Here is a 115,343-nt window from a genome sequence, read left to right as displayed (position 1 = left end):
CTTTATTGGCCATGGTGTTTGTTTCATAAATGACCTTTTTAGTAAAGGAAGGCCAGCTGGTGGTGATCAATCTCTTTGGAAAGAAACTATGGTAGGCAACAGAGTTTCTATAGGCTCGAACGCAACTATCTTGCCAGTGAACATTTGTGATGATGTAGTTATAGGAGCAGGAGCTGTAGTGACTAAAAATATTATCGTCCCTGGCATATATGTGGGGAATCCTGCACGCTTACTCAAAAAATGATATTGTATGAAAATTCCCTTTGTTGATCTGCAGCGTCAATACCAGCAGTATAAAACCGAAATCGATCAAGCCATACATGAGGTATTAGATCAATCCAATTATATAGGCGGAGCAAAAATAAAATCGTTTGAAGAGCAGTTTGCCAGGCAATGTGGGACTAAGCATTGTATTGGTGTGGCTAATGGAACAGATGCGATTTATATCACCCTAAAAATGCTGGGCATAGGAGAAGGAGATGAGGTGATTACCTCAGCTTGCTCATGGATAGCGACCTCAGAAACCATATCGCAGACCGGAGCCAAACCCATTTTTGTGGACATAGGTCAAGACTATTTAATCGATGTAGAACAAATTGAGTCTAAAATAAATTCAAATACCAAAGCCATTGTTCCGGTGCACCTATATGGACAAATGGCTGATATGGATGCGATAAAAAAAATAGCGGATAAGCATGACTTAATTGTTGTAGAGGATTCGGCACAGGCTCATCTGGCTGACCGAGGTGGGTGGTCTGTAGGGGCCTCGAGCCATGCGGCAACATTTAGTTTCTACCCAGGAAAGAACTTGGGAGCATATGGTGATGCAGGTGGTATTGTTACCAATGATGATCAATTGGCTGAAAAATGCAGACAATTTGCGAATCATGGTCAATTGGTAAAGCACCAGCACAAAATAGAAGGAATCAACAGTCGGTTGGATACTATTCAAGCAGCAGTATTGTCGGTAAAACTGCAATATCTGTCTGATTGGACTTCTCGAAGAATAAACATTGCCAAGCAATATAATGAAGCGCTAAAAGGTGTTTCAGGTTTGCGGTTGCCAATTGTTAACTCCAATTCCAATCCTGTGTACCACTTGTATGTGGTTTCTGCTGAAAACAGAGAAGGTCTACAGAATTATTTAAAGAGCAACGAGATTTCTACTGCGATTCATTACCCAACGCCTCTCCCGTTTTTGGATTGTTATCAAGACTTGAATCACAAAGTAGAAGACTTTCCTGTAGCTCATGCTGAAAGCAGTAAAATTCTATCCTTACCTATTTTTCCTGAAATGACCACTAAGGAAGTCGATTACGTTTGTGAGCATATTAGACATTTTTACGATTCACATTAAATTAGCAGATGCCTATTTCATTAGTTACTGGCGGTGCCGGATTTATTGGGTCTCATTTAGCAGATGAGTTGATTGCCAGAGGAGATGAAGTCATCGTTCTGGATGATTTAAGCGGTGGTCTGCAGGAGAATGTTCCTCTGGAGGCACTGTTTATCCATGGAAGTGTCACTGATCAAGTTTTAATAGAGCAATTATTTGAGTCAAACAAAATTGACTATGTCTATCATTTGGCTGCATATGCGGCAGAGGGGTTGAGTCATTTTATCAAAAGATATAACTACCGAAACAATTTGATTGGAAGTGTAAATCTGATCAACGAGTCAGTGAAACATAATATTAAATGTTTTGTATTTACTTCATCTATTGCGGTTTATGGCAATCAGAAATCTCCGATGATAGAGGGAATGATTCCTCAGCCCGAAGATCCTTATGGTATTGCCAAGTACGCTGTGGAGCAGGAGTTGAAAGTAAGTAAGAAAATGTTTGGGCTCGATTATGTGATATTTAGGCCACATAATGTTTATGGAGAGAGGCAAAATATTACGGATCCATATAGAAATGTGATTGGTATTTTTATGAATCAACTAATGTTCGGGAAACCGCTTTCTATTTTTGGAGATGGAAGTCAAACCAGAGCTTTTAGTTATATAGATGATATTGTACCATTGATTGCGGAGAGCGTAACGAAAAAGGAGTCGTATGGGGAGGTATTTAATGTTGGTGCTGATGACGCTATTGCAGTCAAAGATCTGGCTGAGCAAGTGATGAAAGCCATGAAAATGTCATGTCCTATCCAGTTTCATGAGAGTAGAAATGAAGTACAACATGCTTTTGCTTCACATGCAAAAATTAAAAAACATTTTGGTGAGATAGAAAATACTTCTTTGGAAGTGGGGTTAGAAAAAATGTCTCGCTGGGCTAAATTGGTTAGTCATCAGCCCACTCGGAAATTTGAATCACTGGAACTAACTAAAAACTTACCTCCTTTTTGGAAATAGCATAAATTGCTGATCGAATATGAACAGGCCCAATAGCATACTATTTCTCACACCTTATCCTCAAGATACTGCCGGCTCGCAGCGCTTCCGGTTTGAGCAATATCTCACGTGTTTGACAGAGGAAGGTTATGCGTATGACAGCCAGTCTTTCATAGATGAAACTACTTGGGAGATTCTTTATGCCAAGGGGCATTTTTTTAGAAAAATATCAGGAATATTTCGGGGATTCCTCAGAAGGATCTGGGTTTTGTTCAATATGAGGAAGTATGATTTTGTTTTTGTACATCGTGAGGTTACACCATTAGGATATCCCATCATAGAATGGTTTATTGCTAAAGTTTGTAGGAAAAAAATCATTTACGATTTTGATGATGCGATTTGGATGCCAAATACCAGTGCAGAAAATCGTTTGGTTTCCTGGCTCAAGTTTCCAAACAAAGTAAAATGGATCATAAAATGGAGCTACAAGATCAGTGCAGGAAATCTATTTTTAGTAGACTATGCCAAACAATATAATCCCGCAGTTTGTTTAAATCCTACTACTATCGATACGGTGGGTAGACACCTTCCTGAATCCAAACCTAAAAAAATGCCGGCCATTGGCTGGACGGGGACACATTCCACATTGAAATATCTAGAACTTTTGAGGAGTGTATTGGAAGATTTGTCGCAGGTTCGTGATTTTGAGTTTATTGTCATTGCTGACAAAGCCCCGGAAGTTGCTTTTCCCAATCAAAAGTTTGTCCTTTGGAATAGAGAAACAGAGATTCGGGATTTAAATCAGATTGACATTGGCGTAATGCCACTTGAAGAGGATAAGTGGGCGGAGGGCAAGTGTGGCTTTAAGGCACTGCAATTTATGGCCTTGGAAAAACCTGTACTCGTCTCACCGGTAGGGGTGAACAAAGAAATTGTTGAGCCAGAAGTGAGTGGGTTTCACTGCAGTAAATCAGAAGATTGGTTTAATAATTTAAAACTAATGATTGAGAATAAGGACTTAGGTTCAGAAATGGGTAAGAAAGGAAGGGATAAAGTCAAACAACAATATTCGGTAGAGTCTAATAAACAGAATTTCCTTAGTTTGTTCGAGTAGCTATAGACTTTTTAAATAGTCTTTCGCCAGATCATAGGTTCGATCTTTCTTGTCAGATAGTTTTTTTACTTTTTTGAATTGCTCTTTGGCATATTCTGTTTCCCCACGGCCTGCGGCATATCTGCCCAAATTAAGAACAGAGTATAAATAATATCCTTTTTCTTGAGCGCCAATCTCATCGCCGTACTTCACGCACAGCTTATAGTATTTTTCAGCTTCTTCTACGTCGTCTCTATGCGCATTGATTTCTCCTAAGAAAAAGGCAGCGTATCGCCCACTGTTTTGTTCATAGCCTAAGTAACTGCTGTCGATCTTGGCGATTATAGAAAGAGATACTTCTTCCGCTTTGGCATGTTGCCCGGTAGAATATAGCAGCCGAGCGTAAAACCGATGAAAGTAGGCGTTGTTTGGGAAAGTCTGATAGAGGTACTCCGAAGTGAATAAAGCAGCTCGACGATTATTTTCTTCGTTGGCCATTATTCTCATCAGAAAGTATTGAGCTTCCGTTCTTGTGAAGAAGGCATTATTGGCCACTTCTTTCAGCTGTTTAAGTCCTAATTCTTTATCACCATCTCTAAAGAAGACCATGATTGGTTTGAGAATGGGATAGTTCTCAGGGATCCAAACGGAATAGTAGTTGTACAGTGCATCTCCGAAAAGGATTTCAGGGCCAAACTCCTCGTGATTTCGGCAGTAGTCCAAATACTTCATAGCATTTTTTCCGGCTGTTGCCGCTTTTCTCCAAGAATGTCTTTCAGCATAAAGGCGACCCTTGAAGGCATAGGCTGCCGAAAGAAAAAAACCACCTTCCACTTCGCTACCATGCTCCAGAATATTCTCTGCCACCATGATGGTACTATCCATATAGGCGATCATGGCTGAGTCATATTGTTCGTCTTGAATGTTTGGCACGATTCGCCACCATTGGCTGAGCCCCAACAAAAAATAGGGAAGAGGATGCCATCCATATTTGCCTTTGAGCCAGCGAAATTGAGAGTCCGCTCTTTTGAAGTCGAAGTTGTACATACTATTGATACCTTCCGTACACTCAATCTGAATTTCGGTATCGGTAAGTAACACAGGTATACTATCATTTGGGGCTGCCTTAGCTTTGTATGCCAAGACGAGTATGACAGCAGAAAATAAGAGTGTTCGCATCAAATTCTTGAATGAAAATTTTCTTTCAGCATAAAGCTAATACATGCTGAACAAATACCTAGAAGACTTTGGAAACGGATTTAAATTTCTTCTGTTTTCCCCACCAACCTCCGAATTTCGCAATCAATCTTTTGCGAGAGTTCTTGAATCTTCTGAATGTAAAGCTGAGTGTTTGCCCAGTCATTTGGTTTTTCTGAAAGGAGGTTAGTTAAACCTAAAAGAGAGGTGATGGGTCCTCTGAGCTGATGAGCAGACACGAAGGCCACTTCCTTTAGTTTTTTATTTTGTTGAGTGATTTTTTGCTCGTATAGCTTCTCTCTAGTAACATTCCTAAACGACAAAGCTACTTTGCTTCCGCAGTTGGGAAGCTCTTTTACCGGGTGGTACTCTACTGCAATCCACATGCTCCTGCCGCTTCTCGTGGTGAAATGATGCTCTCCATTGATCACCTTTCCGTTTAGCGCTTGGTCAAATTCACGCTTGAAATCTTTCATGTTGTCAGGATGGACGAAGTTGGTGCTGATTTCACCTACCGATACTTCATGAGACCAATACTTGAGTAAAAATTCCCTGAAACGACGGTTGAAAGAGACGATACTAAAATCAGATGCCACCACCAAGTTGGCCACTGTTGTGCTGTCTTGAATAGCTTCTAGTAGCTGAAGGGTTTCCTGCAGTTGTTCTGTTTTCTCTCTCATTGCTGATGGTTAGGTTTGAAAATTTATAAATACGAGATGAGAAAAGTAGCTAGAGCGGAGATTTTTTTTAGTGAATATTGTTTTAAAAAGGAGAACCCTACTAGCCGACTGCCAATAGGGTTCAGGTTCTCAATTATGAAATCTTTGGGTATTGTTAGTTCAATACGATCGTGTTGATACTGGACTCTTTGAGCCAACTTGAGTTTTTTAAGTTCTTTAATTTGATTTTGCCTACAAGGAAATTCCCTTGCTCACTATAATATTTTTCTTCTATGGAGTCGAAGTCCTTAAAGTCAGGGGAGGTGCCATTATATCTGACATAAAGCCTTAAATCAAAATCTTCGCACAGCTCGAACTTGTTTTTATTTTTAGTTCTCTTCTTGTACTCGTACTTATAATTATGGTTTAGGGCTGAAATATCAGACAACACAGCCGAACCTGTGGGCTTATCGCCGGCTCCTTTTCCATATAGGAGCTGACTTTCTGAAAATGCACTTTCCAATACTACCGCATTATATTCGTTGTTGGTCTGAGACAATACAGCTCCGTTTGGAATAAATGTGGGTAGGCAGTAAGCTTCAATTTTGTCTCCCTCTCTTCTGCATTTAGAAATCAACTTGATAGAGTAGCCGTGCTTGTGGGCATAGTCAATATCAAAATCATTGATTTTGGAAATGCCGTAGTTGAATACATCCTCGGGTTTGGCAACCAGTCCAAAGGCATGAAACAACAAGATGCATAGCTTGTATTTTGGATCGATACCTTCTACGTCCAAAGTGGGGTCGCTTTCCGCAAACCCTAAATCTTGGGCTTCTTTCAATACCTCATCGTACGTCTGGCCACCTGCTAACAATTTCGAAAGAATGAAGTTGGTGGACCCATTGAATATGCCTTCCAAGGAAGAAAGCAAATCGTTGTCATAATATTCTTCCAAGTTTCGGATGATTGGAATACTAGCACAACAAGAGGCTTCATACAAAAAAGAAACTTTGTTCTTTTCTTGGAGCTCTAATAGTTCTTCCAGATGTTCAGCTATCATTTTCTTGTTGGCAGATACCACCGATTTGCCACTATTCATAGCAGTGGTTACGATTTCCAATGCCGCATCTGCGTCATCAATCAATTCAACGATAACATCGATTTCTTCATTTTGAAGTAATTCATCTTTATTGTCTGTGAAATAGGAAGCATCCAAGGACCTGGGTTTGTTCAGATCCTTGATGCAGATTTTCACTATTTCCGAATTAATGGAGTTGGATTGTTGGAGGACATGGTACAAGCCTTGTCCTACACAGCCGAAGCCGAAAATGCCTAGTTTGAGGTTTTTCATTCTTATGCTATTACAGCGGTTTTTTCTTTTGATTTAATCTTTTCAAATGCCTCTTCTAAGTCCTGAATCAAATCAGAAGGGTCTTCTGTACCAACCGATAATCTTACCAGCGAATCATTGATTCCAGCAGTTCTACGAATATCATCAGGCGTACCCTTGTGTGTCATGGTGGCCGGGTGACAGCAAAGGCTTTTTACGCCACCAAGGCTTTCTGCCAGCTTGAAAAGTTTGGTGTTAGTGACGAAGTCGGTCGCTTTTTCTTTCGAATCTTCTTTGAAAGCGAAGGATACTACGGCTCCGTAATATTTTTGCTGCTTAGTGGCCAAAGCGTGATTGGGATGCTGTTTCAAGCCCGGGTAATTCACAATTTGCAATTCATGCTTATTGAGTAAGTATTCGGCAATGATTTCTGCGTTTCTACATTGCTTCTCTACTCTTAGTCCGAGGGTTTGGATGCCACGAATAGTTAGCCAACTGTCCCACGGTCCGAGTATACTGCCAGTAGCATTTTGAATGAATTTAATCTCATCAGCCAACTCGTTGGTTTTTACAGCAATCAAACCGGCAATCACGTCAGAATGCCCAGCGATGTATTTTGTCGCACTGTGAAGTACTATGTCCGCTCCTAAATCAAGTGGCTTTTGCAATACGGGACTAGCGAAGGTATTATCAACCACCACAAGGCAACCATTCGAATGTGCGATTTTCGAGATGGTTGCAATGTCGGTGATTTTTAGGGTAGGGTTGGTTGGAGTTTCCAACCAGATCAGTTTGGTATTAGGGGTAATGTTGTCGATGATATTTTCTGGATCCGTAGTATCCGTGTAATGCACTGTGATGCCAAATTTCTTGTACAGTTTTTCGAAGGAACGGAATGTTCCGCCATAGATGTCGTCTACAGCCACTATTTCATCGCCCGATTGGCAAAGTTTAATTACTGCATCTACAGCTGCTAGTCCACTAGCAAAAGCAAATCCTCCAGCACCATTTTCGAGTTTGGCGATGGTTTCCTCTAGTACTTGTCTAGTTGGATTGTTTGACCGACTGTAGTCGAAACCTTTGTTTACCCCCGGTGCATCTTGCACAAACGTGGAAGTTTGATAAATCGGAGTTGAGAGTGCGCCTGTCAAAGGATCTGACAGGATGCTGTGTAAAATTTCTGTTGTCTCTTGCATGTCTTTATTTTTAAAGTTTACAAGGAGACTTTTCAAGGATCCATTGTCTGGATTGGACAAAAAAAATGTCCTTTCCAGACAAGCTAGAAAGGACATCGTATATTTTTTCGATATTGAGTCTATCCATTCCGCTTATCTGTCCCGATTTTCATCAGGATTGGAGTTAGCACCTTCTGTTGTTTCCAACAAGGGTTGCTAAGGTTTCACAGGGCCAAATCCCTCCACCTTTCTTGATAAGTCATCCAATAAATTATTTAGAACGAGCCACAAAGATATGCGCTAGTTTTTTTCTTGTGCAAGAAAAATCATGAATTATTTTTTCATTCACTATCGCATCCACATCACTTTGTTGGCATTATTATCCATCTCAAAAGTGCTTGATTTCCCTTGCCCACTTTTGAATTTTATTTCAGCAAAACCGGCTAATTCTCGGCCGATAGGCATAAATTCAGTGGTTTCTAAAGACTCGTAGGGCAGGTGAATAATTTCGAAAATTACGTCTCCTTTGTGGAGTAAATTTTGATAATGAATTTTGGATTCATCTACCGTTTTTATTTCGGTAAAGTCTATGTTTTCTTCATACCATTTCATGGTATTGATGTAGTCTGAAGAGGTGATGGAGAAAAACATTGCTTGAGTAACTACACTATCAATGGGATTAGGCTCATCAAAAATTTGCACTTGATTACCATCCGGGTCGGCAGTCAATAAATATCGCATCTCGAGGTTTTTGTCTTCGGTAATATCTTCCAATATTTTCTGATTAGAGGCTATCAAATTAGCTTTTACTTCTTCGAATTTATTCGTTGAGAATCCAATTTTGGTGATGCCATTGATATACTTCTTGCCTTTTGGAAATTGAATCTGACTTTTGACCATGACGCTTTTCCCTTGTTTGATAAACAGGTGGAAATCGCCTGTTTTCATCTTTACATATTGTTGAGGTTTGTATTCTTTGATAGCTATATCCAAATATTTCCGGTACCAAGTGGCGGATAGTTTCACATCCCGCGCTATAATCGTTGCTCCACTTAGTTTGAAATCATCGGCATTTGATTGTGCACAGAGTTCTGACGTACTAAGGAATAGAAAAAGTAGGAGAAGTTTTCTTTGAAATGGGATCATAGCTATTTGATACATCTGACTAAAGTAAAATAATTCTGTCGATATAGGCTCAGTCTATCTTGGTTTCAAAAAAAATTATAGACATGAATCGACATCCTCGATTAATCGTAGTAATTTTGAGCCTATTTAAAATGAATCTAAATTATTCTATTCTCGAATGAGTAAAGATGATCAAATATTAGAGGAATTTACCTCAAAAGAATATGAACATGGTTGGTCGGTCGACTTTGAAGCTGATGAAGCACCCAAAGGACTAAACGAAGACACTGTTCGGTTTATATCAAAAAAGAAAAACGAACCTGAGTGGTTGCTCGAGTGGAGACTCGATGCGTTTGCCAAATGGTTGGCGATGAAAGAACCCAACTGGGCAAATGTGAAGTATCCAAAGATCGACTATCAGGATATTAAATATTATTCTGCGCCTAAGCAGAAAAAGACGCCTGAGAGCTTGGATGACGTAGATCCAGAGTTGTTGGAGACCTTCGAAAAGCTGGGTATTTCTTTGACTGAGCAGAAAAGATTAACAGGAGTAGCTGTTGATGCGGTAATAGATTCCGTGTCTGTGGCCACTACCTTCAAGGATACTTTAGGTAAACTAGGGATTATCTTCTGCTCGTTCAGCGAAGCCGTAAAAGAGCATCCGGAGTTAATCAAAAAATACATTGGATCCGTAGTGCCAAAGTCTGATAATTACTATTCGGCTTTGAACTCGGCCGTGTTTTCAGACGGGTCATTCTGCTATATCCCAAAAGGCGTAAGATGCCCAATGGAGCTATCGACTTACTTCCGAATCAACGCAGCCAATACTGGTCAGTTTGAAAGAACGTTGATCGTTGCTGACGAAGGTTCTTATGTGAGTTATCTCGAAGGATGTACGGCTCCGATGCGTGATGAAAATCAATTACATGCAGCAGTCGTAGAAATTGTAGCGCACAAAGATGCTGAAGTGAAATACTCTACTGTTCAAAACTGGTATCCAGGTGATAAGAACGGCAAAGGTGGTATTTACAACTTCGTAACGAAACGTGGTATATGTGCCGGCGATCACTCGAAAATCTCGTGGACTCAGGTAGAAACCGGTTCTGCAGTCACTTGGAAGTATCCATCATGTATTTTGAAAGGAGACTATTCTGTAGGTGAGTTTTACTCGGTGGCAGTAACCAATAACTATCAGCAAGCGGATACAGGTACCAAGATGATTCACTTGGGTAAAAACACTAAGTCTAGAATTGTATCTAAAGGTATCTCAGCAGGACATTCACAAAACAGCTATAGAGGACAAGTACAAGTTTCTAAACGAGCGACCAATGCCAGAAATCACTCACAATGTGATTCTCTTTTGGTGGGCGATCTTTGTGGAGCGCATACTTTCCCATACATCGATATTGAAAATTCTTCAGCTCACGTGGAGCACGAAGCAACAACCTCGAAGATCGGTGAAGATCAAATCTTCTACTGTACGCAGCGAGGAATAGATGAGGAAAATGCAGTGGCTTTGATCGTAAACGGATATGCCAAAGAAGTACTCAATCAATTACCGATGGAATTTGCAGTAGAAGCGCAAAAACTTCTCGCTTTGACGCTAGAGGGATCTGTCGGATAATCTCCAATTACTAATACAATCAAAAGGAATTAAAATTTGCAGCAATGCTTAAGATAAAAAATTTACAGGCACGAGTAGAAGAGAAAGAAATTCTCAAAGGGATCAACTTAGAAGTAAAACCAGGAGAAGTACATGCCATTATGGGGCCAAATGGTTCTGGTAAAAGTACATTGGCTTCTGTGTTAGCGGGACGTGAAGATTACGAAGTGACTGGCGGCGAGGTAGAGTACATGGGTCAGGATTTGTTGGATTTGGCCGCGGAAGAAAGAGCAAGAGAAGGTATCTTCTTGGCATTTCAGTATCCAGTAGAAATCCCAGGTGTGACGACCACCAACTTCATGAAAACTGCCTTGAACCAAATCAGAGAGCATAAAGGGCTTGAGCCTTTGGACGCCGTAGCTTTCTTGAAGAGAATGAAAGAAAAAATGGCCTTGGTTGAGATCGATCAGTCTTTGTTGAGTCGTTCGTTGAACGAAGGTTTCTCTGGTGGAGAAAAGAAAAGAAACGAGATCTTCCAGATGGCGATGCTTGAGCCAAAGTTGGCTTTGTTGGATGAAACGGATTCTGGATTGGATATCGATGCGCTTAGAATCGTTGCCAATGGTGTGAATGCCTTGAAATCTGCTGACAACGCGACTATCGTAGTAACTCACTACCAAAGATTGTTGGATTACATCGTGCCGGATTATGTACACGTATTGTACCAAGGTAGAATCGTAAAATCTGGTACTAAAGATTTAGCACTTGAGCTAGAAGAAAGAGGGTACGACTGGATCATCAAAGAATTAGAAGAAGCTTAAGCATGAGCGATTTGGATAAAAATATTTTTGGACAGGAGCTAGTAGACCAGGCGGCGCAATTCGTAGCTAATATGAACGGCAGCGCGATTCCTCAACTAGGAGAGAATCGTAAAAAGGCGCTTAATTTCCTGAAAGACAACGGCTTTCCCGGACCACGTGCAGAAGAATATAAGTTCACGAAACTGACCAAGGCGATCAGCAAAAAATTCGACCTGTCGAAATACGCTGACGTAAACGAATTGCCACAAGAATTGATCAACGACATCAAGGCAAAGCATGCAGGTGCTAACGTATTGTTTTTTGTGAATGGAAAATACGACACGGACAATTCTGAAATTGTGTCTCCAGTAGAGCAATTGAAAATTGAATCTTTGAAGGATTATGCTGCTGCCAATGATATCAACGAATTGTTTAAAGACGATTCCGATCCATTCGCCGCTCAAAACAACGTCTATGCCAACGATGGTGTGGTAGCTCAAATTGCCAAAGGCAAAGTGGTAGCTGCTCCTGTGATTTGTTATTACATTTCGGTAAACGATGGCAATGCCAATCACGGATTCATTAAAAACATTTATCTGGCTAATGAAAATAGCCAGGCTGATTTTGTGCACTTTCATTTGTCATTCGGCAACGAAAGCACATTCATCAATGAGTCTAAAAACTACATTGTAAAGCAAAATGCTAATGTAAGTCTGTACAAGATTCAGGAAGAATCACCAAAGGCAGTATACATCGGCAACACCAGAGTGTATCAAGAAAGAGATAGTGTATTCTCATCTTATGTTTTCACACTCGACGGTGAAGTGGTCAGAAACAACCTGCACATCGAAGTAGATGGCGAAGGATGCGAAAGCAACATGTATGGCTTGTACTTGACTAAAGGCAAGACGCACGTAGACAACCACACAACGGTGGATCACAGAAAACCAAATTGTAATAGCAATGAGCTATACAAAGGCGTGATGGATGATCAGTCGCGTGGCGTTTTCAATGGAAAAATATTTGTTCAGCAAGCGGCGCAAAAAACAAATGCATTTCAGTCGAATGGCAATATCCTTTTGTCCGACGATGCCGTAGTAAATACCAAACCACAATTGGAGATTTGGGCAGACGATGTGAAGTGTTCGCACGGATGTACCACAGGCCAATTGGACGAGGAGGCGATTTTCTATTTGAGAGCTCGCGGAATCAACAAAGAAAAGGCACGATCAATGATCCTTTTAGCCAACGTGGCTGAGGTGGTTGAGAAGGTGAATCTGGGATGGTTGAAAATGGAAATTACTGACAAAGTAATCGAAAGACTGAACGTATAAGTGACATGGTAGACGCAGCGATAGATATTGAAGCAATAAGAAAACAATTTCCCATTCTTCATCAGGAAGTCAATGGAAAGCCTTTGGTTTATTTTGACAATGCTGCAACGTCGCAAAAGCCACAGTGTGTCATCGATGCACTGACACACTATTACAATACAGACAATTCCAATATTCATAGAGGTATTCACACCTTGGCGGAAAGAGCCACTACTGCTTTCGAAGACACGCGTAAAGCGGTCGCCAAATTTTTGAATACCAACGAAGTGGAGGAAGTGATTTTCACCAAAGGCACCACTGAAGGTATCAACTTAGTGGCTGCTACTTATGGTAGAAAATTTATAGGTGCCGGCGATGAAATCATCGTTTCTGCTCTGGAACACCATTCCAATATTGTGCCTTGGCAAATTCTGTGTGAAGAAAAAGGAGCGATTTTAAAAGTCATTCCAGTCAATGAAAAGGGAGAGTTGATATTTGATGAGTACGTCAAATTGTTGTCTGACAAAACCAAACTGGTTTCTGTCAACTATATCTCCAATGCCTTAGGAACAATCAATCCTGTAAAGGAAATTATAGCTGAAGCGCACAAAGTAGGCGCAAAGGTTTTGATAGACGCAGCGCAGGCGGCTCCACATGTGAAGCTAGACGTGAAGGCGTTGGATTGTGATTTCCTGGCTTTCTCGGCACACAAAGTTTACGGCCCTACTGGGGTTGGTGCTTTGTATGGTAAAAGAGATTTGCTGGAAGCCATGCCGCCTTATCAAGGAGGAGGAGAGATGATCAAAGATGTAAGTTTTTCTGGCACTACTTTCAACGACATCCCATACAAGTTTGAGGCGGGTACGCCAAATATCGGAGAGGTGATTGCCTTCAAAGCTGCTATTGATTTTGTAGAGGAGCTCGGTCAAGAAAATATTGCGCAATACGAAGATGAGCTGATGGCTTACGCCAACGACTTGTTGAAAGACGTGGAAGGTTTTACACCAGTTGGCACAGCAGATAAAAAAGCCAGTGTGATCTCGTTTTTGATTGATGGTGTACATCCATTCGACTTAGGTCAATTGTTAGACGCAAGAGGCATTGCAGTTAGGACTGGCCACCATTGCGCACAGCCTTTGATGGAGTTTTTCAATATCGAGGGAACGGTAAGAGCCTCTTTCTCTGTTTATAATACCAAAGAAGAAATCAAATGTTTTGTGGACTCGCTCAAGGCGGTCATCAAGATGTTCAAATAATATTAAAACCTCGTAGGTACCAGGCAATGGCTACAATCAATTCTGTACAAGAAGAAATAATTGAAGATTTTGGTATGCTTGATGGTGACATGGAAATGACCATTGGGTATGTGATGGAATTAGGAACTAAACTCCCTGAGCTACCAGCAGAATACCAAACTGACCAAAATATTGTGAAAGGCTGCCAGTCAAAAGTTTGGCTTCACGCCAAAATGGTTGACGATAAGGTAGTCTTCGAAGCAGATAGCAACACAGCAATCACCAAAGGATTAGTGAGTTTGCTGGTAAGAATTTTGTCCAACCAAACGCCGGATGATATTCTAAATGCGGATTTGTATTTCCATGAAAAGATTGGCATGAATCGTTTTATCGGTACACAACGTTCTAATGGATTCGCAGCGATGATCAAGCAAATGCAGATTTATGCGCTGGCGATGAAAGCTAAAATTAATTAAGATGGCAGAAGAGAAAGACTTAAAAGAAAAAGTACTCGCAGCAATCAAAATGGTCTATGACCCAGAGATTCCTGTAGATGTGTATGAATTGGGTTTGATCTATGAGATCAACATTTTCCCGGTAAACAACGTCTATGTCTTGATGACATTGACTTCGCCAGCGTGCCCATCGGCAGAGGCGCTGCCAGAAGAAATCAAGCAGAAGATTGAAGAGATCGAAGGCATTGGTAAAGTGGATGTAGAAGTGACCTTCGATCCTCCATACGAAACAGATATGATGTCCGAAGCCGCCAAGCTTGAGCTTGGGTTTATGTGATTTTAGTCGACAGTTAATGGTCCATGGACTGAAGACTATGGACAGTTAAATACTAAGTAACAATCACGACTTCTATTAGAATAAAGAAAAGAAATTAGAATATTTAATACCAATAATATGTATCCAGAAGAACTAGTAGCCCCAATGCGAGCAGATTTGACCTCTGTGGGCTTTCAAGAATTTAAAACAGCAGACGCAGTTGAGCAGCATTTGACTGATCACAAAGGCACTACACTTTTAGTGGTAAACTCTGTATGTGGATGCGCCGCTGGTGCAGCTCGTCCAGGCGTGAAAATGGCTGTTGAAAACAGCGCAAAGAAGCCAACGAATCTGGCAACTGTATTTGCTGGTGTAGATGCAGAAGCTGTTCAAAAGGCTAGAGAGTTTACTTTGCCTTACCCTCCATCGTCTCCGTCTATTGCTTTGTTCAAAGATGGTGAGTTGGCTCACTTTGTAGAAAGACACCACATCGAAGGCCGTAGCGCAGAGATGATCGCTGATCATTTGGTGCAGGTGTTCGACGAATTTTGTTAAAATCAGAATCAAGAGATTAGAGTCAAGAACCAAGATGTAAATCGTCTTGATTCTTGACTCTTGACTCTTTTGTCTAATAATCTTACTTACCATGGCCAAAACCGAATCTACCATGATGCCGCTAGGTACTTCAGCCCCGGCATTTAATCTCCCTGATACCATTTCTGGAAATACCATAGACTATAAAGATGTCAAAGCCGACAAAGGCACGGTGGTGATGTTCATTTGCAATCATTGTCCTTATGTGATTCACGTACAGGAGAAGATCGTGGCACTGGCCAAAGAATACCAGAGTCAGGGTGTAGGTTTTGTAGCTATTAGTTCCAATGATGTAGAAAACTACCCAGACGATTCTCCAGAGCTAATGAAGAAGCATGCCGAAAAGTATGATTTTTCCTTCCCCTATCTCTACGACGAATCTCAAGAAATTGCCAAGTCATACCAAGCCGCCTGTACACCTGACTTCTTTGTGTTTAATGACAAGGATGAATGCGTATACAGAGGCCGATTGGATGGCGCTACGCCAGGAAATAATGTGCCCGTTACCGGCGATGATTTGAGTTTGGCTTTGCGCAATCTGACCGCTGGACTGCCAGTAGATACTGAGCAGCACCCAAGCCTGGGCTGCAACATCAAATGGAAGAATAATTAGTTAAAAGTTGAAAGTAAAAAGTAACTAGTTTTGTGACAATCTATAAATTGACAAAACTTTTAACTTTCTACTTTATAACTACCCACTAATGAGCGTTCATCAATCCAACATCAAGCGAGTAACCACTCACCAACTCCAGGAAATGAAAAACCGTGGAGAGAAAATCTCCATGCTCACGGCCTATGATTATTCTATGGCCAGAATTCTGGATCAGGCAGGAATTGATGTGCTACTCGTAGGCGACTCAGCCTCCAATGTGATGGCCGGTAACGAAACTACTTTGCCGATTACGTTAGACCAAATGATCTATCATGCTCAGGGAGTAGTAAGAGCGATAAGCAGAGCGTTTGTGGTGGTGGATCTGCCTTTTGGTAGTTATCAAGGCAATTCATCTGAAGCCTTACGATCCGCCATCAAAATCATGAAAGAATCAGGTGCACACTCGGTAAAACTCGAAGGCGGTTCTGAGATTCAGGAAAGTATCACGAGAATTTTAAGTGCAGGTGTACCAGTCATGGGTCATTTGGGATTGACGCCACAGTCTATTTATAAATTTGGTACCTACACGGTAAGAGCCAAAGAAGAAGCTGAAGCTGAGAAGCTGATCTCCGACGCCAAGCTGCTAGAAGAGACCGGATGCTATGCCATCGTGCTCGAAAAAATTCCAAGTAAACTCGCCAAACGAGTAGCCGAAACCATCAACATTCCAGTCATAGGCATCGGTGCCGGACCGCATGTAGATGGCCAGGTATTAGTCACACACGACATGTTGGGCATCACACAAGAGTTTCAGCCCAGATTCCTTCGTCAATATACAGACATGAGCCAAATCATGTCCGAAGCCGTACAAGGCTACATCAAAGACGTGAAAGCCAAAGACTTCCCAAGCGATAAGGAGAGTTATTGAATGAAAAAACTAATCAGTTAGAATGACAGATTTCTCAAATAACTGGCTTCTTAAAAATATTAATTCAGTTGGGATCATACTATTGTTGTTTTTTGTTATCGCGTACGGGATTCATGCAGTTTATAGAGAAAATCAATTGCAGAAATATGGTGTATATACAATTGGAAAATTACTAAAAATAAGTCCTCAGGTCAATTCCGTCAATTCTGTGCTTTATGAATGTTATCTTGGAAGAGATACTTTATTTAATGAAGATGGTAATGATTACGCCTATGAGAGCATGATAGATGATTATTATCTTGTGAAATTTCTTGGTACTGATTTGTCTAATAGTGAAATGCTTTTTGAATACCCTATAAAGAATCTACCAGACTCTCTACCTGACAATGGTTGGGATAAGCCTCCCATGTCGCTATTTAGATGAATATTCGCCCTTATTGGTCTTATGACCAACAAGCCTCTGCGTATCCCTCCTGTCATTTCGTAAGAAATGAGACGATAGTCGAATGACTGGAGAAATCTCGTCAGCTAGAAGCAGTCTGTCAGACAATAAGAAGATTCCTCCGCAGAGCTACGGAATGACTTGATCGTCTACTACTCTCAGCCACAACTGTTGCAGTTGACATAAAAAAACACCCGCTACAGCTATTAACCAACCAATCCATACCCCTTTCTGCAAAGATTTATTAAATTCGCCTCCTTGAAGCAACAGAGTCGCCGATCCGGGCAATCTACGACTCCTGACCCTGCCAGTCTTCGGACTGATTTTTAAAACAAATTTGTTGGGTATTTATTAATTGAAGGAAAAGAAAAATGGCACAAACAGCTAAAATTATTTACACGAAGACGGACGAAGCGCCGGCACTCGCCACCTATTCATTTTTGCCTATCGTACAGGCATTCACCAAAGCAGCAGGAGTAGAAGTAGAAACCAGAGATATCTCTTTGGCAGGAAGGATTATCGCGAATCTTTCTGAGTATTTGACTGACGATCAAAAGATCGGTGATGCGCTAGCTGAGCTTGGAGAATTGGCGAAAACGCCTGAAGCCAACATCATCAAATTACCTAACATCAGTGCTTCGATCCCGCAGTTGCAAGCGGCCATCAAAGAATTACAAGCGCAGGGATACAAATTGCCTGATTATCCTGCCAATCCGTCGAACGACGAAGAAAAGAAAATCAAAGCGGCTTATGCCAAAGTATTGGGTAGTGCAGTAAACCCAGTCTTGAGAGAAGGAAACTCTGACAGAAGAGCGCCTAAGGCAGTGAAAAATTTCGCTAAGAAAAACCCACATTCGATGGGCGCTTGGTCTGCTGACTCAAAGTCACACGTAGCTAGCATGGAAGCGGGTGATTTTTACGGAAGTGAAAAATCTGTAACCGTAGCTGACGCCACTGACGTGAAAATCGAATTCTTAGGAGCTGACGGTTCTACGAAAGTATTGAAAGAAAAAACGTCATTACTAGCCGGTGAAATCATCGATGCATCAGTAATGAACATGACGGCATTGAAAGCATTCATTGCCAAAGAAATAGAAGATGCAAAAGCCAACGGCGTATTGTTTTCTCTACACATGAAAGCAACGATGATGAAGGTATCAGATCCGATCATCTTCGGTGCGGCAGTAGAGGTATTCTATGCTGATGTTTTCGAAAAATATGCAGACCTATTCGCAGAGTTGGGCGTTACGGCTACCAACGGTATCGGCGATGTGTATGCGAAGATCGCTGGACATGCTAAAGAAGCTGAAGTAAAGGCTGCGATCGAGGCAGTGTACAAGAGCCGACCAGATTTGGCCATGGTGAATTCTGACAAAGGAATCACTAACCTGCACGTACCAAGTGACGTGATCATCGATGCGTCTATGCCGGCGATGATTCGTACTTCAGGTCAGATGTGGAATGCCGAAGGCAACCAACAAGATACTAAAGCGGTGATTCCAGATAGAAGTTATGCTGGCGTTTACCAAGAGACCATCGACTTCTGTAAAAAGCATGGGGCATTTGATCCTACCACTATGGGCAGCGTGCCAAACGTAGGTTTGATGGCTCAGAAAGCAGAAGAGTACGGTTCGCACGACAAGACTTTCCAAATGTCTGCTGCTGGAACGGTAAAGGTTATTGACGCAGCGGGTAAGGTGTTGATTGAGCAACCAGTAGGTGAAGGCGATTTATTCAGAATGTGTCAGGTGAAAGATGCACCGATCCAGGATTGGGTGAAATTGGCCGTATCAAGAGCGAAAGCAACTGGAAGCCCTGCCGTTTTCTGGTTGGACGAAAACAGAGCACACGATGCGCAGTTGATCGCTAAAGTGAATACTTACTTGAAAGATCATGATACTACTGGATTGGAATTGTTGATCAAATCTCCAGTGGAAGCCACTAAATATTCATTGGAAAGAATCAAAGAAGGAAAAGATACCATCTCGGTTACAGGTAATGTGTTGAGAGATTATTTGACTGACTTGTTCCCGATTTTGGAATTGGGTACTAGTGCAAAAATGCTTTCTATCGTGCCTTTGATGAATGGTGGAGGATTGTTCGAAACTGGTGCTGGTGGATCAGCGCCTAAGCACGTGCAGCAGTTCAACGAAGAAGGTCACTTGAGATGGGATTCTTTAGGAGAGTTCTTGGCATTGGCAGTTTCATTGGAGCATTTGAGCCAATCGACTGATAACGCTAAAGCACAAGTATTGGCGGATGCCTTGGATGAGGCTACTGGCAAATTCTTGGACTTGGGTAAATCACCTTCAAGAAAAGTGAATGAGATCGACAATAGAGGTTCACACTTCTATTTGATGACTTACTGGGCTGAGGCATTGGCAGCACAAGACAAAGACGCTGATCTGAAGGCCAAATTCACGGAAGTGTCTAAAGCATTGGCAGACAATGAAGCTAAGATCAACGAAGAATTGATCGCGGCTCAGGGTGCTGAAGTTAACATTGGTGGATACTATCAGCCAAATGAAAAACTAGCTTCTGAAGCCATGCGACCAAGCGCAACATTGAACGGTCTTTTGGCGTCTATTGCGTAACTAGAATGAACAGAACTTACAACATCCCAACCCTTGATATGAATGCAGCAAATTCTTTTTGTTGTTGGATTGGGCATAGGTGATATTGTAAGACGCTAGATATAGAAATTATAAACCTCGTCTTATGGCGAGGTTTTTTTGTTTGTGGTAACTTAGTATTTAGATAAACCGTGTCAAAAGGCCCAAAGTAAGTGTCAGGCTGAGGTACTCGAAGCCTTGCTGCTAGTAGCAGACGAACATTTCGACGTAGCTCAATGTGACAATTTTGGGAACAGGCCTTTTGAATTGGATATTTATTTGAAATAGAAACATGGAACTCACCAATTATCAAATCTTATTGCTCTTCGCCATCGGCGGCCTAGTCGCCATTATTGGCCCTTTGGTAATCAGTAGATTACTACGACCGAATCGCCCGAACGAAGAGAAATTGACCACCTACGAATGTGGCGAAGACCCTACCGGTACGGCCTGGGGCAAGTTCAATATACGGTTTTATGTGGTGGCCTTGGTGTTCGTGCTATTCGAAACGGAATTGCTGTTTCTATTCCCATGGGCGATCGTGTTTGGCAACGAACAACTAAATGCAGAGACTGCGGGCAACTGGGGTATGTTGGCCATGGTAGAAATGGGACTATTTATTTTGATTCTTGCTTTAGGGCTAGTTTACATCTGGGGCAAAGGCTATCTGGAATGGGAAAAACCGGATGTCACCATTTTGGATACAGAAAGTAAAGTGCCCGATTCACTTTACGAATCATTAAATACCAAGTACAAATAATCTTGACTCTTAAGTCTAAAATCTTGATTCTAACGAAATGAAAGGCCTACTCGATCAACAATTCAACAATGGCGGCGTTGTCCTCAGCAATCTGGAGGATCTCACCAATTGGGCTCGCATGTCCAGTATCTGGCCTATGGGCTTTGGTTTGGCTTGCTGTGCGATTGAGATGATGGGATCCATGGCCTCAGGCTATGATTTAGATCGATTTGGTGTAGTGCCAAGAGCCAGCCCTAGAATGTCCGACGTGATGATTGTAGCCGGTACGGTAACTTACAAAATGGCTGATCGGGTTCGTCGACTCTATGAGCAAATGGCGGAACCGCGATATGTTATTTCTATGGGCAGTTGTGCCAACTGCGGAGGCCCATACTGGGAGCATGGTTATCATGTAGTGAAAGGGGTAGATAAAATCATTCCTGTAGATGTGTACGTGCCGGGCTGTCCGCCAAGGCCAGAGGCGCTGATCGGTGGTATTATTAAACTCAGAGAAAAAATCGAAAACGAAACTTTGGTAGCACCCGAAGGTTTCAAAGAAATTTTGGACAAACAAACCTAAGCATGACAACGGAAGAATTTAAAAATCTGATAGATTCAAAACTTGGAGAAGGGGTGGTTTTGTCCATCGATGAAAATGCTACGCCTAAGGCATTGGTCATAGATTCCACGAATATGGAGGCTGTGATGGCCCTACTGAAAGATGACTCGTCCTCATTTTGCGATCTACTGTCATGCCTGACGGCCATAGACAATGGCCAAGAGGCGAATACCATGGAGGTGATTTACAACTTGTATTCCATTCCTTTGGAACACTCGATCATGATCAAAACGGTGATTTCGAGAGAAAATCCAGAGATAGAAACAGTCACTCATTTGTGGAAAACAGCCGATTGGCACGAACGTGAGGCGTATGACCTATTTGGAATCACTTTCAACAACCATCCAGATTTGAGAAGAATATTAATGCCGGCCGATTGGGAAGGATATCCCATGCGAAAAGATTATGAAGAACCAGCCACTTATCGTGGAATGAAAACCATCAGAGAGGAGGGAGATCCAGCATGAGCCAAGCTATAGAATACAAATACCGTCCAGAAAATCTCAATGAGTCCGCACCCAATGTGTATGATGAGTCCAAACTCACACGTGAGGAAATGGTCATCAATATCGGACCACAACACCCGTCTACGCATGGCGTACTTCGCTTAGAAGTAGTTACAGACGGCGAGATCGTAGTGGATGTAGTGCCTCATTTGGGTTATTTGCATCGCTGCTTCGAGAAGCATGCCGAGCAAGTCGCCATGAATGGTGTGATTCCTTTCGTAGATCGCATGGACTATGTCGGCGCTATGAACTCCGAACATGCCTATGCGATGGGCGTAGAACGGATGTTAGGCATCGAAGATAAAATTCCGAAGCGTGTAGAATACATCCGTGTGCTTGTGGCTGAGTTGAATCGAATAGCCTCGCATTTCGTGGCGATTGGTACTTATGGATTGGATATTGGCGCATTTACTCCCTTCCTTTGGGTGATGCGTGATCGTGAGCACATCCTTCGATTACTCGAATGGGTAAGTGGTGCCCGCATGCTTTACAACTACATCTGGATTGGCGGACTGTTTTACGATTTGCCAGTAGGCTTCGAAGAGAAATGTCTAGAGTTTATCAATTACCTCAAACCAAAATTGGTTGAACTGGACGAAGTGTTGATGAACAACAAAATATTCATTGAGCGTACGGCCAACATCGGAGTGATCCCAAGGAATCTGGCCATCGACTACGGTGTGACCGGTCCAATCCTTAGAGGGTCTGGCTTGAGGCTAGATTACCGAAAGGTAGATGGTTATTCCGTGTATCCAGAGTTGGATTTTGATGTTCCCATTGGCGCAGGCCAAATGGGCCAAACAGGAGACTGCTGGGATCGCACTTGGGTGCGAGTGGAAGAAGTGAAACAGTCTGTAAAAATCATTGAGCAGTGCTTAACGCAACTTACTGGAGATCTTAAGCGAACCAGAGATTTTGACCCTAGAGAAGTGGTACCTAAGAAGATCAGACCGAAAGCGCAGGACTTGTATGTGCGTGCTGAAAACCCAAAAGGGGAGTTAGGTTTCTTTTTCAGAACTGATGGGAGGTCTGATGTTGCCGTCAGGTGCAAGGCTCGGGGATGTAGTTTTTCTAATCTATCTATTCTTCCAGCCATATCTAAAGGCTACATGGTGGGTGATTTGATAGCAATTGTAGGATCGTTAGACTTCGTGATGGGAGAAGTGGATAGATAATCTCAAATCCTATTTAAAAATCATTAAATTTAATCACTAATGATTTTTGGATATGGATCTCAATTTATGCCTCAAAGTGCTCGACGCGGAGCAAATCCGCCAAGCTGATCAATTTACGATCAAGAATGAACCTATTCATTCGATAGACTTAATGGAGCGAGCTTCAGAGGAGTTTGTAAAATGGTTTACCGCTCAGTTTAGTGCCGATTCTCCAGTTGTGATATTTTGTGGAACAGGCAATAACGGTGGAGATGGCCTAGTAATTTGCAGACTGCTCAATGAAGCAGGGTATATGGTGTCTCTTTTTTGCGTGGGTGATCCGGATTCTGGCTCAAGGGATTTTAAAATCAACTATGATTACATTCAAAACTATGATATCCCACAAACAGTCATAGAAGAAGGTAATTTTCCCGAGTTAACTACTGGAACTATAATCATAGATGCCATATTTGGTTCAGGTTTGAGTCGTCCAGTTGTAGGATTAATTGCAGATCTTATTAACCACCTCAATGAACAACCCTGTGCCTTTCGTGTGGCAGTAGATATAGCTTCAGGTTTGGGTTGTAATGAAAGGTTTGAAGAAGGAGCAATTATGTTAGCTACACATACGGTCAGCTTTCAAGTTCCCAAACTATCCCTATTGCTTCCAGATAATGAGAAGCAAAGTGGGCAACTCGTGATTAAAAGTATTGGACTAGTAGAGGAATATATACAGTCACTTTCTTCAAGTTTTTATTATTCTACAGAAGATTTTATCAAATCATTTATTCGATCCAGAGGTAAGTTTTCACATAAAGGAACCGCCGGAAAAAACTTATTAGTAGCTGGTGGATTAGGAAAAATGGGTGCGGCCGTTTTGGCCAGTAAGGCATGTCTTCGATCGGGAGCAGGTTTGCTTACCGTTCATGTGCCAGGTTGTGGCATAAATGTATTACAAAATAGCGTGCCTGAAGCTATGGTCATAGTGGATGAGCAGGATCATTTGATTTCCAAAATGAATTCCATTTCAGAATTCGATGTTATAGGTGTGGGGCCGGGCATCGGTATTGATAGAATGACTGCTTTGGCCATAAACCAAATCCTTGATCAGTTTGATCGGCCGATGGTGATTGATGCTGATGCTTTGAATATTCTTTCGGAGAACAAAGAATGGATAGAGAAAATTCCAAAAGGATCAGTTCTTACGCCACACCCAGGAGAATTTAGAAGGTTGGTAGGAGATTGGAATGATGATTATGAACGACTCGATAAGCAAATTAGGTTCTGTGCTGAACATGATTTGATTGTTTTACTCAAAGGTGCCAATTCAAGTATTTGCAATTCAGATGGGACGGTGATTTTCAATTCTACCGGAAATCCAGGCATGGCTACTGGTGGAAGCGGAGACGTATTAACAGGAATTATTACTGCATTGTTAGGTCAGGGGTATTCAGGATACGAGAGTGCAGTACTTGGTGCTCATTTGCATGGGTTGTCAGGTGATTTGTATGTCAGGAAATATACGGAGGAGACATTAATAGCCTCAGACTTAATAGACTTCCTACCCGAAGCATTCCGAAAAGTTAGTGGAAGGTAGTTATGGAAATAAATAAGGACGTCGTATTTTGACAAATTCGTCGAGAATTTGCTAGCCGCTTATCGAAAAGTCTCATTCTTCTGTAAGACTTAACAAAAAAATAATTATATTCATAGAAACTATAAATCCGCAATCCGCGTATTTTGTAGAGCAGTGAAATTGGGAGTAGAACTATATGCAATTATTAAAAGTTATCGGATCAGTGGTCTTGTTGCTAGCAGCGACCACAGCATGGGCTCAAGATAGTACCAGCACGACGACTTATACTGCAGAGTCAATCATATTCGATAATGAATCGCTAGACTTTTCCAATCAAATCGAAGTTTACCCAAATCCTTCTATTGATTACATTGTTGTTAATATTAGAAATTCAACTTTGAGGGAAACCTCTTTTGAATTGCATAGCATCATTGGAAATACAGTGAAGGTGGATGCGGAAAATGTTGGTAGTGATAAATATCGCATCAATATCAAAAACTTTAATCCCGGTTATTATTTTGTGGTGGTTAAAGATGATTTCTCTCAATTTAAAGAAGCCTATAAATTTTTAAAGAAGTAATAAAAGAAGCAAGGAGCGAAAAAAAGAAAGGCCTCGAATTTTCGAGGCCTTTCTTTTTTTGTTGTCTCGTCCTGAAATAAGTTGACACAAAAACGACTTATTTATGAAAGACGAGAAGCGCAGTTCTTTAGGAGGGAAAAAGCGCACCCAGCGCGACTACAACATGGGCTTTAAACTGGCGGTTGTATCTGAAGTGGAAAAAGGCGAAATGACCTACAAGCAAGCCCAAAAAACTTATGGTATACAAGGAAGGAGTACAGTTTTGGTTTGGTTACGCAGATATGGTAAATTAGACTGGAGTCACCCGAAGCAACACTTTATGGCCTCACCTAAATCAAAAGAGACACCAGCACAGAAGATCAAGCGATTAGAACGTGAATTATCTGATGAGCGATTGAAGAATGAGATTCTTAATATGATGATTGACATCTCAGACAAAGAACACGGAACTTCAATCAGAAAAAAGGGATTACCCAAACAATCTGGCGCATCCGAGAAGAAAAGCACGTGAGTCTCTCACGTAGCTGTCGACTGTTTGGGATTAGTAGACAGGCGGTTTATCAATCAATACAGAGATCTAAGCAAAGAGCAGAAGAACTCTCCAGGATCAAACCCCTTGTCCAAAAGGTAAGGATGCAAATGCCCCGACTGGGCACGCGGAAGCTGTACCATTCATTGAAAGGTGAATTTGACCGGCAAAACATAAAAGTGGGTAGAGATGCTTTGTTCAACTATTTAAGAGCCGAACACCTGCTCATCAAGCCAAAGAAGAATTATACAAAAACTACCAACAGTAAGCATTGGTTGAGAAAATACCCCAACCTATTGAAGGATCGGAAAGCTATTCGCCCTGAAGAAGTTTTTGTCAGTGATATTACTTACATCAAAAGTAGGGAGCGAACCCATTACCTCTCTTTGGTCACAGATGCATATAGTAGAAAGATTATGGGCTATCACCTCAGTGATGACATGAGTGCTGAACACGTGGTCAAAGCACTGAAAGTTGCTGTCAAAAACAGAAAAACAACCCAAACGCTTATTCATCATTCCGATAGAGGATTACAATATTGCTCCACTCTTTATCAGTCTGAGCTTAGTAATCATCAAATCACCCCATCTATGACCGATGGGTATGACTGCTATCAAAATGCACTAGCAGAAAGAGTTAATGGTATCCTAAAGGGGGAGTTCCTCATTCATAAATGCAATACTGGCCAAGAATTGAAAATACTGATCAAAGAGTCAATAGATACCTACAACAATCAAAGACCTCATCTAAGTCTCAACTATAAAACACCTAACTTTATACATGAAAAAACCTGTGAATATCAATCCACAGGTTTTACTTAAATCTTTTTAAAAACCGTCAACCTATTTTAGGACGGGTCATGTTTTATGGGTATCAATTCTATTGAACCAGTTCGTAGTGTTTTCTGAATAGTTCCTCATACTTACTAGCAAGCTCGAGGTTTTCAGTCCCTCTGAATGTTCTAGCCAATTCGCTGAGTGAGATCAGATTCTTTTGTAATTCAAATCTGTCCAGATTGCCTGTAGTATATAAGTAGGTCAGCATCTCATCAGATCTTTGTGAAATCAATTCAGCCATTTCTATCGCTTTTTCTTCTTCACCAACAAGAATCAAGTAACCTACTTGTTGCACGCTAAAGTGGTCATATCTGATTACATCATCTGGCATGAACTCCAGGCATTTCATTAGAGCCTCTCGTGCTTTTTCAGTTTTTCCTTCAGCTAGTAAATTTTCAATTAAGGTATTGAAACTAGCTCTGTGATTCAAAACGAAATTTCTGTAGTCTTCGGAATAATAAACTGTAGGGTTGTCCAACTCTCTCCAATGAAAGTTGTTGATCATATTGTCAAACATGATATCCGTATTCACAAACATTTCACCAGAGGTTTGACTTTTTATTGGCAATAACCTGAAGGCATTCCCTTCCTGAACCATGTAGTCCTTCAAATTGAAGTTTACACTTGAGGCGGATGTATTGTTGAAATAAATTGGCCTTTCCCAATTGTTGTTCACAATCAAATCCAAAATCGCCAAATCCTTCTTCTCTAACCCTCTGCCTTTCATGCTCCAGGTCATGCGATCAGAAAGTCTTGAAGCAAATTGTTCTGGGATAATTCCCATTTCCATCACTTTAGCCGAATCTATCGGTAAGTAGAAGTTTTTGGCAGGCACGGAGTTATAGCTGCTGATAGAAGTCGGTACTGCCAACGCTGGGTGTTCTTCTTTGATCAACTTGATAAACTGAGCTGCGTTCATCGTACCACCTTTTATGTTTTGCCTTTCGACTAATGGCAAGTAGTCATTCAAACCACCTTGTTTATAATTGTCAAGTGTCAATCCAAACGGAAGTGGTTTTGATTCATAAGCATCGCGCATCATTTGAGCGATGTACCAATCCGTGTTGAAGTAGCTCAATACAATTACTCTTACGTCAGTTCTGAATCCTTCTACTTCCTGCACATACCATAATGGGAAAGTATCATTGTCTCCTCCTGTGAAAATGATGGCATTTGGCTCACAAGAAGCCAGGAAGTTTTTCGCTGAATCTACGGAGAAGTATCTGTTTGATCGATCATGATCATCCCAGCCTTCAGAAGCCATAATGATTGGAGCTGATAAACAAATGACAAGTGCAATAGCTGCAGCTGGTATTCCTTTTTTGATCACTGCCATTAGGCCATTAAATATGGCGATAAACCCTATGCCAATCCAAAAAGCATAGGCATAATAACTGCCCGCATAGATGTAATCTCTTTCTCTCGGCTCTGTAGGAGGGGAGTTCAAATACAATACAATCGCTGCTCCAGTTAAGAAGAACAACAGACCAACAAAGGCAAAGTTTCTCGGGTCTTTATAATATTGGAATGTCAAGCCGATGATACCTAGGATCAAAGGAATCATGAAGAAGATGTTTCTTCCTTTATTTTCTTCGAGCATTGGAGGTACTTTTTCAAATGCATCATTGAGGCCTACCCAGTCCGCTCCCTGAATGTCGGAAGCTCTTCCGGCAAAATTCCACATGAAGTAACGGAAGTACATCGTGCCCAACTGGTGTTTGAACATGTAAGCCAGGTTATCTCCGAAACTTGGCTTCTCACCATTTTTCAACCCTAAGATTTCACGATAACGTTGAACGTGCCCAGGTTGATTGCTGTACGCTCTAGGTAAGATGGTCGTATGCTCTGGGTCATAGATGTATTCTAATTTGTGATCAGTGATTTCGTATTTGTCCTCTCCTTTAGTGTAAACTGCAGCGCCTTTTTTCTGATCTACAATATCTGCAGTAAATACCTGACCGTGAAGCAATGGTCTACTACCATATTGCTCTCTTTTCAGATAAGAAACATAACTCAATACATCTTCCGGATTGTTTTCATCGATCGGAGGATTATAATTAGATCTAATCAACACTATGGAATAAGAAGAGTATCCGATTATGATAAAGGCAAAACTTACAAGGATCGTATTCAAAGTAGCATTGCTGGATTTTATGGAATAATAGATTCCATACACCAAACCACCTAAAAATAAGGCTATGAAGAAAATTATTCCTGAGTTGAAAGGTAGGCCTAAGTTGTTGACAAAGAAGATTTCCATCTTGCCTGCAAAGCTTGGTAGTCCTGGTATGACACCTTCCATAATTATTAGAACAATTGCACCACTGGCCAAAAGCGTAGTGATAATACCTTTCGTGCTTAATTTTTCTCTTTTCTTGAAATAATAAATTAAACCTAATGCTGGTACAGTCACCAAGTTCAACAAGTGAACCCCAATAGAAAGCCCTACCATGTAGGCAATTAGAATCATCCATCTGTTTTCATCTGATGGGTCTTTGATGTTTTCCCATTTGAGCATTGCCCAAACAACAAAAGCAGTGAAAAATGAAGACATGCCATAAACCTCAGCTTCTACTGCGGAAAACCAAAACGAATCAGAGAAGGTATAAGACAAAGCGCCTATTAATCCGCTGCCTATGATGACAAAGTTGGTATAACTGGTGTCTGGAGTGACTAGTTTTTTTGCTAAATGAGTGATTGACCAAAACAGGAACAGTACTGTAAATCCACTACTCAATACACTCAACATATTGATCCAATAAGCCACTTGGGTTACGTCACCCATGGCAAGGAAAGAGAACAATCTCCCTAGTAATAAAAAGAATGGTGCGCCTGGTGGGTGAGGAACTTCAAGCTTGTATGATACAGCTATAAATTCACCACAATCCCAAAAACTAGCAGTGGGCTCTACAGTAAGGGCATATACTGTAGTGGCTAGAATGAAAATAATCCAACCGGTTATATTGTTTAACTTATTGTAATCGCTCATAAAAAATGGAAATTTAACTGGCGAAAATAGTCATATTTGGTCAAACCAAAAGGTTAATAAAGGTTAACTTGGGGCGCTGAAAACAGAACACTTAATTCACGTAGTATGAAGTATACAAAATGTCTTTCATTGATTTTTGGAATTTTATTTTTTGTCCAGAATAAAGGAGTTACGCAATCGAATAGTGAAGGAGAAACGATTTCCGGAGATTTGATGGAGTCAGAACTCTTAACATACAAAGGCTCTGCTTCCAGAATATGGGATTTGCTTCATACGGATTTGGCAGTATCCTTCGACTGGGAAAAGCGATATCTTAATGGAACAGCTACTTTGGATTTATCCCCATTATTTTATGAGCAAGAGTCATTGGTATTGGATGCCAAAGGAATGGATATCCATTCGGTGTCTGTGAATGGTAAGGCCAATGAATTTGAATATGATGGCTGGGAAATGTTGATTCCTTTGAGTAAGACGCATACTCGTAAAGACACAATTCAAGTGATCATTGATTACACAGCAAAACCTTACGAGCGAGAAGCGGGTGGAAGTGAAGCCATTGAAGAAAATCGAGGTTTATATTTTATCAATGCAGATGGATCTGATCCTGACAAACCTCAACAAATCTGGACCCAGGGAGAAACTGAAGCTAGTTCTGGATGGTTTCCTACCATAGATATTCCTAATGAGCGTTGTACGCAGAAAATGAGAATTACCGTGCAGGACAAGTTCAAGACCTTGTCTAATGGCTTGCTGACAGAGCAAATTAAAGAGCCCAACGGGAAAAGAACAGATGTTTGGGAGATGGACCAACCACATCCTCCTTATTTATTTATGATGACCATTGGTGAGTTCAGTGTTACTAGAGACGAATGGAATGATGTACCATTGGCTTATTGGCTGGAAGAAGATTATGGTCAGTATGCCAAGGATATATTTGGCCATACGCCTGAAATGATGACCTTCTTTTCTGATATATTGGGTTATCCATATCCATGGAAAAAGTACGATCAGATTGTAGTTCGTGATTATGTGTCAGGCGCTATGGAAAATACTACCGCTTCTTTATTTTATGAAGACCTAAATGTAGATCGTCGATATTTAGTTGACGACAATTGGGATGGCATCATTGCTCATGAGCTGATGCACCAGTGGTTTGGAGACCTAGTGACCTGCGAATCTTGGTCGAATCTAACCTTGAATGAAGGGTTTGCGAGTTATTCTGAATACTTGTGGAATCAATACAAATATGGTCAGGATGAAGCGGACTATACTTTTTTAGTAGAACAAGAGGCCTATTTGATAGAAGCGGCAGAAGAACCTAAAAATTTGATTCGCTACTATTATGAAGATCAGGAAGATTTGTTTGATGCTCATACTTACAATAAGGGAGCAGCTGTCTTGCATATGTTGAGGAGTTATATAGGAGATGACGCTTTTTTTCTAGGTTTGAAAAATTATTTGCATGCCAATGCCTTCAATTCCGTGGAAGCAGCACAGTTGAGAATGGCTTTCGAAGAAGTTACAGGAGAGGATTTGAATTGGTTTTTTGACCAATGGTTTTTCTTTGCCGGGCATCCTGAACTTGAGGTTAGACATGCATATGAAAATGATACTTTGACTCTGACTGTGGAACAAACCCAAAATCAGGACGAAATGCCCATATTCCAATTGCCAGTATTCGTGGACATATGGAAAGGAGACGAATTGGCTAGCTTCCCGATAGTGATCAATGAAGCCTTTGAGACCTATCAGTTTCCGATGGAAGAAAAGCCGGATGTTGTCATTTTCGATAGCGAGCGTCAACTTCTCGGTGTTATCAACCACCCTAAAACCGAAGAGGAATATTTTACACAGTTTGTGAAGGACGGTAGTTTATATAGTAGAATCGAAACACTGGATAGTTTATATTCCTTCGAAGATAAAAAACTCGTTGACCAAATTTTGAGAAAGGCTTTTGAAGATCCTTATTATATGGTTAGACAGTATGCTTTGGAATATTTGATGGACGAAGAAGTGAAATTGAAAAAATATGAAAACGATGTTGTGAAAATGTTAAACGATCCCAGTTCACAGGTTAGAGCGTATGCACTCGCTTATATCGGAGAAAGCGGATTTGAAAAATACAGAGCAGAATTCAATAAAGCCTTAAATGACTCCTCATATCTGGTGGCAGCATCCACTATTGCCCAATTCACCAAAAATGAAGAAAAGTTACCCGCTGAATTTTTAGTTAGCCAACAAGAGGTAACTAACCTGAATATCGTGATCATGCTTGCTGAATATTATCTCTTTCAAGAGCACAAAGATTCCTTCGACTGGTTTCAGAACCGAATGAATGGATTGGACGGAAATACACTATTCTTCTTTATTCAGGCTTACGCGGAAAAACTCTTAGAGGCTCCGGACCAATATAGGAAAGCCGCCATCCCTCAATTCGAAGACGTGGCCAGAAACAACTCCAATTATATGGCTAGGTTTTCAGCCTTTCAGGCTTTGGTGTTGATGTCGGACATAGAAGGCGTTGATGCTATTATCAAAGATGTTCGTGCCAATGAAAAAGATGAAAGGTTGTTGGAATTGTATAAGGGGATATGAGGTTAAAATCGATGTTGCTATACCTATTGACTTGTTGTGTTTCTATTATTAACAAAAAGGCTGATAGACGATTAGAACGAGCTGTGTGGGTTTTATCTATATTCCTAACTTTTATTTTATCTGCTGTTTTTTACGGTTCAATATATTTCTTTGGGAAGGTGGGTAATTCTGGGATTGCTCTATTGTCTCTGTTTCCTTTATATTTTTTAATTAAAAGCTCATTATATCACAAATACATTGTTGGAGAGTATGAAAATCCAATAGTTCAAATGGGAGATGGGGTCAATACAAAAAAGAAGGTAATAGCCTACATTGTGATAATTTCTTTAGGTTTGATTTCAGTATTTGCTTTCATAGCGATTTTGGCCGTGCAGGGTTCACGTAATTTGCAATTTCTCACCCAACAAACCCTAGTTTTTTTAATCACCTGCCAGTCCACTTCTCAGGATCGTCTTTAGTATGAAAGATAGCCTCTACAGAAACAGTATTATTTTCTTCATCTACACGATAGTGCACCATGACAGAGAAAACAGGGATGGGTAGAAACCGAATATCATCGTATCTGACCTGATAGTGTAAAGCAGATTTGTTGAGTTTTTTGAGGGTGGTTTTTACCGTCTTTATGAAGCGAGTGCCCAACTGATTGTTGCCAGTCTCTTTGCGGTAGTGATCTACGAATTTTTGGATGTCCAGATAAATCTGAGGGTTGTACTGGACTTTGAAATTGCGAGCCATTAATCGAGCTTGAGTTGTTTTTCGACATCTTCCCAGGAAAGATACTCTTCGGGCTTGGTATTTTTGATGCGTTCACGAACGATCTCCTTCTGCCACTCAGGCACGATATAGGCATCTTCCTCAATGCCTTCGTATTTAGCCTTTAAGTTGTCCCACTCCTGAATCGGAATATAAACCCCTGTAGTCTGCCCTTTATCGTCTGTGATGTATTGTAAGCTCATATCAATAGCCATTTAGCGGTAGTCAATTATTAACGAAGCTATGTAAAAATAGATATAATTATAACGATATAAAATGGAAAGAAGCCTTGTTGAAAGAATCCCCTGGTATGTAAAATCTGACTTTTTTTGTGAGATACATCACCCTTCCAGACTTCCTCAATCTGGAAGGGTGGTCCAATCTTACATCCCAAGCAAGGCATCAATCGAGCTACTTGCCACAAAATGATAGTTTGGTCTTGCTTTGGCGTAAATAGCTTTTGCCATTTCAGTGCCTTCTGGCGTTTTCACAAACTCTTTATACAACGGCATTAAGAATTTTCTCCTACCTGTGTTTACAAGAAATGATTCAAGTTGCGGATAAGCTGGTTCGTATTTGTTTGCAATTACAAGAATACCCCATACATCAAAAATCTCGCTGTTGCCAGTATTAGTAAATCCAAAGGCTTCATCAAGTTTGGCCATTTGCTCTGTAGACAATGATTCTGGTAAGCCCCTCACAAATCTTAACCATTCGTGTGTGGTCCAGTTATCGCTATTAAAAGATGTTTGTAATTCTTCTTTGCTTTGATTGGCTGCCCAAGTGGCTAGTGCCTTGTCCACATTTTCAAATTTATCTGAAACGGGCACAGGACAATTGTCAGGTAATCCTGGCGTATAAATCCATGCTTCATAAAAAACTGGTTCGATGTCCATTTGATAGGCATCAAACAATTGCGTTTGAAGAATATCAATGAACTCTCTAGTGGTCATGGTTTTGAAAGAGTTGTTGGTGAAGTAATCTTTTAGGAAAGCATCCCATTTTTCTCTACCCACAGTTTCTTCCATGAGCCTCAGGAAGAAATAACCTTTATCGTAGGCAATAGCTGTTAGTCCATCGTCAGGGTTTCTTCCAGTTAAATCTAGTTTAAGACTGGTATCCTTGAAATTGCCATCCGCTTTCATTTCTTCTATCTCAGCTTTCAGGTCTTGAAGAGAAAGTAGCGCTAGCATTTCAGAATAATCTCTTCCATAAACAGCTTCCATAATTCTGTATTCGAAGTATACCGTAAATCCTTCATTCAACCAGAAGTCATTCCAGTTGGCATTGGTCACCAAGTTGCCAGACCAGGAGTGAGCCAATTCATGAGCAACCAAAGAAGTTAAAGACTTGTCACCAGCTAATATAGTTGGTGTTGCGAATGTCAATCTCGGATTTTCCATTCCTCCGAAAGGAAAACTAGAAGGTAATACAATGATATCATATCGATCCCATCGGTAAGGACCGTACAAGTCTTCAGCTGCGCTGATCATTTTTTCCAGATCTTCGAATTCAGCTGCTGATTTTTCCAATACTGAAGGTTCCGCATACACACCACTTCTTGCGCCAAGCGAACTGAATTCAATGTCACCAACTGAAAGTGCCATGAGATAAGCAGGAATCGCTTGCTTCATTTCAAAGTTGTATACTCCGCTTTCATTTTTCTCTGTAGGATTAGAAGCACTCATTAATGCCATCAATTCTGAAGGAACTTTTACCTGCGCATTATAAGTAAAACGAATGCCTGGAGAATCCTGAATTGGAATCCACGATCGAGCCAAAATGGCTTGAGATTGTGTAAACAAGAAAGGGTAGGCCTTGTCTGTAGTTTGACTGGGCTCTAGCCATTGAAGGGCCTCTGCTTTTTCAGAAGTCTCGTAGGTGATTACTACATTTTTGGTCTTAGACGTAATATCAATAGATAGTGGAGCTCCTAAATGAGGTTGATTTTCACCTAGTACAAAATTGAGAGATTCATTATTGCCATTCATTACGGAATTAATGGTCAAGTCTTTCGTATCCAATATCAAATGGGTGGCTTCCTGCGAAGTCTTGATGGTTAGCGTAGCCGTCGCCTGAATTTTTTTCAGCTCAAAATTGACTTGGGCGTCCCAGTTTAAATGAGTAACAACCGCTTCTTGAGGCTTAGCAAATGTATGTGTGTCTGAGACATTCATTTCATCGTTAGTTTCATTTAAGGATTCCTGATTGCTTTCACAGCTGAATAAAATTAGACAGCAGCTCAATAGGAGTAAGAGTGGATTCATTATCTTTTTCTTCATAGGTATCTATTGTTTATAATATTCACAAATCTAATGATCTCGTGAAGTAATAAAATTAAAGTTTGATTTTTGACTGAAAATGGGGTTTAAACGGCCTTAAAAGGGTGCGGATCAAAAAAAGTAAATATTGCTGAAAATAAGTTTGCAAAAATTTGAATAAGAATCAAAAGCATATAATTTTGCACTTCCTTAAGAAAAACGGGAGAGAAATACTCTCCAATTTTGATAGGGATTGTTCTCAATTTTATTGAACACGGGGGGATACCAAAGCGGCCAACTGGGACGGACTGTAACTCCGTTGACTTATGTCTTCGCAGGTTCGAATCCTGCTCCCCCCACATTGGCCTGATTTAGTTACCAGCTAAATCAGTGAAATAATTAAGCGGGAGTAGCTCAGTTGGTAGAGCGACAGCCTTCCAAGCTGTAGGTCGCGGGTTCGAGCCTCGTCTCCCGCTCTTAATTTTTCAAGCCGATGTAGCTCAGGGGTAGAGTGCTTCCTTGGTAAGGAAGAGGTCACGGGTTCAAATCCCGTCATTGGCTCATAGCTCTGAAAGTCTTTTTTGTTCAAAAAAGGCGAATATTGGTTTGAGTGATTGTGCTATATATTTATGTGTAGCCTTTTTTTATATTTAATTTAATATTTAACTAAAATAGGAATTTTCAGACATGGCTAAAGAAACCTTTGACCGTTCGAAACCTCACGTGAATATTGGTACAATTGGTCACGTGGATCACGGAAAGACAACTTTGACTGCTGCGATCTCTTCAGTTCTTGCGAACAAGGGTCTGGCAGAGCAAAAAGACTTCTCTTCTATCGACAACGCTCCAGAAGAAAAGGAAAGAGGTATTACTATTAATACTTCTCACATCGAATACCAAACAGAAAACAGACACTACGCTCACGTGGATTGTCCTGGTCACGCCGATTATGTGAAAAACATGATTACTGGTGCTGCTCAAATGGACGGTGCTATCATCGTGGTTGCTGCTACTGATGGACCGATGCCGCAAACTAGAGAGCACATCTTGCTTTCTCGTCAGGTAGGTGTTCCTGCTTTGGTTGTATTTATGAACAAAGTAGATTTGGTGGATGATGCTGAGCTACTTGAGCTAGTTGAAATGGAAGTAAGAGAATTGCTTTCTGAGTACGACTTCCCAGGAGACGATATTCCAGTAATCGCTGGTTCTGCACTTGGTGGATTGAACGGTGAGCCTGAGTGGGTTGCTAAGATCGAAGAGTTGATGGATGCTGTAGATAACTACATTCCACTTCCAGAAAGAGCTGTAGATAAAGATTTCTTGATGCCTGTAGAGGATGTATTCTCTATTACTGGTAGAGGTACTGTTGCTACTGGTAGAATCGAGAGAGGTGTTACTAACACAGGTGACGCTGTTGACATTATTGGTATGGGTGCTGAAGACATGAAGTCTACAATCACTGGTGTTGAGATGTTTAGAAAAATATTGGATAGAGGTGAAGCTGGTGACAACGTTGGTCTATTGCTTAGAGGTATCGAGAAATCTGATATCAAAAGAGGTATGATCATTTGTAAGCCTGGTTCGGTTAATCCTCACCAGCACTTCAAAGCTGAAGTTTATGTATTGTCTAAAGAGGAAGGTGGACGTCACACTCCATTCTTTAACAAGTACAGACCTCAGTTCTACCTAAGAACAACTGACGTTACTGGCGAAATCATGCTTCCTGAAGGAGTAGAGATGGTAATGCCTGGTGATAACGTAACTATCGAAGTAACTTTGATCAACAAAGTAGCTCTTGAAAAAGGACTAAGATTTGCGATCAGAGAAGGTGGTAGAACAGTTGGATCTGGTCAGGTAACTGAAATCTTAGACTAAGGTCTAATACAGATATAACAAGATTATCAAATGCGTTTCATTTTTTAATGAAGCGCATTTGTTTATAATCAAAAATAATTCTAATTTTGCAGTCCTTTTGGGCTGAAGGTTTTACGGGTGTAGCTCAATTGGTAGAGCACTGGTCTCCAAAACCAGCGGCTGGGAGTTCGAGTCTCTCCACCCGTGCAAAATGTTTAAAGCTAAGATTTGAGTAATGGCAAATTTGATCAACTTTTTTAAAGAGTCTTATGACGAAATGGTCCATAAAGTTACATGGTCTAAATACAGTGAGCTTCAGAGTAGTTCAATTTTGGTATTGGTCGCTTCCCTGATCTTCGCGATTTTCATTGGAATAATAGATTTCGGTTTCGATAATCTATTAAAGTGGTTTTATAATCTATAAATAGTCAAATAGTCCCGCTATTATGAGTGAATTTAAGTGGTACGTAGTACGTGCGGTTAGTGGACAAGAGAAAAAGGTGAAAACCTACTTGGAAACTGAAATCACAAGAATGGGTCTTGAAGAATACATTCCTCAAGTCATGATACCTGCTGAAAAGGTATATGAAATGAGAAATGGGAAAAAGCGTGTAAGAGAAAGAAATTTCTTCCCAGGCTATATCCTTATTTCTGCAGACCTCAACTACGGCGAAGTACAACATACAATCACTAAGATACCGGGTGTAATTGGCTTTTTAGGTGCCGACGATGGCGGTCCTGCCAAGACTCCAGTTCCTTTGAGACAAAATGAGGTTAACCGAATTTTGGGTAAAGTAGAAGAAGTAGACGAATTCGAAGAGAAATTGGATACTCCTTTTATAGTAGGAGAAACTGTGAAGGTAATGGATGGTCCGTTCAGTGGATTTACAGGTAATGTAGAAGAGGTATTCGAAGAAAGGAAGAAGCTGAATGTAATGGTGAAAATCTTTGGACGAAACACACCTGTAGAACTTAATTATATACAAGTAGAAAAAACAGAGTAAAAATGGCTAAGGAAATTAGTGGTTACTTAAAATTACAGATAAAGGGTGGCGCAGCCAATCCTTCTCCTCCTGTAGGACCTGCACTAGGTAGTAAAGGTCTTAACATTATGGACTTCTGTAAGCAATTTAATGCCAGAACCCAGGAAAAAGCGGGACAGGTATTACCTGTGCTTGTTACAATATATACCGATAAGTCGTTTGATTTTGTTATTAAAACTCCTCCTGCGCCAGTGTTGTTGCTCAATGCAGCAAAACTGAAAAAGGCTTCTTCGGAGCCTAATCGCGACAAGGTGGGTAGCGTAACTTGGGATCAAGTGAAAGAAATTGCTGAAACTAAAATGCCTGATTTGAATGCATTTACGATAGAGTCAGCAATGAAGCAGGTAGCTGGTACAGCTCGAAGCATGGGTATTAGAGTAAGTGGTAAAGCCCCTTGGGCCTAATTAATTAAAAAATTAACATGGCGAAATTAACGAAAAGTCAAAAACTAGCTGCTGAGAGGTATGACAAGACGAAAGCTTATAGCATCGACGAAGCATCGCAGATAGTAAAGGACATCACTACAACTAAATTCGACGCCTCAGTAGACGTTGATATTAGGCTAGGAGTTGATCCAAGAAAGGCAGACCAGATGGTAAGAGGAGTGGCGACACTTCCACATGGAACTGGTAAAGAAGTAAGAGTTCTTGTACTATGTACTCCAGATAAAGAGCAAGAAGCTAAAGATGCTGGAGCTGATCACGTAGGATTGGACGACTATATCGCGAAAATCGAGAAAGGTTGGACTGATATCGACGTAATCGTAACAATGCCAACAGTAATGGCTAAAGTAGGTAGAATAGGTAGAGTATTAGGTCCAAGAGGATTGATGCCAAACCCTAAGTCTGGTACGGTGACATTAGATGTAGCAAAAGCGGTACAAGAAGTGAAATCTGGTAAGATTGATTTTAAAGTTGACAAATTTGGTATTATTCACGCAAGCGTAGGAAAAGCTTCTTTCACTGCTGAGCAAATCAAAGACAACGCAATGGAGTTGATCAATGTAGTAAACAAATTGAAACCTGCTAGTGCAAAAGGTACTTACATGAAAAACATTAGTCTTTCAAGTACAATGAGCTCAGGTGTTACAATTGATAAAGCTACAGCTGGAATTTAAAAGCTTTTATAATCAATGTCGCTTGCGGCAGGATTCTAAATAAAGAACAAAATGACTAAAGCAGAAAAAGCAGTCGTTATTAAAGAACTTTCTGAGAAATTCAAGGAAACTAGTAATTTCTATTTTACTGACGCTTCAGGTTTAACTGTAGCAGAAGTAAATGATTTCAGACAGAAATGTTTTGATAACGGTGTAGAGTACAAAGTGGTGAAAAATACACTTATCAGAAAAGCTTTGGAAACTGTTGATGCGGACTTTTCTTCATTGAATGATGAAGTATTAACAGGATTTTCAGGGGTAATGTTTACAGGAGCAGAAAATGCGAATGTCCCTGCTAAGATCATCAAAGAATTTAAAAAAGCTGACAGTGCAGATAGACCAAAATTAAAGGGAGCTTCCATCGATTACGATCTCTTTATTGGTGAGGAACATTTGAATACGCTTGCTACACTTAAGTCGAAAAGCGAACTTATTGGCGAGATTATTGGATTGTTGCAATCTCCTGCGAAGAACGTTGTATCTGCTCTACAGAGTGGAGGACAAACTCTTTCAGGATTGGTCAAAACGTTGTCAGAACGTTAAAATTGGTTTCAAATTATTAAAATTAAATATTAAAATACAATGGCAGATTTAAAAGCATTCGCTGATCAGTTGGTAGGACTAACTGTAAAGGAAGTAAATGAATTAGCTGAAATTTTGAAAGAAGAGCATGGCATCGAGCCTGCTGCTGCTGCTGCTCCAGTAATGGTTGCTGGTGCTGCTGGTGGTGGAGAAGAAGCTGCTGAAAAAGATTCTTTCGACGTTATCTTGAAATCTCCAGGAGGAGCTAAATTGGCTATCGTGAAGTTGGTTAAGGAATTGACTGGACTAGGATTGAAAGAAGCTAAAGAACTAGTTGATGGTGCACCTAAAGCATTAAAAGAAGGTGTTGCTAAGGACGAAGCTGAAGGACTTAAGAAGCAGCTTGAAGAAGCTGGAGCTGAAGTAGAGCTTAAGTAAAAATTTGACTGTTTTTAGTTTTAAAAACGTCTAAAAAATTAGGCCCCGATATCTATCGGGGTCTTTTCCTGTTTCTGCAAGTTGTGTTTTTGTAGAGACAATTACTTACATTATTATCACATAAAATTGTACGGCCTTGGCTAGTAAAAATAAATCCGAAAGAATTAATTTTTCTTCGATAAAATCAGTGATTGATTATCCTGATTTCTTGAAGGTTCAATTACAATCTTTTGAAGATTTTTTTCAGTTGGAAACGCCCGCTGAAAAAAGAATTCAGGAAGGACTTTTTAAAGTTTTCTCAGAAAACTTCCCTATTTCTGACTCAAGAGAGAATTTTGTACTTGAATTTATCGATTACTTGGTAGATCCACCAAAATACAACGTGGATGAGTGTATCGATAGAGGGTTAACATATTCAGTTCCTCTAAAGGCAAAATTGAAATTGTCTTGTAACGATGAGGACAATGATGATTTTGAAACCATCGAGCAGGAAGTGTTCTTGGGAAATATCCCATACATGACTGCCAAAGGGTCGTTCGTAATCAATGGAGCAGAGAGAGTAATTGTTTCTCAGCTGCACAGATCACCAGGTGTATTCTTTGCCCAAAGTAAGCACACCAACGGTACTAAATTATATTCTGCAAGAATTATCCCTTTCAAAGGATCTTGGATAGAATTCGCAACTGACGTAAACAACGTCATGTACGCGTACATTGACCGAAAGAAAAAATTCCCAGTAACTACACTTTTGAGATCTATTGGATATGGATCTGATAAGGACATCTTGGATTTGTTTGGATTATCTGAAGAGATTCCAGCGAATGCTAAAGAGTTGAAGAAAGTTATTGGTAGAAAATTAGCAGCGAGAGTTCTTAGAACTTGGACTGAAGATTTCGTGGATGAGGATACTGGAGAAGTGGTATCTATCGATAGAAATGAAGTCGTATTAGAAAGAGACTCAGTAATCAACGAAGAGGATATAGAAACCATCGTAGATTCAGGTTCTAAATCTATCATCCTTCACAAGAAGGACGTAAATATTACTGACTACTCTATTATCTACAACACGCTTCAGAAGGATAATTCAAACTCTGAAAAAGAAGCGGTAGAACAAATCTATAGACAATTAAGAAACACTGAAGCACCTGATGAGCAGACCGCAAGGGACATCATCAACAACTTGTTCTTCAGTGATAAGAGATATGACTTAGGTGAAGTTGGTCGATATAGAATCAACCGTAAGCTTCAATTAGACCTAAGCAACGATTCAAGAGTATTGACTACTGAGGATATCATCTTGATCGTAAAATATTTGATCGGTTTGATCAATTCAAAAGCAGTGGTGGATGATATCGATCACTTGAGTAACAGAAGAGTTAGAACTGTGGGTGAGCAGCTTTACGCTCAGTTTGGCGTAGGTCTTTCAAGAATGGCTCGTACCATCAAAGAAAGAATGAACGTTCGTGACAACGAGGAGTTCAAACCTATTGATTTGATTAATGCAAGAACACTTTCTTCTGTGATCAACTCTTTCTTCGGAACGAACCAGTTATCTCAGTTCATGGATCAAACGAATCCACTAGCAGAGGTGACTCACAAAAGAAGAATGTCGGCACTTGGACCAGGTGGTCTTTCTAGAGAAAGAGCTGGTTTTGAGGTTCGAGATGTTCACTACACACACTACGGTCGTCTTTGTACGATTGAAACACCGGAAGGTCCAAACATTGGTTTGATTTCTTCACTTTGTGTGCATGCGAAAGTAAACAGCATGGGATTCATCGAAACTCCTTATAGAGAAGTAGAGAATGGCGTGGTAAATATGACCAGTAATGTGAAGTATCTGACTGCTGAAGAAGAAGATACCTACAACATTGCACAGGCAAACGCTCCATTGGAAGACAATGGAAACTTTGTGAATGATACAGTTAAAGCAAGATTCGAAGGTGACTTCCCAGTGGTAGGACCGAAAGATCTTAAATATATGGATGTGGCGCCTAACCAGATTGTATCTGTAGCAGCGTCAATGATTCCTTTCTTGGAGCATGATGATGCGAACAGAGCTTTGATGGGATCCAACATGCAGCGCCAAGCGGTGCCATTGTTGAAGCCTCAGGCACCAATCGTAGGAACAGGCTTGGAGAAGAGAGTGGCATTAGATTCTCGTTCATTGATTCTCGCTAGAGGAAAAGGTGAAGTAGTAGAAGTGGATGCAACTAAGATTGTAGTGAAGTATGACGTTTCTGAAGATGAAAGATTGGTTTCATTTGATGAAGAGCATATTACTTATGATCTAATCAAATTCAGAAGAACAAACCAAGATACTTGTATCAACTTGAAGCCAATCGTGTTGAAGGGAGATATCGTATCTGAAGGTCAAGCACTTTGTGAAGGATTTGCTACAGAAGATGGCGAATTGGCTCTAGGTAGAAACTTGACAGTGGCTTTCATGCCTTGGCAAGGATACAACTTTGAGGATGCGATCGTAATTTCCGAGAAAGTTGTACGAGATGACGTGTTTACTTCAATTCACATTGATGAATTTGAATTAGAAGTTAGAGATACAAAAAGAGGTGAAGAGGAATTGACTTCTGAGATTCCAAACGTAAGTGAGGAAGCAGTAAAAAATCTTGATGAGAATGGTATCATCAGAATCGGAGCTGAAATCAAAGAAGGTGATATTCTTATAGGAAAGATTACTCCTAAAGGAGAAACTGATCCGACACCGGAAGAGAAATTATTGAGAGCCATCTTTGGAGACAAAGCGGGTGATGTGAAAGATGCTTCTTTGAAAGCTTCTCCATCATTAAGAGGTGTGGTTATCGATACTAAATTGTTCTCTAGACCTAAGAAGGACAAAGATCTTAGAGCAAAAACTAAGAGAGAAGTTGAGATTTTGAAAAACAATTACTCTCAAGAGTTGAAAGAATTGAGAGGTGTAATGATCTCTAAATTGGTTGAGCTTCTTGGAGGTAAAACTTGTCAGGGTGTTAAACATAAATTTGGTGATGAAATCATGTCGAAAGGTGTGAAGTTCAATGCTAAGAATATTGAAGAGAACCTTTTCCCTGAAAAGAATATTTATAGAGACGAGTCTAATTACAATGTTCAAGACGAAGTAAACCTTATTGGTGACTTGTTGTTGGATAATTGGACTGCCGATGAGAAAGTGAACAAAATGGTTTTTGAATTAGTCAAAAACTTTGGCAAGAAGAGACACGATATCGGTGGTATCTTCAAGCGTGAGAAATTCACTTTGGAAGTTGGGGATGAATTGCCAGCAGGCATCGTTCAGCTTGCTAAAGTTTACGTGGCTAAGAAGCGTAAATTGAAAGTAGGTGATAAGATGGCGGGTCGTCACGGTAACAAAGGAGTAGTAGCCAGAATCGTAAGAGAGGAAGATATGCCTTTCTTGGAAGATGGAACGCCTGTTGATATCTGTTTGAACCCATTGGGTGTACCATCAAGGATGAACATTGGTCAGATCTACGAAACCGTTCTAGGTTGGGCTGGATTGAAATTGGGTAGAAAATATGCTACACCAATTTTCGATGGAGCTAGCATGGATCAAGTAGCTTCAGAATTGAAAGAAGCTGGATTGCCTGAGTATGGTAGAACTTACCTTTACGATGGATTGTCTGGTAATAGATTCGATCAGCCAGTTACTGTAGGTGTGATTTACATGCTGAAACTAGGTCACTTGGTAGATGATAAAATGCATGCAAGATCAATCGGACCTTACTCGCTGATTACTCAGCAGCCATTGGGTGGTAAGGCACAGTTTGGTGGACAGCGTTTTGGTGAGATGGAAGTTTGGGCATTGGAGGCATTTGGTGCAGCCAACGTGCTTCAAGAAATCCTGACAATCAAATCGGATGATGTCATCGGTAGAGCAAAAGCATATGAAGCCATCGTAAAAGGCGAGAATATGAACAAACCAAATATTCCAGAGTCGTTCAACGTACTTGTTCACGAATTGAGAGGTTTGGCTCTTGAAATTACTTTAGACTAATTAATTGATCATAAGACCTTCGGGTCATTAACATATAAGATTGTAATTATGGCATTCAGAAAAAGCAAAAAGCTAAGCAGCAACTTTTCGAGAGTTACAGTGAGTTTAGCTTCTCCCGAATCTATTCTGGAAAGCTCACACGGTGAGGTTACACAGCCTGAAACTATCAATTATAGAACGTATAAGCCCGAAATGGGTGGATTGTTCTGTGAGCGTATTTTCGGTCCAGTAAAAGATTGGGAATGTCATTGCGGGAAATATAAGAGAATCAGATATAAAGGTATTATCTGTGACAGATGTGGTGTTGAAGTTACCGAGAAGAAGGTAAGACGTGAGCGCATGGGACACATCGAGTTGGTAGTACCTGTTGCACATATCTGGTATTTCAAATCTCTACCTAACAAGATTGGATATCTCCTTGGAATTCCTACTAAGAAATTAGATCAAATCATTTACTACGAGCGTTACTTGGTGATCCAGCCAGGAGCGAAAGAAGAAGATGGTATTGCTCGTCACGATTTCTTGACTGAGGATGAGTACTTGGATATCTTGGACAAATTGCCAAGAGAAAACCAATTGTTGGATGACGACGATCCAAACAAATTTATCGCGAAGATGGGAGCAGAGGCATTAGAAATGTCTTTGTCTAGAATCAAACTAGATGAATTATCATACGAACTAAGACACCAGGCAGCTACTGATACTTCTCAGCAGAGAAAAGCAGAAGCTTTGAAAAGATTGAAAGTGGTTGAAGCATTTAGAGATGCCAAAACTAGAATCGAAAACAAGCCTGAGTGGATGATCATTAAAATGGTGCCGGTTATTCCTCCGGAATTGAGACCATTGGTGCCATTGGACGGTGGTAGATTCGCTACCTCTGATTTGAATGATCTTTATAGAAGAGTGATTATCAGAAACAATCGTTTGAAGCGATTGATCGATATCAAAGCACCAGAAGTAATTCTTAGAAATGAGAAACGTATGCTTCAGGAAGCGGTTGACTCACTTTTCGATAACTCAAGAAAAGTAAACGCAGTAAGATCTGATGGAAACAGAGCTTTGAAATCTTTGAGTGATATGCTTAAAGGTAAGCAAGGTAGATTCCGTCAAAACTTGCTTGGTAAAAGGGTGGATTACTCTGGTCGTTCTGTAATTGTAGTAGGACCGGAATTGAAAATGCACGAATGTGGTCTTCCTAAAGGAATGGCTGCCGAGCTTTTCAAACCATTCGTTATCAGAAAATTAATAGAAAGAGGAATTGTTAAGACAGTAAAATCAGCGAAGAAAATCGTTGATCGTAAGGATCCTGTGATTTGGGACATTCTTGAGAATGTATTGAAAGGACACCCTGTACTGCTTAACAGAGCTCCTACGCTTCACAGGTTGGGTATTCAGGCTTTCCAGCCTAAAATGATTGAAGGTAAAGCGATTCAATTACACCCATTAGCTTGTACAGCATTCAACGCCGATTTTGATGGTGACCAGATGGCGGTTCACGTGCCTTTAGGCCATGAAGCGATCTTGGAAGCATCAGTATTGATGTTGGCTTCTCACAACATCCTTAACCCTGCTAACGGAGCGCCGATTACGGTACCTTCTCAGGATATGGTTTTAGGTCTTTATTATGTAACTAAAGGAAAGAGAAGTACTGATAAAGAAGTAGTAGCTGGAGAAGGCATGACTTTCTACAGTGCTGAAGAAGTAGAAATCGCAATCAATGAAGGTAGATTGTCTAAGCATGCTTTCATCAAAGTAAGAACTAAGGTTCGTACTGCAAGTGGTGAGTTGGAGACTAAGATTATCGAAACTGTTGCTGGTAGAGTTATATTCAACCAGTTGGTACCTGAAGAAGTTGGTTTCGTAGATGAGTTGTTGTCTAAGAAGAAATTACAGCAAATCATTTCTAACGTGTTCAAAATTTCAGGAATGGCCAGAACGGCACAGTTCCTTGATGATATCAAGCACCTTGGATTCCAGTCTGCTTACAAAGGCGGATTGTCTATGGGACTTGGTGATATCAACATTCCAGAAGAAAAAGATAAGTTGGTAGCTCAGGCTAAAGAGGAAGTGGAAGCTGTATGGCAAAACTACCAAATGGGTCTGATCACTGACAACGAGAGATACAATCAGGTTATTGATATCTGGACCAGAATCAACTCTATGTTGACTGGTACATTGATGAAGCAGCTCGAAGAAGAAGATCAAGGATTCAACTCGATCTACATGATGATGCACTCAGGTGCGAGGGGTTCTAGAGAGCAGATTCGTCAGTTGGGCGGAATGAGAGGTTTGATGGCCAAGCCACAAAAGAACTTACAAGGTTCTGTTGGTGAGATCATTGAAAACCCAATTCTATCCAACTTTAAGGAAGGGCTAGATGTAATCGAGTACTTTATTTCTACTCACGGTGCTCGTAAAGGTTTGGCCGATACAGCATTGAAAACTGCAGATGCGGGTTACTTGACAAGACGTTTGGTAGACGTATCTCAGGATGTAGTAGTCAACGAAGAAGATTGTGGTACTTTGAGAGGGTTGGACGTTTCAGCCTTGAAAGACAACGAGGATATCGTTGAGCCGTTATCTGAAAGAATCTTGGGAAGAGTGTCTGTACATGATGTATATGACCCGATTACTGAAGAATTGTTGATTCCTGCAGGCATTGAAATTACAGAAGAGTTAGCAGAGAAAGTAGACGATACAGCTATTGAATCTGTTGAGATCAGATCTGTATTGACTTGTGAGTCTAAGAAAGGTGTTTGTGCATTATGTTATGGACGTAACTTGGCTACGGGTGCTATGGCACAAAGTGGTGAAGCTGTAGGCGTAATTGCTGCACAGTCTATCGGTGAGCCTGGTACACAGTTGACATTGAGAACATTCCACGTTGGGGGTACCGCATCTAATATTGCTGTTGATGCAACTATTCCAGCGAAATTTGATGGTGTGGTTGAGATGGAAGGTTTGAGAGCAATCAAAACAACCAACGCAGATGGCGATGCTGTAGAAGTAGTAATGGGTAGAACTGGAGAGATCAGAATCGTAGATCCTGAGTCTGGTAAAACTTTGATTACTAATCACGTGCCTTACGGTGCTTTCTTGGATGTGAAAAACAAGAAGAAAGTGAAGAAAGGGGATAAGCTTTGTCACTGGGATCCATACAATGCAGTTATTCTTTCTGCAGCTGATGGTACAGTTAATTTCGAATCTATCGTAGAAGGTATTACCTACAAAGAAGAATCTGATGAGCAAACTGGTCACAGAGAGAAGGTAATTATCGATACTAAAGATAAAACTAAAAACCCTGCCATTATAGTAGAGTCTAAGGATGAAGAATATACATTCAACATTCCAGTAGGTGCTCACTTGGCAGTGGACGAAGGAGATAAAATTAAGGCTGGTCAAATCTTGGTGAAAATTCCAAGAACAATGGGTAAGTCTAGGGATATTACTGGGGGTCTTCCAAGAGTAACAGAACTATTCGAGGCTAGAAACCCATCTAACCCAGCTGTAGTTTCTGAAATCGACGGTGTGGTAACATACGGTGGTATCAAGAGAGGTAACAGAGAAATTTTCATCGAATCTAAGGATGGCGTGAAAAAGAGATACTTGGTATCGCTTTCTAAGCACATCTTAGTTCAGGACAATGACTTTGTAAAAGCTGGGTACGCACTTTCTGATGGTGCAATTACTCCTGCGGATATTTTGGCAATTAAAGGCCCAACCGCTGTTCAAGAGTATTTGGTAAATGAAATTCAGGAAGTATATCGTCTGCAAGGTGTGAAGATCAATGATAAACACATTGAGACTATCGTGAGACAGATGATGCAGAAAGTTAATATTCTTGACGCAGGAGATACTAGTTTCTTGCCTGGTCAGATAGTTGACAAATTAATGTTTATGGAAGAAAACGATTCGATCCTGGACATGAAGGTTGTCATTGAGCCAGGAGAATCTGCAAACTTGAAGCAAGGACAAATCATTACCTCAAGACAATTGAGAGATGAAAATTCGAGCTTGAGGCGTAAGGACATGAAACTGGTACAAGTCAGAAATGCTGAACCTGCTGTTTCTAAGCCGACACTTCAGGGTATTACGCAAGCTTCTTTGGGTACACAGAGTTTCATCTCTGCGGCTTCCTTCCAGGAAACCACCAAAGTATTGAGTGAAGCGTCTATCAGAGGTAAGCGAGATACATTGAACGGATTGAAAGAGAATGTAATTGTTGGACACTTGATCCCAGCAGGTACAGGACAGAGACAATTCCAGGATTTGATCGTAGGTTCTCAGGAAGAATATGATTCTTTAGTTTCATCTAAAGAGGAATTCGAAAAGTCAAAAGAATACCAAACAGATGAGCAATAAGAAAGAAGAGAATCAAGACAAAGCTCAGCAGGGCAATCAAATTAATATTGAATTGTCTGAAGAAATAGCAGAGGGTGTCTATGCCAATTTGGCTATGATCGCCCACTCTAATTCTGAGTTTGTAATTGATTTTATTCGATTGATGCCAGGAGTGCCAAAAGCCAAAGTGAAATCTAGAGTTGTAGTGACTCCGGAACATGCGAAAAGGCTGTTTGCTGCGCTTCAGGATAATATCAATAAATACGAACAAACGTTTGGACCAATAAAACACGTAGACGATTCTCCTAAATTTCCAATGAATTTTGGTGGGGCAGTAGGCGAGGCTTAACGGTACAGATTAATAAATAAGATAATTAGGGGTTAGGATATTTTGTTCAGAAATACTTAATCCCTATTTTTGCGTTCCGAAAATTTTCGGAGGAATTGAAATATATAAATAATAAGTAAATGCCTACTATACAACAATTAGTAAGAAAAGGCAGAAAGACATTGGTGTCAAAGTCAAAGTCTCCTGCATTGGATTCTTGCCCGCAAAGACGAGGTGTATGTACCAGGGTATATACGACCACGCCTAAGAAACCTAACTCTGCGATGAGAAAAGTTGCTAGGGTAAGGTTAACCAATGGCAAGGAAGTGAATGCTTACATTCCAGGTGAAGGTCACAACCTTCAAGAACACTCGATTGTATTGATCAGAGGAGGAAGGGTAAAAGATTTACCGGGTGTAAGATACCACATCATTAGAGGAGCCTTAGACACTGCCGGTGTAAGTGGCCGTCTTCAGAGAAGATCGAAGTACGGAGCTAAGAAGCCTAAAGACAAAAAGTAAAAATTGATTTAAAGAAAAAATGAGAAAATCGAAACCAAAGAAGAGATATATTCTTCCGGATCCGAAGTTCCAAGATACGCTAGTATCGAAGTTTGTGAACTACCTGATGGTGGACGGAAAGAAGAGTATTGCTTATTCGATCTTTTATGATGCAGTAGCTATCGTAGAAGAAAAAACAAGTGAGAATGGTCTTGAAACTTGGAAAAAAGCGCTTAACAACATCATGCCTTCAGTAGAGGTGAAAAGTAGACGTGTAGGTGGTGCAACTTTTCAGGTTCCTATAGAAGTAAGACCGAACAGGAAAACTTCCCTAGGAATTAAGTGGATGATTTCATACTCAAGAGCCAGAGGAGAGAAGACAATGAAAGAGAGATTGGCTGGTGAGATTATTGCTGCTGCTAAAGGTGAAGGAGCTGCTGTGAAGAAGAAAGATGACGTTCACAGAATGGCTGAAGCGAACAAAGCATTTTCACATTTTAGATTTTAATAACAGGAAACGATGGCAAGAGATCTTAAACTGACTCGAAATATTGGTATTGCAGCACACATTGATGCTGGGAAAACTACCACTACCGAACGTATCCTGTATTACACAGGCGTAAGTCATAAAATTGGTGAGGTGCACGATGGTGCAGCTACCATGGACTGGATGGAGCAAGAGCAAGAAAGAGGTATTACTATTACTTCTGCGGCTACTACTGTATTCTGGCCTTATAAAGACAATAAATATCATATCAACATCATTGATACTCCTGGTCACGTGGATTTTACCGTTGAGGTAAACAGATCTTTGAGAGTATTAGATGGTTTGGTTTTCTTGTTTAGTGCAGTTGATGGTGTAGAGCCTCAGTCTGAAACTAACTGGAGACTAGCAGATAACTACAACGTAGCTCGTCTAGGTTTTGTCAATAAAATGGACAGAGCTGGAGCTGACTTTTTGATGGTGTGTAACCAGGTAAAAGAGAGACTAGGTACTAAAGCAGTTCCTTTCCAATTACCAATCGGTGCTGAAGAAGGATTCAAAGGTGTGGTTGATTTGGTAGAAAGAAAAGCCATGATCTGGAATGAAGCAGATATGGGTATGACTTTCGAAGAAATCGAAATCCCTGCTGATATGGTAGATGATGTGGACCATTACAGAGAGCAATTGTTGGAAGCAGTAGCTGAATACGATGAGACTTTGATGGAAAAATATTTCGAAGATCCTAATTCAATTAGTAAAGACGAAATCATTGCTGCTTCTAGACAAGCAACCATCAATATGGACTTCGTTCCAATGTTCTGTGGATCTGCCTTTAAAAACAAAGGTGTTCAGACCATGTTGGACTACGTAATGGAATTGCTTCCTTCTCCGATGGATAGAGAAGGTATCGAAGGTATCAATCCTGATACTGAAGAACCAACTGTCAGAAAGCCATCTGAAGATGAGCCTTTTGCAGCACTAGCGTTCAAAATTGCAACTGACCCATTCGTAGGCCGTTTGTGTTTTGCTAGATCTTATTCAGGTAAGTTGGATTCAGGTTCATATGTATTTAATACAAGAACTATGAAGAAAGAGAGAATCTCTCGAATCTTCCAAATGCATGCTAACAAGCAAAATCAGATTGATCAATTCCACGCTGGAGATATTGCTGCAGTAGTAGGATTTAAGGATATCAAAACTGGAGATACGCTTTGTGACGAAAAACACAAAATCGTTCTTGAGTCAATGGTATTCCCTGATCCTGTAATTGGATACGCTATTGAGCCTAAGACTCAAGCAGACGTGGACAAACTAGGAATGGCAATCGCTAAGTTGGTAGAAGAGGATCCTACACTTCAAGTAGAAACTGATCACGAAACTGGTCAGACCATCTTGAGAGGTATGGGAGAGCTTCACTTGGATATTATCATCGATAGATTGAAGAGAGAATTCAAGGTTGAAATCAACCAGGGAGCTCCTGAGGTAGCATACAAAGAAGCTATCCAATCATTGGTGGATCACAAAGAGGTTTACAAAAAGCAATCTGGGGGTAAAGGTAAATTTGCCGATATCGTATTCGAATTGTCTCCAGTAGATGAGGATTTCGATAAAACAGGATTGCAGTTTGATAATAAAATTGTTGGTGGTGTAATTCCAAAAGAATTTATTCCAGCAATTGAGAAAGGATTCAAATCTGCAATGGACAATGGTCCTTTGGCTGGATATCCTTTGGATAGCATGAAAGTGAAATTGTATCACGGTTCTTTCCATGATGTGGATTCAGATGCTCTTTCATTCGAATTGGCTGCAAAGATTGGATTTAAAGAAGCTGCTAAAAAAGCAAGCCCAGTATTACTTGAGCCTATCATGGGTGTTGAAGTAGTTACTCCAGATGAATATACTGGTAATGTGACTGGTGACTTGAACAGACGTAGAGGTTTGATGAAAGGAATGGACGTAAAAGGAAATTCTCAAGTGGTGAAAGCGGACGTTCCGTTATCTGAGTTGTTTGGTTATATCACTGACCTTAGAACAATGACTTCTGGTAGAGCAACTGCTTCATTGACATTCTCACACTACGATCCGGTTCCAAAGAACATTGCGGATGCAGTAATTAAAAAGGTAAAAGGCGAGGCCGTTTAAAGCATATTAGTTATGAATCAGAAAATTAGAATTAAACTAAAGTCTTACGACCATAACTTGGTAGACAAGTCTTCTGAGAAAATCGTGAGAGCAGTAAAAACTACTGGTGCTGTAGTAAGCGGACCTATTCCACTTCCTACAGTAAAAGAAAAGTTTACTGTATTGAAGTCACCCCACGTAAACAAGAAAGCTCGTGAGCAATTCCAGCTTTGTACTTACAAGAGATTGGTAGATATCTTCTCTAATAGTGCAAAAACTGTAGATGCATTGATGAAGCTTGAATTGCCAAGTGGTGTAGATGTAGAGATTAAGGTCTAATTAATAGACTTTAAAAATATGAGAACCACGTGTAAGCGTGGTTCTTTTTTTGTGCCTTACGGAATTGTTACTTTTTTGTTTAGGAATTATTTGACTGCAATTTATTAATTGCTATCTTTGCACTCCTTTTCCGAACAAGTGGACGAAAAGGCGAAAATTATTAAAGAAATTTAATACTGAAATGTCAGGTATAATAGGAAAAAAAATTGGGATGACTAGCATCTTTGGGGCCGATGGACGTAACGTCGCATGCACATTGATAGAAGCTGGTCCTTGCGTTGTAACGCAAGTTAAGAACGAAGACACTGACGGGTATACAGCTGTACAGCTTGGTTACGGTGAGCGTAAAGAAAAGCGTACGACTAAAGCCTTGAAAGGTCATTTCGCGAAAGCGAAAACTACTCCTAAGCAACACTTAGTGGAATTTAGAGATTTCCGAGTTGAGTTTGAAGGAGGTGTAGAACTTGGACAAGAACTAAGTGTAGCAGATATTTTCCAAGAGGAAGATTTTGTTGATGTAATTGCCAACTCAAAAGGTAAAGGTTTTCAAGGCGTAGTAAAAAGACACAACTTCGGTGGTGTTGGACAAGCTACTCACGGTCAGCATAACAGACTGAGAGCACCTGGATCTATTGGTGGAGCATCTTATCCTGCGAGAGTATTCAAAGGAATGAGAATGGCTGGCCGAACTGGTAACGACAGAGTCAAAGTAACTAATCTTCAAGTATTGAAGATTATTCCTGAGAAGAATCTGATTTTAGTTAGTGGGTCTGTACCAGGACCTAAGAATGGAACTGTAATTCTAGAGAAATAGTCATGAAAGTATCCGTAGTAAACAGAAACGGTGAGGATACCGGGAGAAAAGTTGATTTGGCTAAGGACGTTTTTGGCATCGAGCCAAACGATCATGCTATCTATTTAGATGTTAAGCAGTTCCTAGCGAATCAGAGACAAGGTACTCACAAGTCGAAAGAAAGAGCAGAAATTGCTGGATCGACTAAGAAAATAAAGAAACAAAAAGGTACTGGTACCGCACGTGCGGGTAGTATCAAATCGCCTTTGTTCAGAGGTGGAGGAAGAGTTTTTGGTCCAGAACCAAGAGACTATTCTTTCAAGCTAAACAAGAAGTTGAAAACTTTGGCTAGAAAGTCAGCTTTGTCTTACAAAGCAACTGGAAAAAGTATTTCTGTTCTTGAAGACATTAGCTTCGAAGCACCAAAGACTAAGGAATACAAGAGCTTATTGACAAGTCTTTCTTTAAATAATAAGAAGACGTTGCTAGTATTAGCTGAAGACAATAAGAATGTTGTGTTGTCGTCTAACAACCTTCAGAAAACGAAAGTAACAACTGCAGATCAAATCAATACTTATGATTTGTTGAATGCGGACAACTTGATACTTTGCGAAGGTTCTATTGAAAAAATTCAGAACTTATTAACTAAATAAGAAGATGAGTATACTAAGAAAACCACTAGTTACCGAGAAAGTCTCTGCGCTTAATGAAAGTGGGAAATATGGCTTTATAGTTGATCAAAATGCTAACAAAGTTGAGATCAAAAAAGCAGTAGAGAAAACCTACGGAGTAACGGTTGAGAAAGTAAACACAATGGTTTACCAAGGCAACGCAAAGACTAAGTACACTAAATCGAAAGTGGTATCTGGAAGAACTGCTTCTTTCAAGAAAGCGATCGTGCAAGTGGCCGAAGGAGATATAATTGATTTTTACGGAGGAGTATAAATAGTTAGAAAATGGCTGTAAGAAAATTAAAACCGATGACGCCGGGTACCAGATATAGGGTTGCACCTGTATTTGATGAGATCACTAGCTCTACTCCGGAGAAATCTTTGACTAAAGCAGTTCACAGAAATGGTGGACGTAACAATTCTGGTAGAATGACTATCAGAAACGTTGGTGGAGGTCATAAGAGAAAATATAGAGCAATAGACTTCAAAAGAGAAAAGTTCGGAATACCGGCTACTGTGAAGACTATTGAGTATGATCCAATGAGAACTGCAAGAATTGCCTTGTTATTCTACGCAGATGGTGAAAAGAGATATATCATTGCTCCTGAAGGAGTGAAGGTTGGCGATACTTTATTGTCTGGCCCGGGTGTAGCACCAGAAGTGGGTAACACACTATTGTTATCTGAGATTCCTTTAGGTACAATCATCCACAATGTGGAGTTGAAGCCGGGTAAAGGAGCATCGATGGCAAGAAGTGCTGGAGCATACGTGCAATTGATGGCAAGAGAAGGTAAATACGCAACTGTAAAATTGCCTTCTGGTGAAATGAGATTAGTACTTGTTACTTGTCTGGCTACTATCGGAACCGTATCAAACGGTGACCACATGAACGTGAGATTGGGTAAAGCTGGTCGAAACAGATGGTTGGGTAGAAGACCTAGAGTAAGAGGTGTAGCAATGAACCCTGTCGATCACCCAATGGGCGGTGGAGAAGGTAAATCGTCTGGAGGTCACCCTAGATCTCGTAACGGTATCTTTGCTAAAGGTCAAAAGACCAGAGCACCTAAGAAATATTCTAACAAGTTGATCATTGGTAAAAAGAAGAAATAAGCAATGGGAAGATCTTTAAAAAAAGGACCTTATATAGATTTCAGACTTGAAAATAAAGTCGATGCCATGAATGATTCAGGCAAGAAATCAGTGATCAAAACTTGGTCAAGAAGGTCGATGATATCTCCGGATTTCGTAGGACACACATTTGCAGTACACAACGGAAACAAGTTTATCCCTGTGTTTGTAACTGAAAACATGGTAGGCCATAAGTTGGGCGAATTCTCTCCTACGAGAAACTTCCGAGGTCATATTAATAAAAAGGACAAAAGAAAATAATTAGCTGAACTATGGAAGCTGTAGCAAAACTAAAAAACGTACCTACCTCTCCTCGTAAGATGAGAGTGGTTGCTGATTTGGTAAGAGGCCAAAGAGTAAACCATGCATTAAACGTACTGAAGTTTGAGGCAAAGCAAGGTGCTGCTAGATTAGATAAATTATTATTATCTGCCATCTCTAATTGGGAAGCTAAAAACGAAGATCAGAAGCTTGAAGAAGCGGATCTATACGTAAAAGAAATTTTTGTAGATAGTGCAAGAATTTTGAAAAGGCTGAGACCTGCTCCGCAAGGAAGAGCGCACAGAATTAGAAAGAGATCTAACCACGTGACGTTGGTTGTGGATAGCCACAACGCAGAGAGCGAAGAAAAGAATACTGAAACTTCAGAAAACAAATAAGATGGGACAGAAGGTAAACCCTACAGGACTAAGATTAGGAATTGTTAAAGGTTGGGATTCCAACTGGTACGGTGGCAAGACCTTTCCTGACAAATTGGTAGAAGATACCAAAATCAGAAAGTATATCAAAGCCAGAATTCCTAAAGGAGGTATTTCTAAGATTGTAGTAGAAAGAACCATTAAAAGAATCACTTTGACAATTCACACGGCCAGACCAGGTGTTGTGATTGGAAAGGGAGGATCTGAAGTTGATAAGATTAAGGAAGAGTTGAAAGCATTTACTGGAAAGGATTTGCAAATCAATATTTTCGAAATCAAAAGACCTGAATTGGATGCGGCATTGGTTGGTGAGTCTATCGCTCAGCAATTGAAAGCAAGAATCTCTTACAGAAGAGCAATGAAGCAAGCAATCGCTTCTTCAATGCGAGTAGGAGCGGAAGGGATCAAAATCAAAGTGGCTGGCCGATTGGGCGGTGCCGAGATGGCGAGAACTGAGCAGTACAAAGAAGGTAGAATTCCTTTGCATACTTTGAGAGCTGATATTGACTATGCGATTTCTGAAGCGCATACGATCTACGGAAAGATTGGTATCAAAGTATGGATCTTCAAAGGTGAAGTGTACGGTAAGAGAGATTTATCTCCTAACGTAGGCATGAGCAACCAAGGTGCAGGTGGCGGAAACCGTGGCCCAAGAGGTGGCAATGAAGGTCCTAGAAGAAAAAGAAGACAATAATCCCTCACTCTAGAGGAACAAAATATTTAAGAGATGTTACAACCGAAAAGAACGAAGTTCAGAAAAAAGCAAAAAGGTAGAGTAAAGGGACTCGCACAGCGAGGTCACACTTTAGCCTTCGGTACTTTTGGAATTAAGTCCCTAGAGCCAGGTTGGATTACTAGTCGCCAAATAGAGGCTGCCAGGATTGCCATGACCAGAGCGATGAAAAGGGAAGGACAGGTTTGGATTAGAATATTTCCAGACAAGCCAGTAACAAAGAAGCCTGCTGAAGTAAGGATGGGTAAAGGTAAGGGTGCGCCAGAATACTGGGTAGCAGTCGTGAAACCTGGAACAATCTTATTTGAAGCTGCAGGTGTGAGCAAAGAGTTAGCTCAGGAAGCTTTGAGATTAGCGCAGCAGAAGTTGCCGTTGAGAACAAAGTTTGTTGTTAGAAGAGATTTTCAAGCACAAGGGTAATACCTATAAATAGAGGAAATTATGAAAAATTCTGAAATCAAAGGCTTATCGCTTGATGAATTGAAAGGCAAGCTTGTAGCTGAGAAAGAAAATTACGCAAAGTTGAAATTTGCGCATGCTATCACGCCAATCGAAAATCCTATGAGATTGAAAGAGGCTAAGAAATTGGTAGCAAGGTTAAGTACTGAAATCAGGGCTAAACAAATCGCCCAACAATAAGTTAGTTCGAGATGGAAGCCAGAAATTTAAGAAAAGAGCGTATCGGAAAAGTGGTAAGCGACAAAATGTCGAAAACTATCACTGTAGAGGTATTACGTAAAGTAAAGCACCCGATGTACGGAAAATTCATGATCAAGACAAAGAAATTTGCTGCTCATGATGAGAATAATGATTGTGGTATCGGCGATACTGTAAAGATCATGGAAACAAGACCTTTGTCTAAGAACAAAAGGTGGAGATTGGTTGAAATAATTGAAAGAGCTAAATAAGAGATGGTACAACAAGAATCAAGACTAAGTGTAGCGGATAACAGTGGTGCTAAAGAAGTACTATGCATCCGTGTATTAGGAGGAACCGGTAAGAGATATGCTTCTGTTGGTGACAAAATTGTTGTAACAGTAAAGTCAGCACTTTCTTCTTCCAACCTAAAAAAAGGTACTGTGTCAAAAGCAGTAGTAGTAAGGACTAAGAAAGAGGTAAGAAGAAAAGATGGCTCTTACATCAGATTCGAAGACAATGCAGCTGTATTGTTAGCAGAAAGTGGTGAACCAAGAGGTACTCGTATCTTCGGACCTGTAGCTAGAGAGCTTAGAGAAAAGCAGTTTATGAAAATTGTTTCATTGGCTCCAGAGGTGCTGTAATTTATCATAGCGTAGAAAAATTTAGATCATGAAATTTCACATCAAAAAAGGAGACACCGTTAAAGTACTTTCAGGAAACTCGAAAGGAAAAACAGGAGCTGTTCTTGAGGTATTTCCTTCAAAATATAGAGCAATCGTAGAAGGCTTGAATATGGTGACTAAACACACCAAGCCGTCGGCTGAAAGCCCTGAAGGTGGTATTAAAAAAGTTGAAGCATCTATTCATATGAGCAATTTAATGCTTGTGGATGCAGCGACTGGCGAAGCTACCAAGATTGGTAGAAAGCTAGACGAAAATGGCAAATTGCAAAGATTTTCAAAGAAAACAGGGGAGGTAATCAAAAATGGCTAATCCAAGATTAAAAGATATTTATGAGAAGGACGTAGTTCCTGCTCTTAAAGAGAAGTTCCAATACAAATCTGTAATGATGGTTCCTAAACTAGAGAAGATCTCTGTTAACAAGGGAATCGGAGCAGCTGTGTCTGATAAGAAATTGGTAGATGCCGGTGTTGAGGAATTAACTCAAATTACAGGACAGAAGGCTGTAGCCACCTTGGCTAAAACTTCAATCTCTAACTTTAAGTTGAGAGAAGGAATGCCAATCGGAGCTAGAGTAACATTGAGAGGAGACAAGATGTACGAATTCTTGGATCGTTTGATGACTGTAGCACTTCCTCGAGTAAGAGACTTTAGAGGTATCAAAGACAAAGGTTTTGATGGACGTGGAAATTACACATTGGGTGTAAAAGAGCAAATCATCTTCCCTGAAATCAGTATCGATAAAGTGAACAAGATTTCTGGTATGGATATCACTTTCGTGACATCTGCTCAGACTGACGAAGAAAGTTATGAACTACTTAAGGCGTTTGGAATGCCTTTCGTGAAGAAAAATAATAATTGATATGGCAAGAGAAGCAATAAAAGCCAGAGAAAGAAAAAGAGAAAGATTGGTAGCTAAGTATGCCGCTAAAAGAGCTGAATTGAAAGCAGCTGGCGACTACGAAGGTTTAGACAAACTTCCTCGAAACTCTTCTAAAGTTAGACTTCACAACAGATGTAAGCTTACAGGCAGACCAAAGGGATACATGAGAAAGTTCGGTATTTCTAGGGTTACATTCAGAGAGATGGCTAGCGATGGAAAAATTCCAGGTGTTACTAAGGCAAGCTGGTAAAAAGAGTTTTTAAAATATAAAATATTAACTAACTTTGCACCCCCGTAAAGAAATGGGGGTTAAAAGTATACTGTAATGACAGATCCGATAGCAGATTATTTAACAAGATTGAGGAATGCCATCAAGGCAAATCATCGAATCGTGGAGGTTCCTGCTTCTAACATGAAGAAGGAGCTCACTAAAGTGTTGAAAGACAAGGGATTCATTAAGAATTTTAAATTCGATGAGGATGGTGTCCAGGGGAAAATCAGAATTGCATTGAAGTACAATCCAGAGACTAAAGAGTCTGCGATTGTAAACTTGGAAAGGGTAAGTAAACCTGGACTAAGAAAATATGCTAAGTCTGACGCATTACCCAGGGTATTGAACGGTCTTGGAGTAGCCATTTTGTCTACATCCAAAGGCGTTATTACTGACAAAGAAGCCAGACAGCACAATGTGGGCGGCGAAGTATTGTGTTACGTTTATTAATTAGAATAAGATGTCAAGAATAGGAAAAAAGCCGATTACTATACCATCAGGCGTTGAGGTTACAATCAACGGCGGATCAGTTACAGTAAAAGGATCAAAAGGAACTTTGGCGCGAGAAATTGACACAGATTTCATTCTTGCCTTAGAGGATGGTGTACTTACAGTACAAAGACCAACCGAACAAAAAAGACATAAAGCACTTCACGGTTTGTACCGTTCGTTGTTATTCAACATGGTAGAAGGCGTAAGTGAAGGTTATAAGAAAGAATTGGAACTTGTAGGTGTAGGTTACAAAGCCTCTGTACAAGGTCAGATTTTGGAATTGAACCTTGGATATTCGCACAATATTTTCTTGGAAATACCTAAGGAAGTTAAGGCATCAGCTGAAACTCAAAAAGGTAAGAATCCAATAGTTACTTTGGAGTCATCGGATAAAGAGTTGATTGGTGAAGTAAGTGCGAAGATCAGATCCCTAAGAAAAATCGAGCCTTACAAAGGCAAGGGTATCAGATTTGTTGGTGAAATTATTAGAAGAAAAGCTGGTAAAACTGCTGCTAAATAATAGGAGACATGGCGATTACTAAAGAACAAAGAAGGCTAAGAATCAGAAGAGGTATCAGAAATAAGATTACTGGTACGGCTGAAAGACCAAGATTGTCTGTTTTCAAAAGCAATAAAGGCATATACGTTCAATTGATTGATGATGTGAGCGGTCACACATTGACAGCTACGTCATCTGCTGAGATTGGAAAAAACAATGTCAACATTGAGGTTTCTAAAGAAGTAGGGAAGAAGCTAGCAGAGAAAGCTACAGGTACTGGAATATCAGCTGTAGTATTCGATAGAGGTGGATATCCTTATCATGGAAAAGTTAAAGCTTTAGCAGAAGGTGCTAGAGAAGGAGGCCTTAAATTTTAATTGAGTTATGTCTAAGCAAAATATAAGAGCAATCAAAGCAAGCGAAATCGAATTAACTGAGAAAGTAGTTGCGATCAAAAGAGTTGCTAAAGTAGTAAAGGGTGGTAGAAGATTTAGTTTCTCTGCTATCGTAGTTGTGGGTGACGGAAATGGTGTTGTAGGATACGGATTGGGTAAAGCCAATGAAGTAACTGACTCTATTACTAAAGGAATCGACGACGCTAAGAAAAATTTGGTAAGAGTACCTGTTTTCAAAGGTACTGTGCCTCACGATGCAATCGGTAAGTTCGGCGGTGGACATGTATTGTTGAAGCCTGCTGCAACTGGTACAGGAGTAATTGCTGGTGGTGCGATGCGTGCGGTATTGGAGAGTGCTGGAGTACATGATGTACTAGCTAAGTCTAAAGGCTCATCAAACCCTCACAACGTGGTGAAAGCTACTTTCGATGCATTGAGCCAAATGAGAGATCCTTATGCTGTTGCTCGTCAAAGAGGAGTTGAATTGTCAAAAGTTTTTAACGGATAATAAGATGGCCAAGGTAGTTATTACACAAAAGAGAAGCGTCATAAAAAGACCTAACGATCAGAAGCTTACAATCAAAGCATTGGGTCTAGGTAAAATCAACAGATCTGTTGAAAAAGAATTGACGCCACAGATAGAAGGAATGATCAGAAAGATCAGTCACTTGGTTTCTGTTGAGAATAAATAATTTTAGAATTTTCTGAAATCATAGAAAGATGAAATTAAATACATTACAACCTGCAGAAGGATCGATTAAATCTGACAAGAGAATTGGTAGAGGTCAAGGATCTGGAAGAGGTGGGACATCTACAAGAGGTCACAAAGGTGCTAAGTCTAGATCAGGATATTCTAGAAAAGGTGGTTTTGAAGGCGGTCAGATGCCTCTATATAGACGTGTGCCTAAGTTTGGTTTTACTAGTCCTAACAGAGTTGAGACTAAGCCAATCAACTTAGATACGCTTCAAGCGCTAGCTGAGAAAACTAAAGCTTCTGCTATCACTGTTGAGACTTTGGTAGAAAATGGCTTAGCAGCTAAAAACGATATAGTTAAAGTATTGGGTAGAGGAGAGCTTAAAGCTAAGTTGGACGTTACAGTTCATCACTTTTCTAAAACCGCTATCGCTGCTATCGAAAAAGCAGGAGGCAAAGCAACAGCATTGTAATCTATGAAGAAGTTTTTTAGTACCATACGGAACATATTTACCATTGAAGATCTAAGGGTCAGAATACTGAATACAGTCGGTTTTTTAATCATCTTTAGACTGGGTTCATTCGTTGTTCTTCCTGGTATCGATCCTTCTAAATTAGACGACAACGTTGCAGGTATATTAGGTATATTAGATACCATGCTAGGAGGCGCATTTAGTAATGCGTCTATCTTTGGTTTAGGTATTATGCCTTATATCTCGGCTTCTATCGTTATCCAGCTATTAACTATGGCTGTTCCTTATTTTCAGAAGTTACAGAAAGAAGGCGACAGTGGTAGAAAGAAAATCAATCAAATCACAAGAGTACTTACCATTGCGATCACATTCGCTCAGGGTAGTGCTTATTTAGCTGGAGCTATTCCAGCTGATGCGATTGTTTTAGAAAATAAATTTTTGTTCACACTTTCTTCATTGACCATCCTTACAGCAGGTACTATCTTCTGTATGTGGTTGGGTGAAAGAATTACTGACAAAGGAATCGGTAACGGTATCTCCATGTTGATCATGATCGGTATCATCTCTAGATTCCCAGGTAGTTTGATGCAGGAAGCAGTGACTAGAGGAATGAGCGAAGCGCTTTTCTTCTTGCTTGAGATCTTAGCATTGTTCTTCGTAGTGATGGCAGTGGTATTATTAACACAAGCGGTAAGAAGAATACCGGTACAGTATGCTAAACAAGTGGTTGGTAATAAGGTGTACGGAGGTCAGCGTCAATACATTCCTTTGAAAGTAAATTCAGCTGGCGTAATGCCAATCATTTTTGCACAGTCTTTGATGTTCTTGCCTTCAATGGTAGGAGGATACTTCGCTGAATCAAGTGACGTAGCACAGTATGTAGCTACTACATTCTCAAACTTTCAGTCTTGGGAATACAACTTGACATTCGCAATCATGATCATGTTGTTTACTTTCTTCTATACGGCTATCTCGGTTAATCCAAATCAGATCGCTGATGATATGAAAAGAAATGGAGGTTTCATTCCAGGTGTTAAGCCAGGTAAAGCAACTTCTGAATTTATTGATACTGTGTTAACAAGAGTTACATTCCCAGGATCTTTATTCCTAGCAGTGGTGGCAATTATGCCAGCATTCGCTCAGATGGCTGGAGTTAATACAAACTTTGCTCAATTTTTTGGAGGTACTTCACTACTGATTATGGTTGGTGTGATATTGGATACGCTTCAGCAAATTGAAAGTTACTTATTGATGAGACACTACGAAGGCATGATGAAGTCTGGTAAGTTGAAAGGTAGATCTCAAAATATAGCAGTAGCATAATTTTAAATTAAGAATGGCAAAACAGGCTTCAATAGAACAAGACGGTACAATCAAAGAAGCATTGTCTAACGCAATGTTTAGAGTTGAATTGGAAAATGGGCACGAAGTAATCGCTCATATCTCAGGAAAGATGAGAATGCACTACATTAAAATCTTGCCTGGTGATAAAGTGAAAATGGAAATGTCTCCTTACGACTTGTCTAAAGGAAGAATCGTTTATCGTTATAAATAAAAATCGCTGATATGTTCTGACTGAGTAGATACTCAAGGAGGAATGTGTAGGTTTAAATAGTAGAAAAATGAAAGTTAAAGCATCCGTAAAAAAGAGAAGCGCAGACTGCAAAGTCATCCGCCGAAACGGTAAAGTTTACGTAATCAACAAGAAGAACCCTAGGTTCAAGCAAAGACAAGGATAATTATGGCTAGAATTGCAGGAGTAGATATTCCAGGAAACAAAAGAGGTGAGATTTCTCTTACCTATATTTTTGGTTTGGGTCGTAGTTCGGCACAAAAGATTTTGTCTGAAGCAGGCATAGACTGGAGCAAGAAAGTTGATGATTGGAGTGATGAAGAAGCGGGTGCAGTAAGAACGCTTATCAGTGAAAACTTCAAAGTAGAAGGTGTACTAAAGTCTGAAGTTCAATTGAACATCAAGCGATTGTTAGACATTGGATGTTACCGTGGGTTGAGACATAGAAAAGGTCTTCCAGTAAGAGGTCAGCATACTAAAAACAACGCTAGAACTAGAAAAGGAAAGAGAAAGACTGTTGCCAACAAAAAGAAGGCTACTAAATAATAATTGACGATGGCACAAAAAAGAAAAGATAAAGGAAGAAAAAGAGTAGTAGTGGTTGAGCCGATAGGCCAGGCACACATCAAAGCTTCGTTTAACAATATAATTATATCTATGACCAACTTGACTGGTCAGGTAGTGTCTTGGGCATCTGCAGGTAAAATGGGATTCAAAGGTTCTAAAAAGAACACGCCATATGCAGCTCAGGTAGCAGCTCAGGATTGTGCGCAAGCCGCATATGATCAGGGCTTGAGAAAAGTAGAGGTCTTTGTAAAAGGACCAGGTGCGGGTAGAGAGTCTGCCATTAGAACCATCCAAAATGTAGGTATCGAAGTAACAATGATCAAAGATGTTACTCCACTTCCTCACAACGGATGTCGACCACCTAAGAGAAGAAGAGTTTAATAATATTATAGAATTAATATAAAATGGCAAGATATACCGGACCCAAGACGAAAATAGCTAGAAGGTTTAACGACCCTATCTTCGGCCCAGACAAGACTTTGCAAAAAAAGGCGTATCCTCCGGGACAGCATGGCCGTGGTAGAAGAAGAAAGCCTTCTGAATATGCCATCCAGCTTGCTGAGAAGCAAAAAGCAAAGTACACTTACGGATTGCTAGAAAAGCAATTCTCTAACTTGTTCGAAAAAGCTTCTAAGAAAGGTGGTATTACTGGTGAAGTATTACTTCAGCTATTGGAGTCAAGATTGGATAACGTAGTATTCAGACTAGGACTTGCTCCTACAAGAAGTGCGGCTAGACAACTTGTCCTACATAAGCACGTATTGGTCAACGGAGAGTTGGTAAACATCCCTTCGTTTTCATTGAAAGTTGGAGATTTGGTTGCTGTGAGAGAGAAGTCAAAATCACTTCAGTCGATTACTGAAAGTTTGTCAAGAGGAGTAGTAAGCAAATATCCATGGTTGGAATGGGATTCTAGCCAATTGACGGGTAAATTAGCTGTGTTGCCAACTAGGGAAGAGATTCCTGAAACTGTCAAAGAGCAATTGATCGTTGAATTGTACTCTAAATAATAAATTTCCATAAATTTTATATTAAAGAATTAACTATGTCAATACTAGCATTTCAAATGCCTGAAAAGGTGGTGATGGAGAAGGCTGATGACTTTCATGGCTTATTTACTTTCAAACCACTAGAGCAAGGCTACGGTGTTACCGTAGGTAATGCATTGAGAAGAATTTTATTGTCTTCACTAGAGGGATATGCCATCACTGGTATCAAAGTTCCTGGAGTATTGCATGAGTTTTCTACAATGGAAGGTATTGTAGAAGATTTGTCAGAAATCATTTTGAACCTCAAAATGGTGAGATTCAAAAAGATTGCTGATGTGGCTGAAAGCAAAATTGTTGTTAGCGTATCAGGACAAAAAGAATTCAAGGGTAGTGATATCGGAGGAGCTACTTCAGCATTTGAAGTATTGAACCCAGATCACGTGATTGCTCACTTGGACGAAAAAGTGAAATTCGAGATAGAATTGACTATTGAGAAAGGTAGAGGTTATGTGACTGCTGAGGACAACAAACCAGCTGAGCAAATTTTCGGATTTATTCCGATCGATGCGATCTTTACTCCAATCAAGAATGTAAAATATTCTGTTGAGAACACAAGGGTAGAGCAAAAGACTGACTATGAGCAATTGATATTGGACATAGAAACAGACGGATCTATCCACCCAGAGAATGCTTTGAAAGGTGCAGCTAACATTTTGATACAGCACTTTATGTTATTCTCAGATCAGACGATGATCCTCGATACGCACGATGCGGGCGAGCCAGAAGCTGTAGATGAGGAATTACTACACATGAGAAAATTGCTTAAGACTAATCTTAACGATCTAGATCTTTCTGTAAGAGCTTACAACTGTTTGAAAGCTGCTGACGTGAGATCACTAGGAGATTTGGTAAGATTAGAGATTTCGGACATGATGAAGTTTAGAAACTTCGGTAAGAAGTCTTTGGCTGAGTTGGAGCAATTGGTAGCAGACAAGAACCTTACTTTTGGCATGGATTTGTCAAAGTATAAATTAGACGAAGAGTAAAAATGAGACACGGGAAGAAATTTAATCATTTGAGCAGAACAGCATCGCACAGAAATGCAATGTTGTCCAATATGGCTTCTTCTTTGATTTTGCATAAAAGAATTACTACTACTGTAGCTAAAGCAAAAGCTTTGAGAAAATATGTTGAGCCTTTGATCACTAGAGCAAAGGACGATTCAACACACTCTCGAAGAGTAGCTTTCTCTTACTTGCAAAACAAAGAATCTGTAACTACCCTTTTCGGTGAAGTAGCGGAAAAAGTAGCTAACAGACCGGGAGGATATACTAGAATCTTGAAAACAGGTGCTAGATTAGGTGACAACGCTGAAATGTGCATCATGGAGTTGGTTGATTACAACGAATTGATGTTGAAAGATGCGGCACCAGCTAAAGCTAAAACAAGAAGAAGTAGAAGAGGTAAAGGATCTGCGGAGAAAGCTGCTCCTGCTGTAGAAGCTACTGAAGCGGTTGTAGAAGATGCTAAGGTGGAAGAAGCACCAGCTGCTGAAGCACCTGAAGAAGTGAAAGCTGAAGCTGCTCCTGAAGCTCCAGAAGCGGATGCTAAGGAAGAGTCTGCTGAAGATTCTGAAAAGAAAGAAGATAAGGAATAAGTGATATTGTTCCATTAAAATATAAGCCATCTCGATTAGTTTCGGGATGGCTTTTTTTATGTCTAAAAAATCATAAAATTTGCGCTGATTTTAGCCCAGAGTTTGCACCAAACGAAATATGAAAATACAGGAAAAGAAAAAAGCTTATTTGTTACTGGCGGACGGCCAATGGTTTGAAGGTACATCGATTGGCAGCGAAGGTACAAGCGGTGGAGAGATCTGTTTTAACACAGGGATGACTGGCTATCAAGAGGTCTATACAGACCCTTCTTACTATGGACAGATTGTAGTAAACACCAATTCTCACATTGGTAACTACGGGGCAGTAGATAGAGAACAAGAATCTGATGGACCAAAAATTAAAGGATTGGTCATCAATGACTTCTCAGAAATGCATAGCCGATTTGAGGCGGATAATTCTCTGGATGAATATTTAAAAAAGCACAACATTGTTGGAATTGCTGATTTGGATACACGAAAGGTGGTAAAGAGTATTCGTAGTCAAGGCGCTATGAATGCAATTATCTCTTCTGATATCGCTGAGGTAGAGAAGCTGCAGGCTGAACTAGAGAATGTGCCTAGTATGAATCATTTGGAGTTGGCGACAAAAGTGACAACCAAAGAACCATACTTGTTAGGTGATGAGAATGCCGAATTGAAAGTTGCTGTATTGGATATTGGGGTAAAGAAATCCATCCTTACCAATTTGACAGATAGAGGCGTACAGTGTAAGGTATTTCCGGCGGAAACTCCGTTTGAAGAATTGAAAGCGTACAATCCAGATGGTTATTTCTTATCTAATGGTCCTGGCGATCCGGCAGAGATGGGTTATGCTATTGAGACAGCTAAGAAAATCATGGAAGAAGATAAGCCACTATTTGGAATCTGCTTGGGACACCAGGTGATTGCCTTAGCTAGCGGTGCAACTACTTTCAAAATGCATCACGGCCATAGGGGATTAAATCATCCAGTAAAAAATTTAATTACAGGGAGAAGTGAAGTGACTTCACAAAACCACGGATTTGCTGTAGACAGAGATTCTGTAGAGCAGTCTGATAATTTAGAATTGACACACATTAACTTGAATGATAACACAGTAGCTGGTATTCGTGTGAAAGGTAAGCCTGTATTTTCGGTACAGCATCACCCAGAGGCTTCTCCGGGACCACACGATTCTAGATACTTGTTCGACGACTTCATTCAATTAATTAATAAACACAAGAAAAAATGAGTTTGATAGAAAGTGTATTTGCTAGACAAATACTTGATTCAAGAGGAAACCCAACCATCGAAGTAGATGTAGTTACTGAAAGTGGCGTATTGGGCAGAGCGGCGGTTCCATCAGGAGCTTCTACTGGTGTAAACGAAGCGGTAGAATTAAGAGACGGCGACAAAGGCAAATACCTAGGTAAAGGTGTGTTGAAAGCTGTAGACAACGTAAACGATATCATTCAAGAAGAATTGATCGGTTTGTCTGTATTCGATCAAAAGTACATCGATCAGTTGATGATCAACTTGGACGGTACTGAGACTAAATCTAAGCTTGGCGCTAATGCGATCTTAGGCGTTTCTCTAGCGGTAGCAAGAGCGGCTGCTGAAGAGCTTGGCTTGCCACTTTTCAGATACATTGGTGGTACTAACGCACACACGTTGCCAGTGCCTATGATGAACATCATCAACGGTGGATCTCACTCTGATGCGACGATCGCATTCCAGGAGTTTATGATTCGCCCAGTTGGCGCAGAGACTTTCTCTGAGGCTATGAGAATGGGAGCGGAGACATTCCACGCATTGAAGAAAATTTTGCACGACAAAGGTTTGAGTACTGCAGTAGGTGACGAAGGAGGATTTGCTCCTGCTTTCACAGGCGGTACGGAAGAAGCTTTGGAGAGCGTATTGAGCGCGGTGAAAGCTGCAGGATATGAGCCTGGCAAAGACATCACTATTGCTTTGGACTGTGCGTCTTCTGAGTTCTTTGTTGACGGTAAGTACGACTACTCTAAATTCGAAGGACCTAACGGTAAGAAGAGAAATGCTGAAGAGCAAGTAGCTTACTTGGCTGAGTTGGTGGATAAATACCCTATTGATTCTATCGAGGATGGTTGTGCTGAAGAGGACTGGTCTACCTGGGCATTGTTGACTGAGAAAATCGGTGACAAGTGTCAGCTAGTAGGAGATGATCTTTTCGTGACTAACGTGAAGTTCTTACAAAGAGGAATCAACGAAAAGTCTGCTAACTCTATCTTGATCAAAGTAAACCAAATCGGAACTTTGTCTGAGACTTTGGATGCTATCGAATTGGCGCACAAAGCAGGCTTCACTGCTGTGATCTCTCACAGATCAGGAGAGACTGAAGATTCGACTATCGCAGACATCGCTGTAGCGACTAACGCTGGTCAGATCAAAACTGGTTCTTTGTCTCGTTCGGACAGAATGGCGAAGTACAACCAGTTGTTGAGAATCGAAGAAGAGCTAGGCGAAACTGCACGTTTCCCACAGGCTAAATAATATCTTCAACTGCCATTACTCGGCGAATGTCCGAGTAATCCGTTTGGAAAAACATCAAAAACCGCAGAGGCTTATCCTTGCGGTTTTTTTGTTCTTGCTGGATCAGCATATCTACTGAATGCCTAATATATTCCAGTATTTTCCGTACTTGTTAGTCTTGTGACTAACAAAACATCTAAGGCTTAAGAAAGACAGGCCTATATGGATGGTTTATTCAAGATTTCAAGTAAATAAGCTAACTTTCTGGGAGTAATTGATGCAGTCATATGAACTCAAAACCATGAAAAATACATTATTAATACTAGTATGTACTTTCCTGTTATTGGAAACTCAGGCGCAAAGTCTAATTGGGGCGTGGGAAGCTTTTTATACTGCGGAAAATGGAGAGGAGTTAAGGAACGTAGTGGTCTTTGCTGATGGTTATCAAGTAGCTACTACCTATCAAGTGGCTACCGGAAAGTTTGTAAATACGAACGGAGGTACGTGGAAGTTGGATGGAGATATCATGACCGAAAAAGTGGAGTTTCATTCGGAGAATGCTGCAAAAGTTGGTGGAGAGGTGAGCTTTGAAGTGAACATTTCTGATAACGAATTGGGGATAATTGGCATGGATAGAAAATGGCGTCGGATAGATAGTGGAGAACCCGGGAAATTGAAAGGAGCCTGGCTGATGTCTGGGCGGATAAGAAACGGTGAAACACAACTGCGAGATACCAGTAGACCAAGGAAAACTATGAAGATATTGTCAGGCACACGGTTTCAATGGATTGCCTACAATACAGAGACCAAAGAGTTTATCGGCTGTGGTGGTGGTACATATACGACTACTAACAATGAGTACACCGAAAACATCGAGTTCTTTTCAAAAGACGACTCCAAAGCGGGAATTAGTCTGAAGTTTAATTATGAGTTGATCGATGACAATTGGCATCATTCAGGTTTGTCGAGTAAAGGAGATCCAATCTATGAAATATGGAGCGTCAGGGAATAGACTCAAGTCTTTCCTCCATTTTATGCCCTTGTTGGCCTTGTGACCAACAAGCCACTGCAGCTACCGAATCGCATCGACAGTTTGTTGGAGACAACTCCAACAAAGGCAGAGTACTACGTCATATCGACCGAAGGGAGATATCCCCTGCGGCAGCGTAGGCTGATGGGGACTTCTCACATGCGTTCGAAGTGAAGAGGAAATCACCCCTGCTCCCGTCCCATTCGCTTAAAGAACTGTTTGCCTTTGGCCAGTAATGAAGAACGTCCACCTAATAGAAATTCATTGACTACTTCAGCCATTTCAATGCATCTCAAGTAGCCAAACGACTTATGGGCATTGTCTGTGACCCATTCTTTGTAGTTGTTTTCTACGAATTTACCAATTGGCTTTACGCCTCTCACATTTTCTACATAGTAGTCGGCCAAATTGTAGTGAGCACCGATGTTGTCTTCTTTGTCGCAGAAGCTGTACCAATTGTCCACACCTTCTGGCGTAGGAGGAAAAGCTTCTTCGTCTTCATCGAATGGAAGATGATGATCCTTCATGATATTTTCTCGAATCAGCGGCAGGCCCATGGGAGAACCTAACGCTATAAAATATTTCACCTTAACTCGATGCTTAAGAGATAGCAGGACATCATAGGTGATAATGGATCCCATGGAATGAGCGACTATTAGGATATCCTTTCTTTTATTTTTTAGGAGTAATTTGATGAATCGACTTCTTACTTTATTTCTGAAATAGTCCTCAAACATCTGTTCATTTTTCGGAATCTCTTCATTGTAATAGGTGTCCAAATCTTTGAATCCAATTTTAACAATGGCGTTAAAAGGCTTTCTAAATTTATTCAATCCTATTTTGCTCAAAAAAACAATTTCTTTGATGTACTGAATCAAATTTTTAAATATTTGGATAAGGCCTCTTTTGGCTTTTACCTTCAATTGTTTTTCGGAAATGTAGGGTTCGTCGATATGCAAAGGGTCATCAGGATCTTTGGCATTTAAGCTCAAGGGAGTAGGGTAGAGTAGGTCCGCCCAGTACATCATCTTGAAGTCGAATTTGGTGGGGCTTCCTTCGATTTTGGAAAGCCCCTCTTCGATAGATCTTCGCCACCAGTGTGTCAACAACTTCTTGGGTGGCTTGTTGCTCAGACCATGAATGCCGATGACTAATGTCCTACGTTTCCTAGAGAATATATTTTTTAGCATGGATATGCCTGCGAACTTTAATTTTGAATGATAACGAAGATGAAGGCCATCTAGTCGATATGGCTAAAATAAAATTTATTAGGGTTAAGGAGGTAAGAAAAGGCCAATAAAAAAGCCAGTCACAAGTTGTGCTGGCTTTTAAATATTGTTGGCCTCTGTTAATTAACTAGCTTTCTCAATCCACGCTTGCACATCTTCCAATGATGGATTCTTCACTTCTTTCAGTTTCAACTTCTTACGCGTACCGCATACATCGTTAAATAGCTTACTGTCCTTCGCGTCAGCGAACTGTTCCTTAGTCACCATACCCAGTTTCTGAAGGATAGGGATTAGCTCTTTAGCAACACCCAGTTCTTCGTACTGTCCAGAAGTTAATGCTTCGATTTTCTTCTCAGGCTTCATCTGAGGAAAGAACAGTACATCCTGGATGGAGTTAGAGTTAGTCATCATCATCGTCAGACGATCAATCCCTACTCCCAATCCTGCCGTTGGAGGCATTCCGTATTCTAGCGCTCTCAAGAAGTCTTCGTCAAGTACCATAGCTTCGTCGTCTCCACGTTTGCCTAGCTCTAGTTGCTCTTCAAATCGCTTTCTTTGATCGATCGGATCGTTAAGCTCGGAGAAAGCATTGCAAATTTCTTTACCATTAGCAACCGCCTCAAATCGCTCTACCAATCCTGGTTTGCTCTTGTGCTTCTTAGCAAGTGGTGACATTTCCACTGGGTAGTCTGTAATGAAAGTTGGCTGGATCAGCTGACCTTCGCATTTCTCTCCGAAAATTTCGTCGATCAATTTGGCTTTACCCATAGACTCATCTGTAGGTACGTCTAGTTTTTTAGCCGTTTCTCTCAATTCATCTTCTCCCATTTCGGAGATGTCGATGCCGGTGAAGTGTTCGATGGCTTCAAACATCGTATATCGTTTCCAAGGTCTTTGGAAATTGATCATGTTTTCTCCTACTTGGACTTCTGTAGTGCCGTGCAGGTCCATGGCTACTTTTTCAACCATTGCCTCTGTCAAGTCCATCATCCATTCGTAGTCCTTGTAGGCTACGTAGAGCTCCACTTGCGTGAATTCTGGATTGTGGAATCGAGACATGCCTTCGTTTCTAAAGTCTTTGGAGAACTCAAAAACACCATCGTAGCCACCCACGATCAATCGTTTCAAATACAATTCGTTGGCAATACGCAAATACAAAGTCATGTCGAGCGTATTGTGGTGCGTTTTGAACGGACGTGCCGCTGCACCGCCATATAAAGGCTGGAGAATCGGAGTCTCTACTTCTAAGTAGCCTTTCTCAGCTAGGAAATTTCTCATGGAGTTAACCAGCTGTGTACGTTTTACGAAAGTGTCACGAACTTCTGGATTCACGATCAAATCCACGTAGCGCTGTCGGTATCTCAATTCTGGATCGGTGAAAGCATCATACGTTTTCATGTTGCCTTCTTCGTCCTTAGCTTCCTTCACGATTGGAAGTGGCTTCAAAGATTTGGTCAACAATTTCAATTCTGTCACATGGATAGAAATCTCACCTACTTCGGTAGTAAATACATATCCTTTGATGCCAATGATGTCACCAATATCCATCATCTTTTTGAACACAGTATTGTAAAGTGCTTTATCCTCATCTGGACAGATATCATCTCTTCTAAGGTAGATTTGAATTCTACCCGTGGAGTCCTGAATTTCAGCGAATGAAGCGGACCCCATGATTCTTCTGGTCATTAATCGTCCAGCGATAGAAATGGCCTTATAGTCCGTCTTTCGTTTTTCGTAGTTTTCGTGAATGTCTTTAGTAGTCACGTTCACTTCGAAAGTGTCAGATGGATAAGGGTCAATGCCAGATTCGATCAATTTTTCTCTGATCTGACGTCTGTTAATTTCCTGTTCGCTTAGAATCATTTTGTAATTTTTTAGAAGCCGCAAAATTAAAGTAAAATAGACGATTGGTGAAGGATTGGGATGGGATGTTTATTCAGAAATCGTTATCATTGATAAGAAAAACAACATTGTCATGAGAAAAATTGATCAGCTTCTTTCGGAGTACGGTGAGAGTCACCAAAATCCAACCAACAAATTAATCCACTGGATATGTGTGCCAGCTATTTTTTGGAGTATTGTCGGTCTGTTTTGGTCTATTCCAAATGACTGGCTGGTGGTAATTTTTTCAAAAACACATAGTCCTTTTTTGAATTGGGCAACTATCGCGCTGATGGCCGTTTTGATGTATTATTTCACTTTGTCTTTTTCGCTATTTGTAGGAATGGCTGTTGCCGTCATGGGCTTTTTGTATTTGACTTTGTTTGTTGAGCAACTGGGTATAGCTCCAGTATGGCAAATAAGTATTGCTGTGTTTGTTATTGCCTGGGTCGGACAGTTTTATGGTCATAACGTAGAAGGGAAGAAGCCTTCATTTCTAAAGGATGTGCAATTTCTTTTGATTGGTCCTGCCTGGCTGATGCATTTCATTTACAAAAAAATAGGATTGCCCTATTAAAGCAATCCCTGATCATTAAACCGTTCGTAAATTTCGTTATTCAGCGCCACTCCATGGAGGGGTAATGTCATTCACTCTGGCATAGGCAATCAACTGGCCTTTGTGCTCGTAGCTATGTGTGGCAATAATCATGATCAGTGCCCTTTTGGAGAAAGTGCCAAAGGGCAACTCCACCATTTCATCCATTTGCTCATCGCTTACGCTGGCCACGGCATCAGATGAAAAAGCATAGGCATCATTTACGTACTTTAAAATTTCAACTTTATCCGTTGTCGCTTTTTCGATGCCCTGCGGGTCGATACCCTCTGGCATTGGAGTACCCAATGCGCTGGATAGCATATACGTAGATCCGGCAATGTGCAAGATGGTTTCAGATACACTGCGCACGCCTTCGCCTGGTCTCCAGGTCATTTTGTCTTGTGGAAACACGTCGATCAGTTTTACAATTTGATCCAGACTGTAGTTCATTCCGCCAGCAAATTCTTCCTGATAAGTAGTGGGCTTGGGTGTCTCCTGAGCTTGGGCCAAAAATGGTGCAAGGATGAAGAGATAGATTAACTTTTTCATAAGTTTAAATTTGGTTTGATTGAAAACATTTTTAGTTCAGCTACTATGAACGATTGTTCGTAATAAGAGTTAGCTTTTGCTTAACCTTTTTTAGAATTGAATTTATGACGAAATATGTAGCCCTTTTAAGGGGAATCAATGTAAGTGGACAGAAATTGATCAAGATGGATGCGTTAAGGTCTTCTCTGGATAAACTTGGGTATGAAAATATCCAAACCTATATCCAGAGCGGCAATATTGTATTTGAATCTTCTGAGACCGACCAGAAAAACTTGGAAAGTCAAATCCACAATAACATCGAAGATACTTTTGGCTTTGATGTGCCTGTTATTGTTCGTTCTAAAGAAGAATGGACAGAGACTTTTAGTAATAATCCATTCATAAATGATTGCAATGAAGAGATCACCAAGCTTTATGTAACCATTCTTGCTGAAGAGCCCAGTGAAGAGAATATTAAAGTATTAGAGGACTTTCATTCAGGGCCAGAGGAGTTTACAAAAGTAGGCTTAAATTTGTATTTGTTTTATGTGAATGGCGCAGGCAAGTCCAAGCTTGACCACAATACCATAGAGCGGAAATTAAAAGTAAAAGGCACTTCGAGAAATTGGAAAACTACGACCAAGCTTATGGAAATGCTGGATGTTTAAGTCCATTCCACCAGCGCAATTTCTGCTGGAATACCCCATTCTTGAAAATGTTCTAGCCAAAACAATTGTTTCTCGGACAAATTATCATTGGGAGATTTGACTTCAAAAAAGGAATATTCCTTTTCTTTCCAAACAAATAAATCAGGAAAACCGGTAGATCGGTTTTTAGGGTCGATGGCCATTTCGGCCAAAAGAGATTTGATTTGTTTCAGTTTGGCAAAAGCCAAGAACTGCCACATCGCTTCTATCATGCTTTTCTCCCAATGTACAAAAGGATTGGAAATACCATAGCGCAATTGAGCACTTGTCTCTAGTATTTTTGAAAGTTGTTTCTTTGATTTTGTGTTTTGAAGCTTGTTAGCTATAGCTTTTTTACGTTTTTTGTAAAAATCTTTGTCATAGATGTCTGACGGATTTCGCTGCAACGGCTGATGCAGGCTGTTGTATTTTGGGTCGAAGATTTCCTCCCAAAAGAACAGTCCGAACACATTTCTACATATAGAATTTTCAGAGTGATAACCTTGGTAGCCTTCGGTTTCGAAATGGACCAATGCACCCTGCTCCACACGATTTTGATAGCTGGCGTCAACTGGAATAGTAATACCTTCTTTTTGTCTAAGCGTGGTCGTCTTAAGTTTCTTGTCAAGTTTGTTGAGTACATCCTGGGCGATGTAATACTCTTTGTTGTCGTTTGGGTCTTCCAGTATTTGTTTGGCCTGAGCCAAAGATTTATCAAAATCTTTTTGCTTGTTGTAGATCCGTATCCTTCGTTCTCTTAGCGGAGAGGCAGATGAAAGATGATATAACTCTAAAGCTTCATCGAAATATTTGTGTTTCTCAAGGTGGTAGCCCACTTTGTGCAGTAACTTGTCAGCTCGTTGTTTGGCTTTATCCATATTCAGGAAATAGCCGATTTCAATCGCTGTAAACCATTCATACACATCTAAAGGTGAAACCGCATCTTCCAACAAATAAAACTCTTTATTTAGTTGAGATAGTTGCCTAACGGCTTCTGCTTCTTCTCTGGAGTCAAATGAAGTCCCCAATTTAGACTCGTCTATTTCCATAAACTTGGCATGGCCGACATCCCGTATAACAAAGTCCGACATGTCCCCGTTGTTGTGTCCAAAGAAAAATAACTTCACCATATCCAACTCCTCACGAGCGCCCTGGGTAATAATAGAATCGGTGTAGAAGGATTGTTGCAGCATTTCAGTGTCACAGCTCTCAAGCAAATTCAAGATCAGCTCATCCTTTTTTAGTTTCTTATTGACCTCAACATCCAGCGGCTTAACGATCTGAATAATTTCAGGCTTGTTATAAATGTTGATGAGTTGAAAGCATTCGTCGACCTCAAGCGAAGGTTTACTAACTAGAAAATTACGATCCAACAGTTCTTCGTGGGCGTCGTCTAGATTAATGATTTCGGGATAAATCAATTTTTCTTTTCTGAAAAACTGCCCTTTTCTATTGCTAACTCTTACATATAGACACTGGCCATCTTCTGATAGTGTTGTGAAGTTGGTGATAAACGCTATTTCAGCGTCCGAAAGCAGCGGTTCATACTTGTCTATGACAAAATTGAGGACGTATTTAAAATTGTCCAGGTAGTACTTTTCGGGCAGTATAATTTTGTCATTATTAGCCATGTCTGGCAAAAATAGAAGCAAGTAGTACCTTTTTTTGTTTTCCTACGTTTTATTTGACACGCAAATCTCTGAAATGATAAATTACTATCACATCTTGGGTGTTTCTTCTAATGCGACTGACGCAGAGATCAAGGCCGCATTCAAATCGAAAGCATTGAGCTACCATCCGGACAAGCACGCAGGAGATAAGAACATGGAAGAGTTGTTTAAACAAGTGAACGAGGCTCATCAGGTGCTTTCCAATCCATACAAGAGATCCAAGCATGATATGATGTTGAAGTATGGAGCATCTACTCACGGGATTGCTAATCCAATTTACAGAAGGACCTATCCTCCTCAAAGAAGAGAAAGGTATTACACTCCCCAAATGAGTAACTGGAAGGCGACGGCCTATGCCTTTCTATTTGCGTTTTCAGTAGCGTTGATCATTACTACTGGAATGTATCTCAACAAGCAGTATGAGGAGCGTCAGAAGGAAGAGTTGTTGGCTGGAAGAAGGACGGTATTCAACAAAGTGAAATCTATTCATAATAGGGGAGATTTGGAACAAAGCCTTCAATTGATCAGCGGCATGGGGTCCTTTTGGTATGAGGAACAAGATATGAAGGATTTTAAGGACGGTTTGTTGAAAGAGATCAAAGACAAGGGTGATGATTTTTTATCCGCAGGCGAATATGAGGAAGCTATCAATCACTATGACTTGCTCAAAGACTATTCTGTAAGCAACACCATTTCTTATCTCAAAAAAATGGCTGCGGCTTATCAAGGAATGGGTGAAATCGGTAAAGCTTTAGAGATGTTTCAGATGATGCATTTGTATGGGTACCGAACGACCAGTTTTTACCTGGAGATGGGAATGCTTTATGAGGATGGTATGAAAGATCTGGAAATGGCCTTAAACTATTATCAAATTGGAGCGGACTTGGCGTCTTCCGAATACGAGGTGACGATTGGTAGTGCCTACCCCATTGTGATCAATGCGAGTATGGTTCCGGCGTCACACTACGACATCTATATGAAAGTGGCCCAGACTCACTTGGATTTGAGTCAATATCAGCAAGCTGTGGATGCAGTCTCTTGGACCAAAGAAATTTGGGACGATAGTTTGTGGCAATATCGGATTGAAGGACAGGCTTTACAAGCCATGGGCAGATCGTCTGCAGCGAGGCGAGTTATAGCTGAAGCCAAAGCAATTGATCCCAATTTTAGACTCGACGTAGACTCATACGACCGTTAGTCAAATCTTTTATTTTCAATTCTTATTTAGTCTTACTTTTGGTTAAAACCAAAATTCATGTACTCATTTCATCACCGTCTATTGATTTTAATTTACCTGCTTCTTTTGAGTAGTTTTTCGTTTGCTCAAAGGCCAGAGACGGCAGTATTCGATATACAAAACTATCGGTTTGATGTTGTTTTGAATGACACAAGTGATGTGGTAAGAGCCATCGCTATTGTGTCCATTAACTATCCTAATGTTGTGCCTGACTACACGGTATTGGATTTTGCCAACACCGGAATGGAAATAAATGAACTTTCATTTGATGGGAAGGAAGTTGATTACCTGCATCAATCAGATGTTTTAAAAGTGTCTACTCCAAATGCCGTTGAGATTGGTGGATCGGCTGAATTGATTGTGACCTATCAAGGTATTCCTTCGGATGGTTTGGTCATTTCTCAAAACAAATATGGTGAGCGTACTTTTTTCGCTGAACATTGGCCGGATCGTGCACATCATTGGCTGCCGGTCATCGATCATCCATCAGAAAAAGCTACTTGCGAGTTTAGAGTAACTGCGCCGGCCAAGTATAAGGTGGTGTCAAATGGAGACTTGCAAAACGAGCGACTTCTAAATTCAGATTGGAAAGAAACTATTTGGAAGATGAGCAAACCGATTTCTGCTAAGGTGATGGTAATTGGAGTGGCCCCATTTATAACCCGACCTCTAGATGATGAAGGGGTAATAACAGCTTGGGTATATGGAAAATCGAAACGGTTGGCGCTACATGATTTTTCTGAGGTACCGGCCATTTACGAAATGCTGATAGACTATATGGGTGAGTACCCTTTTTCAAAATGCGATCAAGTAGAATCGAGCACTAGATTTGGTGGGATGGAGAATGCGGGAAATATCTTTTACCCAGAGATGTCTTTGACAGGCAAACAAAAAATTAATAAAACGATAGCTCATGAAATTGCTCATCAGTGGTTTGGTGATGCTGTGACTGAGACTGATTGGGCAGATCTTTGGATCAGTGAGGGCTTTGCCACCTTTTTTGAAAATTATTGGGTGGAGGTAGCATTGGGTATGGACAGTCTTTTGGCCAAGCTGGAGGAAGAGGAGAAAAAAGTATTGAAATATCAAAGAAAGAACCCTCATCAAATGATCGTTCAACAACCTCAATCCAACTTGAACAAACTGATGAATCCCATGACTTACGATAAGGCAGGCTGGATGTTGAGAATGCTCCGCTATCAGGTAGGAGAAGAAACGTTTCAAAAAATCGTGCTGGCATTTTACGAGCAGTACAAATACGACTTGGCGAGTACAAAGGATTTTATTTCGATAGCGAATTCAATTTCAGATTCGGACTTAAATAAATTTTTTCAGCAGTGGTTTTATACCCCAGGAGCACCTGATATCCGATATAGTTGGAGCTATAAAAAAGGGGAATTGTTGATCCATTTTGAACAGCAAACGGAATACGTTTATCAATTGGATTTTGATATTCAGATAGACTATCAAAATGGAAATCAGGAAAATAAACGTGTGACACTCAGAGAGAAAAGTCAAACGATTGAATGGGTGTGTGATGAAATTAAAGAGGTGAAAGTTGACCCATTCAATATCATCCTCGGAAGTTTTAAGAAAAAATGAGCGTGAATAGGGTAATCGTTCGGAAAGGTTCTATCGAGGAGGTAGTGAGACTCAGCAATGAAATTCCTGAGTTTGACAATCCGCACGATAAAGAGGTTTACGAAGATAGACTGAAAAGTAAAAAACACCTTATTGCGATTGCGCAAGTGGAGGGTGAGTTGGCTGGATTCAAGGTGGGTTATGATAAGTTAGGTAATTCCTCTTTTTATACTTGGATGGGAGGTGTGCTCCCAAAGTTTAGAAAAATGGGAGTGGCTAAAGTACTGGCAGACTTTCAAGAGCAGTATGCGATTGAAGAAGGCTTTGATTCTGTGATTTTGAAAACTCGAAATCGTCATAAGAATATGCTTCATTTCGCCTTGAAATCTGGTTTTGAAATCATTGAGGTAGAGCCACGAGTCGAATCTTCTGAAAACCGAATCCTGCTTAAGAAACAATTAAAATGAGACATGAGATGCCTTTTGCATCATTCGCTCTTGTTTTTAAAGAGATACGCCATATTATTGAGAAAATTTTATCAGATGAATATTAGGATCAGTTTTTTAGTTGCCTTGTTGTGTATTTCTACCTCTCTACTGGCTCAAGAGAAATATACCATTTCCATCGATTTGAATACGGTGGTGGATGATAAAGTAAAAGTGATCTGTAAGGTGCCGAAGGTCGAAGCAGAAGAAATAGAATTCCGAATGCCTAAGATCGTACCAGGTACTTATTCTATTTACGATTTTGGTAGATTTTTCACTGATTTCAAGGCAATTGATACTGAAGGCAATGAGCTGGAAACTCAGCGACTGACAGACAATCGAATTTTAGTAAAGGAGAGCAGAGCACTGGCGTCAGTTTCCTATTGGATCGACGATACTTTTGATTCTGATAAATCTAATTTCATATTTGAGCCGGCCGGTACTAATATAGAAGAGGGAAAGAACTTTGTCATCAATACCTTCGGATTTGCTGGTTACCTGCAGGGCATGAAGGATTTTGCTTACGAATTGCATATAGATTACCCTATGGGAATGTATGGCGCTTCTGCATTGGATAAAGTATCTACAAGCAACTCGTCAGATGTCTTTTTGGCTGCTAACTATTTCGATCTTGCCGATGGGCCAATTATGTATTCGTCGCCTGATACCACGACTTTCGAAATTGGCGGTGCTGAGATATTGATCGCTGTTTATTCTCCCAATAAAGTTTTAGATCCAGTTTTCGTAAAGGAGCAAGTTGAACCAACCCTCAAAGCACAACACGAATATCTTGGGCAGCTGCCAGTAAATAAATATGCCTTTATCATTTATTTATTTGATACCAGTCCTTTATCTGGCAAGTTGGGTGCGTTAGAGCATTCATATTCTTCATTTTACTGTTTGCCAGAAATAGATCCATTTCGATTGGCACAAGTGATTCGAGATGTGGCGGCTCACGAATTTTTCCATATTCTAACCCCTCTCAATGTGCACTCCGAGGAAATCGGTGATTTTGATTTTATCAATCCGAAAATGTCAAAACATCTATGGTTGTATGAGGGAATGACGGAATACGCCGCAGGTTTGGCTCAGGTAAAGTATGGGGAGATGTCACTAGCAGAATATCTGAATGTATTGGAAGGTAAGATTGCTCAATCCACTTCCAGATTTGATGATCAATTACCTTTTACCGAATTGAGTCTTCATTGTCTTGGGGAAACAAAAGATGAATATGGCAATGTCTATCAGAAGGGTGCCTTGATTGGGATGGCATTGGATATACGATTGAGGGAATTGTCCGAAGGGAAGTATGGTGTACAAGATATGATGCGCGATCTAGCAAAGAAGTATGGCAAAACACAATCATTTAAAGATGAGGAGTTATTTGATGTCATTACTGAAATGACCTATCCTGAGATTCGAGAGTTTTTTTCTACGTATGTGGAAGGAACTACTTCTATACCCTATGAAGAAGTGCTTGAGAAAGTTGGAGTGGCGTTTGAGCGTGCACGAACTGAAAAAGAATTGTCGCTAGGGCACCTCAGTTTTTCTGTGAATGAATCGGATAACCGATTGATTATTCAATCTATTGATCAGATGAATATATTCGGTAAAGAAATGGGATACGAAGTTGGTGATATCATCTACAAATTTGATGGTGTTGAAATTGATATTGAAAACTATGAGGAAGAATTCCTGGCTTTTACAGATCGTCATCAGGTTGGAGACAAAATCCAGGCGATAGTGTTGCGAAGCGATGAGAAGGGTAAACTCAAAAAAGTAAAACTAAAAGCGGAAGCCATTGAAATCGACAGGAAAATTGAATCATCTGTAATGCTTTCGGATAATCCTTCAGAAGCTCAATTGAAATTAAGAAAGGCTTGGATTAACAAATAAATTAACAAACAACCGTTGAAAATACTTCCGGGGTTGACTCTCTGGAAATGTTAAAAATTTCTTCCTATTAAATCCCCGATAATCGTTCGGTTCGCTTGTAGATTAATGTAAAATTTTCCATTTTACTAAAGAACTAATTCCTACATTGATATGGCGAAGAAAGGTAGTGAGAAAAAAATATTTGTCCTTGATACATCAGTAATTCTCTTTTCACATGACTCCATAATGAACTTTGCGGAGCATGATATTGGGATACCTATTACGGTATTAGAGGAGTTAGATAATTTCAAAAAAGGCAACGATACATTAAACTTCGAAGCACGTGAATTTGCCAGACTTTTGGATGGATTAGCGAAGGACCATATGCTTCAGGATTGGATTCCGCTCAATGGGAAAACCAAAGGAAAATTTAAAGTGCTCATGCACTCGGAGGCCGATCCCGATTTTGATGCTGTTAGGATTTTTGGGGATAGAAAAAATGACCACAAAATTCTAAATGCTGCCCTCAGACTCAAAAAAGAAGAGAAGGGGCGGAAAGTGATTTTGGTTTCGAAAGACATCAATCTCCGGTTGAAAGCGAAGTCCCTGGACCTAACCGCTGAGGATTACGAAACCGGAAAGATCAAGGATGCTTCGGAACTCGTAACTGGAAAGTACGAGGTAGGTAAAGTGCCAGCTACAGCTATAGATACACTTTACAAAAAAGGAGAAATAGACCCTAAGAAAGTAGCTAAGGACTATGCGTTTCATAACAACGGGTATTACATTCTCAAAAGCCCTAAAAATTCTGCGCTGAGTTTTTACAACCCTGTGACAGAAAAATTGGGTCATGTAGAAAAGAAAACGGTTTACAACATCAAGCCACGGAATGCAGAGCAGGCTTTTGCGATTCATTGTATGATGAACCCGGATGTAAGGCTGGCGGCTATAACCGGAATGGCAGGTACAGGTAAAACCTTATTGGCACTGGCCTGCGCATTGGAACAAAAGCGCGAGTTCAAACAGATCTACTTGGCACGACCGATTGTACCGTTGAGTAATAAAGATATTGGTTATTTACCTGGAGATATCAAGTCCAAGCTCAATCCGTATATGGAGCCACTTTGGGATAACCTGAAGTTTATTCAAAATCATTATAAGGAGACGGATAAGGAGTACAAACGATTGACCGACATGGTGAATCAAGAAAAACTGTTGATCACACCTTTGGCTTATATCAGAGGAAGAAGCTTATCCAATATTTATTTCATAGTGGACGAGGCACAGAACTTGACCCCACATGAGGTAAAAACGATTATCACGCGTGCCGGAGAAAATACTAAAATTGTCTTTACAGGAGATATACATCAGATTGATACACCCTATCTTGATTCACAAAGTAATGGTTTGTCCTACTTGGTAGATCGCCTTCAGGGGCAAGAGCTTTTTGCTAATATCAACCTGGAGAAAGGTGAACGTTCTGAGTTGGCTAACTTGGCGAATGAACTTTTGTAATGACAGGAGGGATAGGATTTTCCAGGCAGGGCAAGCAAAGTTTTGATGACAATCGAAAACTACTGAAAGCAACTGAGCCTTATTACCGATCAAAAAAAGATCGTTTTTTCTCCAGAAGAAAAATTAAATTTAAAGTCACTAAAGAAGATATTCACTATTTAATTATGGTGAAAAAAGCAAAGGCAAAACAAGCGTTTCGAAATAGGGTTGGAATTTTCTTTGTATTGCTGGCAGTTGTTATTTTGATTGTTTGGGTATTAAGTTGGTGACAAATCATCCTATTGAATAAAAAAGCTTAACAACGGAGGCCATGGTATAATCCATGGCCTCTGTTGTTTGAGGAATATTTTTAGGCCTTTGCCTTTTGCGCTTCAGGTTTAGAGAACTTAAACAAATCCAGAAAGGCCATTCCATTCAAGCCTGGACCTTGTCGGCTTACTTTCATTAGTTTTTTCAAAAACTGCTCTAATGGGAATACACAAAGCGCAATCACCACATCGATCATAAAGTCAATCACCGGCGTACTTTCAATACCTAAGGTTCCACCAGCCACGGTCTGCAAAAATTCGATGACCATGACTATCGTTAGAATGGTTAGCCCTTCGGTTACAATCACGTACTTCTGTTGTGCCTGACGGTTCATAATTACCGAACCTATCACCAAACCAGTCATGAATATAATCTGCAAGCCATAGAACCAGAGCGTTTGCCAGTAAGGAGGTTTGATGGTGAACTTCACCGTTTTTAATTGCTGGATTTGACCAAAGTGATCCCGAGACCTGATGTCAAGTTTGTATTTGTTTGGAGGTAAGTAGTTGAAGCTGATATGATTATTTGTAGACCACTCAGACCAACTATCATTTAGACCGCTAAGCATATATTGATATTCTATTTGTAGCAATCCGCGGTAGTCTGGTCTGGCCATTTCAAAATAGAAGGAATTCTCGTCATGTTCAAAAGCTATAGGTCCCTTCACATTGATGTTCACATCTCCTTTGTTACTTTTTGCTTCACGCAGATACATGTGATTTCTCCAAATCAGTGAGTCATCCTGGCTTGGATAATACTTGAGTAACTCGTGAGAATCATCTATCAACCAAATGTTGTCTCTATAGTTGGTAATGAAAGACATGTCAGGAAATAGACCAAAAATCTCTCGTTTGATCACAGATTTGTTTCTATTGATTTGATACCAAGCCTCTCCATTATTTACCCAAACTTTCCCTCCATGCTCTTGTAAATGCTTGATGGGCCGACCTATTTTTTGCATCAAGGTGGTGTCTTCGAGAATGGTATCTTTGGCACCGTCTAGATAGAAGTACCCTATGGAGTTAATTAAATAAAGCTGATTGTCTATGGCAGCTATTCTTACTTCATCTATAAACTGGTTGTGGTATTTGTATTCGCGAAAATCATGATAAGTCGAGGATAGTGAGTCATATCTGTACAGGTGGCTAGGAGTGGCAAACCAGGTGATGCCATTGTGTTGGTGGAGGGCACTGAGTACCATTTCCCCATGAAAATCGATTTGATCTTCTTGCACCCAAATCTCATCTTCGTGATTATACAGTTTGATTTCATTGTAGTGATTCGCAATTACAAGGCGACCTTCATGATTATCAATAAAAGTAAATCTTATTGGCTCATGAACTACAAGCTCAGCCAAGTGCTCGAATTCCTTCTCTACTTTGTTGTATTCTTTTTTGATTTCATACAGACCATTGGAAGAGGCAACCAGTAGCTTTTTCTTATATCGAATAAATTTTTCACACTTCGCTTCGATGCCGTCTACTTTGATGAACTCATACCCAGAACTCACCAGATGCTTTTTTACTCGCCGTTCATATTTAGTAGTCGTCCCTTTCGTATTTCCTCCGGAAGTTGGGCCTTTTTTCACTCCTCTGGATCGCTGGGCTTTTTTCTGTTTTTTTGATACGGAAGCAGTAGTGGCTGTGGCTTTTCCTCCCTTCACTGGCACATAATACACCGTGTTTTTGTAGTTGAGACTTTTTTCCAGATAGAATACGCCCTTACTGGTAGATACATATAGATGCCCGCTGAACCAATAAATATCTTTCAGGTTGCCTTCGAGACCGTGGTAGTTGGTGAAACTTCTAAACGGTACACCAATTTCTAATCTTGACAAACCGAATTCATGAGAGATCCAAAGTCCTCCTTCATGATCCCGGCCGATCGTATAAATCTCATTATCTGGCAGTCCTTTATCATGATTGATTACATCGACAATTTTTGAGTGTCGATTGCTATAGAGTATAATGCCGTCTTCGAGGGTGCTGAGTGCAAAATGATTATCGTCGACCCAAACGCCATTGTTTACAAAGGACTCGTGTTCGGTAAGGAACTTAGACATTTTGCACTCATAGAAGTTCTTTTTTCTGTAGATATAAACTTTATTGTCGGTAGTGCCGGCTACATATTGATCTCTAGTAGGGTGCTTATCAAAAAATAGAAATTGCGCATTTTCAGGAAGCTTCCAATCCAAATCATCTACTAATTGATCTTCATGGTAGCGGTAAATTTTCTTGTTGGTCTGAACCATGATTTCTCCGTCGGCCTCAAAGAGATAAGTGAAATACTCATCAGGATCGTCCAAATAGGTAATGAAAGATTTTTGCTGCCCTAAGTGATATCTAATTACATTAGTCTCACTAATGAAAAATGCCACAGAATCTCTAACAATAGTTTTGAAATAGAGACTTTCATCCGTTTTATTAGGATTTAATGAAATGAATTGATATTTGCCATCTAAGAATCCAAACTTCCCAAAATCTCCTGCACATCCCACAAATATGTGGCCCAAAGAGTCAAAGTCGATAGAAAGGGCAGCACTCGGAGTAGCTTTAAATTCCCAGTTGTTTCCTTCATAAAGCAACACACCAGATCGATTGGCAATGCATAACTGACCGTCGTCATTTACCTTCAGCTCAAAGTTGAGATTGTCCAGACCGTCTACATCCAATGAATAGTGCGAGAGTAGAAAATCACCCTTTTGTGCTTGAGCAATACTTGTTAAGAACAACAAGAAAATGAGTAGGTAACTTTTCAAAGTAGAAATAGGCATCGGGATTTGATTTAGTATGAAAATACTTTATAGTCAAATATAATAAGGTTGAGAATATTAACCTTCCGGTATTTTTTATTAAAAAATGAATATTAATGAGCCTTCACCTTTTCTTTCCTTGTACAGCGTATCTTCAATTATTTAATTTAAAAATCAAAGCTGTTTGTTGAGTCTTATATATTTGCCTAACTTTTGAAAAAAGCAGTTGAATAAAACTTGAAAATGGCCAATCACAGAGAAAAACTGGGAAAATTTCTTGAGAGCCCAAGATTCCAAAACTTCATCGTTGGACTAATTATACTCAATAGTATTACCATTGGGATGGAAACTTCTAAACCACTGATGAGAAACTTCGGTGCTTTCTTCCAATGGATCGATGATGCTATTCTAGCCGTCTTTGTCATTGAGATTGTTCTAAAGCTGTATGCTTTTAGCTATAGGTTTTTCACGAGTGCCTGGAATATTTTTGATTTTTTAATCGTGGCGATTGCGGCCGTTCCAGCCGCTGGCTCATTTTCAGTATTCCGTACGGTTCGAATTTTAAGAACACTTCGACTGATCAAGAATGTGCCAAAACTCCGTGTGATCATCGAAGCGCTGATCAAATCCATTCCAAGTATCGGTTGGATCATGGTGTTATTGATTATGGTCTTCTACATTTTTGCTGTGTTGGCGACTAACTTATATAGCCAGGAATTTCCGCAGTGGTTTGGGGATATAGGTGAATCTATGTTTACCTTATTTCAAATCATGACACTCGAAAGCTGGTCCTCCGGCATAGCTCGACCGATGATGGATCAAACGCCTTATGCTTATTTGTTCTTCATTCCGTTCATATTGATTGCAACATATACTACGCTCAATATCTTTATTGCCATAGTGGTGAATACGATGAATGAGATGCATATGCAGGATGTGAAAGAAGAGGAGGAGCTGAAATCCGAAATCACGTTGGCAGAACACCGAAAGTCTCAGCATCAGATCGAAATGCTCAATAGAAAAATTGATCGACTGATCAAAAAGCTCGACAAATAAAAAGTCCCATCATTCGAATGCTTTCGGAAAACGGGACCTTTAAAAATCAAACTAGGAAAATTACTTCTTATACGAATAGAGTCAGCTGAAAGTTTAGCCTTTCGGCAAAAGCAAAGAAGTATCGCCATAACTCAAGAATCTGTAGTCATTGTCAAGCGCTTCTTGATAGATTTTTTGCCAGTCGTCTCCTACAAAAGCAGCAACTAACAATACCAGGGTGGAGGCAGGCATGTGGAAATTGGTAAACAGTCCCTTGGCGACTTTAAAATCATATCCAGGGTAAATAAATATTTCCGTTTCTCCTTTCAACTCTGACTTACCCTTTTGATCCATTTTGGCCAAAATAGCTTGCATAGATTCCTGCAAAGAAACGCCCTGAAGGCGCGCTTCATAAGGATCATTTTTTTCAACGAAGAATTTTGTCGAGCTGTCTTTTGTCAATTTTACTCCGTACCAATAAAGGCTTTCCAAAGTACGCAAAGCGGTGGTGCCTACAGGAATGATTGGCCCCTTGGCAGCCAATATGTTTTCAATGTTCACTCTATTTACAATGATTCGTTCATTGTGCATGTCGTGATTTTTGAAGTCCGCGTCTTTGATAGGACGAAAAGTTCCGGCACTTACGTGAAGTGTGACTCGATCTTGTTTCACACCTTTCGATTTGAGCCGTTCCAGAATTTCATCTGTAAAATGTAAGCCGGCTGTTGGAGCAGCTACTGCGCCTTCAAGTTCGGAAAAGACAGTTTGATATCGATCTTTGTCTTCTTTCTCTTCTTCTCGATTGAGGTAGGGAGGCAACGGCACATGTCCTGCAGCTTCAACTATGGTCAAAAACTCCTGATCTCCGGCCCAAGAAAATTCAACCAGGTTTTGTTCACGATCAACTAATCCGGCTTCGATATTCAGTTCTTCATTTAGCGCAAGCGATAGAACATTCTCATCCTTCCACTTTTTTAGGTTGCCTATCATGCATTTCCAGGTGCATTTATTTTTAGCTTTCAGTGCTTTTTGAAATTCGGTGTGCGGCAGGATTGGTTCTGTGAGAAATACCTCGATTTGTGCGCCGGTAGATTTTTGAAAAAAAAGTCGGGCGGCTATAACCTTGGTGTTGTTGAGAAAAAGCAGTGCGTTTTCTGGCACCAAATCAACTACCTCCTTGAATGTTTGATGTCTGATGTCTCCAGCTTGATAGAGCAAGAGTTTGGAGTCATCTCTATTTGCCAAAGGATGTTTAGCAATGCGCTGTTCGGGAAGTTCGTATAGGTATTTTTCTAGCGAAGCAGAATCTGAGGCCATCGGATATTTATTTGAAAGTTCAAAATTCTGATATTCTAATCATAATGCGGAACGAATGGCTAATTTTATTCAATCTTTATAGGTCAGGGTTTAAATCCTGACCTATATAATCAAATATGACTTTTATGCCATTAGCTCTCAAATTCGCCAAACACATTCTGAAATTCAAATTTGATGCAGGTACTTCTCGTGGAGTACTCAAAACCAAAGAGGCCTGGATTCTCAAGGTATGTCGGAAAGATGACCCGAAAATCTTTGGGCTAGGAGAGGTAAGTACGATCGAACGATTGAGTTTTGACTACAGCGTGGATTTTGAGGCTGAATTCGAGGATTTGAAAAAGTCACTGTCACAAGAAGAATTGCCTAGTTCGAAAGAAGGAATCTTCAAATTAGTAAGTCGGGTAGTGTCTGAGTTTAGACCTGCCATCCGATTTGGACTGGAAACGGCCTTGCTTGATTTGTTTCATGGTGGCAATTTCAAAATTTTCGATAATTCCTTTTACAATTCAGAAAAAGGCATTCCTATCAATGGATTGATATGGATGGGAGAGAAGGATTTTATGAAAAAGCAGATTGATGAAAAGCTCAAACTCGGTTTCAAATGTATTAAACTGAAAATAGGAGCTATTGATTTTGATGCTGAATGTGAGCTGCTCAAATATATCCGCGCTCAATATCCTGCGGATCAATTGATTTTAAGAGTAGATGCAAATGGTGCTTTCATCACGCAAGATGTTTTGAAAAAACTTGACCAGTTAGCAGCGTTTGAGTTACATTCTATCGAACAGCCAATCATGCCGAAGCAACCCGAAGCCATGCAATTGGTTTGTGAAAAATCTAAAGTTCCTATTGCCCTGGATGAGGAGTTGATTGGAGTTTTCGGCAAGCGTGAAAAAACTGAACTGCTTAGAGACATCAAGCCAGATTATATTATTCTCAAACCTTCATTGGTAGGAGGCTTTGCAGCCACTGCCGAATGGATTGAAATAGCCGAATCTCAAAATATTGGCTGGTGGATCACCTCAGCCTTAGAGTCTAATGTTGGACTTAATGCCATTTGTCAGTTTACAGCGCAGTACGACTACACGGGTCACCAAGGCCTTGGCACAGGTCAGTTATTCGAAAACAACATTCACTCACCCTTAGCTATCCAAGGTGAAGAAATTGTCTTCAATCAGACACTAAGTTGGGACTTCGGAGACCTCAAGTTCAATTGATCTTCAAATTCAACTCGTTGATCGAAAGGAATTGACATTTATGAGAAATGTCACGAACTTTTATTCATTAATACAACACGGTTCGTTTATTAAATGAGAACAACCACCTAAGGAAGAATTTGCATTCTATATTATGGATTTGCTGGATGCTGCTGCTTCGTCAGTTAAGTGTTCAGCATTTTCTTTTCCAAGATACCTGTCGATCAGGTGATGCCCCAAATAGATCAGCGGCGTCAACAATATAGCCACACTGAATTTATAAATGTAATTGATCGTGCCCACCGCCATGACTTGTGCAAAAGGCCATTGGGTATTCTCAGGTGCAAGTAGATAAAAAGCGATAAACAACACAACAAAGCTATCGATCAGCTGTGAGATCAAAGTGGAGCCCGTTGCGCGCAGCCAAATCATTTTGGTGCCTGTAATCCTTCGGAGTTTTTGAAAAACATATACATCCAATAATTGCCCAATCAAAAAGGCGATGAGTGAACCTACGATGATGCCCAGTCCCTGACGGAAAATGGCCTTGAAGGCATAGTTGATATCGAATACTTCACCATTTGGGTCTGTACCATTCACACTCAACCAAAAATCTGCAGGAGGCAGAATCGTGATCACATAAATGATAATAAAAGCGAATGAGATGAGTCCGGCCGTAAGAAAACTAATTTTCTTCACGCCAGCCTTACCGAAGTATTCATTGATGATGTCGGTAGTCAGGAACACTACTGGCCACAGGATGACACCGGCTGTAAGGTTAAAATCTAAGACAAAGTCTCCGAACAGCTTGATCTGTGCAGGGTTGACTCCTATCGCTTTCTCTGCGGAGAATATCTTCACACCCACTAATTCTGCCAATAGCGCACTGGTGATGAATATTCCAGCGAGTACCAGAAAGAGGTTTGTTTTTTTGTTTTGAAATTCAGCCGAAGGGGTGTTCATTTTATGTTTTCACTTATTATTAGATAAAAATGCTAAGACTCTGTCATTCTCTCCATCTGTCAAATAGAAAGCCTAATCTAGCAAAGATGAGAAAACCAACAATTATTAAGACAATTATCATATTTTGAATATTTGTAAGGTATTTTTAATTCTAAGGGCTTTTTTCAATTCCAAAATAAGGAATCAGTAGGAGTAACCCCAAGGATGTGAGTATAATCTTTTCCGTCATTGCGAGGCGTACAATTCGACGCTAGTCGAATGTACAACGTGGCAATCTTAATTTTTCAGTTGTCTGCACGAAAATTGGATAGAATAAGTCCGATGGAGATTGCCACGTCGTTTCTTTTGCTTGCGCAAAATTTACTTCTCGCAATGACGTACTTTATCAAAGAGCCCTCTTTTTTATGCAATCACTCCACCCTAAAAACCTCACCCTCAATCGCCAATTCTGCTTTTTCGAAGATACTTCTGGTTTCGGCGAGCATGGGCTCAAGCTCTTTGTAGCGGGTGGAGAAGTGACCGATAAGCAATTTGTTTACGTTTGCTTTTTTAGCGATTTCACCTGCTTGTTTGGTCGTGGTGTGGTGAGTGGCTTCGGCACGTTCTTTCATATCTTCCATGAAGGTCGCCTCATGATAGAGCAAGTCCACTTTCTGGATATAGGGTAAGATACTTTCCGTGTATTTGGTGTCGGAGCAGAAGGCATAGGAGCACGATCGGGCCGGGGGCATAGTATACTTGTCATTGGCAAGCAGGACATTGCCATCATCATCCAGAACATCTTTACCGTCTTTCAGCGCAATGATTTTGAGCGGTGAGATGTCCTTCTCCAGCAAGCCTTTTTTGATTCTACGCTTCTTTGGTTTTTCTCGAAAGAGGAATCCCGAACAGTCAATTCGATGATCTAATGGAAAAGAATGTACCGTCAGGTTCACATTCTCAAACAATAATTCACTTTCTCCCGGCGTCCATTCTGTCAAATTAATTTTATAATTCAGAGAAGACTGTGAGTACTTGAGTTGAATGGCGATGATTTCCTTCAGTCCAGGAGGGCCATAAATATTGAGTTCTTTTTTTCTGCCATACAAATGCATAGAGGAGATCAGACCCATCAATCCATAAAAATGATCCCCATGTAAATGGCTTATAAAAATGTGATCGATTCGTTGGGATTTGACCTTGAACTTTTTGAGCCTGGCTTGGGTGCCCTCTCCGCAGTCGATCAAAAACGGCACCTGCATCATAGTAAGGACTTGCGAAGTCTGATGTCTATGATGTGCCGCTATCGCGGCATTAGAGCCGAGGATTTGTAGGGTATATGACAATAAGTGTTGGTTTAGTTGATTGAGAAAATGGAGAAAGACTTAGTCTTCCCCATTTTCAAGGCCTTGCTCTAGCTCGTTCATAAAGACAGCGTCTACTGCTTCTTCTACGGTTGGAAGAATATCCAATACACCATCGAGCTGAGAGATTTTGATCAATTTCATCGCATGCTCTGAAACTCCAGCCAATATGAATGAGCCTTCTGCTTCAGAAAAAACTCTATTGCCTACAAGTATCGCGCTTAATCCAGAAGAGTCGATGTACTTCACATCAGACAAGTCCACAATGATATTTTTGATGCCCTGTCCTTGAATAGTCAGGAATTCTGATTTAAGATCTGGAGAAATCGTTGAGTCCAATTTTTCCTCATCTACTTTTAATGTGTTGTATTTTTCTTGTCTGTCTAGTGTAAACTTCATAGTCCTTGATTTAATCTCTTCTATTGTAATTTAATCGATTTTTCGATGTTCGACTGAATGCGTGCTTCGATATCTTCGGTAGGCACTCGGTCGAAAGTGTCTCCAGTGATTTTTTCGTAAAGCTCTATGTAGCGTTCAGAAATGGAATTAATTTTTTCTTCTGACATTTCCGGAACCTTTTGTCCATCCTTGCCTTGAAATCCCTCGGAGATTAACCATTGACGAACAAACTCCTTCGAAAGTTGTCTTTGTGGCTCGTTTTTATCTTGTAATTCCTGATATGTGTCTTGATAGAAATAGCGCGAGGAGTCAGGAGTGTGAATTTCATCGATCAAAATAATCTGACCATCGTACATCCCAAACTCATATTTGGTATCCACCAAAATCAATCCTCTTTCGGCGGCCATCTCAGTACCTCTTTGGAATAGCTTACGGGTATAATCTTCCAACTGGACATAAAGGCTTTCTTCAACGATGCCTTGTGCTAATATCTCTTCTCTGGAAATATCCTCATCGTGTCCTTCATGGGCTTTAGTCGTCGGGGTGATGATTGGCTCGGGTAGCTTGTCATTTTCCTTCAAGCCTTCTGGTAATGCTACGCCGCAAAGCACTCTTTTGCCCGCCTTGTATTCTCTGGCTGCATGTCCTGCCAGATAGCCTCTGATTACCATTTCTACCTGAAACGGTTCACATCTTTTGCCAACAGTTACATTAGGATCCGGTACCGAATCTACCCAGTTGGGTACAATGTCAGCGGTGGCGTCTAAGAACCGCGCTGCGATCTGATTGAGCACTTGACCTTTGTAAGGAATGGGTTCTGGTAGTACCACATCGAATGCCGAAATTCTGTCCGAAGCCACCATGACGAGTTGATTTTCAAACTCATACACATCTCGCACTTTGCCGGTGTATTTTTTGGTCTGTCCTTCGAATTTGTAATTGGTAGATTTTAGCCCTTTTGTCATGCGGCAAAAGTACATAAAATCGTAAATGTCATTTCGAACGGAGTGAGAAATCTTGTCATCAACTTTTTAAATTATCCGACTATAGAAAGTTGTGAGCCTCAGGGATCAATCTTCTCAGCCCTTCGCGGACCTGTTCCGCGATCTGTATGAAATGACAGCGTTTGTTTCGGAAAGAGATGCCGAAACAGGTGCCATAGCCGTCAAGCTAAGGTTTTCTCGACTGAATTTGTGGTTTGGGCATGGTATCCCAGTTAGGAATACCTAGTGTTCTTCCCCATATTTGTTTGATTTTTAAATGAACAAAAAGGCGGGCTTTTGATGTATTAGTGACCTGCCTTTTTTCTTTCTCAAAAATACTGTTTGGGGAAGAACCGACAAGAAATTTCACAACTAATTGAGGCTAAGGCCAGTTGTTTTTCAGGCTGTTTAAATAAGATTTTTTCTAAAGAGAAACTTGATCTTTTGGCCAGGGAGAGTGGCTTTGTACAGCGTAAGTCACGTTTGGACGCATCTAAGTTCCTTGATCTACTTCTTTTTTGTGATCAGTACCTAGATCAAGTGAGCCTTGAGGATCTGGCCAATGGTTTTGTTGAGCAACATGGTTTGTCTATTTCAAAACAAGCCGTCCAAGAGCGGTTCAATATCAAGGCTGTCGAATTTATGAGTGCTTTGCTTAGCCAATTGCTGGCTGGGCAGCTGAATTTGAACCCATCTGAACAAAACAAATTTAAGCGGTTCAATCGGGTGATGGTCAAAGATTCTACACGGTACACGCTTCCAGAGGCTTATGCCAAAACGTTCAAAGGTCATGGAGGCCAAGGCAGCAAGGCCCAGATCAGTATCCAGTATGAATATGATTTGCTTACCAATGTCACTCAAAGGCTGGAATTGACGGCAGCCTGCCGTAATGATCAAACAGATTCTAGGCAAACCCTGGGCGATATCGAAAAGGGAGACCTCTTGGTTCGGGACTTGGGCTATGTGACCCAGCACTATCTGAAGCATGTTTCCCAACAAGGGGCTTATTTCCTGAACCGCTTAAACAGCAGGTGGGGCGTTCAGGATGTGGACCAGGCTCCAATCGACTTTTCTGCCATATTGAGAAAACTCAACAAACACACATTGCCTGCTTTAGAGCTGGAGGTGAAAATCGCAGATATGCCGATGCGAATGATTGTTGCAAAAGTGCCCGAGCAGGTTTACAAACAACGTTTATTGAGGGCTGAAAGAGCAGCCCATGGTAGACACAAGGTCAGTAAAGAGTATAAAACAAGGGCATGGCTGAACATATTTATAACCAATGTGCCAAAAGCATGGGTTTCCACTTCACAGGTTCAAGGCATATACCGCACCCGCTGGCAAATCGAACTTGTATTCAAAGCCTGGAAATCACAAGCCCGAATTGACAAAATGAAAGCTATGAAACAGGAAAGATTCCAGTGCCAGCTTATTGCCCGCTTTATCTGGATCATGCTCCACTATCAAGCCTTCAGGTTAATAGAACAGGGCTTGCTTGACCAAGGAATGGCTATACGGTGCAGTCAGAATAAATTTTTCAAAACAGCTTTTAGGCTATCTAATGACCTCAAGAAAGTTGTTTTTGAAGACCAACCCCTAGAATACTGGTTTAAAAAATTACTCATCCGATCTGATAGAAAATATCTCACTGAAACCAAAAACGGAAAACAAAATGTGTTTAAGACCATAAACAACTTCTTAACTTGACGGCTATGGAAACAGGTGCGGCAAGGATATAATTAATTTATTTCTCAGAGACCAATCGCCCAAACTTATAAGTCTCCTTTTTCAGCACTTCGCCTTTTTTGTCGTAGTAGACCCACTCGCCATTTTTTTCATTACGTGTATAACGGCCAGTGATTTCTGGGTCTTGTGATTTGCTATATTTGATGTACTCGCCGTCCAATCGGTCAAACTTATAATTCAGTACTTCGGCTTTTTTTCCATTGCTGAAATAAACGGTTGCCTCTCCGTGCTTTTTGCCTTTTTCGTAAGGCTCTACTTTGGTGATATTTCCTTTTTCGTCGTATGTTGTACGCTTGCCTTCTAGCTTGCCTAGTTCATAATTTTCTTTCAATACCAAATCACCTTTGGCATTGAAGAACTTCCAGGTACCGGATTTGAAGTCTTCTTTGTATTGTCGGGTAGCAATGAGTTTGCCTGATTGATTATACTCCTCTTCAGTCCAGTTTTTTTCCTCGTTCGAGTAATTGGCTTTGATTTTCAAATCCCCATTGGGGAAATAAGTGAGGTTGGCGCCAGTCATTTTATCGTCTACAATGTTGAGCTTCTTCTCCAGACTGCCATCTTCGTAATACGATTTGAATTCGCCATTTCGCATGCCATTTTCATATTGCCCTTGCATTTTGATCTGGCCATTGCTGTAGTATTTGATGTACTCTCCGTGTAGCGAATGATTCGACTGCGTGGCCTTGGTATCCATCTGACCATTCGGATAGTAGCTGATCATGATGCCGTCGATGACACCAAAAGTATAATTGATTTTGGACTTTGGCGAACCGGATTCATAATAGGTGGTATTCAGTCCGTGCTGCTTTCCGTTTTTATAATTGACTTCTTCTTTCAAGACGCCTGTCGGATAATATTCTTTCACTAGCCCGTCGGGCTTTCCATTTTTAAATGTGGTAGTATTTTTGGTTTTCCCATTCGGGAAATAGGTGACCAATTCACCAATCAAAGAATCATTTCTGAATTGAACTTGCTGAATCAATTGACCTTCTTGATTGTATACTTTCGTCATACCTTGACGTAGGCCATTTTCATAAGTAGTTTTACGTTGAATTTTCCCGTTTTCGTAGATGTTTAGAAACTCACCTTCGCGTTTGCCTTCTTTGTATTCGCCAGTTACAATGACCTGACCGGAGGGGCTGAATTTTTTGTAAGGACCATCTAGTAGGATGGTGTCTTTTTCAATTACATAATACTCTTCCATCAAAGAGTATTTTTCATCATCATAATAGGTCTTTATTTTTTCTTGAGCAGAAACATGTGTTCCCACTGATATCAAAAACAAAAAACTGATTACGTACTTCATTAACTTTTCAAGCTGATAAATTCTGACTCAAGTGTATTAAACAAAAAAGACTTCAAACCTGAGTTGCCCCAAATCTAAAGTCTCTTACGTCTATTATTGTATTTTATTATACTTTTTCTATCACGATAGCTGAAGCACCGCCACCGCCGTTGCAGATACCTGCTACACCGATGTTGGCGCCTTTTTCATGTAGTACTGAATTCAGTGTCGTGATAATTCTCGCACCAGAGCACCCGAGCGGATGACCCAAAGCTACAGCCCCACCAAAGGCATTCACACTATCAGGATTCAAATCCAATTCTTTGATATTAGCCAAAGCTACAGCAGAGAAAGCCTCATTGATTTCGTAAAAGTCAACGTCAGATTTATTGATGCCGGCATTCTTGATTGCCTTTGGAATCGCCAATGATGGTGCAGTCGTGAACCATAATGGTTCTTGAGCAGCATCGGCAAATCCTCTGATCTTCGCGACTGGCTTCAGACCAAGCTCTTCCATTTTTGCCTTACTCATCAAGATCAAAGCAGAAGCACCATCATTGATGGTTGAGGCATTAGCAGCAGTTACCGAACCGTCTTTGTTGAAAACTGGACGAAGGCTAGGAATCTTATCGAATTTCACATTCTTGTATTCTTCGTCTTCCGTCATTACGATCGGGTCTCCTTTTCTTTGAGGAATCTCTACTGGTATGATCTCGTTTTTGAATAGACCGTTGGCCACAGAATCAGCGATTTTCTTGTAAGAGTTGATCGCAAATTCATCCTGTGCCTCACGAGAGATATTCATTTCCTTTGCCGTATTATCTGCACAGCTTCCCATTGGGAATTGATGATATGGTTCCCAAAGACCGTCGTGCATCAAACCATCGAGTAATTGTCCGTGGCCGTAGCCATGACCATATCTTGCTTTCGGTACATAGTAAGGAACGTTTGACATGCTTTCCATTCCACCTGCTACGATTACATCTGCATGACCAAGCATGATGCTTTGCGCACCTAACATCACGGATTTCATCCCCGAAGCACAAACTTTGTTGATAGTAGTGCAGGGTACATTGTAACCAATGCCAGCACCAATAGCTGCTTGTCGTGCAGGAGCCTGTCCTAGACCAGCTGACACCACATTTCCCATGAATACTTCATCTACTGATTCGGCTTTTACGCCTGCTTTCTCTAGTGCCCCTTGGATGGCGATAGAACCAAGTTTAGTAGCCGATAGGCTAGAAAGGCTTCCGCCAAAACTTCCGATTGGCGTTCTGACCGCCGATACTATATATACTTCTTGCATTTGCTTACTGGGTTAATATTTTATACTGGTAAAAATAAAAAGGACAGCGCATTCTTAGGAGAATAAGCGTCATTATTTAAGGAAATAAGAATAGTGTTCTAAAGAAAGTCCACCCTGCAAAATAAACCTCTTGTCTTGAGAAAAATCAATTCGCATTTGAAAGGTAGATTTGGAAAGCAGTGATAGATTGTTTTTTGTAATTGCTACAAGAATTTTTTTGTGCACACCTTGATATAGCTTTTAACCAACGAGAATTCTTCGAGATTCACCGAGTCAAACTTACAGCTGAAATAAATCACTTTATCTTGCTTTCAGGTTAGGTTGGTTAAAGCCTGTAAGCAATGTGTACGCACGCGGATAGTTGTTTGCAGGCTTCTTTTTTAAATCTCATTCAGCCTCAATAACGCCTTATCTTTGATAATACTCTGAACCGGGCGTCTTTCTATTTTGGATTCCAGCCAGGAGATAATATCGAAATAGATGAAAGCACGTCGTTCGTAGGGGTCTTTTGCCAATGGAATCAAATTTTCTCTTAGGGTACGAAATCGTTTGATTAGTTCCTCTTGTGTGATGTTGGTTTTCAGCCTTACCAGGAAGTTGAGAATGTATTTTTGATAAAGGTGCAAATCCTCTTTTTTAAGAAGAAAGCGGTAGGTGGATCTCACATAATATTCAATCAGTTCCATGTTGCCTAACTCGTAGTGAGCAATCAGATTGAGTATTCGAGCGAAACCATGAATATCCTCTCTCAAGTCAGCCTCTTTGGAATTAATGATTTGATTGAGCCAATAAATAGCCGTTTGATAGTTGTCATTCCCGAAATACAAACAAGCAGTTTTGTAAAACAGGATCACCTTCGAGTGCATATCTATCTGGCTAATAAACTGCTCCATGCCTGGCTTGATACGCTCCATCAGTTTTACCCCTCGCTCAAAATCTCCCATCAAAAACAAGCGGTTGAATTCATGCACGAAGGTGTATTTCAATAGCTTCATCCGAATATTTTCATTCAGCTGTGCAGGCGGTAGATTGTTGAGTGCTCTTAGCTCTCGTGTAGTCGCTTGAAATTCTCGGTATTTCAACAATTTATTTTGGGCGATCAGTAGATTGTTAAGACTATTGATATATGATTCCAGCATGGAATTGATCAGTGCCTTATTTTCATTAAACAGATGAACCAACTTGTTGGCATATTGAAATCCTTGTTCAAAATCTTGCAAGAAGAAGTAATAGCCGATATAAAGGTTGTAAAGGCTTATTTTCTCACTATTTGAAAGCTCTTCTTCAACAAATACGGGCAAGGATGCTGCGAATACATTTTGTATTTTGTTGTAATCAGTTTCATTCCGAATGAAACCAATTTTCTGATATAGGGATTGCAGTTTTACCTGAAGGTTGGAAAATGAATTGATGTTGTTGATTCGGTTGTTAACCCGCTGAACATCTACAATAATTTCATTGGTTCGAGCTACATTTTCTTTACCTGAAGTATGAAAGAGTACCTGTTTTTCCCACTTCAGTATTTCCAATTGCATTTCGAGGTTACCGCCTTTTATCGCAATTTTTTTCACTTTTTTAATCACCTCAGCACATTGCTTGTACAGCCCTTTATTAAACAAAATTTCAGCATGATCGATCATGTCCCGAATTTTGATGTTTGGCAACGTATTGGCATTATAATCTCGAAGTGAGTTTAGTATTTTGGTATACAAGTGGGCTTTCATGTTCGAAAGCTGTTTGGCTTTGATTGTTGAGTCCTTTTTTAGAATCTCTTCATCATTGAATTCACTTTGATTTTCAATGATGTTGAAAAGTCTGGAAAACTTTTTTTCTTCCCCATTGGCCATTGAGAGCTTGAAATAGCGCTTTTCACTCTTTTTGAGCGACTTGATCAAATGGAATAAAGCGTCCGATCTCTCTTTAGACATTGTAATTATATTTAACTTAGAATGGCCTGTTGTAAGTATTTAAACAAAAATACACTTTTTAGAAATCGTAATTAAAAAAATAATAGGCATTTTTTAGCGAATTGTCGCTGTTTAGTTTTGTATTCAGAATTAAATGAGAACTATGGACAATCGCATACACATTTTCGATACAACACTACGTGATGGAGAACAAGTGCCAGGTTGCAGGCTAGACACCAAAGGCAAACTTTTGATTGCTGAGCAATTAGAACACCTTGGAGTAGACATCATAGAAGCTGGATTTCCAATTTCCAGCCCTGGTGATTTCGAATCTGTTTCCGAGATTTCAAAATTAGTGAAAGATACGACTGTTTGTGGCTTGACCCGAGCAGTGCAAAAAGATATTGAGTGTGCAGCTGAAGCTTTGAAGCATGCCAAACGACCAAGGATACACACTGGTATTGGTACTTCCGATCAGCACGTTTTCACGAAAATCAAAACGACTAGAGAAGACATCATTGCCAGAAGTAAGCAGGCGGTCAAGTGGGCGAAGAATTTTGTGGATGATGTGGAGTTTTACGCGGAGGATGCTGGAAGAACGGATAATGAGTTTTTGGCTCAGGTGATTGAAGCAGCTATTTCCGAAGGCGCAACTGTGGTCAATATCCCAGATACAACAGGATATTGTCTGCCGGAAGAATATGGTGCTAAAATCAAATATCTGGTTGATAATGTGAAAGGAATCGAAAATGCGATCATTTCTACCCACTGTCACAACGATCTAGGTTTGGCTACAGCCAATTCTATCGCTGGTATCCAGAACGGTGCTCGTCAGATCGAGTGTACGATCAACGGTATTGGAGAAAGAGCAGGAAACACATCTCTTGAAGAAGTCGTGATGATTATGCGCAAACACAATTGGATGAAATCTGATACCAATATCGATGCTACTCGCTTGAACGCGATGTCGAGATTGGTTTCTGAAACCATGAGAATGCCGGTTCAGCCAAACAAAGCGATTGTAGGTAGTAATGCCTTTGCTCACTCATCAGGTATTCATCAAGATGGTGTAATCAAAAACAGAGACAACTACGAGATCATTGATCCTGCTGAGGTAGGTGTAGATGAGTCATCGATCGTGCTGACTGCAAGAAGCGGAAGAGCCGCACTAAACTACAGAGTGGAAAAATTGAATGTCAACCTTTCAAAAGAAGAGTTGGAAAAAGTCTATCACGAATTTTTGAAAGTAGCAGACAAGCACGATGTGGTGGATGATAAGTTGCTCAAAGGAATGCTGAGTGAGTATTTGATGATCAATGTAGAGCTATAAATCATGGACAATTACAACAATAAAAATAACCCGAAAAAAGAGAATCAACAGTTGGATACCTTTCAAGAAGAATTTGAAATGGACAAGAAGGAAATCACTGCTAGAGTGTTTTTAGCCTCTTCCCATTGTCGGGGTACCAACGAAAACTTTTTGTATGCCTTTGGCTGCGAGTAAAAATGGGTAAATGTCATCTAGCGATAGATGACTTTTTAATAAGTAATTAATTAGAGATTTAAATTAAACGTGGAAGCAAAAACATTATTTGATAAGATCTGGGATGCTCATGTAGTGAGCGAGATCGAGGGAGGGCCTAGCGCCATATATATTGATTGTCACTTGATTCATGAAGTGACCAGTCCACAAGCTTTTGCAGGCATTGAAAAAAGAGGAGTACCGGTTTTCAGACCGAACCAAACATTTGCAACACCGGACCATAACGTACCAACAGAAAATCAGCACTTGCCAATTCAGGACGCATTGTCAAAATTTCAAGTAGACAAGTTGACCGAAAATTGCGAAAAGCACGGCGTGTCTTTGTACGGATTGAATCACCCATATCAAGGTGTGGTACACGTAGTTGGACCACAATTGGGATTGACTCAGCCAGGTATGACGATTGTTTGTGGTGATAGCCACACGTCTACGCACGGTGCATTTGGTGCCATTGCATTTGGTATTGGTACTAGTGAAGTAGAAATGGTATTGGCTTCTCAGTGTATCATGCAGCCTAAGCCTAAAAAAATGAGAATCACCGTGAATGGTGAACTAGGAGAAGGAGTAACTGCCAAGGATTTGGTGCTCTATATTATCTCTAAAGTAACTGCCGGAGGCGGTACAGGATACTTCATCGAGTATGCAGGATCTGCATTCGAAAACCTATCGATGGAAGGTAGAATGACTGTGTGTAACATGAGTATCGAAATGGGCGCCAGAGGAGGATTGATTGCTCCTGACGAGACCACTTTCGAATATGTGAAAGGAAGAGAAAATGCACCGAAAGGCGCAGACTTCGACAAGGCAGTAGAAGAGTGGAAGAAATTGAAAACTGACGATGGTGCAGTATTCGATAAAGAATTGGAATTCGATGCAGCGGACATTGAGCCGATGATCACTTACGGTACTAACCCAGGTATGGGCACGAAGATCAAATCTTCTATCCCAGCATTGTCTGAAATTGAAAAGTCTGAGCAGGAGTCATTCCAGAAGTCTATGAACTACATGGGATTCTCTGACGGCGATGTTTTGGTAGGTAAGCCAATCGATTATGTATTCGTAGGTAGCTGTACCAACGGTAGAATCGAAGATTTGCGTGAAGTGGCTAGTTATGTGAAAGGCAAGCAAAAAGCGCCAAACATTACCGCGTGGATTGTACCAGGTTCTAAGCAAGTAGAAAAACAAGCACAAGAAGAAGGCTTGGTAGAAGTACTAGAAGAAGCAGGTTTCAAATTGAGACAGCCAGGTTGTTCGGCTTGTTTGGCCATGAACGACGACAAAGTGCCGAAGGGTAAATACGCAGTTTCTACTTCAAACAGAAACTTCGAAGGAAGACAAGGGCCAGGCTCTCGTACCTTATTGGCTAGCCCGCTTACTGCAGCAGCAGTGGCTGTTGCCGGCAAAATTGTAGATCCTCGTGAACCTGTAAACGCTTAATCAGATGGCATTAGAAAAATTCGTAAAAATAAACTCATCGGCAGTTCCAGTAGCTACCGAAAATGTAGATACAGATCAAATTATCCCAGCCAGATTCTTGAAGGCAACGACAAGAGAAGGATTCGGTGAAAACCTTTTCCGTGATTGGAGATACGATGGCGATGGAAATGAAATTCCAGAGTTTCCGCTCAATGACAAAAAGTATTCAGGTACCATCTTGGTAGCTGGTAAAAACTTTGGGTGTGGATCTAGCCGTGAGCATGCCGCTTGGGCGGTACACGATTATGGTTTCAAAGTAGTGGTTTCTAGTTTCTTCGCGGACATCTTTAGAAACAATTGTTTGAACAATGGTGTGTTGCCAATTCAAGTATCAACTGAATTTGCTGAAAAGGTATTTGCAGCTATCGAATCTAATCCAAACACGCAGTTTGAAGCAGATCTAGAAGCGCAGACTTTCACTATTTCTTCTACTGGCGATTCGACTTCGTTCGAAATCAGCCCATACAAGAAGGAGTGCTTGCAAAACGGATACGACGATATTGATTATCTAATCTCCTTGAGAGACAAAATAGAAGCATACGAAGAAGCGCGAGCTTAATGAAAGTAGAAATCCTAGATACTACCCTTCGGGATGGAGAACAAACATCCGGCGTAGCTTTCACCGAAAGTGAAAAGCTAACCCTCGCCCAACTCATCATCGATGAGCTGGGCGTGGATCGTTTGGAGATTGCTTCTGCACGCGTATCGGATGGCGAATATCGTGGGGCTCAGAATATTCTGGATTGGGCCAATCAAAATGGGCACGGTCACAAAATCGAAATCCTCGGTTTTGTAGATGGTGGAAAATCTTTGGATTGGATCAAAGAAGCCAAAGGGCAGGTGATGAATCTGCTGACCAAAGGCTCCTTGAAGCATTGTCAGGCGCAACTGAGAAAAACACCAGAAGAACATCTGGCGGATATCGCAGAGACGATCGCTTATGCCGACGAACTCGGCATTGCAGTCAATGTCTATCTCGAAGATTGGTCTAATGGCGTGATAGATTCTCCGGAGTATGTCTACCAAATGGTAGAAGGCTTGCAAAAGACCAGCGCCAAGCGAATCATGCTGCCAGATACTTTAGGGGTGTTGAATCACGAAGACGTAAGCAAGTATTGCTCGGAGATGGTGAAACGATTTCCAGAAGTGCATTTTGATTTTCATGCGCATAACGATTACGACCTTTCGGTTGCCAATGTGTTTGAAGCATTGAAATCGGGTATGAAAGGGATTCATACCACGCTAAACGGCTTGGGAGAAAGAGCTGGCAATGTACCAGTATCTAGTGTGGTAGGCATCATGAAAGATCACTTGCATTTGGAAGTGAATCTGGATGAGACCAAACTCTACAAAGTGAGCAAGGTAGTAGAAGCTTTTTCTGGCGTACGTATTCCTGCCAACAAACCATTGATTGGTGAGTTTGTGTTTACACAAACTTCTGGTGTGCATGCTGATGGCGATAGCAAAGACAATTTGTATCAGACGGCTTTAGAACCAACGAGATTCGGGCGGTCTTATACCTATGCTTTAGGCAAGCTTTCGGGCAAAGCCAATATTCTTAAAAACTTAGAAGGTTTAGGAATTCAGCTGACACCAGAAGAAACCAAAAAAGTGACCGAACGAATCATTGAGCTAGGAGATAAGAAAGAAACTATCACGCAAGAGGATTTGCCTTACATCGTCAATGATGTGTTGGGCAATTCGGTTTCTGATCCTACGGTCGAAATTTTGAATTACTCTTTGTCAGTGGCTAAAGGATTGAAGCCTTCGGCAACGATCTCTGTGAGCCTAGATGGCATCGTGCAAGAAGAGACGGCACCTGGCGATGGACAGTATGATGCATTCATGAATGCACTATTGAAGATCTATGCCACCGTAGGACGTACCTTCCCAAAGCTGGTAGACTACGAAGTGAGGATACCACCTGGAGGCAACACAGATGCGCTAGTGATGACCACCATTTCATGGAATTGGAATGGCAAAATATTAAAAACCAAAGGGCTAGACCCTGACCAAACCGTGGCGGCTATTAAGGCGACCACACGAATGTTGAACATAGTAGAAAGTAAAGAAGTAAAAGAATATGCAGTATAAAATAGCTACACTGTCTGGAGACGGAATCGGACCTGAAATAGTAGAACAGGCGATCAAAGCGATGAAATCAGTGGGTGAAGTTTTCGGCCATGAGTTTGATTTTCAATTTGCAGAAGTTGGTGCATCAGCGATCGATGCAGTTGGAGATCCTTATCCTGACGCTACACACGACTTGTGTATGGAGTCTGATGCGGTACTTTTCGGCGCTATTGGTGACCCTAAGTATGACAATGATCCATCTGCGAAAGTTCGTCCTGAGCAAGGCTTGTTGAAGATGAGAAAGAAATTAGGCTTATATGCTAATATTCGTCCGGTAGTTACTTTCCCTAAGTTGAACTACAAGTCACCTTTGAAAGAGGAGATCGTAGAAGGATCTGATTTTGTGGTGATTAGAGAATTGACTGGCGGTATCTATTTCGGAGAGCCTAGAGGTAGATCGGAAGATGGCCATACGGCATTCGATACTTGCGTGTACAACAAAGACGAGGTGAAGAGAATCTTGGATTTGGCTTACGAATACGCAGGCAAAAGAAGAAAGCATTTGACAGTAGTCGACAAAGCGAATGTATTAGGTACTTCTAGACTATGGAGAGAAGTAGCACAAGGCATGGAAAAGGAGCACGCTGATATTCAAACCGAATACATGTTTGTAGATAATGCCGCTATGCAGTTGATCCAATGGCCAAAGAAATTTGACGTGATGGTAACTGAAAACATGTTCGGAGACATTCTTTCTGATGAGGCGAGTGTGATCACCGGATCTATGGGATTGTTGCCTTCTGCTTCTGTAGGGGTGCATACTTCAGTGTTTGAGCCTATCCACGGTTCTTATCCACAGGCCGCTGGCAAAAACATCGCCAACCCGATTGCTACCATTCTTTCAGCAGCTATGTTGTTAGAGTCTTTGGACTTGATGAAGGAAGCAGAAGCGATCAGAAATGCAGTGAACCAAGTGATCGATGAGGACTACCTCACCGAGGATTTAAATAAAGAAAATGCAAAGTCTACTACAGAGGTAGGAGATAAAATAGCCGAAATAATCAGTGCAAGCAGCACAGTATTAGAAGGTTAGATAAAATAGTATTAAAAATTGCCTAAAATGCTAGGGCGTTAAAAATTTTATGTTCTACCTTTGGTATTCGAAAGAACAACAAAGATGAAGAATATTATTGTCATAGCATTAGCGATTATTACCGAGGTCACAGTCACCTCAGGTCGGGAATGATATGCAATAGTATAAAACGATATTCTAAAGCGTCATTCCCAACAGGATGGCGCTTTTTTTATACCCAAATGTTGACCCAAAAAATGATAACGACAATTGTCACTGTATTAGCCATCGTGATTATTACCATTATTGGTGATACGTGAGAGAGGTATATAAGAACCAAAAGATTCTAAAGCCTTTCTCTACAGAGAAAGGCTTTTTTGTTGCCGTCACTGCGAGCGGAGCGCGGCAGTATTAAAGACTAGATGACTATTGTCGAATGAAGGAGATTATTAACTAAAGAGACAGAATATGTATTACAACGAAAATTCGATCCTTTTCCTAGACGGACAGTGGGTAAAAGCATCAGAAGCTAAAGTTGACTTGTTTAGCCAGACCATGCACTATGGTAACGGTGTCTTTGAAGGTATCCGATCGTACGCTGGTGCAGCCGGACCCAATGTCTTCAAGGCCAAGGAACATTTCGAAAGACTTAAATACTCAGCTGAAAAGATGAATATCAAAATCAGCCAGTCAGTAGATGAGTTAGTTAAAATCTCTTATGAATTATTGGATAGAAATGGATTGAGCAATGCGTACATCCGTCCGATGGTTTATCTCGGTGCCAACATGAAGCTGCTCTCTTGTGGAGAAGTGCATGTGATGATGGCGGCTTGGGACTGGCCTCCATATTTGGGTGACGAAGCTTTGAAAGTAATGATCTCTTCTATCGAAAGACCGAATCCGAAGTCGATCCCTGTTGATGCCAAAGTATCAGGTAACTACACCAATTCGATCATGGCGTCTAACGAAGCCAAGAGAAATGGGTACGACGAAGCTTTGTTGCTAGACTCAGAAGGCTATGTAGCAGAAGGATCGGGTCAAAACTTCTTCTTCGTGAAAGATGATGTGATTTACACTCCACCACTTGGCAATATCTTACCAGGCATCACCAGAGCGACCATCATCGAGTATGCGATGGAGTTGGGTTACCCAGTAGTGGAGAAGCTATTCAAGCCGGAAGAAATGAAAGGCGCAGAAGTAGCCTTCTTCACGGGTACCGCGACAGAAGTAGCGAGTATCGCTTCCATCGACGATATGGAATTCAAGAAGGACTGGAAAGAAACCGTGGCTTATGACTTGTTCCTCATGTATCGCCAGCGAGTGAGCAATGCGGAGCTTAGCGATTTCACATTGGTGTAATCATAGGCTAGATTTTAAGAGCCAAGAATAAAGACAGAATTTAAAAATAGAAATATGGACATCAAATAAGTCAAGAATCAAATCTTGGTTCTTGACTCTTGAGTCTAACATCCGAATAACATGAGTTTAAACAAATACAGCAAAACGATCACACAAGACCCTTCACAGCCAGCATCTCAAGCGCAGCTTTATGCTACTGGCCTGTCTGAAGAGGATATGAAAAAAGCACAAGTTGGGATCGTTAGCACAGGCTTCGAAGGCAATCCATGCAACATGCACCTTAATATTTTATCACATCAGGTGAAAAAGGGTGTGCGTGAAGCTGATCTTGTGGGCTTGATTTTCCACACCATTGGAGTTAGTGACGGGATTTCCAATGGGACCACAGGGATGAAATATTCTCTGATTTCCAGAGATATCATTGCCGATTCGATCGAAACAGTTGTGAATGCACAGTTTTACGATGCGGTAGTTCCTGTCGTTGGTTGTGACAAAAACATGCCCGGTTCTATCATGGCCTTGGGTCGATTGAACAGACCGGGATTGATGGTATACGGTGGAACCGTAAGACCAGGAAAATGGAAAGGCGAAGATTTGAATATTGTTTCGGCATTTGAGGCTTACGGCCAAAAACTAGCCAACAATATTTCGGATGAAGATTACAATGGTATCATCAAAAACTCAATCCCAGGCCCTGGAGCCTGTGGAGGGATGTACACCGCCAACACCATGTCATCGGCTATCGAGGCGATGGGCATGAGCTTACCGTCATCGTCTTCTAATCCAGCAGAAAGCGATGACAAGAAACAAGAGACTTATCGAGTAGGTCAGGCTGTGCGACACTTGCTAGAGCAAGACTTGCGTCCAAGAGATATCATGACCAAAGAGGCATTCGAAAATGCGATTCGTATCATCATGATTTTGGGTGGTTCTACCAATGCAGTGCTTCACTTGATCGCTATGGCGAAATCTGTGGATGTGCCGATCGGTCTGGACGATTTCCAAAGAATCTCAGACAGCACGCCTTTCATTGCCGACTTGAAACCAAGTGGTAAATACTTGATGGAAGACCTTCACTTTGTGGGTGGTGTTCCAGCAGTGATGAAAGCATTATTGCACGAAGGATACTTGCACGGCGACTGTATGACAGTGACTGGCAAGACCTTGGCGGAAAATATTGAAGAAGGGCCATCATTGAAAGAAGGACAAAAAATTATTCATTCTTTCTCTGATCCTATCAAGCCATCTGGTCACTTGCAGATCCTTTACGGAAATCTAGCGCCAGAAGGTTCTGTAGCAAAAATCACTGGTAAAGAAGGAGAATACTTCGAAGGACCAGCGAGATGCTATGAGGATGAATTTGAAGCGATCGAAGGCATAGGCAAGGATGTAAAAAAAGGTGAAGTGATTGTCATCAGACAGTCAGGCCCTAAAGGTGCACCTGGTATGCCGGAGATGCTGAAGCCTACAAGTGCCGTGATGGGCGCTGGCTTGGGTAAAGACGTAGCACTAATTACTGATGGACGATTCTCGGGAGGATCACATGGATTTGTGGTAGGGCACGTGACGCCAGAATCGCAAGAAGGTGGACCATTGGCATTGGTGAGAGATGGTGATATCATCAGCATCGACGCAGTGAAAAACGAAATGAATTTGAAAATTTCTGATGAAGAAATGGCGAAACGAAAAGCCGCTTGGGTGCAGCCGGAGTACAAAGCCAAAAAAGGAATTTTAAGAAAATATATCAACCAAGTAGCATCAGCCTCAGAAGGTTGTGTAACCGACGAATAACCTAAATGCGAAACAAGAGCCAAGATTCAAGAGCCAAGACTAAGTCTTCAAACTTGAATCTTGAATCTAAAATCTTGAATCTATCAAAATGAACACATCGACACTAGAATTGGAAGATAAACCAAAACAAGGAACGAAAAGATTGACAGGCTCACAGGCTTTGCTTGAGTGCTTGCTGGCCGAAGGAGTAGATACACTCTTTGGGTATCCAGGTGGTGCAATTATGCCAGTCTATGATGAACTATATAAATACTCGGACCGATTAAATCACATCTTGGTAAGACATGAGCAGGGCGCTGCGCACGCTGCACAAGGATTCGCAAGAGTGAATGGGAAAACAGGCGTGTGTATGGCTACATCTGGACCAGGTGCTACCAATTTGATTACCGGTATCGCGGACGCTCAAATCGATTCTACCCCTATGGTGGCTATTACAGGTCAGGTGTTTTCTCACCTTTTGGGTACGGATGCCTTTCAGGAAACTGATGTGATCGGCATTTCTATGCCTGTGACAAAGTGGAATTTTCAGGTAACCAAGGCAGAAGAAATACCTCAGGCTATTGCCAAGGCTTTTTACATAGCCAATACAGGTAGACCAGGGCCGGTTTTGATAGATATCACCAAAGACGCGCAGGTGACTGAATTTGATTTTCCAGTATACGAGAAGTGTACTAAAATCAGGAGTTACCACCCGTTTCCAATTTTACAGCAATCTAAGGTGACTGAGGCTGCGGCTATCATCAACCAAGCCAAGAAGCCTTTGATGTTGGTAGGACACGGTGTTTTGATTTCGCAAGCGCAAAGTGAATTGTTGGCTTTTGCAGAAAAGGCGGGAATTCCTATGGCTTCTACCTTGCTGGGATTGTCTGCCGTTCCTGACAAACATCCATTATATGTAGGAATGCTAGGGATGCATGGCAACTATGGGCCGAATGTAAAGACCAACGAAGCAGATGTGATCATTGCGGTAGGTATGCGATTTGATGATCGGGTGACTGGTGATCTGAGCAGATATGCCAAGCAAGCCAAGATCGTTCACATCGAGATCGACCCTGCCGAAGTTGACAAAAATGTAAAGACTGATGTAGCCATTGTAAGCGATGCTAAAGCTGCTTTGATTCAGCTCGGAAAAGAAACAACTGCCAATAAGCATGAGGCATGGCTTCAGGAGTTTCGCGATTGTGATGCCAAAGAGTTTGAAAAAGTAAAGAAGCTTGATCTTCATTCTGAAAAGGAAGAAATCAAAATGGCTGAAGTTATCAAATTGATATCCGATCAGACGAAAGGTAAAGCCATTATCGTAACAGATGTGGGGCAACATCAGATGATTGCGAGTCGATATTATGCCTTTGATGATACCAGATGCAACGTTACTTCTGGTGGATTAGGCACGATGGGATTCTCGTTGCCGGCGGCGATGGGAGCCAAAGTGGCTCGCCCTGAAAAGGAGGTCATAGCTGTTATTGGGGATGGAGGTTTTCAGATGACCATTCAGGAATTGGGTACCATATTCCAAAGTAACATTGGTGTCAAAATATTGATTTTGAATAATCAGTTTTTGGGAATGGTTCGTCAATGGCAAGAAATGTTTTTTGACAAAAGATACGCCCACACGGAAATGATCAACCCAGATTTTCAAATGATATCAAAAGGGTATGGCATTCCTTGTAATAAAGTGACTGATAGAAAAGAGCTTGCCGTAGCGGTAAATGTGTTCTTGGAACACGACGGGCCATATTTGTTGGAGGTCGGTGTAGAGCAAGAAGGAAATGTATTCCCAATGGTGCCTACAGGGGCGTCTGTATCTGAAGTGAAATTGGAAAGATAGTAATCATGGAAGCAGAAAAACAATATACATTATCGGTACTTACCGAAGATAGAGCGGGTTTACTCAACCATCTCACCGTGATCTTGAATCGTAGAAAAATCAACATCGATTCTCTTAATGTCTCGACTACCGAGGTGGCTGGGATTAGTAGGTTTACGATCGTGATCACCACTACCAGAGACAGTGCAGATAACTGCTGCAAGCAGTTTAGAAAGCTGATTGAAGTGTTGGGAGCCTTCGTTTACGAAGAGAATGAAATCTACTATCAAGAAATCGCTTTGTACAAAGTGCCTACGACTGTTTTCTTGAATGGAAACAAAATCGAGACTTTGGTACGAAATAATGGTGCTAGAATACTGGTGATCGAAGAAGATCATATCATCATCGAGAAAACGGGTCACATGGCAGATACGCACGATTTGTACCAAAAACTAGAGCCATTAGGCTTGCTGGAGTTTGTACGATCAGGTCGCGTAGCCATTTCCAAATCCAAGCGTAAGACAGAAGCTTATATCAAAGAATTGGAAGAGACCAAGTCAAATCTATTAAGTATTAAAGACTACTAAAATTTAAAACGTCATTGCGAGGAGGGACGACGACGCAATCTTAATAATTGATGAGATTGCTTCGCTAAAGCTCGCAATGACGTAAAAAAAGACAAAAATGCGCCAAGTACTACTACATGAAGGATCGAGCCAGCTGGACTATGAAATCAGAGACATAGTCAAGAAAGCTGAAGCCCTACAAGCGTTGGACCAACGGATCTATTGGGAAAATATTGGAGATCCGATATTGAAGCATGCAGTCGTACCTGCCTGGATCAAGGAGATTTTGACTGGATTGGTCAATGAAAACTCTACCTATGGCTATTGCCATTCGAAAGGCGTGTTGGAGACCAGACAATACCTGGCTCAGAAAAACAACAAAAAGAACGGCGTGCAGATCACTGCCGACGATGTGTTATTCTTCAATGGATTGGGTGATGCGATTGGAAAACTGTATCAGTTTCTCAATCCTTATTCGAGAGTGATAGGGCCGTCACCGGCTTATTCTACGCACTCTGCTTTGGAGGCAGCACATTCCAACAAAGAACCGCTCACTTATAACCTGGATCCAGAAAACAACTGGTATCCGGACTTAGACGACTTGCGTCTAAAAGTGAAATACAATCCAAATATCGTGGGTATCCTGATCATCAATCCGGACAACCCAACGGGTATGGTATATCCCGAGGAGTATTTGATGAAGATCGTAGAGATCGCAAAAGAATTCAATCTCTTCATTGCCAGCGATGAGATCTATACCAACATCATTTACAACGACACAAAGACAAAAGCCTTGTCGGAAGTTTTGGGAGATGTGCCAGGTATCGCACTGAAAGGTATATCCAAAGACTGCCCGTGGCCAGGCAGCCGGTGTGGCTGGATGGAGTTCTACAATCGTGAGGCCGACGAAGAATTTAACAAATATTGCGCTACGCTAGAAAATGCTAAGATGGTAGAGGTGTGTTCTACTACCTTGCCACAAAAGGCATTGCCTCTGATTCAGGAACACCCTAACTATCAGGAGTATCTGGCTCAGCGAAGAACTGAAATCGCAGAACGAAGTGAAATCATTTCGCAGTATTTGAAGGATCTGCCTTATGTGACTTTCAACAAAACGAACGGGGCATTCTACAATACCATTGTATTCAAAGACGGCGTCTTGAATAACAATCAAGCCTTGCAGATAGATAACACTGAGGTCAAAGCCTTGGCTGAATCTTGGGTAGAGCGCATAGGTGAACCAGACAAGCGATTTGTGTATTATTTGCTTGCCGCAAAAGGCGTATGTGTGGTGCCATTGTCTTCTTTTCAATCCGAATTGAGAGGCTTTAGAATCACGCTACTCGAAGAAAACAAAGAAGTCTTGCACGAGACCTTCAGCAAAATCGCTGATGCGATCAATGAGTTTTGTACTTCCGACATAAACGAAGAGGTAGACGTCTGATATAAAATGGGAATAGCTGCCGCCGATATCAACATACCTTCTTACGAAGGCATACAAGCCGCCAAGGTGAAGCTCAACAATGTAGTTGTGCGTACACCCTTGATGAAAAATCTTAATTTTTCTGAAAGATATCAGGCAGATATCTCATTCAAAAGAGAAGATCTGCAAGCCGTACGCTCCTACAAAATCCGTGGAGCCTACCATAAAATATCCAGCCTCAACGACAGCGAACGAGCCAATGGCATCGTCTGTGCCAGCGCTGGCAACCACGCACAAGGTGTAGCCTACTCGTGTCAAAAACTCGGAATCAAAGGCACGATCTTTATGCCAAGTGTTACGCCCAAGCAGAAGATCGGGCAAGTTCGTATGTTTGGCAAAGAGGTGGTTGAGGTGGTTCTCGTGGGTGATACTTTCGATGATGCTTACAATCATGCGATCGATTATTGCGACAAGCATCAGGCTACTTTCGTGCATCCATTCGATGACGAAAAAGTAATCGAAGGACAAGGAACCGTTGCCTTAGAAATCTTAGAAGATGCAGATGGCCCGATCGATTATTTGTTCGTGCCAATCGGTGGTGGTGGTTTGGCTGCAGGTGCCATTACTGCACTGAAAACATTATCTCCGAATACGAAAATCATTGGCGTAGAGCCTACTGGAGCACCGGCTATGAAGGACTCCATCGCTCAAGGCACCAACATCATATTGCCAAAGATCGACACCTTTATCGACGGCGCAGCGGTGAAGCAAGTAGGAGCCAAGACTTTAGAAATTTGCAAAGAAGGTTTGGATGATATCATCCTCGTACCAGAAGGCAAGGTGTGCTCGATGATCCTGCAATTGTACAATCAGGAAGCCATCGTAGTAGAGCCGGCAGGTGCACTGAGCTTGGCGGCCTTGGACTTTTATGCAGACAAGATCAAAGGCAAAAAAGTAGTCTGCGTGATCAGCGGCAGCAACAACGACATTACCCGAACAGAAGAAATTAAAGAGCGGTCTTTATTGTATGAAGGCATCAAACATTACTTCATCATTCGATTTCCGCAAAGGGCTGGTGCCCTTCGGGAGTTTTTGACGGAGGTACTTGGGCCTGGTGATGATATTGTTCATTTCGAGTATTCGAAAAAGAACAGCAGAGAAAAAGGACCCGCTTTGATAGGAATAGAATTACAAAACAAGGACAGCCTTCAGGACTTATTCAAAAAAATGGAAACCAAAAGTTTCGTTTTCGAATACCTGAATGAAAAACCGGATTTGATGCAGTATTTGGTATAATGAAAAGTGATTAATGACCAATGAATAGCGACATTGATCACGTATTGTCATTTCGACCGATAGGGAGAAATCTTATTAGAATAATTATCGAACCCTAGCTTAGTTTGTTGTAAGCGAAAGTTCAAAACTTAAATAAATAAAGACCCAAGCCTAATATCTTGAGTCTAACGTCTAAAATCTTATATAATGAAAGTGTTGAAATTTGGAGGTACATCCGTAGGTACCCCGGATAATTTGAGAGTGGTAAAGGACATCTTATCAGCTGGAAAAGAAGAAAAGCAAGTGTGTGTAGTGTCTGCCTTCGGTGGCGTGACCAACCTACTCCATGAGTGTAGCGACTTGGCTGCTGCTGGTGACGAGTCGTATCAGGAGCTATTCGCCAAAATTGAGGCTAGGCATCTTGATACCGTCAAAGAATTGCTACCAGTCAAAAACCAATCGGGTACACTCAGCAAAACCAAAATCTTATTGAACGACCTGGAAGATATCATGAAAGGTATCTTTTTGATTGGTGAGCTTTCGCCAAGATCTTTGGATCGTGTATTGGGTATGGGTGAGATATTGTCTTCTAATATCATCGTTGATTTCCTGAACGCAGAAGGCTTGACTACCGACTGGGGGAATACTGGCGCCATGATCAAAACCGATAGCACTTTCAACAACGCCATTGTAGAGTTTAGTGCAACCAATAAAAACATTAAGAAATTTTTCAAATCATCGGCGGACTTGGTGGTTTGTCCTGGATTTGTTTCTTCTAATGAGGAAAATGTAAACACCACATTAGGTCGTGGCGGGTCTGACTACACAGCAGCCATTCTGGCGGCGGCACTCGAAGTAGATACTTTCGAAATCTGGACGGATGTGAGCGGTATGATGACTTCCGATCCTAGAGCAGTATCATCGGCACATCCGATAGAAAAAATCTCCTATCAGGAAGCGATGGAGCTGTCGCACTTCGGAGCAAAAGTGATCTATCCGCCGACCATTCAGCCGGCATTGGACAAAAACATTCCAATCAAGATCAAAAACACTTTTAGACCTCAGGATGCCGGTACAACCATTAGCGCCGACTCCAACGGATCAAAGCAGTTCGTAAAAGGTTTATCAAGTGTAAAAAATATCGCACTGCTCAACTTGTCGGGTAGTGGCATGATCGGTATTCCGAAATTCTCTTTCAGACTGTTCAAAGCTCTGTCGGAAGCCAAAGTGAATGTGATCATCATTACGCAGGCCTCGTCTGAGCATTCGATCTGCGTGGGTGTGGATGGCAACGACGTGGAGGCGAGTAGAGCTGCCATAGCAGAAGAGTTTCAGTTTGAACTGAGCTTGAATAAAGTCAATCCGCTAGAGGTAGAAGAAAACCTAGCCATCGTGGCCTTAGTAGGCGACAAGATGCGTGATCACGTGGGAATCAGTGGGCAGATGTTTGCCGCTCTTGGCGAAAATGGGGTAAACATCAAAGCCATTGCGCAGGGCTCGTCTGAAAGAAACATCACGGTAGTGATCCAGGAGCGTCACCTCAAAAAATCGCTAAACGTATTACACGAAAGCTTCTTCCTTTCTGAGAAGAAAAGAATCAACTTGTTTCTAGTCGGAATAGGAAATGTGGGAGGTACTTTGATTCAGCAGATCGCTAAGCAACAAGAATATTTGAGTGAAAACGAGCACGTCGACTTGCGTATA

Annotated in this window: 114 protein-coding genes, 4 tRNA genes and 1 riboswitch (2 of these 119 running past the window's edge); of the genes, 96 read left to right on the top strand and 22 right to left on the bottom strand. The window is 40.8% G+C overall.

Annotation, left to right across the window (positions count from 1 at the left end; genetic code table 11):
* The 4 genes in view from R8N23_RS17595 to R8N23_RS17580 are tightly spaced (at most 19 nt apart) and all read left to right on the top strand, a layout consistent with a single transcriptional unit that may run on beyond the window.
* Positions 1-244 carry the 3' portion of an acyltransferase gene (locus tag R8N23_RS17595; RefSeq protein ID WP_318172912.1) on the top strand. Its footprint begins 218 nt before the window's first position, so the window shows 244 of its 462 coding nt (coding positions 219-462); its start codon lies beyond the left edge, outside the window; it ends in the stop codon at positions 242-244.
* 6 nt (positions 245-250) lie between these two features.
* Entirely contained in the window at positions 251-1,357 is a 1,107-nt protein-coding gene (locus R8N23_RS17590; protein ID WP_318172911.1) for a DegT/DnrJ/EryC1/StrS family aminotransferase, read from the top strand.
* Positions 1,358-1,365: 8 nt separating this feature from the next.
* Entirely contained in the window at positions 1,366-2,355 is a 990-nt protein-coding gene (locus tag R8N23_RS17585; protein WP_318172910.1) for an NAD-dependent epimerase/dehydratase family protein, read from the top strand.
* 19 nt (positions 2,356-2,374) lie between these two features.
* A complete protein-coding gene (locus R8N23_RS17580; protein WP_318172909.1) occupies positions 2,375-3,448 on the top strand; it encodes a glycosyltransferase family 4 protein in 1,074 nt (357 codons plus the stop codon).
* Here the strand turns inward: R8N23_RS17580 and R8N23_RS17575 are convergent, their stop codons facing one another.
* From R8N23_RS17575 to R8N23_RS17555, 5 genes are all read right to left on the bottom strand, one after another.
* Positions 3,449-4,606: a tol-pal system protein YbgF gene (locus R8N23_RS17575; protein WP_318172908.1), complete on the bottom strand. Its 1,158-nt coding sequence runs from the start codon at positions 4,604-4,606 to the stop codon at positions 3,449-3,451.
* A gap of 80 nt (positions 4,607-4,686) precedes the next feature.
* The gene (locus R8N23_RS17570) at positions 4,687-5,304 is read right to left on the bottom strand and encodes a PAS domain S-box protein (RefSeq protein ID WP_318172907.1); all 618 of its coding nucleotides are present in this window, start codon (positions 5,302-5,304) and stop codon (positions 4,687-4,689) included.
* Between the two features lie 154 nt (positions 5,305-5,458).
* Positions 5,459-6,634, bottom strand: coding sequence for a homoserine dehydrogenase (locus R8N23_RS17565; RefSeq protein WP_318172906.1), 1,176 nt, complete (start codon positions 6,632-6,634; stop codon positions 5,459-5,461).
* Positions 6,635-6,636: 2 nt separating this feature from the next.
* Positions 6,637-7,809 carry a PLP-dependent aspartate aminotransferase family protein gene (locus R8N23_RS17560; protein ID WP_318172905.1) on the bottom strand — a complete coding sequence of 391 codons (1,173 nt, stop codon included), beginning with the start codon at positions 7,807-7,809 and terminating at the stop codon, positions 6,637-6,639.
* A 129-nt stretch (positions 7,810-7,938) separates the two neighbouring features.
* Positions 7,939-8,049, bottom strand: a riboswitch (SAM riboswitch).
* Between the two features lie 87 nt (positions 8,050-8,136).
* The gene (locus tag R8N23_RS17555) at positions 8,137-8,949 is read right to left on the bottom strand and encodes a VOC family protein (RefSeq protein ID WP_318172904.1); all 813 of its coding nucleotides are present in this window, start codon (positions 8,947-8,949) and stop codon (positions 8,137-8,139) included.
* Between the two features lie 142 nt (positions 8,950-9,091).
* Here R8N23_RS17555 and sufB point away from each other — a divergent pair, with 142 nt between their 5' ends.
* The 18 genes from sufB to R8N23_RS17465 all read left to right on the top strand — a co-directional run bounded on the left by sufB (position 9,092) and on the right by R8N23_RS17465 (position 26,327).
* Positions 9,092-10,537, top strand: a complete 1,446-nt coding sequence (sufB, locus tag R8N23_RS17550) for a Fe-S cluster assembly protein SufB (protein WP_318172903.1) — start codon at positions 9,092-9,094, stop codon at positions 10,535-10,537.
* Between the two features lie 44 nt (positions 10,538-10,581).
* On the top strand, positions 10,582-11,337 hold the full coding sequence (gene sufC / locus R8N23_RS17545) for a Fe-S cluster assembly ATPase SufC (protein WP_318172902.1): 756 nt from the start codon (positions 10,582-10,584) through the stop codon (positions 11,335-11,337).
* An 11-nt stretch (positions 11,338-11,348) separates the two neighbouring features.
* Positions 11,349-12,650, top strand: a complete 1,302-nt coding sequence (gene sufD / locus R8N23_RS17540) for a Fe-S cluster assembly protein SufD (protein WP_318172901.1) — start codon at positions 11,349-11,351, stop codon at positions 12,648-12,650.
* 5 nt (positions 12,651-12,655) lie between these two features.
* The gene (locus R8N23_RS17535; protein WP_318172900.1) at positions 12,656-13,885 is read left to right on the top strand and encodes a cysteine desulfurase; all 1,230 of its coding nucleotides are present in this window, start codon (positions 12,656-12,658) and stop codon (positions 13,883-13,885) included.
* Between the two features lie 26 nt (positions 13,886-13,911).
* Positions 13,912-14,340: a SufE family protein gene (locus R8N23_RS17530; protein ID WP_318172899.1), complete on the top strand. Its 429-nt coding sequence runs from the start codon at positions 13,912-13,914 to the stop codon at positions 14,338-14,340.
* A 1-nt stretch (position 14,341) separates the two neighbouring features.
* Positions 14,342-14,656, top strand: coding sequence for an iron-sulfur cluster assembly protein (locus tag R8N23_RS17525; protein ID WP_318172898.1), 315 nt, complete (start codon positions 14,342-14,344; stop codon positions 14,654-14,656).
* Between the two features lie 117 nt (positions 14,657-14,773).
* Complete coding sequence (locus R8N23_RS17520; protein ID WP_318172897.1) at positions 14,774-15,190, top strand: BrxA/BrxB family bacilliredoxin; 417 nt, start codon at positions 14,774-14,776, stop codon at positions 15,188-15,190.
* 91 nt (positions 15,191-15,281) lie between these two features.
* Entirely contained in the window at positions 15,282-15,842 is a 561-nt protein-coding gene (locus tag R8N23_RS17515) for a thioredoxin family protein (protein WP_318172896.1), read from the top strand.
* Positions 15,843-15,930: 88 nt separating this feature from the next.
* The gene (gene panB, locus R8N23_RS17510; protein WP_318172895.1) at positions 15,931-16,749 is read left to right on the top strand and encodes a 3-methyl-2-oxobutanoate hydroxymethyltransferase; all 819 of its coding nucleotides are present in this window, start codon (positions 15,931-15,933) and stop codon (positions 16,747-16,749) included.
* Between the two features lie 22 nt (positions 16,750-16,771).
* The gene (locus tag R8N23_RS17505) at positions 16,772-17,173 is read left to right on the top strand and encodes a hypothetical protein (RefSeq protein WP_318172894.1); all 402 of its coding nucleotides are present in this window, start codon (positions 16,772-16,774) and stop codon (positions 17,171-17,173) included.
* Between the two features lie 389 nt (positions 17,174-17,562).
* The gene (locus tag R8N23_RS17500) at positions 17,563-19,785 is read left to right on the top strand and encodes an NADP-dependent isocitrate dehydrogenase (protein ID WP_318172893.1); all 2,223 of its coding nucleotides are present in this window, start codon (positions 17,563-17,565) and stop codon (positions 19,783-19,785) included.
* Between the two features lie 310 nt (positions 19,786-20,095).
* A complete protein-coding gene (locus R8N23_RS17495; RefSeq protein WP_318172892.1) occupies positions 20,096-20,563 on the top strand; it encodes an NADH-quinone oxidoreductase subunit A in 468 nt (155 codons plus the stop codon).
* 37 nt (positions 20,564-20,600) lie between these two features.
* Positions 20,601-21,122, top strand: coding sequence for an NADH-quinone oxidoreductase subunit B family protein (locus tag R8N23_RS17490; RefSeq protein ID WP_318172891.1), 522 nt, complete (start codon positions 20,601-20,603; stop codon positions 21,120-21,122).
* Between the two features lie 2 nt (positions 21,123-21,124).
* On the top strand, positions 21,125-21,628 hold the full coding sequence (locus tag R8N23_RS17485; protein WP_318172890.1) for an NADH-quinone oxidoreductase subunit C: 504 nt from the start codon (positions 21,125-21,127) through the stop codon (positions 21,626-21,628).
* Positions 21,625-22,842 (top strand): NADH-quinone oxidoreductase subunit D, encoded by a 1,218-nt coding sequence (locus R8N23_RS17480; protein WP_318172889.1) that lies wholly within the window; start codon positions 21,625-21,627, stop codon positions 22,840-22,842. The genes R8N23_RS17485 and R8N23_RS17480 overlap by 4 nt, the downstream gene beginning before the upstream one ends.
* Positions 22,843-22,894: 52 nt before the next feature.
* On the top strand, positions 22,895-24,418 hold the full coding sequence (locus tag R8N23_RS17475; RefSeq protein WP_318172888.1) for an NAD(P)H-hydrate dehydratase: 1,524 nt from the start codon (positions 22,895-22,897) through the stop codon (positions 24,416-24,418).
* Positions 24,419-24,593: 175 nt separating this feature from the next.
* Positions 24,594-24,977 carry a T9SS type A sorting domain-containing protein gene (locus R8N23_RS17470; RefSeq protein ID WP_318172887.1) on the top strand — a complete coding sequence of 128 codons (384 nt, stop codon included), beginning with the start codon at positions 24,594-24,596 and terminating at the stop codon, positions 24,975-24,977.
* Positions 24,978-25,080: 103 nt separating this feature from the next.
* A protein-coding gene (locus tag R8N23_RS17465) for an IS3 family transposase (RefSeq protein ID WP_318171684.1) occupies positions 25,081-26,327 on the top strand; the annotation gives its coding sequence in 2 pieces (ribosomal slippage) (positions 25,081-25,444 and positions 25,444-26,327; 1,248 coding nt in all).
* Positions 26,328-26,385: 58 nt separating this feature from the next.
* Here R8N23_RS17465 and R8N23_RS17460 read toward each other — a convergent pair.
* Positions 26,386-29,331: a DUF2723 domain-containing protein gene (locus R8N23_RS17460; protein ID WP_318172886.1), complete on the bottom strand. Its 2,946-nt coding sequence runs from the start codon at positions 29,329-29,331 to the stop codon at positions 26,386-26,388.
* 105 nt (positions 29,332-29,436) lie between these two features.
* On the opposite strand from R8N23_RS17460, the gene R8N23_RS17455 reads away from it, so the two are divergent.
* The gene (locus R8N23_RS17455; protein WP_318172885.1) at positions 29,437-31,926 is read left to right on the top strand and encodes a M1 family aminopeptidase; all 2,490 of its coding nucleotides are present in this window, start codon (positions 29,437-29,439) and stop codon (positions 31,924-31,926) included.
* 423 nt (positions 31,927-32,349) lie between these two features.
* Here R8N23_RS17455 and R8N23_RS17450 read toward each other — a convergent pair whose 3' ends face one another.
* The 3 genes from R8N23_RS17450 to R8N23_RS17440 all read right to left on the bottom strand — a co-directional run bounded on the left by R8N23_RS17450 (position 32,350) and on the right by R8N23_RS17440 (position 34,961).
* Positions 32,350-32,661, bottom strand: a complete 312-nt coding sequence (locus tag R8N23_RS17450; RefSeq protein WP_318172884.1) for a type II toxin-antitoxin system RelE/ParE family toxin — start codon at positions 32,659-32,661, stop codon at positions 32,350-32,352.
* Positions 32,661-32,882 (bottom strand): hypothetical protein, encoded by a 222-nt coding sequence (locus R8N23_RS17445; RefSeq protein WP_318172883.1) that lies wholly within the window; start codon positions 32,880-32,882, stop codon positions 32,661-32,663. Before R8N23_RS17445 ends, R8N23_RS17450 begins: the two co-directional genes overlap by 1 nt.
* Positions 32,883-33,062: 180 nt before the next feature.
* Positions 33,063-34,961 (bottom strand): M1 family metallopeptidase, encoded by a 1,899-nt coding sequence (locus tag R8N23_RS17440; protein ID WP_318172882.1) that lies wholly within the window; start codon positions 34,959-34,961, stop codon positions 33,063-33,065.
* A gap of 255 nt (positions 34,962-35,216) precedes the next feature.
* On the opposite strand from R8N23_RS17440, the gene R8N23_RS17435 reads away from it, so the two are divergent.
* The 49 genes from R8N23_RS17435 (at position 35,217) to R8N23_RS17195 (ending at position 69,410) form a co-directional block, all read left to right on the top strand.
* Positions 35,217-35,299: transfer RNA gene (locus tag R8N23_RS17435), tRNA-Tyr, on the top strand.
* 44 nt (positions 35,300-35,343) lie between these two features.
* Positions 35,344-35,416, top strand: a tRNA-Gly gene (locus R8N23_RS17430).
* Positions 35,417-35,429: 13 nt separating this feature from the next.
* A tRNA-Thr gene (locus R8N23_RS17425) sits at positions 35,430-35,501 on the top strand.
* A gap of 126 nt (positions 35,502-35,627) precedes the next feature.
* Positions 35,628-36,815, top strand: coding sequence for an elongation factor Tu (gene tuf, locus R8N23_RS17420; RefSeq protein WP_318172881.1), 1,188 nt, complete (start codon positions 35,628-35,630; stop codon positions 36,813-36,815).
* A gap of 113 nt (positions 36,816-36,928) precedes the next feature.
* A tRNA-Trp gene (locus tag R8N23_RS17415) sits at positions 36,929-37,001 on the top strand.
* Between the two features lie 28 nt (positions 37,002-37,029).
* Positions 37,030-37,218, top strand: coding sequence for a preprotein translocase subunit SecE (gene secE / locus R8N23_RS17410; protein WP_318172880.1), 189 nt, complete (start codon positions 37,030-37,032; stop codon positions 37,216-37,218).
* Between the two features lie 22 nt (positions 37,219-37,240).
* Positions 37,241-37,798, top strand: a complete 558-nt coding sequence (gene nusG, locus R8N23_RS17405) for a transcription termination/antitermination protein NusG (protein ID WP_084373604.1) — start codon at positions 37,241-37,243, stop codon at positions 37,796-37,798.
* Positions 37,799-37,800: 2 nt separating this feature from the next.
* Entirely contained in the window at positions 37,801-38,241 is a 441-nt protein-coding gene (gene rplK / locus R8N23_RS17400) for a 50S ribosomal protein L11 (RefSeq protein ID WP_318172879.1), read from the top strand.
* 17 nt (positions 38,242-38,258) lie between these two features.
* Positions 38,259-38,954, top strand: a complete 696-nt coding sequence (gene rplA, locus R8N23_RS17395; RefSeq protein ID WP_318172878.1) for a 50S ribosomal protein L1 — start codon at positions 38,259-38,261, stop codon at positions 38,952-38,954.
* Between the two features lie 51 nt (positions 38,955-39,005).
* Positions 39,006-39,536, top strand: a complete 531-nt coding sequence (gene rplJ, locus R8N23_RS17390) for a 50S ribosomal protein L10 (RefSeq protein WP_318172877.1) — start codon at positions 39,006-39,008, stop codon at positions 39,534-39,536.
* Positions 39,537-39,575: 39 nt separating this feature from the next.
* On the top strand, positions 39,576-39,953 hold the full coding sequence (rplL, locus tag R8N23_RS17385; protein ID WP_318172876.1) for a 50S ribosomal protein L7/L12: 378 nt from the start codon (positions 39,576-39,578) through the stop codon (positions 39,951-39,953).
* A 136-nt stretch (positions 39,954-40,089) separates the two neighbouring features.
* Positions 40,090-43,962 carry a DNA-directed RNA polymerase subunit beta gene (gene rpoB, locus R8N23_RS17380; RefSeq protein WP_318172875.1) on the top strand — a complete coding sequence of 1,291 codons (3,873 nt, stop codon included), beginning with the start codon at positions 40,090-40,092 and terminating at the stop codon, positions 43,960-43,962.
* 48 nt (positions 43,963-44,010) lie between these two features.
* On the top strand, positions 44,011-48,324 hold the full coding sequence (rpoC, locus tag R8N23_RS17375) for a DNA-directed RNA polymerase subunit beta' (protein WP_318172874.1): 4,314 nt from the start codon (positions 44,011-44,013) through the stop codon (positions 48,322-48,324).
* The gene (locus R8N23_RS17370) at positions 48,314-48,652 is read left to right on the top strand and encodes a DUF3467 domain-containing protein (protein WP_318172873.1); all 339 of its coding nucleotides are present in this window, start codon (positions 48,314-48,316) and stop codon (positions 48,650-48,652) included. The genes rpoC and R8N23_RS17370 overlap by 11 nt, the downstream gene beginning before the upstream one ends.
* A gap of 119 nt (positions 48,653-48,771) precedes the next feature.
* On the top strand, positions 48,772-49,152 hold the full coding sequence (gene rpsL, locus R8N23_RS17365; protein ID WP_084373612.1) for a 30S ribosomal protein S12: 381 nt from the start codon (positions 48,772-48,774) through the stop codon (positions 49,150-49,152).
* Positions 49,153-49,171: 19 nt separating this feature from the next.
* Complete coding sequence (rpsG, locus tag R8N23_RS17360) at positions 49,172-49,639, top strand: 30S ribosomal protein S7 (RefSeq protein WP_318172872.1); 468 nt, start codon at positions 49,172-49,174, stop codon at positions 49,637-49,639.
* A 12-nt stretch (positions 49,640-49,651) separates the two neighbouring features.
* On the top strand, positions 49,652-51,757 hold the full coding sequence (gene fusA / locus R8N23_RS17355; protein ID WP_318172871.1) for an elongation factor G: 2,106 nt from the start codon (positions 49,652-49,654) through the stop codon (positions 51,755-51,757).
* Positions 51,758-51,769: 12 nt separating this feature from the next.
* Positions 51,770-52,075: a 30S ribosomal protein S10 gene (gene rpsJ, locus R8N23_RS17350; RefSeq protein WP_318172870.1), complete on the top strand. Its 306-nt coding sequence runs from the start codon at positions 51,770-51,772 to the stop codon at positions 52,073-52,075.
* Positions 52,076-52,256: 181 nt separating this feature from the next.
* On the top strand, positions 52,257-52,889 hold the full coding sequence (rplC, locus tag R8N23_RS17345; RefSeq protein WP_318172869.1) for a 50S ribosomal protein L3: 633 nt from the start codon (positions 52,257-52,259) through the stop codon (positions 52,887-52,889).
* 2 nt (positions 52,890-52,891) lie between these two features.
* A complete protein-coding gene (gene rplD, locus R8N23_RS17340) occupies positions 52,892-53,521 on the top strand; it encodes a 50S ribosomal protein L4 (RefSeq protein ID WP_318172868.1) in 630 nt (209 codons plus the stop codon).
* Between the two features lie 4 nt (positions 53,522-53,525).
* The gene (gene rplW / locus R8N23_RS17335) at positions 53,526-53,813 is read left to right on the top strand and encodes a 50S ribosomal protein L23 (RefSeq protein ID WP_318172867.1); all 288 of its coding nucleotides are present in this window, start codon (positions 53,526-53,528) and stop codon (positions 53,811-53,813) included.
* An 11-nt stretch (positions 53,814-53,824) separates the two neighbouring features.
* Positions 53,825-54,649 (top strand): 50S ribosomal protein L2, encoded by an 825-nt coding sequence (gene rplB, locus R8N23_RS17330; RefSeq protein ID WP_318172866.1) that lies wholly within the window; start codon positions 53,825-53,827, stop codon positions 54,647-54,649.
* Positions 54,650-54,652: 3 nt separating this feature from the next.
* Positions 54,653-54,928 carry a 30S ribosomal protein S19 gene (gene rpsS, locus R8N23_RS17325; protein ID WP_084373620.1) on the top strand — a complete coding sequence of 92 codons (276 nt, stop codon included), beginning with the start codon at positions 54,653-54,655 and terminating at the stop codon, positions 54,926-54,928.
* A gap of 11 nt (positions 54,929-54,939) precedes the next feature.
* Entirely contained in the window at positions 54,940-55,326 is a 387-nt protein-coding gene (gene rplV / locus R8N23_RS17320) for a 50S ribosomal protein L22 (protein WP_318172865.1), read from the top strand.
* A 1-nt stretch (position 55,327) separates the two neighbouring features.
* Positions 55,328-56,059, top strand: coding sequence for a 30S ribosomal protein S3 (gene rpsC / locus R8N23_RS17315; RefSeq protein ID WP_318172864.1), 732 nt, complete (start codon positions 55,328-55,330; stop codon positions 56,057-56,059).
* Between the two features lie 33 nt (positions 56,060-56,092).
* On the top strand, positions 56,093-56,518 hold the full coding sequence (gene rplP, locus R8N23_RS17310) for a 50S ribosomal protein L16 (RefSeq protein WP_084373623.1): 426 nt from the start codon (positions 56,093-56,095) through the stop codon (positions 56,516-56,518).
* A gap of 21 nt (positions 56,519-56,539) precedes the next feature.
* Entirely contained in the window at positions 56,540-56,737 is a 198-nt protein-coding gene (gene rpmC, locus R8N23_RS17305) for a 50S ribosomal protein L29 (RefSeq protein ID WP_084374008.1), read from the top strand.
* An 11-nt stretch (positions 56,738-56,748) separates the two neighbouring features.
* Complete coding sequence (gene rpsQ, locus R8N23_RS17300; protein WP_318172863.1) at positions 56,749-57,006, top strand: 30S ribosomal protein S17; 258 nt, start codon at positions 56,749-56,751, stop codon at positions 57,004-57,006.
* A 3-nt stretch (positions 57,007-57,009) separates the two neighbouring features.
* A complete protein-coding gene (gene rplN, locus R8N23_RS17295) occupies positions 57,010-57,378 on the top strand; it encodes a 50S ribosomal protein L14 (protein ID WP_318172862.1) in 369 nt (122 codons plus the stop codon).
* Positions 57,379-57,406: 28 nt separating this feature from the next.
* Positions 57,407-57,730: a 50S ribosomal protein L24 gene (gene rplX / locus R8N23_RS17290; RefSeq protein ID WP_318172861.1), complete on the top strand. Its 324-nt coding sequence runs from the start codon at positions 57,407-57,409 to the stop codon at positions 57,728-57,730.
* Complete coding sequence (gene rplE, locus R8N23_RS17285; protein WP_318172860.1) at positions 57,723-58,280, top strand: 50S ribosomal protein L5; 558 nt, start codon at positions 57,723-57,725, stop codon at positions 58,278-58,280. The genes rplX and rplE overlap by 8 nt, the downstream gene beginning before the upstream one ends.
* A 1-nt stretch (position 58,281) precedes the next feature.
* Complete coding sequence (rpsN, locus tag R8N23_RS17280) at positions 58,282-58,551, top strand: 30S ribosomal protein S14 (RefSeq protein WP_318172859.1); 270 nt, start codon at positions 58,282-58,284, stop codon at positions 58,549-58,551.
* A gap of 75 nt (positions 58,552-58,626) precedes the next feature.
* Entirely contained in the window at positions 58,627-59,022 is a 396-nt protein-coding gene (gene rpsH / locus R8N23_RS17275; protein ID WP_318172858.1) for a 30S ribosomal protein S8, read from the top strand.
* A 10-nt stretch (positions 59,023-59,032) separates the two neighbouring features.
* Entirely contained in the window at positions 59,033-59,584 is a 552-nt protein-coding gene (gene rplF, locus R8N23_RS17270; RefSeq protein WP_318172857.1) for a 50S ribosomal protein L6, read from the top strand.
* A gap of 8 nt (positions 59,585-59,592) precedes the next feature.
* Positions 59,593-59,940 carry a 50S ribosomal protein L18 gene (gene rplR, locus R8N23_RS17265; RefSeq protein ID WP_318172856.1) on the top strand — a complete coding sequence of 116 codons (348 nt, stop codon included), beginning with the start codon at positions 59,593-59,595 and terminating at the stop codon, positions 59,938-59,940.
* Positions 59,941-59,947: 7 nt separating this feature from the next.
* A complete protein-coding gene (rpsE, locus tag R8N23_RS17260) occupies positions 59,948-60,466 on the top strand; it encodes a 30S ribosomal protein S5 (protein WP_318172855.1) in 519 nt (172 codons plus the stop codon).
* A gap of 4 nt (positions 60,467-60,470) precedes the next feature.
* Complete coding sequence (gene rpmD, locus R8N23_RS17255; protein ID WP_318172854.1) at positions 60,471-60,650, top strand: 50S ribosomal protein L30; 180 nt, start codon at positions 60,471-60,473, stop codon at positions 60,648-60,650.
* 28 nt (positions 60,651-60,678) lie between these two features.
* Positions 60,679-61,125: a 50S ribosomal protein L15 gene (rplO, locus tag R8N23_RS17250; protein ID WP_318172853.1), complete on the top strand. Its 447-nt coding sequence runs from the start codon at positions 60,679-60,681 to the stop codon at positions 61,123-61,125.
* Between the two features lie 3 nt (positions 61,126-61,128).
* Positions 61,129-62,448 (top strand): preprotein translocase subunit SecY, encoded by a 1,320-nt coding sequence (gene secY / locus R8N23_RS17245; RefSeq protein ID WP_084373635.1) that lies wholly within the window; start codon positions 61,129-61,131, stop codon positions 62,446-62,448.
* Positions 62,449-62,461: 13 nt separating this feature from the next.
* A complete protein-coding gene (infA, locus tag R8N23_RS17240; RefSeq protein ID WP_073122829.1) occupies positions 62,462-62,680 on the top strand; it encodes a translation initiation factor IF-1 in 219 nt (72 codons plus the stop codon).
* Between the two features lie 67 nt (positions 62,681-62,747).
* On the top strand, positions 62,748-62,864 hold the full coding sequence (gene ykgO / locus R8N23_RS17235; RefSeq protein ID WP_073122828.1) for a type B 50S ribosomal protein L36: 117 nt from the start codon (positions 62,748-62,750) through the stop codon (positions 62,862-62,864).
* 2 nt (positions 62,865-62,866) lie between these two features.
* On the top strand, positions 62,867-63,244 hold the full coding sequence (gene rpsM, locus R8N23_RS17230) for a 30S ribosomal protein S13 (protein ID WP_084373636.1): 378 nt from the start codon (positions 62,867-62,869) through the stop codon (positions 63,242-63,244).
* A gap of 9 nt (positions 63,245-63,253) precedes the next feature.
* A complete protein-coding gene (rpsK, locus tag R8N23_RS17225; RefSeq protein WP_084373637.1) occupies positions 63,254-63,646 on the top strand; it encodes a 30S ribosomal protein S11 in 393 nt (130 codons plus the stop codon).
* 23 nt (positions 63,647-63,669) lie between these two features.
* Positions 63,670-64,275 carry a 30S ribosomal protein S4 gene (gene rpsD / locus R8N23_RS17220; protein ID WP_318172852.1) on the top strand — a complete coding sequence of 202 codons (606 nt, stop codon included), beginning with the start codon at positions 63,670-63,672 and terminating at the stop codon, positions 64,273-64,275.
* A 35-nt stretch (positions 64,276-64,310) separates the two neighbouring features.
* On the top strand, positions 64,311-65,300 hold the full coding sequence (locus R8N23_RS17215) for a DNA-directed RNA polymerase subunit alpha (RefSeq protein WP_318172851.1): 990 nt from the start codon (positions 64,311-64,313) through the stop codon (positions 65,298-65,300).
* Positions 65,301-65,302: 2 nt separating this feature from the next.
* Positions 65,303-65,911, top strand: a complete 609-nt coding sequence (rplQ, locus tag R8N23_RS17210) for a 50S ribosomal protein L17 (protein WP_318172850.1) — start codon at positions 65,303-65,305, stop codon at positions 65,909-65,911.
* 118 nt (positions 65,912-66,029) lie between these two features.
* On the top strand, positions 66,030-67,142 hold the full coding sequence (gene carA / locus R8N23_RS17205) for a glutamine-hydrolyzing carbamoyl-phosphate synthase small subunit (protein ID WP_318172849.1): 1,113 nt from the start codon (positions 66,030-66,032) through the stop codon (positions 67,140-67,142).
* The gene (eno, locus tag R8N23_RS17200; RefSeq protein ID WP_318172848.1) at positions 67,139-68,419 is read left to right on the top strand and encodes a phosphopyruvate hydratase; all 1,281 of its coding nucleotides are present in this window, start codon (positions 67,139-67,141) and stop codon (positions 68,417-68,419) included. The genes carA and eno overlap by 4 nt, the downstream gene beginning before the upstream one ends.
* Before the next feature lie 280 nt (positions 68,420-68,699).
* A complete protein-coding gene (locus R8N23_RS17195) occupies positions 68,700-69,410 on the top strand; it encodes a membrane or secreted protein (RefSeq protein ID WP_318172847.1) in 711 nt (236 codons plus the stop codon).
* A gap of 200 nt (positions 69,411-69,610) precedes the next feature.
* Here the strand turns inward: R8N23_RS17195 and R8N23_RS17190 are convergent, their stop codons facing one another.
* On the bottom strand, positions 69,611-70,618 hold the full coding sequence (locus R8N23_RS17190) for a lipase/acyltransferase domain-containing protein (protein ID WP_318172846.1): 1,008 nt from the start codon (positions 70,616-70,618) through the stop codon (positions 69,611-69,613).
* A 162-nt stretch (positions 70,619-70,780) separates the two neighbouring features.
* Positions 70,781-72,520: a lysine--tRNA ligase gene (lysS, locus tag R8N23_RS17185; protein WP_318172845.1), complete on the bottom strand. Its 1,740-nt coding sequence runs from the start codon at positions 72,518-72,520 to the stop codon at positions 70,781-70,783.
* Positions 72,521-72,632: 112 nt separating this feature from the next.
* Between lysS and R8N23_RS17180 the strand changes: the two genes are divergently transcribed.
* Positions 72,633-73,115 (top strand): DUF962 domain-containing protein, encoded by a 483-nt coding sequence (locus R8N23_RS17180; protein ID WP_318172844.1) that lies wholly within the window; start codon positions 72,633-72,635, stop codon positions 73,113-73,115.
* Between the two features lie 36 nt (positions 73,116-73,151).
* Here R8N23_RS17180 and R8N23_RS17175 read toward each other — a convergent pair whose 3' ends face one another.
* Positions 73,152-73,682 (bottom strand): DinB family protein, encoded by a 531-nt coding sequence (locus R8N23_RS17175; RefSeq protein ID WP_318172843.1) that lies wholly within the window; start codon positions 73,680-73,682, stop codon positions 73,152-73,154.
* Between the two features lie 104 nt (positions 73,683-73,786).
* Here R8N23_RS17175 and R8N23_RS17170 point away from each other — a divergent pair, with 104 nt between their 5' ends.
* Complete coding sequence (locus R8N23_RS17170; RefSeq protein ID WP_318172842.1) at positions 73,787-74,329, top strand: DUF1697 domain-containing protein; 543 nt, start codon at positions 73,787-73,789, stop codon at positions 74,327-74,329.
* Here the strand turns inward: R8N23_RS17170 and R8N23_RS17165 are convergent.
* On the bottom strand, positions 74,326-75,978 hold the full coding sequence (locus R8N23_RS17165) for a VRR-NUC domain-containing protein (protein WP_318172841.1): 1,653 nt from the start codon (positions 75,976-75,978) through the stop codon (positions 74,326-74,328). The genes R8N23_RS17170 and R8N23_RS17165 overlap by 4 nt on opposite strands.
* Positions 75,979-76,051: 73 nt before the next feature.
* On the opposite strand from R8N23_RS17165, the gene R8N23_RS17160 reads away from it, so the two are divergent.
* The 6 genes from R8N23_RS17160 to R8N23_RS17135 all read left to right on the top strand — a co-directional run bounded on the left by R8N23_RS17160 (position 76,052) and on the right by R8N23_RS17135 (position 82,979).
* Positions 76,052-77,215, top strand: coding sequence for a J domain-containing protein (locus R8N23_RS17160; RefSeq protein ID WP_318172840.1), 1,164 nt, complete (start codon positions 76,052-76,054; stop codon positions 77,213-77,215).
* 57 nt (positions 77,216-77,272) lie between these two features.
* The gene (locus R8N23_RS17155; RefSeq protein ID WP_318172839.1) at positions 77,273-78,856 is read left to right on the top strand and encodes a M1 family metallopeptidase; all 1,584 of its coding nucleotides are present in this window, start codon (positions 77,273-77,275) and stop codon (positions 78,854-78,856) included.
* Entirely contained in the window at positions 78,853-79,302 is a 450-nt protein-coding gene (locus R8N23_RS17150) for a GNAT family N-acetyltransferase (protein WP_318172838.1), read from the top strand. The genes R8N23_RS17155 and R8N23_RS17150 overlap by 4 nt, the downstream gene beginning before the upstream one ends.
* Positions 79,303-79,377: 75 nt before the next feature.
* On the top strand, positions 79,378-81,216 hold the full coding sequence (locus R8N23_RS17145) for a peptidase M61 (RefSeq protein ID WP_318172837.1): 1,839 nt from the start codon (positions 79,378-79,380) through the stop codon (positions 81,214-81,216).
* 150 nt (positions 81,217-81,366) lie between these two features.
* Positions 81,367-82,710 carry a PhoH family protein gene (locus tag R8N23_RS17140; protein WP_318172836.1) on the top strand — a complete coding sequence of 448 codons (1,344 nt, stop codon included), beginning with the start codon at positions 81,367-81,369 and terminating at the stop codon, positions 82,708-82,710.
* The gene (locus R8N23_RS17135) at positions 82,710-82,979 is read left to right on the top strand and encodes a hypothetical protein (protein WP_318172835.1); all 270 of its coding nucleotides are present in this window, start codon (positions 82,710-82,712) and stop codon (positions 82,977-82,979) included. The genes R8N23_RS17140 and R8N23_RS17135 overlap by 1 nt, the downstream gene beginning before the upstream one ends.
* A gap of 80 nt (positions 82,980-83,059) precedes the next feature.
* Here the strand turns inward: R8N23_RS17135 and R8N23_RS17130 are convergent, their stop codons facing one another.
* Positions 83,060-85,792 (bottom strand): triple tyrosine motif-containing protein, encoded by a 2,733-nt coding sequence (locus R8N23_RS17130; RefSeq protein WP_318172834.1) that lies wholly within the window; start codon positions 85,790-85,792, stop codon positions 83,060-83,062.
* A gap of 222 nt (positions 85,793-86,014) precedes the next feature.
* Here R8N23_RS17130 and R8N23_RS17125 point away from each other — a divergent pair, with 222 nt between their 5' ends.
* Positions 86,015-86,827, top strand: coding sequence for an ion transporter (locus R8N23_RS17125; protein WP_318172833.1), 813 nt, complete (start codon positions 86,015-86,017; stop codon positions 86,825-86,827).
* A gap of 93 nt (positions 86,828-86,920) precedes the next feature.
* Here R8N23_RS17125 and R8N23_RS17120 read toward each other — a convergent pair whose 3' ends face one another.
* The gene (locus tag R8N23_RS17120) at positions 86,921-88,123 is read right to left on the bottom strand and encodes an S-adenosylmethionine:tRNA ribosyltransferase-isomerase (protein ID WP_318172832.1); all 1,203 of its coding nucleotides are present in this window, start codon (positions 88,121-88,123) and stop codon (positions 86,921-86,923) included.
* Between the two features lie 125 nt (positions 88,124-88,248).
* On the opposite strand from R8N23_RS17120, the gene R8N23_RS17115 reads away from it, so the two are divergent.
* Positions 88,249-89,340, top strand: a complete 1,092-nt coding sequence (locus R8N23_RS17115) for an o-succinylbenzoate synthase (protein ID WP_318172831.1) — start codon at positions 88,249-88,251, stop codon at positions 89,338-89,340.
* Between the two features lie 126 nt (positions 89,341-89,466).
* Here R8N23_RS17115 and R8N23_RS17110 read toward each other — a convergent pair whose 3' ends face one another.
* The 4 genes from R8N23_RS17110 to R8N23_RS17095 all read right to left on the bottom strand — a co-directional run bounded on the left by R8N23_RS17110 (position 89,467) and on the right by R8N23_RS17095 (position 92,989).
* A complete protein-coding gene (locus R8N23_RS17110; protein ID WP_318172830.1) occupies positions 89,467-90,282 on the bottom strand; it encodes a queuosine precursor transporter in 816 nt (271 codons plus the stop codon).
* Between the two features lie 410 nt (positions 90,283-90,692).
* On the bottom strand, positions 90,693-91,607 hold the full coding sequence (locus R8N23_RS17105; protein ID WP_318172829.1) for a ribonuclease Z: 915 nt from the start codon (positions 91,605-91,607) through the stop codon (positions 90,693-90,695).
* A 39-nt stretch (positions 91,608-91,646) separates the two neighbouring features.
* Positions 91,647-92,024, bottom strand: a complete 378-nt coding sequence (locus R8N23_RS17100; protein ID WP_318172828.1) for an STAS domain-containing protein — start codon at positions 92,022-92,024, stop codon at positions 91,647-91,649.
* A 20-nt stretch (positions 92,025-92,044) separates the two neighbouring features.
* A complete protein-coding gene (locus R8N23_RS17095; protein ID WP_318172827.1) occupies positions 92,045-92,989 on the bottom strand; it encodes a phosphoribosylaminoimidazolesuccinocarboxamide synthase in 945 nt (314 codons plus the stop codon).
* A 360-nt stretch (positions 92,990-93,349) separates the two neighbouring features.
* On the opposite strand from R8N23_RS17095, the gene R8N23_RS17090 reads away from it, so the two are divergent.
* Positions 93,350-94,714 carry an IS4 family transposase gene (locus tag R8N23_RS17090; RefSeq protein WP_318169595.1) on the top strand — a complete coding sequence of 455 codons (1,365 nt, stop codon included), beginning with the start codon at positions 93,350-93,352 and terminating at the stop codon, positions 94,712-94,714.
* A gap of 37 nt (positions 94,715-94,751) precedes the next feature.
* Here the strand turns inward: R8N23_RS17090 and R8N23_RS17085 are convergent, their stop codons facing one another.
* The 3 genes from R8N23_RS17085 to R8N23_RS17075 all read right to left on the bottom strand — a co-directional run bounded on the left by R8N23_RS17085 (position 94,752) and on the right by R8N23_RS17075 (position 99,275).
* Complete coding sequence (locus tag R8N23_RS17085; RefSeq protein ID WP_318172826.1) at positions 94,752-96,062, bottom strand: toxin-antitoxin system YwqK family antitoxin; 1,311 nt, start codon at positions 96,060-96,062, stop codon at positions 94,752-94,754.
* Between the two features lie 106 nt (positions 96,063-96,168).
* Positions 96,169-97,347, bottom strand: a complete 1,179-nt coding sequence (locus tag R8N23_RS17080) for an acetyl-CoA C-acyltransferase (RefSeq protein WP_318172825.1) — start codon at positions 97,345-97,347, stop codon at positions 96,169-96,171.
* A gap of 380 nt (positions 97,348-97,727) precedes the next feature.
* Complete coding sequence (locus R8N23_RS17075; RefSeq protein WP_318172824.1) at positions 97,728-99,275, bottom strand: hypothetical protein; 1,548 nt, start codon at positions 99,273-99,275, stop codon at positions 97,728-97,730.
* A 142-nt stretch (positions 99,276-99,417) separates the two neighbouring features.
* Between R8N23_RS17075 and R8N23_RS17070 the strand changes: the two genes are divergently transcribed.
* From R8N23_RS17070 to thrA, 13 genes are all read left to right on the top strand, one after another.
* Positions 99,418-100,584: a 2-isopropylmalate synthase gene (locus tag R8N23_RS17070; RefSeq protein ID WP_318172823.1), complete on the top strand. Its 1,167-nt coding sequence runs from the start codon at positions 99,418-99,420 to the stop codon at positions 100,582-100,584.
* 3 nt (positions 100,585-100,587) lie between these two features.
* A complete protein-coding gene (locus R8N23_RS17065) occupies positions 100,588-100,758 on the top strand; it encodes a hypothetical protein (RefSeq protein ID WP_318172822.1) in 171 nt (56 codons plus the stop codon).
* A gap of 69 nt (positions 100,759-100,827) precedes the next feature.
* Positions 100,828-102,234: a 3-isopropylmalate dehydratase large subunit gene (gene leuC / locus R8N23_RS17060; protein WP_318172821.1), complete on the top strand. Its 1,407-nt coding sequence runs from the start codon at positions 100,828-100,830 to the stop codon at positions 102,232-102,234.
* Between the two features lie 4 nt (positions 102,235-102,238).
* The gene (gene leuD, locus R8N23_RS17055) at positions 102,239-102,832 is read left to right on the top strand and encodes a 3-isopropylmalate dehydratase small subunit (RefSeq protein WP_318172820.1); all 594 of its coding nucleotides are present in this window, start codon (positions 102,239-102,241) and stop codon (positions 102,830-102,832) included.
* Positions 102,832-104,367, top strand: a complete 1,536-nt coding sequence (locus R8N23_RS17050; protein WP_318172819.1) for an alpha-isopropylmalate synthase regulatory domain-containing protein — start codon at positions 102,832-102,834, stop codon at positions 104,365-104,367. The genes leuD and R8N23_RS17050 overlap by 1 nt, the downstream gene beginning before the upstream one ends.
* Entirely contained in the window at positions 104,357-105,439 is a 1,083-nt protein-coding gene (gene leuB, locus R8N23_RS17045) for a 3-isopropylmalate dehydrogenase (RefSeq protein ID WP_318172818.1), read from the top strand. Before R8N23_RS17050 ends, leuB begins: the two co-directional genes overlap by 11 nt.
* A 447-nt stretch (positions 105,440-105,886) precedes the next feature.
* Positions 105,887-106,777: a branched-chain amino acid transaminase gene (locus R8N23_RS17040; protein WP_318172817.1), complete on the top strand. Its 891-nt coding sequence runs from the start codon at positions 105,887-105,889 to the stop codon at positions 106,775-106,777.
* 120 nt (positions 106,778-106,897) lie between these two features.
* Positions 106,898-108,568 (top strand): dihydroxy-acid dehydratase, encoded by a 1,671-nt coding sequence (gene ilvD / locus R8N23_RS17035; protein ID WP_318172816.1) that lies wholly within the window; start codon positions 106,898-106,900, stop codon positions 108,566-108,568.
* 88 nt (positions 108,569-108,656) lie between these two features.
* Positions 108,657-110,396, top strand: a complete 1,740-nt coding sequence (ilvB, locus tag R8N23_RS17030; protein WP_318172815.1) for a biosynthetic-type acetolactate synthase large subunit — start codon at positions 108,657-108,659, stop codon at positions 110,394-110,396.
* A 5-nt stretch (positions 110,397-110,401) separates the two neighbouring features.
* Positions 110,402-110,962: an acetolactate synthase small subunit gene (gene ilvN, locus R8N23_RS17025; RefSeq protein WP_318172814.1), complete on the top strand. Its 561-nt coding sequence runs from the start codon at positions 110,402-110,404 to the stop codon at positions 110,960-110,962.
* Between the two features lie 97 nt (positions 110,963-111,059).
* Positions 111,060-112,385, top strand: a complete 1,326-nt coding sequence (locus R8N23_RS17020) for a pyridoxal phosphate-dependent aminotransferase (protein ID WP_318172813.1) — start codon at positions 111,060-111,062, stop codon at positions 112,383-112,385.
* A 6-nt stretch (positions 112,386-112,391) separates the two neighbouring features.
* Positions 112,392-113,660, top strand: coding sequence for a threonine ammonia-lyase IlvA (gene ilvA, locus R8N23_RS17015; protein WP_318172812.1), 1,269 nt, complete (start codon positions 112,392-112,394; stop codon positions 113,658-113,660).
* Positions 113,661-113,846: 186 nt separating this feature from the next.
* A protein-coding gene (gene thrA, locus R8N23_RS17010; RefSeq protein WP_318172811.1) for a bifunctional aspartate kinase/homoserine dehydrogenase I crosses the window boundary here: on the top strand, positions 113,847-115,343 show its 5' portion. The gene runs 948 nt beyond the window's last position; only the first 1,497 of its 2,445 coding nucleotides appear in the window; the start codon lies at positions 113,847-113,849; its stop codon lies off the right edge, out of view.

Source organism: Reichenbachiella sp. (assembly GCF_033344935.1).
Classification (GTDB): domain Bacteria; phylum Bacteroidota; class Bacteroidia; order Cytophagales; family Cyclobacteriaceae; genus Reichenbachiella.
This window is presented reverse-complemented; position numbering and strand designations above follow the sequence as displayed.

Bases quoted from the DNA above. Each gene is read 5' to 3' on its own strand.
- leuB (WP_318172818.1), top strand. From the start codon at position 104,357: ATGCAGTATAAAATAGCTACACTGTCTGGAGACGGAATCGGACCTGAA.
- R8N23_RS17070 (WP_318172823.1), top strand. From the start codon at position 99,418: ATGGACAATCGCATACACATTTTCGATACAACACTACGTGATGGAGAA.
- R8N23_RS17500 (WP_318172893.1), top strand. From the start codon at position 17,563: ATGGCACAAACAGCTAAAATTATTTACACGAAGACGGACGAAGCGCCG.
- fusA (WP_318172871.1), top strand. From the start codon at position 49,652: ATGGCAAGAGATCTTAAACTGACTCGAAATATTGGTATTGCAGCACAC.
- rpsE (WP_318172855.1), top strand. From the start codon at position 59,948: ATGTCTAAGCAAAATATAAGAGCAATCAAAGCAAGCGAAATCGAATTA.
- infA (WP_073122829.1), top strand. From the start codon at position 62,462: ATGGCAAAACAGGCTTCAATAGAACAAGACGGTACAATCAAAGAAGCA.
- R8N23_RS17590 (WP_318172911.1), top strand. From the start codon at position 251: ATGAAAATTCCCTTTGTTGATCTGCAGCGTCAATACCAGCAGTATAAA.
- rpsM (WP_084373636.1), top strand. From the start codon at position 62,867: ATGGCTAGAATTGCAGGAGTAGATATTCCAGGAAACAAAAGAGGTGAG.
- R8N23_RS17175 (WP_318172843.1), bottom strand. From the start codon at position 73,682: ATGAAAAAGTTAATCTATCTCTTCATCCTTGCACCATTTTTGGCCCAA.
- R8N23_RS17095 (WP_318172827.1), bottom strand. From the start codon at position 92,989: ATGACAAAAGGGCTAAAATCTACCAATTACAAATTCGAAGGACAGACC.
- rplW (WP_318172867.1), top strand. From the start codon at position 53,526: ATGAGTATACTAAGAAAACCACTAGTTACCGAGAAAGTCTCTGCGCTT.
- R8N23_RS17170 (WP_318172842.1), top strand. From the start codon at position 73,787: ATGACGAAATATGTAGCCCTTTTAAGGGGAATCAATGTAAGTGGACAG.
- rplJ (WP_318172877.1), top strand. From the start codon at position 39,006: ATGACTAAAGCAGAAAAAGCAGTCGTTATTAAAGAACTTTCTGAGAAA.
- ilvN (WP_318172814.1), top strand. From the start codon at position 110,402: ATGGAAGCAGAAAAACAATATACATTATCGGTACTTACCGAAGATAGA.
- rpsH (WP_318172858.1), top strand. From the start codon at position 58,627: ATGACAGATCCGATAGCAGATTATTTAACAAGATTGAGGAATGCCATC.
- R8N23_RS17115 (WP_318172831.1), top strand. From the start codon at position 88,249: ATGCCATTAGCTCTCAAATTCGCCAAACACATTCTGAAATTCAAATTT.
- R8N23_RS17050 (WP_318172819.1), top strand. From the start codon at position 102,832: ATGAAAGTAGAAATCCTAGATACTACCCTTCGGGATGGAGAACAAACA.
- rplF (WP_318172857.1), top strand. From the start codon at position 59,033: ATGTCAAGAATAGGAAAAAAGCCGATTACTATACCATCAGGCGTTGAG.
- R8N23_RS17490 (WP_318172891.1), top strand. From the start codon at position 20,601: ATGAAAGGCCTACTCGATCAACAATTCAACAATGGCGGCGTTGTCCTC.
- R8N23_RS17075 (WP_318172824.1), bottom strand. From the start codon at position 99,275: ATGTCTAAAGAGAGATCGGACGCTTTATTCCATTTGATCAAGTCGCTC.
- R8N23_RS17370 (WP_318172873.1), top strand. From the start codon at position 48,314: ATGAGCAATAAGAAAGAAGAGAATCAAGACAAAGCTCAGCAGGGCAAT.
- rplD (WP_318172868.1), top strand. From the start codon at position 52,892: ATGAAAGTATCCGTAGTAAACAGAAACGGTGAGGATACCGGGAGAAAA.
- R8N23_RS17575 (WP_318172908.1), bottom strand. From the start codon at position 4,606: ATGCGAACACTCTTATTTTCTGCTGTCATACTCGTCTTGGCATACAAA.
- rplB (WP_318172866.1), top strand. From the start codon at position 53,825: ATGGCTGTAAGAAAATTAAAACCGATGACGCCGGGTACCAGATATAGG.
- ilvD (WP_318172816.1), top strand. From the start codon at position 106,898: ATGAGTTTAAACAAATACAGCAAAACGATCACACAAGACCCTTCACAG.
- lysS (WP_318172845.1), bottom strand. From the start codon at position 72,520: ATGATTCTAAGCGAACAGGAAATTAACAGACGTCAGATCAGAGAAAAA.
- R8N23_RS17160 (WP_318172840.1), top strand. From the start codon at position 76,052: ATGATAAATTACTATCACATCTTGGGTGTTTCTTCTAATGCGACTGAC.
- R8N23_RS17020 (WP_318172813.1), top strand. From the start codon at position 111,060: ATGCGCCAAGTACTACTACATGAAGGATCGAGCCAGCTGGACTATGAA.
- R8N23_RS17520 (WP_318172897.1), top strand. From the start codon at position 14,774: ATGTATCCAGAAGAACTAGTAGCCCCAATGCGAGCAGATTTGACCTCT.
- R8N23_RS17120 (WP_318172832.1), bottom strand. From the start codon at position 88,123: ATGGCCTCAGATTCTGCTTCGCTAGAAAAATACCTATACGAACTTCCC.
- ykgO (WP_073122828.1), top strand. From the start codon at position 62,748: ATGAAAGTTAAAGCATCCGTAAAAAAGAGAAGCGCAGACTGCAAAGTC.
- R8N23_RS17155 (WP_318172839.1), top strand. From the start codon at position 77,273: ATGTACTCATTTCATCACCGTCTATTGATTTTAATTTACCTGCTTCTT.
- rplQ (WP_318172850.1), top strand. From the start codon at position 65,303: ATGAGACACGGGAAGAAATTTAATCATTTGAGCAGAACAGCATCGCAC.
- R8N23_RS17100 (WP_318172828.1), bottom strand. From the start codon at position 92,024: ATGAAGTTTACACTAGACAGACAAGAAAAATACAACACATTAAAAGTA.
- rplP (WP_084373623.1), top strand. From the start codon at position 56,093: ATGTTACAACCGAAAAGAACGAAGTTCAGAAAAAAGCAAAAAGGTAGA.
- rplR (WP_318172856.1), top strand. From the start codon at position 59,593: ATGGCGATTACTAAAGAACAAAGAAGGCTAAGAATCAGAAGAGGTATC.
- secE (WP_318172880.1), top strand. From the start codon at position 37,030: ATGGCAAATTTGATCAACTTTTTTAAAGAGTCTTATGACGAAATGGTC.
- eno (WP_318172848.1), top strand. From the start codon at position 67,139: ATGAGTTTGATAGAAAGTGTATTTGCTAGACAAATACTTGATTCAAGA.
- rplE (WP_318172860.1), top strand. From the start codon at position 57,723: ATGGCTAATCCAAGATTAAAAGATATTTATGAGAAGGACGTAGTTCCT.
- R8N23_RS17130 (WP_318172834.1), bottom strand. From the start codon at position 85,792: ATGCCTATTTCTACTTTGAAAAGTTACCTACTCATTTTCTTGTTGTTC.
- R8N23_RS17460 (WP_318172886.1), bottom strand. From the start codon at position 29,331: ATGAGCGATTACAATAAGTTAAACAATATAACCGGTTGGATTATTTTC.
- rplK (WP_318172879.1), top strand. From the start codon at position 37,801: ATGGCTAAGGAAATTAGTGGTTACTTAAAATTACAGATAAAGGGTGGC.
- R8N23_RS17515 (WP_318172896.1), top strand. From the start codon at position 15,282: ATGGCCAAAACCGAATCTACCATGATGCCGCTAGGTACTTCAGCCCCG.
- sufB (WP_318172903.1), top strand. From the start codon at position 9,092: ATGAGTAAAGATGATCAAATATTAGAGGAATTTACCTCAAAAGAATAT.
- R8N23_RS17585 (WP_318172910.1), top strand. From the start codon at position 1,366: ATGCCTATTTCATTAGTTACTGGCGGTGCCGGATTTATTGGGTCTCAT.
- R8N23_RS17040 (WP_318172817.1), top strand. From the start codon at position 105,887: ATGTATTACAACGAAAATTCGATCCTTTTCCTAGACGGACAGTGGGTA.
- R8N23_RS17065 (WP_318172822.1), top strand. From the start codon at position 100,588: ATGGACAATTACAACAATAAAAATAACCCGAAAAAAGAGAATCAACAG.
- rplA (WP_318172878.1), top strand. From the start codon at position 38,259: ATGGCGAAATTAACGAAAAGTCAAAAACTAGCTGCTGAGAGGTATGAC.
- ilvA (WP_318172812.1), top strand. From the start codon at position 112,392: ATGGGAATAGCTGCCGCCGATATCAACATACCTTCTTACGAAGGCATA.
- R8N23_RS17195 (WP_318172847.1), top strand. From the start codon at position 68,700: ATGAAAAATACATTATTAATACTAGTATGTACTTTCCTGTTATTGGAA.
- rplO (WP_318172853.1), top strand. From the start codon at position 60,679: ATGAAATTAAATACATTACAACCTGCAGAAGGATCGATTAAATCTGAC.
- R8N23_RS17190 (WP_318172846.1), bottom strand. From the start codon at position 70,618: ATGCTAAAAAATATATTCTCTAGGAAACGTAGGACATTAGTCATCGGC.
- rpsJ (WP_318172870.1), top strand. From the start codon at position 51,770: ATGAATCAGAAAATTAGAATTAAACTAAAGTCTTACGACCATAACTTG.
- rpsS (WP_084373620.1), top strand. From the start codon at position 54,653: ATGGGAAGATCTTTAAAAAAAGGACCTTATATAGATTTCAGACTTGAA.
- R8N23_RS17455 (WP_318172885.1), top strand. From the start codon at position 29,437: ATGAAGTATACAAAATGTCTTTCATTGATTTTTGGAATTTTATTTTTT.
- rplL (WP_318172876.1), top strand. From the start codon at position 39,576: ATGGCAGATTTAAAAGCATTCGCTGATCAGTTGGTAGGACTAACTGTA.
- R8N23_RS17560 (WP_318172905.1), bottom strand. From the start codon at position 7,809: ATGCAAGAGACAACAGAAATTTTACACAGCATCCTGTCAGATCCTTTG.
- R8N23_RS17180 (WP_318172844.1), top strand. From the start codon at position 72,633: ATGAGAAAAATTGATCAGCTTCTTTCGGAGTACGGTGAGAGTCACCAA.
- leuD (WP_318172820.1), top strand. From the start codon at position 102,239: ATGGCATTAGAAAAATTCGTAAAAATAAACTCATCGGCAGTTCCAGTA.
- R8N23_RS17450 (WP_318172884.1), bottom strand. From the start codon at position 32,661: ATGGCTCGCAATTTCAAAGTCCAGTACAACCCTCAGATTTATCTGGAC.
- R8N23_RS17445 (WP_318172883.1), bottom strand. From the start codon at position 32,882: ATGAGCTTACAATACATCACAGACGATAAAGGGCAGACTACAGGGGTT.
- R8N23_RS17135 (WP_318172835.1), top strand. From the start codon at position 82,710: ATGACAGGAGGGATAGGATTTTCCAGGCAGGGCAAGCAAAGTTTTGAT.
- R8N23_RS17570 (WP_318172907.1), bottom strand. From the start codon at position 5,304: ATGAGAGAGAAAACAGAACAACTGCAGGAAACCCTTCAGCTACTAGAA.
- rpsQ (WP_318172863.1), top strand. From the start codon at position 56,749: ATGGAAGCCAGAAATTTAAGAAAAGAGCGTATCGGAAAAGTGGTAAGC.
- R8N23_RS17485 (WP_318172890.1), top strand. From the start codon at position 21,125: ATGACAACGGAAGAATTTAAAAATCTGATAGATTCAAAACTTGGAGAA.
- rplV (WP_318172865.1), top strand. From the start codon at position 54,940: ATGGAAGCTGTAGCAAAACTAAAAAACGTACCTACCTCTCCTCGTAAG.
- rpsD (WP_318172852.1), top strand. From the start codon at position 63,670: ATGGCAAGATATACCGGACCCAAGACGAAAATAGCTAGAAGGTTTAAC.
- rpmC (WP_084374008.1), top strand. From the start codon at position 56,540: ATGAAAAATTCTGAAATCAAAGGCTTATCGCTTGATGAATTGAAAGGC.
- panB (WP_318172895.1), top strand. From the start codon at position 15,931: ATGAGCGTTCATCAATCCAACATCAAGCGAGTAACCACTCACCAACTC.
- R8N23_RS17440 (WP_318172882.1), bottom strand. From the start codon at position 34,961: ATGAAGAAAAAGATAATGAATCCACTCTTACTCCTATTGAGCTGCTGT.
- sufC (WP_318172902.1), top strand. From the start codon at position 10,582: ATGCTTAAGATAAAAAATTTACAGGCACGAGTAGAAGAGAAAGAAATT.
- carA (WP_318172849.1), top strand. From the start codon at position 66,030: ATGAAAATACAGGAAAAGAAAAAAGCTTATTTGTTACTGGCGGACGGC.
- nusG (WP_084373604.1), top strand. From the start codon at position 37,241: ATGAGTGAATTTAAGTGGTACGTAGTACGTGCGGTTAGTGGACAAGAG.
- rpsK (WP_084373637.1), top strand. From the start codon at position 63,254: ATGGCACAAAAAAGAAAAGATAAAGGAAGAAAAAGAGTAGTAGTGGTT.
- ilvB (WP_318172815.1), top strand. From the start codon at position 108,657: ATGAACACATCGACACTAGAATTGGAAGATAAACCAAAACAAGGAACG.
- tuf (WP_318172881.1), top strand. From the start codon at position 35,628: ATGGCTAAAGAAACCTTTGACCGTTCGAAACCTCACGTGAATATTGGT.
- R8N23_RS17555 (WP_318172904.1), bottom strand. From the start codon at position 8,949: ATGTATCAAATAGCTATGATCCCATTTCAAAGAAAACTTCTCCTACTT.
- R8N23_RS17140 (WP_318172836.1), top strand. From the start codon at position 81,367: ATGGCGAAGAAAGGTAGTGAGAAAAAAATATTTGTCCTTGATACATCA.
- rpsN (WP_318172859.1), top strand. From the start codon at position 58,282: ATGGCAAGAGAAGCAATAAAAGCCAGAGAAAGAAAAAGAGAAAGATTG.
- R8N23_RS17215 (WP_318172851.1), top strand. From the start codon at position 64,311: ATGTCAATACTAGCATTTCAAATGCCTGAAAAGGTGGTGATGGAGAAG.
- R8N23_RS17110 (WP_318172830.1), bottom strand. From the start codon at position 90,282: ATGAACACCCCTTCGGCTGAATTTCAAAACAAAAAAACAAACCTCTTT.
- R8N23_RS17125 (WP_318172833.1), top strand. From the start codon at position 86,015: ATGGCCAATCACAGAGAAAAACTGGGAAAATTTCTTGAGAGCCCAAGA.
- R8N23_RS17150 (WP_318172838.1), top strand. From the start codon at position 78,853: ATGAGCGTGAATAGGGTAATCGTTCGGAAAGGTTCTATCGAGGAGGTA.
- rpsG (WP_318172872.1), top strand. From the start codon at position 49,172: ATGAGAAAATCGAAACCAAAGAAGAGATATATTCTTCCGGATCCGAAG.
- rpmD (WP_318172854.1), top strand. From the start codon at position 60,471: ATGGCCAAGGTAGTTATTACACAAAAGAGAAGCGTCATAAAAAGACCT.
- R8N23_RS17080 (WP_318172825.1), bottom strand. From the start codon at position 97,347: ATGCAAGAAGTATATATAGTATCGGCGGTCAGAACGCCAATCGGAAGT.
- rplN (WP_318172862.1), top strand. From the start codon at position 57,010: ATGGTACAACAAGAATCAAGACTAAGTGTAGCGGATAACAGTGGTGCT.
- R8N23_RS17145 (WP_318172837.1), top strand. From the start codon at position 79,378: ATGAATATTAGGATCAGTTTTTTAGTTGCCTTGTTGTGTATTTCTACC.
- R8N23_RS17085 (WP_318172826.1), bottom strand. From the start codon at position 96,062: ATGAAGTACGTAATCAGTTTTTTGTTTTTGATATCAGTGGGAACACAT.
- rpoC (WP_318172874.1), top strand. From the start codon at position 44,011: ATGGCATTCAGAAAAAGCAAAAAGCTAAGCAGCAACTTTTCGAGAGTT.
- R8N23_RS17475 (WP_318172888.1), top strand. From the start codon at position 22,895: ATGGATCTCAATTTATGCCTCAAAGTGCTCGACGCGGAGCAAATCCGC.
- rplC (WP_318172869.1), top strand. From the start codon at position 52,257: ATGTCAGGTATAATAGGAAAAAAAATTGGGATGACTAGCATCTTTGGG.
- R8N23_RS17505 (WP_318172894.1), top strand. From the start codon at position 16,772: ATGACAGATTTCTCAAATAACTGGCTTCTTAAAAATATTAATTCAGTT.
- R8N23_RS17530 (WP_318172899.1), top strand. From the start codon at position 13,912: ATGGCTACAATCAATTCTGTACAAGAAGAAATAATTGAAGATTTTGGT.
- R8N23_RS17525 (WP_318172898.1), top strand. From the start codon at position 14,342: ATGGCAGAAGAGAAAGACTTAAAAGAAAAAGTACTCGCAGCAATCAAA.
- R8N23_RS17535 (WP_318172900.1), top strand. From the start codon at position 12,656: ATGGTAGACGCAGCGATAGATATTGAAGCAATAAGAAAACAATTTCCC.
- secY (WP_084373635.1), top strand. From the start codon at position 61,129: ATGAAGAAGTTTTTTAGTACCATACGGAACATATTTACCATTGAAGAT.
- R8N23_RS17580 (WP_318172909.1), top strand. From the start codon at position 2,375: ATGAACAGGCCCAATAGCATACTATTTCTCACACCTTATCCTCAAGAT.
- rpsC (WP_318172864.1), top strand. From the start codon at position 55,328: ATGGGACAGAAGGTAAACCCTACAGGACTAAGATTAGGAATTGTTAAA.
- R8N23_RS17565 (WP_318172906.1), bottom strand. From the start codon at position 6,634: ATGAAAAACCTCAAACTAGGCATTTTCGGCTTCGGCTGTGTAGGACAA.
- R8N23_RS17495 (WP_318172892.1), top strand. From the start codon at position 20,096: ATGGAACTCACCAATTATCAAATCTTATTGCTCTTCGCCATCGGCGGC.
- R8N23_RS17480 (WP_318172889.1), top strand. From the start codon at position 21,625: ATGAGCCAAGCTATAGAATACAAATACCGTCCAGAAAATCTCAATGAG.
- R8N23_RS17470 (WP_318172887.1), top strand. From the start codon at position 24,594: ATGCAATTATTAAAAGTTATCGGATCAGTGGTCTTGTTGCTAGCAGCG.
- R8N23_RS17165 (WP_318172841.1), bottom strand. From the start codon at position 75,978: ATGGCTAATAATGACAAAATTATACTGCCCGAAAAGTACTACCTGGAC.
- rpsL (WP_084373612.1), top strand. From the start codon at position 48,772: ATGCCTACTATACAACAATTAGTAAGAAAAGGCAGAAAGACATTGGTG.
- rplX (WP_318172861.1), top strand. From the start codon at position 57,407: ATGAAATTTCACATCAAAAAAGGAGACACCGTTAAAGTACTTTCAGGA.